This window comes from Bacillus sp. FSL E2-8900 (assembly GCF_037966225.1).
In the GTDB taxonomy this organism is placed as follows: domain Bacteria; phylum Bacillota; class Bacilli; order Bacillales; family Bacillaceae_G; genus Bacillus_A; species Bacillus_A cereus.
The window spans coordinates 2,050,524-2,165,866 of sequence record NZ_CP150193.1 but is presented as its reverse complement, the minus strand read 5'-3'; the positions used below and the strand labels follow the sequence as shown (position 1 = coordinate 2,165,866).

Here is a 115,343-nt window from a genome sequence, read left to right as displayed (position 1 = left end):
CTAAAACATTTTCAGCAGGGATGACAACATCTTCTAAAATAAGAGTCGCTGTTGAAGAACCTTTAATCCCCATTTTCTTTTCTTCTAATCCAATAGATACACCTTCACATGTTCTTTCGACAATAAACGCTGTCATTCCTTTATTTGTCTTCGCAAAAACAACGTATACATCTGCCATATGAGCATTTGTAATCCATTGCTTCTCACCATTTAACTTCCAAGCTGTTCCCTCTTCATTCAATACGGCGCTTGTTTTTGCACTTAATGCATCCGAACCAGCATTTGGCTCTGTTAAAGCATAAGCCCCAATCCATTCTCCCGATGCGATTTTCGGTAAATATTTTTCTTTTTGCTCTTTCGTTCCATAATATATGTAAGGCAATGTACCGACACCAGCGTGTATATTAAAAGAAACGCTAAACGCACCAGCGTAACCCATTTTCTCTGCTACAAGACCTGAGACAGCCTTTCCTAACTCGAACCCGCCATAATCTTCTGGTACCTCAATGCCTAATAATCCAAGTTCCCCAGCTTTCTCAAATAATTGACGAGAAACTTTATAGTTATGTTGTTCAATATTCTCCATTTGTGGAACAATTTCTTGTTTAACGAATTGTTCTGTCGTTTTTGCGATTAAATCTTCATCACCTGAAAAATCTTCTGGTGTAAAGTAAGTATGATTTATATCTTTATTAAGTGAAAAAAATTCATCCCATGGTAACTTCGTTTTCTCCATATGTATCCCCCTATCATTCGGCTTTCATAGCTTTTTGCTTATGCTCGTCTACGATGAGTGGAATATCTTTTTTGAAAATAGAAGGCGATGATTTTTCACATCAAGCATTTTATTTTGCCAAAGATGTATTTTCATCGCCTTCGCTGCTTTATCTATTGATCTTCTGATAATACTGTTTTTGCAATACCAGTATCTAACTCTTCAAAGTCATGATATGAAATTGTTTCGTATAATTCACTTCTCGTTTGCATATTAGAAAGTGCATCTTTTTGAGAACCTGTTTCTTTAATTAAAGCAAACACATTTTCATACGCTTTCGCTGCAACGCGAAGTGAAGTTACAGGATAAATAACCATTTGGAAACCCATATTCGCAAATTCCTCTGCACTATAATATGGAGTTTTTCCGAATTCAGTCATATTCGCAAGCAAAGGTGCATTTACCTTACTATTAAATAGACGGAATTCTTCCTCTGATTGAAGCGCTTCAGGGAAAATTGCGTCTGCACCTGCTTTTACATATGCATTTGCTCTTTCAATTGCTTCATCTAATCCTTCAACGCCACGAGCATCAGTACGTGCTACAATGTATAAGCTCGGTGCAACTTCTTTAATCGCTTTAATTTTTTGAACCAATTCTTCTGTAGTAACAAGTTTCTTACCATTTAAATGTCCACATTTTTTGGGTAATTGCTGATCTTCAATTTGGACAGCTGCTACTTTCGCTTCCACCATTTCTACAGCTGTTCTCGCCACATTTAGTACACCACCAAATCCTGTATCAATGTCAACAAGAACAGGTAAGTCTGTAGCTCTTACTAAATCTCTTGCTCTCTCAGCCACTTCAGTAGACGTCACGATACCTAAATCTGGTAAGCCTTTACTTGCAGTATAAGCAGCTCCTGATAAATAAAGAGCTGAAAAACCTGTATTTTTCGCAACAAGAGCTGCCATTGCATCATGAGCACCTGGAATTTGCAAAATTTCATTTGCTTCTACTAAAGCTCGGAATCGATTCGCAAGCTCCTCTTGTGTTGACTGCTTTTTCACAACCCAAGCCATTCTAAATTCCCCCCTATTATTAAATTAAGAATAGATCTACAAATTCGTTTACATTCATATTTTCTAGTTTTTCTTCATTTAAACAAACTTCATGAATTTGTTCTTGTTGCTTACTAGAATAATGACCTGCCATATTTGCAGTGAATTTTTGAACAACTTTTGGAATTGCTTCGTCTCTACGGAAGCGGTGACCAAGCGGATATTCACATTCCACATTTTCTGTTACTGTGCCATCTTTAAAGTGAACTTGAACAGCGTTGGCGATTGAGCGCTTGTTCGGGTCAAGGTAATCTAAACTGTACTGTTTGTTTTCAACAACAACCATCTTATTACGTAATTCATCTACACGTGGATCGTTTGCTACTGCATCTTCATAATCGTCTGCAACGATATCTCCTTTTAATAAACCAATTGCCGTAATGTATTGTAAGCAATGATCACGATCAGCTGGGTTATTTAATGGACCTTCTTTATCAATAATACGAATTGCTGATTCATGAGTTGTAATTGTAATACGGTCAATTTCATCTAATCTCTCTTTAATTTCCGGATGCAACTTCACTGCACATTCTGCAGCCGTTTGTGCATGGAATTCTGCTGGATATGACACTTTAAATAATACATTTTCCATTACATATGACTCTAGTGGTCTTGCTAATTTTAATTCTTGTTTATTGAATAATACATCTTGGAATCCCCATCCTGGCGCAGATAATGCTGTTGGATAACCCATTTCACCTTTTAGAGCAGTCATTGCAAGATGAACACCGCGGCTCGTTGCGTCACCTGCAGCCCATGATTTACGTGAGCCCGTATTTGGAGCATGACGATATGTACGAAGACTAGAATTATCAATCCACGCATGTGATAATGCATTAAAGATTTCTTCACGTGTTCCGCCAAGCATTTTCGCAACTACTGCAGTTGTTGCTACTTTTACATATAATACATGGTCAAGACCAACTCTGTTTAAGCTGTTTTCTAAAGCAAGCACGCCTTGAATTTCATGTGCTTTAATCATCATTTCTAATACTTCACGTACTTTTAAAGCTTCTTTTCCTTCTGAAATACGAACACGGCTAATATAATCTGCAACTGCTAAAATTCCGCCTAGGTTATCAGATGGATGTCCCCACTCTGCTGCAAGCCAAGTATCGTTATAGTCTAACCAACGGATCATACATCCGATATTAAATGCACCTTTTACTGGATCTAGTACATAAGACGTACCTGGTACACGTGTACCATTTGGCACGATTGTTCCTGGCACAACTGGTCCTAGTAATTTCGTACATTCTGGATATTGCAGTGCTAAAATTCCACATCCAAGTGTATCAAGTAATACGTAACGAGCTGTACTGAATGCTTCTGCACTAGTAACCTCTTTATTTAATACATAATCGGTAATCTCTTCTAATAATGCATCTTTTTGCTTAATTTCATTTGTTTTAATCATGCTATTCTTCCCTTTCTGTCGAAAATTCGTTATTATTAATGATGGGTGTCGGTCAAACACCCATCTGGCGGGCGGCGCTAACAACTCCCCAGTTGTTCTTATTTACTAAGTACATGTCGCTCGCCAATATAATTTACACGAGGACGGAACAAACGATTATTTGCATGTTGCTCAATAACGTGCGCACATAACCCCACTGTTCTAGAGCTAAAGAAGATTGGTGTGTAAAGTTGAATTGGAATACCTAGCATCCAATATACTGGAGCTGCATAATAATCAAGATTTGGATAAATTCCTTTTTCTTTTTCCATAATCTTTTCTCCAGCTTCACACATTTCATATAGTGTATAATCACCTTTTACATCACATAACTGTTTTAAAGCTTCCTTCATCATAAGTGCTCTTGGATCCATCTTCTTCATATAAACACGGTGTCCAAAGCCCATAATTTTTTCTTTGTTATATAGTTTCTTCTGTAATAACTCTTCAAATTTCTCAACATTACCAGCTTCTAAAAGCATGTACATAACCGCTTCATTTGCACCGCCATGTAAACTTCCTTTTAAAGATGCAACTGCACCTGTTAAAGCACCGTATAAATCTGATTGTGTTGATGCAATAACGCGAGCTGTAAATGTAGAGTTTGGCATTTCATGCTCACTATATAAAACAAGGGAACGATCAAAGATCTTTTCCTCAAGTTCAGTTGGTTTTTTACCAGTTAACATATAGAAGAAATTCGCACTATAAGATAATTCTTTAAGAGGTTCAATTGGCTCCTCATTATTTAAAATATGATAGCTATTCGCTACAATGTTTGGCACTTTACTTAACAGCTTGTATCCTCGGCTTTTATTCACTTCTAACGAGCGGTTTTCGATATCATTATCGTAACCAGCTAACGCTGACACACCTGTACGTAATCCATCCATGGGATGCGTCTCTTTAGGCAATGCCTTTAGTACGTTGAATACACCTTCTGGTACTGCATATTCTTCTTTTAATTTCTTTTCAAGTGTTACTTTTTCATCTTCATTCGGTAGGTGTTCCTCCAATAAAAGGTGCACAATGTCTAAATACTCTTTTGTTTTTGAGAGTTCGATTAAGTCATACCCTTGAATTACAATTTCACCTTTTACTGTGTCAAGAAACGAGATTTTCGTCTCCGCTGCCACTATACCATCTAATCCCGGGGAAAATTTCTCTTCAGCTTTCATCATTATTTCCTCCAATCCTAATAGATCTTCGTGCACATAACTGTAAGCCTTTACAATACTGTGAAACTACATTTCTATTTCAATGTATCAGAGTTTTTAGAAGATTTCAATTTATTTTATAATGATAAGTTTCCTACACTTTTCTTACTGTAACAATACAATTTTTTGAAAATAATTCTTATATTTTATAAAGAAAGGATAGACTTCTTTGCGTATTTTCAAAAACAAGATATAAAGATTTTTCATATAACACCGCCAAATATACAATTATTCTAATTTTATTTGAGAAATAGAAAAAACGAGCTGTACATAAATACAGCTCGTTACTATATGATATTTATTTCACTATCTCTTAAATATAATTTTTATATAAAACTTATTCATTTTTAATAAAGTTATTATTTTACATAATTAAATTGAATTTCTTCCATTTCCTCATGATAACTTACAAATAAATCATAGTTTTGAAAATACCAAAGATCATCAGAATCTACAAAAAATATAATACCTTCCTTCTCAACTGACACTATTTCGCCATCGGGTTTCTCAGCAACAACCCCTAAAGAATATCCGGGCTGAATTGAACTATCCCCTCCGTACCTTACAGTAAAACGTACAGATTCACCGTGCTTTATACGTAATTCTTCCTGGAACCATTGCAGAGCTTTACGATCAATTGAAATTCTCATCTTTATTCCTCCAGTTTACGCAAACTCTTTTTTTCCTAATCGTTGTTTTACAAAGAAGACGAAAATAATTAAGGCTATCAATGCTGAAATTGCACTCCCTGAAAATAAAATACGATAACCAAACATTTGTGAAACAACTCCAAGTAAAATAGCACCTAACCCGATTCCTAAATCAAACGCTGTAAAAAATGAAGCATTTGCAACTCCTCTTTTACTCGGATCGACAATTGTAAGCATTGCCGCTTGCAAAGCTGGCTGCGCTGAACCAAATCCAATACCGTATAATGTTGCTGCGATAATTACACCTATCAAACCATTTGAGATAGTTAAAACAACTATAGCTAAAATAGTAATACATAATGCTGGAAGTATGATGAATACTTCTCCATACTTGTCTAATAGTTTCCCTGAAATTGGTCTTACAATTGTTAATGCAATTGCATATACAAGAAAGAAAGTTCCCGGGTTTACATGAATTGATGATGCAAATAACGGTAAAAAGGTTGTTATTCCTCCATATGCAAACGATAAAAAGAATACTACAATCGTGATTGTTAATACGGATTTCTCAAATAGCTGAATTTTCCCTTTTTCTTTTTGTGGCGTAAATGGGATCTTCGTTATTAATGATAATACAACTGCCATAAAAGATAACAACGTCGCTAATAAAAATAGACCATCAAATGAATAATTTTGCACAACCCATAATCCAATCATAGGTCCAATCGCCATTGCAATTGTCATCGCCATCCCATACCAACCCATACCTTCACCGCGGCGTGAATCTGGAATAATATCCGTTATTGCTGTTCCAACAGCTGTTGTAGAAACAGCCCATGTTACTCCGTGAATAACACGTAAAACAGCTAAAAGGACAATAGTCGATGCTATATTATAGGAGTACATCGTTAAGCCAAAAAAGATGAGTCCGAAAATAATAAAGGATCTTCTACCATATTGATCTAACATTCCTCCAATAATCGGTCGTATTACAACAGCAGCTATTGTAAACATCCCCATCATAAGTCCAACTTGCGATTCATTGCCACCTATCTCTTTAATAAAGAGCGGGAGCGTTGGAACAAGTAAATAAAATCCTGTAAATAAAAATAACATTGCGAAAGTCATTTGAATAAATGATTTCGTCCATAATCGTTCCATAAAAATACCTCCATACACTCGTAAAATATTACGATTAACACCCTCATTGTACATTTTATTAATCTCTTTTCCCTCCGCAAATAGACGTATCTTTTCATATTAAATAGTCCACCATCAGCTTACATTAGTCTTAAGACTTTGTACGCATATTTTAAACGAAAGTCCTATATATGTACCTTTATACGTGTGAAAAGAATATACTAATTTATTATCACAACTTAGGAGTGATTATTTTATGTGGGTATTATCATCAAGAGTAACTGTCGCGGTTCCTTCGATACCCGAAATACATGCCCCCGCCGTTCATACAGCAAGTTCCGATGTCGGCATTGAACTTCCAGCAATTTGGCAACAATACCAATCACCAGGTCAAGCTACCCCTTCATTTTGGCATCATGGTGCCCATCCAAGTAGCACTACCTTTTATCATCCTAGCCACGCTCCACTACCTCAGGCTCAAGTCTTTTATCATTTCCCATCAATTTATTTTCAAAATTTTTATGGTACGTTTAACATTTAAAACACATCATTTCATAGCTACTACATTTAAACGAAAAAAGCACTTAAGATTGTAATTTTCACAAATCTTAAGTGCTTTTTAATATTTTTTATAAATTTTTCTTATTGCCCATTATTAGCAGGGGGCTCTCCTGCATTACCGCCAGTCTCTGGTTGTGTGGTCGCTGGTGGAGTTGTATTTCCTTGACCTCCTCCATTATTTGCCGGAGGTGTCGTATTTCCTTGACCTCCTCCGTTATTTGCTGGAGGTGTCGTATTTCCTTGACCTCCTCCATTATTTGCTGGAGGTGTCGTATTTCCTTGACCTCCTCCATTATTTGCTGGAGGTGTCGTATTTCCTTGACCTCCTCCGTTATTTGCTGGAGGTGTCGTTCCTTGGCCATTTCCATTATTTTGTTCTTCTTGTTTCTTTTGCTCTTCTAGTTTCTTTTGTTCTTCTTGCTTCTTAAGTTCCTCTTGTTTCTTTTGTTCTTCTTGTTTTTTCAGTTCTTCTTGTTTCTTTAATTCTTCTTGCTTTTTCTCTTCTTCAGTTTTTTGCTGTTGATCTTGTTTTGGTTGCTCCGTTGTATCCGGTACGCTAGTATTTGGCGATGAATCACGTTTTTCACCTTTTATACGTAGCTCACTACCTTCTTGAATAACACTACTTGGCATTTTAAAGCGTGATTTATCTGTAGCCATTTCGCTCATCATTTCTTTAAAGATCAACTGTGCAATTTTCGTATTCTTACTACTAATATACTCGTCTTTACCATCTTTCATATACCCAGTCCATACTGCCATCGTATATTGCGGTGTATATCCAGCGAACCAACTATCACGAGTTGCACTTTCTGGAATTTTATATTGAGCTAATTGCTTTGATGAATAGTTTGTCGTACCCGTTTTACCAGCTACATCTAAGGAGCCTACATTTGCCGATGTACCAGTACCAGATGTAACTACAGAACGAAGCATATCAGTAATCATGTATGCGGTAGAATCTGTCATAACTTGTTTTGGTTTTTGTCCAAAACTTTGTGACTTACCGTCTGGATAAACGACTTTCTTAACAAAATGTGGTTTCGTATATTTACCTTCATTACCAAATGCCGCATAAGCACCCGCTATTTCAGTTGGCGATACTTCATTTGTACCAATCGCTGTCGATTCTGTCGGTGCTGTATTAAATGTAATACCTAGTTTCTCAGAGAATTCTTTCGATTTACTAATCCCTACTTCTTTTGCAGTTTTAATTGCAGGAATATTACGCGACATTTTTAATGCTTCACGCATTGTAATTGGACCCATATGACTTCTATCTGCATTTCGTACTTCTTGTCCCGTTGAATACTTAAATGGAGAGTCATCAATTTGATGGTACGTAGCCCATTTTAAATATTCAATTGCAGGAGCGTAGTCGAAAATCGGCTTCATCGTTGAACCAGCTGCACGATCTAATTCAATTGCCATATTATGCCCTTTAAATACAGCTTTATTTTCTCCACGGCCACTACCTATAGCACGAACTTCTCCTGTTTTCGTATCCATAAATGTGAATGCACCTTGGAATTTATCGTTCGGATAATCAATGATATTATTATTTAAAATATTATCAGCAAGTTTCTGTGCTTTCGGATCTAACGTTGTATAAATTTCTAAACCGTCAGAACCGATATTAGCATCTGGTAATTCTTTTTCTACTTCTTTCACAACTGCATCCATAAATGCAGGGTATGGCATTGTTTGTAGTTGAGTTGCAGGCTTGAGTCCCTTTTCTACGTCAACTTTTATTGCTTCTTCCATTTCCTGTTTTGTTATATATCCATGTCGGTTCATTAAACTTAGAACAACATTTCTTCTTTCTGTTGCTTTTTGAACATTTTCTTTTTTCGTTGGATCATAGTTATTCGGTGCTTTCGGTAAACCTGCAAGCATCGCAACTTCTGGTAATGTTAAGTCCTTCAATTCTTTACCATAGTAGTTTTGTGCTGCTGTTGCGATCCCATATGAACGGTTTCCTAAGTTAATTTTATTTAAGTACATCTCTAATATTTCATGTTTTGAATACTGTTGTTCTAGCTTATAAGCTAAATATATTTCTTGCGCCTTACGCTTTGGTGTTTTGTCCATTGATAAGAAGTAGTTTTTAATAACTTGCTGTGTTATCGTACTTCCACCTTGAGAACCATAATCCCCTTTAAGACTTACTAGAACAGCACGGGCAGTACCTTTAAAATCTACTCCGCTATGCTCATAAAAACGTGAATCTTCTGTCGCTAAAAATGCATTTTCTACTAATTTAGGTATTTGCTCATACGTAACATTCGTCCTTTTTTCTTTTCCATATTCATATACCAAATCCCCGTTTTTATCATAAATTTTTGAGGATAACGGATTAACAAGTTTTGCTTTCTCAAGTTTTGGTGCATCCTTAATCATTACGAAAAAGGTAGCAACCCCCGCCACTAAACCAACAATACCAAGTAATAAACAAGTAATTAAAAACTTGCGAAAGAATGATGTTTTACCTTTTGGTTTTTGTGTTTTAGAAGCTGGCTGTTTTTTCTTTTTAACTTGTCGTCGTTCCTCTCGAGAACGATAATTTTCTGACATGTTACTTTCTCCTGCCTTTCAATTCTCCCGTTGATTTACTTAAAAATATTGAGGTCACTTTCTAAAATGAATTTGATTAAGAAAGTATATTGACCTGGAGCATTCAATATTTTCCTAATTCACAGATTATAAATTTTAGAATACTTCTTATACAAACTATTTTCACTTCTATTTTTCCTAATAACGCTGCCCCTTTAAGCATAGAATGTAGAAAGTGAATTTTTAATACCTCGTATAAATAATATACCTTTTTTTCAAATGGTCAATATTTTCTTATTTATAAATCAAAGGTGAAATAAAAATAGCACAACGATATGTACTTCGTGTGAACTTCCTTATAATTACGTATAACAAACATTTAATATATTGCATATAAGTATAATACCTCTTAAATTATAAGGATTTCAACATCACAACCTCAACATCTACAAGAAATTATTAAAAATGAAAAGTGAGGAGTTGTGTAATGATGAAGCTATCTCCCGTAATTTCAAAAAATATAGTTGCTGTTGGCTACAATCCTTTTTCTATGATTTTGCGAATCCAATTAAAGAATGGTATGTACGATTTCTTTAATGTACCAGAAAGTATTTATACTGGCCTATTACATGCACAATCTAAAAGTTATTATCATAATACTTACATTAAAAATTCTTTCCGCCACACAAAAATCTAAACTTAACACCCACTAAAAAAGAAAGGAGGTTAATCCTCCTTCCTTTTAAAAACATTTTGCAGATGAATTATCTTCGATTCCTCTTATTAATTTCATCATATGCTTGAATTTGTTTTTTCAAACGCCGATCAGCTTTTTTATCATGCACTACAAGAATTGCATGTATAACCCCTGGAACCCAAAATATTAATGTTAATATAAAATTTATGATTGCCTGAATTGGTTTTCCACAAAATAATACAGCAACAGGTGGAAGAAGAATTGCTAATAAATACATCATCCCTTGAAAACTCCTTATTTTTTATTTTATATATCACTTTTCAAAATATACGCAAAGAAATCTTATGATGTTGGCATTACATAAATTTTCATTAAGTATATATAACATCTCTTACTTTATATATTCTATCTATACGCAAAAAAACCTACTACCATTTTATTCTTAACCTACCTCTAAAATCAATGTATCTCCTTCTATTTAAATAAGTATTTCAGACTTTTTATTGTTTTCTAGCCTATTTTCTTCCTCTATTGCAGTTACTCCAATTGCAGAAATTAACGTTCCTATCGCTTGTATCCAAATACCAATGAGTGCACTGATTCTCTCATCCTTCTTATCAAAAATACTATCTTCATTTTCTCTCTCATCTTTCAATACATTTGAAACACCTTGATACGCTTGTAATCCAGCCCCTAAACTTTGCATGGAGTTACCCAGTATAATAATTTTCTGTAATACATTTATATCCAACAAAGCTGCTTCTACTCCTAAAAAAGCACCGATCGATTGTAAACTGTTCCCTGTAATGATAAGATAATCATTTTCTTTCAATTGTTCATTTATATTAAAATATGTTCCTATTACATTTGATATATTGCCTAATGCTAATAACTCAATTCCTATTTGATCAAGTAATTTACTTTGATTCTCTAAGCCTATATTTTGATTTTCTCTTTTTTCTTCCCCATCATCATAATTGCTCGCAATGATTTGTAATATATATCCGAGGGCTTGTAATGAGCTTCCTACAATAACAAGATCCGATTCAACTTTCTCTTCTCCAATAAATCCTCTTGTCGTTCCAATAGCAGCTGTAAGATTCCCTCCCACTTGAAACCATGCCCCTGTCACTTTTAAACTGCTTGGATTCATTTTTATCACCTATTTAAATATTTTCTAAAGCTTTCAAAACAAACAAATCTCACCCTTAATCTTTTATTTTATTTTTTAGATGTAATTTTGTGAATGATATAATGTGCTACTAATATAAAAGCACCTTAAAGGTGCTTTTTATATGCATGCTGGGCATGTCAATGAATCTCCATTTTTATCTATTGTTATATTCAATATATATTCAATTGCTTTATGTGACCAAGTTTCAGGTGTAGGCGATTCATTTATATATTGTGGCGCACATGACTTCAGCATTGGAGTACTAATACTCCCTCCAGGATCTAAAGCAACTACAGCCATGCCATGGGGTAATTCCAGGGCCATAGATTTAGTGATACCTTCAATAGCAAATTTCGAGGCACAATATGGCGCAAGCTCAGCCTCACCTTCTCTCCCCCAACTAGAACTCATATTAATGATAATTCCTTCTTTCCTAGCTACCATCGCTGGAACAAATGCTCTTATTACATTTACTACACCATTCACGTTTACATTCATTACATTTTCGAATTCTTGAGCCGTAATTTTCCAAAGTTGTGCATTTTGATTTACAATCGATGCATTATTTATTATCATATCGGGAGCTGTATGTGTATTAAGTATATAATTTGCCCAATTGTTAACTTGCTGAGAATCTGAAACATCAATTACTTGGAAATCATGTATTTTACTGTACTGCTTTTTTAGTTCTTCAATTTTATCTTTTGAACGTCCACAACCATATATGTTCCACCCTAATTCATGAAATCGATCAACCATCGCACGCCCTAACCCTTGTGTCACGCCTGTAATAATTACAGATTTACTAATTTCTTTTCGCTTCATTTCTCTCATCCTCCTTCCCTATATCTTACTCTCTTCATTTTTATTCAGCGATTTACTATAGTATCAACTCAACTCATACTTTAGTAATGGTTTTGATATTGTATACATAAACCAAAAAAGTAACCATCATGGTTACTTTTTGCTATATATCTAAAAATTCATTGTTTATTTCATTATTGTTTTTACATTTCAACTTCTCTTTTCCACATTTCTCACACTGGTAAATATAAACTACACCTAATGTCCCTTTTTTAAAATTCTCATTATCCTGCATCTTAATAAAAATATATTTATGTTTACAATGCGATTCACCCAAATAATTTTTAAACCACTTTTTCAACACAACACATTCCACCTTTATGATAGAACCTTTATTTAGCTGCTTTATTACATACTTTTATTTAAATGTTCAATCTCATCTTGCAACTTTTTAAATTGCTCAAAATGCATGGTAATAGATTGGCTACTACCATAATCAACATTTTGTTTCACTAATATAACACCCGTATCATGAAAAAGCGCTTCAAGTTCTTTCCTAATAGACACTTTCGCAATATGAGCTGTTTTAATTGCAGATAAAATTGCAATTTCATTAAACTTTAATTTTATTTCATTTGGACAAAATGCGTCTTCAACTAATATAACTTCATTACTATAAATTAGTGCAACAAGATTACTTGATTTGGCATCTGTTAAATCAACTTTTTTCATAATATCTTTCATTACATTTTGCCTCCTTTATTTTCATATATATCAATTATACAAATTTTTTTAAAAAATTACTCAACTTTATTATATTAATTTTAACACACTTTTATTGAAATCCATGCTCCAAACGTTTTACTATTCCACAATTTTTATTATATGAACCATCTGGACTATAACTCCATATAGTAATGTTAACAACTTATTATAAAGCAGGTGAAAATTATGCCATCAGTTGTAGGAAATTTAGTTGTACAAAATAGTAATGGATCATTTAACTTAGGTGATTTCTACAACGTTTCTCCGAAAGAAAATACGAAAGCTTATAATGGTTCCGGCGCATCAAACGTTGGTTTTGTTGTTAATACTTTTAGCGGTGTTAGCGCGACCAATACATTTGATTCTGACCTTGCAGATCAAAACCAAGTGGGTACAGCCTAATCTTATGTTCAACTTTTTGTATAGAAAATTTTAATTTGTCTATACTATAATCAGGCTGTTTGACAGCTCTTATCGATTTTGGAGTACCCTATCTTTTTCTCCCTTTCCCTGGGGCTCAGCAGCTAGCACAAAGCTAGCTGCTTTTTCTTATATTATTTGTCTCATAAATCAGAAATAAAAAAAGCTGCCATTTAATATTCAGCTTCTTTTACATTATTTCAATAATATCCATAGCGTTAAATACGTAAGTTTTATAAAAGGCGTCTGTACAAATTACAATTTGTTTTACCGGATTGATATGTACAACAGTCATGTAGCTTGTTAATATGTAACCATCTTCAAAATATGTTACCAATATTTCTTTCTCAGACAGTAATGACGTTAATAATTTATCAGAAATCCTCTCTTTTGCTTCATTTGTTAAAAGCGGTTTTTGTACTTTTAATTTCTCTCCAATAATCTTTCTCATATTTAAAAGTTGTTCGGACATTACTGTAAACGGAACCCACTCTCTTTCTTCTTTTTGTATCTTTACATCGTTCATTTTTTATCTCCTTGATCATTTATACATTTATTTATTCATGCTATCCCTTAGTTATTTTTAATACTTACTAAACTCGAATTTACTTCTAAACTATAATTAGGTTACCTCTTAAAAGAACATTCGTTCTTATTATACACGAACTTACGTTCCTTTGAGAAGAGCTATACTTATTATTTCTTAACAAAAAACATAATTTTATTTATCTCCATATTTTTTCCTTTATCAAATAAACTTTTCATTTCTTATATAAAATGCATATAAAAACTAAAAGGCGACTTCACACAAAGTGAAATCGCCTTTTTCTAAAAAATATTCAAAGCTTATTTTTCTATCCTAACTAATGTTCTTTCTGGAATACATAATTCATCTATATTAAAATGATTTATTTTTAATTTCAATTCCCCTACTCGTTCCTTATCTTCATCACCAACCCAACAACTGAATAATTCAAAATAGTCTCCATCTTCCAAATAACCTTCCATAATCTTGCATAAAGTTAAAAGTTTTTCTTTCGCTTCTTTTTTTCCTTTACGTTTTGCCACTCGACAAGTTCAATTCCCCAACTAGTTGAAACCTCATATATGTAATTTTTTTGGAATTGATACTCTTGTACAATTTCAAGCATACTTTCATCTGCAAAACATGGTCCAAAAACAATTACATCATTAGAATCGGGCTCCGTTAACGGAATTTCTACATTACAGCCTATGTAACTTGCTAAACTCATTTTATACTCCTCCAATATTCGTATAAAAAATACTTCATAGTATATTTATTTACTCAAATATAAAATCCCTGCCTAAACAAAAAAGTTTTAAATTTTTTCGTTTATTAACCATCTATAACTGAACACATATACTATGATGAACGAACTCACAAAGCATAAGAAAAGAGAGCATTTACAACACTCTCTTTTCTTACATACTCTATGGAACTTTACAAAACTGAATCAGTGATTTTTATTATTATATTTCATTACATATACTTAGGTTGTACTATTATATGTAACTCTCTCTCTGTATCCGCTTTTTTCGGATGACGAAAATAATTAAGTTCGTACTTTAACACTTTATACTCAACAATTCCGATTTTAATCCCTTTCGTTTCTTTTAATATAGCTAATAAATCACTTATATTTTCATCATATGACTCAAAAATTTTCGCTCCGCCCTCTCCTTGAAAGATTACTTTCATATATTCTCCCCACCTTAATTTATTGATGTGGTAAATGATGCGTTTAAAACGATTCATTCTTTATCCTAAAATTTTCACAACAAAAAGAGCATCCTTTCCAATCGAATGCTCAGCTTTTTACTAATTATCCATGTTAAATATTTATTCAAAAACATTATATGTATTATTTTTTAAATTATGTTCGATATTCATTATTAAAGAGTAAATATATGTAATAAACTTGCATAATGAAAACCGTAGAATATCCACTTTCGTTGAAATAATTATAAACCATAATTTTCCATTGTAATTCTTAATATTTAAATGTAATATTGTATTGTCTTACTATCTATTTATAACTCACACACTAATTAGAAAAGGGAACTCTATATGAGTTCCCTTTTCTAATTATGATTACAGTCATTATTTCTTTTCTAGAAATTTAAATGTATCTTTAAATTCTTTATTATTCACTTTAATATCAGCATCTTTCAATAAATCATTGACTACTTGTTGTTTCCATTTACCTGTCGTATCTTGTAGTCTTTGTTGTTCTATATCTTTACGAATTTTATCCTTTACTTCATCAAATGGCTTCAATTCTTTTTTATCCGTCACTTTAATAATATGGTAACCGTAAGTTGTTTTAACCGGATCACTTACTTGGCCTGCATCTAATTTATACGCAGCTTCCTCAAATTCTTTCACTGTTTGCCCAGGAGCAAAACCAGATATTTCCCCGCCCTGTTCCTTTGAACCAGTATCCTCTGAATACTGTTTTGCTAAGGCAGCAAAATCTTCACCATTATTTACTTTCTCCTTTATTTCTTTAGCCGTTTTTTCATCTTTCACTAAAATGTGACTTACTTTCATTTCTGGTTTATAGTTATTTTTCACATCTTTATCTGTAACTGTTGCTTTAATCGCTTTCTCAAATGCAATTTCTGGCTTCATTTTTTCTTTTAATTCATCTTCGTTTTTCAACCCAAGTTGTTCTAAAGTCGATTTAAAGTTCTCACCCATTTTATCTTTTGCTTCTTCTACTTTCTTTTTTGCTTCCTCATCTGAAACTTTATATTTATCTAACAATGCCTTACTTAACATCATTTGATATAAAGTACTTTCTCCATATTGTTGTCGTAATTCTTTACTTAATTCTTTCTCTGTAACATTCCCTACTTTTGATGTTACTACGTTGTCTGAGGAACCACATGCAGATAATGCTAGCATCACGCATGAAATAATTGTTCCAATAAATATTTTTTTCTTTTTCAATTCAAATACCTCACTTTTATCATTATGCAAATTAACTATACACAGTCATTGTGAAAACAGTGTGTTTTCTACATGTAATTCATTTCATATGAGTAGACTATGTATCATGTATTTTCATTTTTAAACGTAAAGAGTCTTCTTACTATTATGTATAGTAAGAAGACTCTTTACATACTCCTTAAAAACAATACTGCCGCTATAGTTACTTAATAATTACATGTTTTTCAGGTATCCAACTATTCTGCCCGATATCTACCGCATTTCCCACTCTACCCCACACTCGAAAAGATGTCGATCCATCTATATCCCCTTTATAATTCATACATTCAGGCTCTTCATAATAATTTACTCCGTAACCGACAGGATATTTCGAAGTTGCATAAAACCATTTCACATTAAAATGTTTTAAATATGCCCACTGCTTATCGTTCCCTAAACAAATCATATCTTGCTCACCGCCTCCCCAATAACCTGTTAAGATTAAATATGGAATTTTCTGAGTGAGTGCACCTGTAAATTGAGGGGTCATGGGAGTTTCATATAAATTTATTCCGTGTCCATCAGGATATTTCGAAACTGCAATACCAATGCCATTCGGTTGCTGTGTATACACTATGTTAGATTGATTTGCTTTGTTGGAATCTATAAACCAAGAAAGTGACTTATTTCCTACTAATCGATTCAGATCACATTTCCCAATACCAGGAACATTCCCTGAATCCGTATATTGCCACATATCGCATGGATATGCTGGCTTATTCCCTCCATAACGAGGGATCCATATGAAATCAGCTTCAATATTACATGCTCCAAATGATAAATACGTGTGATGCCCTACGTATAATCCTACTTTTTCCACACCTAAACGGCGTAATTCATCAATAAATGCCTGTGTCCCGCCTTGCATATCTACCATCGTTTGAACTTCTATGTCCGCTACCCAAAACTTAGCAGATTGATCACCACGATTCCAAAAATCTTGTGCCTCTTTCTTTGCATCAGCAATAGATATAAAACGGCAAAAAGCATAATTACCGAATGGGATACTATGCTTTTTCATTTCACTAACATAATTTTGATACATAAAATCCACCGTATTAGAGCCATCTTGAACTCTAGCAATCACTAAATCTAACTGAGATGCTGCAATATCCCAATTAATAGTTCCATTCCATTTTGAAATATCTACAATATACCCCATACATTTCAGCTCCTCTTGAATGTCTTATTCATAGCTTGTTTTATTGTAAGCCTCCTCTCTCTAAAACTAGCTATCTATAATATAAATAAAAAGAATCTTTACTGTTTTTCAAAATATATTCTCTTTCAGAAATATTTCTATCAACTTTAACATGTATGCCACATAAAACATTCGAAATATACCCTACTATTCATTTGTTATGTAATCTCGTCCTATCAATCCAGGTATCAATCATTTTTACGGATATTAGAAAACATCCCCCTACATTATTAAATTAAAACTTCCAAACTTAACGCATGCACTAAAATAATATAATTACCACCAACAGGAATAAGCGGCCCAACTGTAACAGTTGGATCAGCACCTATTGAATTTTTTAATTCATTAAAATATGTGATCCACGGTGGCGAAAGCTGAGCTTGTACATTTTCTTCCACTATTTTATACTACCTCCTTATACCATTCTTACTAACATAATATGTAACAAACAAAAAAATGCATTAGTTATATTAACCATTTCCGTATTTATTGATTATATTAATTAAACATTTTATTTCCCATTCTCAATTTCCCCTTTACATCTTTAAGCACTTTTACTACTATAAAATTCTTTATTATAAGCAAATCCACTGAAATTTCATATTATACTAATACGACTCTATATCCATTAAATTATAATACTCAATATTAGGAGCTGATTTCATGGAAAAAAAACCTATCGTGTTCAAAATCCCACCAAATTCAAAGCTAAAAATTACATTTTTCGGTCCTTGTAACGAAGTAATTACAAATGTGTCTATAATTAATCAACTATGCACCCCTAAATGTCAAACTATCACGCAATACCCAGACTTTAAGAAATATGTAACGGAAGTACGATCGCTATCCCGTTGTTAGTCCGCATAATGCACGATTTTCACAACTTTATTACCTAAAATAACCGAGAAAGAAAATAACTGCATTCCTAGACTAAAATTACTCATGTTATGATATTCCATTGATAATTCATTGATTTTTTACACGTTTTTATGAAAAGAACATATATTATCGTATGGAGATTATCCACTCATAAAACCTATCTTTCTTTGGAGCGTACTTTTTATGTATGCTCTTTTTTTATGTAACCGTCCCCCTTCTAAATTGACCAACAATATATTAAAATTCTTTATATACTCAAGGAGGTCAAATATGTTCAAGTTGCATCCAATACTACTCATCTTAGGATTGATTTTGTTTTTATATAGTGTAATCGCCTTTATGCTATTCTTTTCAGTGTATTAGCATTCCCTACACAAATCTATGTTCAATATATAATTTCTATATAGTAAAGAAAAAACATAATGATACGATCTTTTATGTATTCCGTCTTTCTTGTTCTATAAGAAAACTAGTAAACTTACTAACAATGCGTTTTTACAAGCATGTTACTTATTATTCTGTTTATTATCTGAAGAAGGTTGAAGCCCCTACAAATTAAACTACGCTTTACCTATTTACTTATATATTTTAGAAAAACAATAATAATCCCCTACCATTTGGTAAGGGGATTAACTAAACCTACTAAAAAACATTTAATGATCAGTTTTATTTAGTTGGAGAAGGAAATCTTGCTGCTTCAAAATGTGCACCATCTTCTAAAGGACTTAAAACTCCATCTATACTACTTTGTGCATAAATCTCAACTTCATCCCCTGCATTCAGTTGAACAATCGTCGAAACACTTACGACATTTCCAAAACTTATTGGACCAAAAAAGTCATTATCTATAGCTATCGCTGCGTTTCCATTCACACGAATTTCTACACGCGCTCTATAATTTAAAGTTGGATCGTTTGGAAAGAAACCAATCGTTCCAATAATAGAATATACACCTTTAGTCTTCGGCATAAAAATAGATGTTGCTGGATTATACTCATTCGCTAAATCAAATTGTTCATTTTGAAATAACACTTTCACAAAAGTATTAGCAGGAACATTTTGATTCACAGTATTTCTAGCTCTAAATGCGGATGCTCTAACAAGATTGTCCTTGTTATCATGGCACTTACTAGTGTTCTTACAACAATCATGATGCTTCTTTTTATACTCCTTACAATACTTACAGTAGTAATAACAAGACATACTAATTCCCCTTTCAAACTTATTACTACATATTATGTAAGATTGATTTATAAGGTTTGGACTAGCTATTTTTATTATTCATAAGGGCGCTATTAACCTGCACCCTTATTTATATACACCACTTCATTCCTTACTAGTTATAAGTTGTATACAGTTCCATATGGAATAGTAAGAAAAGAACTTCCGTACGGTGTAACATGATGTACTGGGTAAAAATACTCTACGGATGAATAATACGGTTGTACACCTTGCTGCTGCATTTGCAATTGTTGTTGCATTTGCAATGCTTGTTGAATAGCTTGGACTGTACTTTGTGCTCCACTATACGTTATAGATGTACCATACGCTGGTCGCATACCAGTTTCAGAATTAAAATATGAATAAAACATGATTTTCAGCTCCCTTCCCGTATAAGTTATTACAAATTATATTATGATTCTTTATTTCAGTGGGTACTATAAAGCTAGTCCACTCGCTTATATTCAAATAACAAAATAAAAAAGTAGCTGCTAGACTACTTTGACTCCTTCTTATTACCAAATGAAATGATATACATATTCTCCTGTTACACGCTCATTAATTCCCGCAACCCTGACGAACCTAAGTAAATCCGCCCCTTGCAGAAAATATATCGACATCGTAACCGGTACTTGTGACCACATGAATTGAAAAAGCTCATTCACCCTCTGATTCGTCGTAATGATTAAATCATTTACAGGTCCATGATTCCATGCAGAGGTTTGAACTGAAGTGAAAGAAAGGTCTTTTCCATTAACCACTATTCTTGATACGCTTTGAGTTATGTCCACAATAATCCCCTCCAACATTACAAAAATCGGACCTTTTTTAGTTCATATTATTATAAATATTCTTAACTGCAATAAATGTTTAAGGCAAATCCCTAATAAAGTGAAACTTTAATCAGCCCTCACCAATCGGGCTTTTACGGGCATCCCGACTCCACCTAACTTCTTTGCTTCCGCTGAATTTTGAGGTGAGGATCTTACTGCCCGTTAATGCGAGATAAATTTTTTTATTCATATCCCTTAATTCCCGTTACAACCATATAATTTCTAACCTTATTCAATTTTTGTAATTAAAATAAAAAATAGCTAATTCACTACTTAAAAAGTAAAAAAAGCATCAGATTGACTAGTATGTAGATGGTTAAATGAATGTAAAATGTTTTTAAATTATCTACTCTTTTTTTAGTTTGGAAGTAACTCTCATCTCGTCCCATCTTTATACACCACTTTCTTAATCACACTGAACGCAATATTCAATTGATGAGTTTGTCATTTCGTTACCTCCAATTAACGCCTTTGTTCAATGTAGTAATTTTCTTGTATAATAAAAGTTAATTAATCTAGAAGGGACTGAATTATGCGCAGATATCAATATTTTTAATCTACCTATCATTACAACATAACGGAGGTAAAAGTATTGATTACAGAACTACACTCACAGAGATTATATTTAAGGAAAATGAAAGCATCTGATTCACTAAGTATGTTTAAAATATGGTCTGATCCTGATGTTACTAAATTCATGAATATAAGTAATTTCACTGATGAGAACCAGGCAAAAGATATGATTCAATTCCTTAACGAACTCGCTAAAAATAATAAAGCTATACGTTTTACTATTATTGAAAAAGAATCTAATCACATTATCGGTTCATGTGGCTATAATTCCTTAGATTTTGAAAACTCAAAGACTGAGATTGGCTATGATATTTCAAAAACATTTTGGGGTAAAGGATATGCACCTGAAGCAATATCCTCTTTATTAGATTATGCTTTTACACATCTAAAACTAAATCGTGTTGAAGCAAAAGTTGAACCTGCAAATGTAAATTCCATAAAAGTATTAGAAAAATTAAACTTTACTTTTGAAGGTACTCTGAGAAAGAGCGAAAAATCAGCTGGAAAGCTTATCGATTTAAATATCTATTCGAAATTAATAAGCGATTAATTTTAGTCCCTCTGCCCATACTCAATCAAAGTGTGGGCTTCTTTAATTTTTGTATAAAATTCAAAAGTTTGACACAATCCTGGAAAAAGCTTATAAAGAAAAGTGAGGTTTCGTTATTTTCACACTTAGTAGCGCAGTCATGTTACATACAATTTTATAAGTGTGAACGAACTACAAAACTAAAAAACAAATAATAAGTTTGCAACATGTTTGCAAATACGAATTTTGCATATAAATTCGTGTGATATTGAAAGGAGTTTTACTTATGAAAGAAATTAAAACAGAACAAGAATTCAAAGACATCATCGCAAGCGAGGAGCCTGTAGTTGTTAAGTTCTTTACTACATGGTGCCCAGATTGCGTACGTATGGACAACTTTATCGGAGATGTAATGGAAGAGTTCAATAAATTTGAATGGTATTCTATTAATAAAGATGAGTTTCCAAGTATCGCTGAAGAGTATCAAGTAATGGGTATTCCAAGTTTACTTGTATACCAAAATGGTGAGAAGTTAGGCCACTTACATAGTGCTAACGCAAAAACTGAAGAGCAAGTTACTGAGTTTTTAGAAGCATACTAAAATGAAAGCCCTCTGGAAAATATTTTTCAGAGGGTTTTCATCTATTTTCACAATTATCTTTTGAAGTTTTTCATCGTTTAATGAATTACACCTTGTCATGATAAGAATAATACGTAGTAAGAAAAGTATTCGTTTCCTCATCCATCTACCCTCCTATCTCTTTAGTAAATAAACTCCAATTAGGTTCACACCTTGACTTTGTACTTTTCAACATATTTTTCCTTTACGAAACTTTGTTATCCCCTTCTTAAAAAGCTATAAAACGTCAACAATGTTTGTATAGACCCACACGACTTTCGTTTGATACTCTATTTATAGAAAGAAATTCCTTTAAAGAAAGGTGAGTGATTAAAATGGATACTCTTTCTCATAAAGAAGCTGATAAAGGTGCTATTGTCAGCATTATGGCCTACATATTTTTATCCTCTATGAAAATCATCATCAGTTATATTACCCTCTCTAGCGCATTACGCGCTGACGGTTTAAATAACTTAACGGATATCGGTGCTTCTTTAGCGATATTAATTGGTCTAAAAATATCTCGTAAACCTCGTGACCCAGATCATCCGTATGGGCATTCGCGTGCCGAACAAATCGCATCACTTGTTGCGTCCTTCATTATGGCAACAGTCGGATTAGAAGTTGTTATTAGTGCCATTCAATCTTTCTTAAATCCGAAACAAGCAGCACCTAATGTACTCGCTGCATGGGTTGCTTTATTTTCTGCTGTCGTTATGTACTGCGTGTATTTGTATACGAAAAAAATTGCAGCACGAACAAAAAGTAAATCATTAGAAGCCGCTGCAAAGGATAATTTATCAGATGCACTCGTAAGTATTGGTACCGTAGTAGGTATTGTCGGTTCTCAGTTCCAAATGCCTATTTTAGACCCTATTGCCGCTTTAATTGTCGGTCTTATTATTTGTAAAACTGCATGGGAGATTTTCGTAGAATCTTCTCATATGCTAACAGATGGAATTGATCCTGATAAAATGGAAGAATACGCTGATGCTATTGAGCATATTGGCGGTGTGGAAAACATTGTAGATATTCGAGCACGTATGTATGGGAATCAAACGTACGTTGATATTACAATTGAAGTAGATGCTCGCATGGATGTTGGAGAAAGTCACTGTATTACCGACAACATCGAAGCTATGCTGCGCAAAAAATTTGGAATTTACCATGCACACATTCATGTTGAGCCAATGAAAAAAGAACCTATTATGACATAGGTTCTTTTTTTATGAACGTTTTATGGAATATAACACATAAAACGAGCCAGCTACCGCCAGCTGCCCATCCTGCTAATATGTCAGATGGATAGTGCACGCCAAGATATATTCGGCTAACTGAAATAGATAATACAACAAAGCTTGCTATAAGAATAATTAACAATTTTTTATGCAACGAAATACGCTCTTCAGTAATTGTGACGTATGCAATAAATCCTAAAAAAGCAGTAGCATTCATCGTATGACCGCTCGGAAAACTATATCCAGTTGCAGTAACAAGCTGCGTAACATCAGGTCTTGCTCGTTCATACCATAGTTTAAGCATACTGTTTAAATAACGAGATCCGTAGTAATTAATTGTTAGAAGTAACGCACTAAGCAACTTTTTTCTAACGAGAAAATACATTACAAGAATAATGAGTAATGGAAAATATATTCTTTTGGAACCGATAAAAGACACCCAAGTAAAATAGGTCGTCAAATAATCGTTTCGAAAGCTTTGAATAAAATGTGCGACTATATTGTCAAAGTTCTCAATACAAGCGGTATGATACGAAAGTGATAATACGACAAAACAAATGAGTAACGTAAAACTTAGCAAGTATAAATGTCGATATCGTTTCACATACATAACCTCACTATGCAAAAAAATGGAGCGGTTGTTTTAGTTTTCCTCTCCATTTCTTTTTTATGCATAGTTTATTAAAAAATATAATTATTAATTTTCCGCTTCATCTCAGGGATATCTTCTCTTGTTACGGTAAAACGAATCACCTTCTCATCAAGATCAAGCGCCTCAGCGAATAATCCAGCTAAACCACGGGATTTTCTATCTACTTCCATAATAATTTCTAGTCGGTCGTATGCACGTGGCAAGATTAATAATTCTAATTCATCTAATTTCCCATAGTGCTCTCCAGAAACCGGAATAAACTCAAATTCTTGTGCGAATGGAACTTGCTTACGTAATCGGTGCGGTAATTCTTCACATTCTATATGACGTGCTTTAAACCCTAATTCATTTACACTATCTAAAACACTACTTAATAATGCATTGGGTAACACTTGAACGTAGTCGCGGTCACTTGGGTCTATACTACGTTTAATATCAAGACCTGTATGAATCCAAACCGTTTTCATACCAAGTGTAAGTGGTGCTTCAATTGGCATTGGAAAAGAAAATGGAATTTCAACTTTTTCATTCGGTTCTACAGAAAAAGGTTCTGTTAAGCGTACTCGCTCTAAATCATACGTTGCTGTTACTTTTTTATCATCCACTTCTCGTACATAAGACGTCGATAATGTTAAGTAAATGCTTTCAATTTGTTGGCTAACTGAACCTCCAGTTATATGAACCTTTCCAACTATTTCTTCCCCAACAATATACTCATCTTTTTCAAGAACAGTATCTACCTTTGCACTTCCAATACCAACGCTTGCTAAAAACTTTTGAAACATGGAGTCTCCATCCTTTCTAAAGCAGAAGCTACATCTTGTTTTAAATCTTGTACATTCTCATAGTACGGCGTTTTTATTTGTAACATTCGCATAAGAATTTCGCGATTATAATGTTCCAAAGTTAATTCTTCGTACCATGGTTTTTCCTGTTTTTCATTAGATTCATATCCTGCATATAATAAAAATAATGAGAAATGACCGAGCGCATAAAAGTCGCTACGAAAGTGAACTTCTCGCATCAAAGCTTGTTCACCTTCGTAAGTTGTAGCTCGCTCATCATCCTCACCTTTCCATTTAGCCAATCCAAAATCAATAATACTAATTTGATTTTCTTTCATTAGTATGTTTGGAATGCGTAAATCTCGATGAATAATGCCTTCACTATGAAACATCGATACAATTTCTAATATTTCATATAAAATCTTAAAAACTTCACGTTCTGTATATACATACCCATCTATGAAAATATAATCTTCAAAATTTTCACCAGGCATGTACTCCATCACAAAGAAGCTCTTTTTCTCCCATATGAAATGATCATATAGACTAGGAATTGCATAATGATTTAATGTTTGTAAAATCATTTTCTCTTGTTCAAATGATTTTCTACCAGACTCATATCTTTGTTTACTTTGTCTTAATTGTTTTAAGACTTTATATCTATTTGTTTGTAAATCATTAACGACGTATGTAACCCCATAACTGCCCATTCCAATTACTGATTCAATTTTATAACGTTCTGCAACAATTGTATTTTTTCGCAGTGGTCTATCAAATAATGCTAGTACACGACACCATTTCATCAGCTACTTGAAAAGAAGCTACGGCTTTTACGTTTTCTTTTATAATGTTGATGTCCATAACCAGATGAACGTCGTTTATAGTCGCTACTTGAATACGAGCGCCCTCTACGACGATAATCACTACTTGAATACGAACGATATTTTTTCTTTCCTAATAAAGAATCAATAATTTTTTTGAACATTCCTTCACCTCTTGAGTAAAATTTCCTTTTCATTATACCAATAATTATTGACTATATTTGTGACAGGTTTGTAAAGAGTAAAAAACGACGAGTTATGCCCGTCGTTACTTTCATTCATCCTCTTCATCAAAAACTTCATCAATCATACATTTCTCTAATAAATACTCAAATGTAATATCTGCGAGATCTTCAATTTCTTCTCGTTTTGGGACGTACCCTCTTTCAATTAGTTGCTCATAAAAAAACTCCGCAATCTCTTCCGTATCAATCACGACTTCAATTTCCTTCATGAGCATCACTCCTTTATTTCTGTTTTATGAAAAAATCTCAAAATTATGTATATGAGATTAGAAAAATAGATTTTATTTTTTTATAGGTCATAAGCTTTGGACGAGATGCATACGATTGTAGTACAAGCTATTCAAAGGGGGAAATAATAATGGAAAATCAATATGAAGTAGGACAAACAAAAGAAGAGTTCATGCATGAAGATCAATGGGCAGACTCTCTTATAAAGTGGCTTTTTATTTTTTTAATAGTTGTAGGCATACCTTATACTGCATATGTTGTTGTTCAATTTATTCTCTCTTTCTAGTTAACTATTTTTTCTCTGTCAATTTAACTAAATAATTATGAACAACATCCATTACAATTTTATATTCTTCATCTTTAAATGTATCGAACAATAATTGATAATCGTTATAAATATCAAGTAATCCATCAATGATTTCTTGACGATTCGTCTTAACACTCACTTTTTTCGAGTTGTTAATTGACTTTAACTTTCCTAAATCTAATTTATTCATACCTGCTTTATCTTGTTTCATTTTCTTCAAAATTGCATTTGCCGTTTGAGCATTGGCGAGTAACGTTAAATCTGATTCATCCGCTTCTAACCATTCACCATCCGTAATCCGTGACAATTCATAAATTGTATCTTCCCATGCGTCATTCTTATATCTCCATACTTCTGTACGAAAACCAACAATACGGAAAACATCTTTATCATATCCAGTTACTTGCACAAGATCACCAAACGTGAAATTATAATTTAATTCAATCCACTCCGTATCGCCCTTTTTCATATCTTGCTCTGTAACGTGCTGCAATGTTTGCTCTACGTAAAACCCATCGTGATTATTGACTTCGTATACATAAACTCCATCTAAAACCTTCATATTTGTGATTTTCCCAACGGTTCCATATAGCGTAATCACGACTATGTCCCCTACGTTGTATTTAGGTTGTTTTTTTCTTGCCATCTCTATCTCTCCTTTTTTTGACGTCGTGATTTTGATATCAGTATATGCAACCTACATAAAAACGCTTATCACAGAAGCTTATATTCATAAATTTTTTCAATAAAAAATATAATCTTATAAAATTTACATTGCACTCAAAAAAAAGCTAGTAACTAGACTAGCTTCAAATCAACAAATTTCATAATAAAAAACATACAGAATACTTCACTTTAAATAAAGTAATGTATTCTGTATGTTTTCAAATAGTTTTTATCTATCTTGTATGTATAAATCCCAGGCTTCATCAAATATAGACATACTTTCTAGCATTCCGCTCAACTCTAAGTATGAACTAATTTCATCATAGTCTTCAGATTGCTTCGGAAAACTTAAATCATCATACATCGCCTCTGCTAAATCTGAAATTTCATTTCTAAATAAAGCTGCACGATGCTTCATCATATAATGGTAAAATGTCTTTTTCAAAAATATTCCCTACCTTTCTAACTTGGGTACATTATACAAGGCAAAAAAGAAAAAAACCAGCATAAAAGCTGGTTAAAAGTCGAAATAATTTCTTTTTAATAGACGCGGTCTTCCCATTAATTCTTCATATGTTAGTTGTTTTGGTAAATCTTTCGTGTAAATTAAGAATAATTGATCTTCAATTTCTTTTACTGTATGGTCTGATTGATAGTCCATCCCGCACGAGGAACAAGAAATACATGGTGTCTCTTGGATTTCAATGGCTTTCGTACCATCTGGTAATTCCCAATATACAGTATTCAAGCTTTCTTTCGCTTCTGTACTGTCACACCACATACAATTCATACTGCATCACCCTCAGTTTTTTTGTCGTTTTCTTCTAACTTAGCCATTTGTGCTTGATATTTTTTATCTTTTAATTGATCGCGCTTATCACGTTTATCTTTTAAAGATGCATGAGTATCATTATCTTCGTAGTCTTTACGACGGTTCATACGCTGTAAGTCGTCTGGAACGAGGTTAAATTTCTTATCGCTCATAAGACCTGCGATACCAACATCTGAACGTTTTTCTTCGTAGTTCGGATAAATCTCTTTAAAGTATCCTTCCGCTCTTCCTGGAATATAGCTCTCTGGCTCTGGATACGTCGTAATAACACCTTCAAAGTTACGAAGTACAACTTTATCTGCACTTTGTGAGATTAAATAGTTTGGCTGAAGTGCAATTTTACCGCCTCCACCTGGCGCATCAACAACGAATGTCGGAACAGCATAACCAGATGTGTGTCCACGTAAACCTTCAATAATTTCAAGACCTTTAGATACTGGTGCACGGAAGTGACCGATACCTTCAGATAAGTCACATTGATAAATGTAGTATGGACGTACACGGATTTTTACTAAGTCATGCATAAGTTTTTTCATAATTGGAACGCTGTCGTTAATACCAGCTAAAATTACTGCTTGGTTTCCGACTGGAACACCAGCATTCGCTAACATTTCACATGCCTTTTTCGATTCTTCAGTAATTTCAATAGATGTATTGAAATGTGTATTTAACCATACTGGATGGTATTTTTTAATAATGTTACATAAGTTTTCTGTAATACGTTGTGGGAATACTACTGGTGCTCTCGTTCCGATACGAATAATCTCAACATGCGGAATCTCTCGTAAATTTTTTAATACATATTCTAAAATTTTATCGTTAATTAGAAGTCCGTCACCACCGGAGATTAATACATCTCGTACTTGTGGCGTTTCACGAATATAAGCAATTGCATCATCTAATTGTTTCTTCGGTACACCCATTCCAATTTGTCCACTAAAACGACGACGTGTACAGTAACGACAATACATAGAACATTGATTTGTTACTAAGAATAGTACACGGTCCGGATAACGATGTGTTAGCCCTGGAACTGGTGAATCTTCGTCTTCGTGAAGTGGGTCTTCTAAATCATATTTTGTTTTATATAACTCTTCCGAAATCGGTACTGATTGCATCCGAATCGGACAGCGTGGATCATCAGGATTCATTAGCCAAGCATAGTACGGTGTAATGTTTAACGGGATCGTTTTCGTTGAAATTTTAACGCCCTCTTCTTCTTCAGGTGTTAAGTTAATCACTTTTCTTAAGTCATCTAACGTTTTGATCGTATTCGTTAATTGCCAAACCCAATCATTCCATTGCTCTTCAGTAACATCTTTCCATAATTCGATATCCTTCCAGTGACGATTTGGTTTGTATACATCATGTAACATTGCTATTCCCCCTTTTTATACGCTCATCCTTTATATAAGCAATAGTTATGCCAACTTTACATTGTTGATAAGTAAATGTGCGGAGAACCCTATTACATAAGCGAAAAAATATTTTTAAGCGTTGTATGAAATCAATACTTAACATCATATTCATTACTTTTTATATATGTAAACGCTCTTTTATTGGTGCAAACACACAAAAACCGCCGATTATTCGGCGGTTTTGTCGTACTTGCTCAGTTTATATTGAAGCGTTTGACGAGGGATACCCAACATTTTTGCGGCTTGTAATATATTCCCTTCCGTTTCAATCAACGCTTGATCTATTAATTCTTTTTCTGTTTGATGAAGTGCTTCTCTAAGTGGCATTATACCCTTCTTCTTCGAAAACTTCTCTTTCCGAAATGTACGTGGTAAACAATTGGCTGTTAATGTATTCCCTTCTGCAATAATAACAGCATGTTCAATCGTATGTTTTAACTCCCGTACATTTCCAGGCCACTGATAAGCTTGCAGTCTATCTTTCGCTTCCTCATCAATTTGAAGTACACCTTTTTTATAACTTTTATTATATTCTTTCAAAAAATAAGATGCTAATAATAGTACATCCTCAGTTCTTTCACGAAGCGGTGGGATATATAATGAAAATACGTTTAAGCGATAATATAAATCAGTGCGAATTTTATTCTCTCGTAAACATATTTCTGGAGGCTGGTTCATCGCGGTAATAACACGAACATCTACTTTTCTCGTCTTATTATCACCAATTCTTCTAATGACTCCATCTTCTAACACTCGTAACATTTTTGCCTGCAAATCAAGAGGCATTGAATTCAGTTCATCTAAAAATAATGTACCACCATCAACAAGTTCAAATAGCCCAGCTCTTTCAATCGCTCCCGTATAGCTTCCTTTTGTCGTTCCAAACAATAAACTTTCTAATAGCGACTCTGGTAAAGCTGCACAGTTTTGTGCAATAAATGGCTTGTTTTTTCTTTTAGAAGCTTCATGAATTGCTTGTACGAACAGTTCTTTTCCCGTTCCTGTTTCACCATATATTAAAACATTCGCGTCTGTTGGTGCTACTTTTTGTGCTAACTCTTTCGTCTGTTTAAACCGCGTATCATTTGTCACTATCGTCTCAAATGCAGCGTGCTTTTTAATCACTTTTTTTCTAGATGATCGCTTTATTTTCGACTGTAAGTCAACAATTGTGTCAGTAAGCTTTTGAATTGTAGAGTAATCCTTTGCAATTTCAACAGCCCCAGCAATATTCCCATCTATAAAAATAGGTAACGTCGTATTTACTGTACAAACATCTTCACCATTTAAATTTTGATAATGTTGTACCTGATGTACGATAGGTTTTTTTGTATCTAGTACTTTCATCAATGTACTCGTTTCCCTTGATAAAGACGGGAACGCTTCTAACAGATGTTTCCCTAACACTTTTTCAATCTTCGATCCATCGTGTTTTGCAGCTACAGAATTATAAAATATTGTAATTCCATTTTCATCTACAGCGTGTATAGCCTCATCAATACTGCCCAAAATCGCTTCAATGACTTCTTGTGTCGAAACTGCTAGCAATGTCATCCCCCCTCTTGCCGAAAATCCAGCAATTACATGCCGAATTTTCGGCACACCTATGTGCGATTGTAAGCATGACGATTCCGTTCTATAATTTTAATCAATTTTATATTTTCATTAGATAACTCGAAACTCTAATTAGTACGGCTTTTTCAAACACCCAGCTCCACCTAACTGTTTTGCTTTACAGCCAAATTTTGAGGTGGAAGTTTTACTGCTTTCGAATAGCTAGATAGATCTTTCACCCATATATTCATATCTTCCAACTTATCGAAAATGTAGCAATTATTCGCCAGTCTTCCTGTATACGTATAGCCTAATTGATGAAAGGCAGCATTCATTCCGAAAGAAAGCGATCGAGCAATTGTATAGGAGCAGAAAATAGATCTTTCTTGAAGTTCTTCCTCTAATTTAATTAGTAAACTTTTCATAAATCCATGTTTACGGTATTCAGGTAAAGTAGCACAATTCGTTAATTCTGCATTCCCTTCCTTTATGTTCATTTCTGCAGATGCTGTACTAATAATTTTCCCCTCAAATTCATACACGTAGTAAATTGTATCGTCTTCTTTCATCGTCTGTAATACATAACTCGCTTCATTTAAAGGTGTCGGATACACTTCAAATACTTTTCCGAATACAGTTGCTAATTCTTCTGCATCTTCTTCAGTCGCTTTTCTCAGCAAAAATTTCTTTGGAACTACTTTTTCTTTTATTTCTTTTCCTTTTACACCGCTTAATATAGTATCTTCCTCAATCCAATGCATACTATTTCGTCTTTCATCATTATTATATTTCACAAAAAAGTATGCATCGTGTCCTTGAAAATAATGAGGTATCGTTGCTTCCAACAAAAAACCGAAAGAGAGCCATGTTGAAACATGCTCTCCCTTTCCTTTAATAATACATTTAGTGAAAGAATGTTTCTCTGCTAGTTCGTCAATTGTCTGTATAATACTTTCAACATTTCCTGTATAGTGATCTACCCGAATACGCTTATTAAAATAATCTAAAACACCTTCTACTGTATAACAATTCGTCTGTTCTCTAAAAGATTCATAGTATTTCATTTTTTCACCTCACACCAATCTAGTAATGTACATGCAATAATTTTTGCGGCAGCTATCATTTTATCAACTTCTATATATTCGTTTGGATAGTGTGCTACTTTCGTCTCTCCTGGACCAAATACTATTGTTGGTACGTTTGCAATTTGTGTAAATAAACCTCCATCAGTCCCCCACGGAGATGCTTCAATAATTGGTTCGTTCCCTTCGATTTCAACAAAGTTGTGATGAAGTGTCGTAATGAGTTCATGATTCTCTTCTAGTTCACCAGGAACCCATCTCGCTCCAAACCATTCTACTTCTACTGGATTTTCAACAAACCAATTGTCCACATCATTTAATTCAGCAATCCAATTCTCAAACTCTTCTTTTGCCGCCTCTATAGTCTCATTCGGCGCAACACCGCATCTTCCTTCTAAAATTAATTCATCGGGAACAGAACTTGGCCAACTCCCTCCTTCAATTTTCCCAATGTTAATTGGAATTGGAATCGGAATTTCTTTAAATAACGGATCTGTAATTCGACTATTTCTTTTCTCCTCTAGCTTTCTTACATGTTCTATAACAAACATACTTTTTTCAATTGCACTAACCCCTTCATAGCGCGTTCCACCGTGTGCAGCTTTCCCTTTTACACGTAGACGAAACCACATAGAACCTTGTTGTTTCGGGAAAAACTTCATATTAGTAGGCTCCGGAATAATGACACCATCTGCCTTATATCCTCGTAATATAGTTGCCAATGTCCCTGCTCCGCCACTTTCCTCTTCTATTACACTTTGAAAATAGATGTCTCCTTTTAATTCAATGTTAGATTCAATAATTGCTTCCATCGCAAGCATAAGTGCGACATTTCCGCCCTTCATATCCGTCGTTCCACGGCCATATATACGATTTCCGATTTTCTCACCGCTATAAGGATGATGTTCCCACTGATTCACATCCCCTTCTGGAACTACATCAATATGCCCATTCAATATCATAGATTTCCCGTCGCCACTTCCTTTTAAAGTTGCTACAATATTTGGGCTATCTGAAAAACTTGTACGGGGTGATACAAAATAAGGATGATCTTTCATTTTAGAAAAAGAAGGCTCCCATATATCGAGCTCTAAACCTAATTCACGTAATTTTTCAATCACAATTGCCTGCGCACCGCTTTCATCACCAGATACGCTCTTTTCTTGAATTAATCGTTTTAAAAATTTCACACTTTCCTCTTCATGGCTCTCAATATAATCACAAACTTGCTTTTTTAATTGCTCCATATATTACATCTCCCTTCATTCAATTACTAGTAAGTTAGAACTAATTTGAAAATCAGCTTCTGTATGTCGTTTTATATCTTCTACTGTGTATGGGCTCATTAATTCTTGTAATATAAGTCCACTCGGAGTTACCTCCATGACTGCCATATCAGTAATAATTAAATCTACACATTTCTTTGAAGTTAATGGCAATGTACACTCTGAAACAATTTTTGCATTTCCGTACTTATCAACATGATTCATTACAACAACGACCCGCTTCGCTTTTTGTGCTAAATCCATTGCTCCACCAATACCTGGAACACGTTTTCCAGGTACAATCCAGTTTGCTAAATCACCATTTTCACTTACTTGTAATGAACCAAGAATCGTTATGTCTAGCAAACCTTTTCGAATCATCCCAAACGCTGTGCAGCTATCGAAATAACTCGCTCCTGTTATAAGAGAAGTTGGTAAACCTGCTGCATTACACAAATTTTCATCTTCATTCCCTTTACTTGGCGTTGGTCCCATGCCGACGATTCCATTTTCCGCATGAAACATAACATTTATGTCGTCAGGCAAATGATTTGGTACAAGCGATGGTATGCCAATACCTAAATTTACAATCATACCATTTTGTATTTCTTTCGCCGCACGCCTAGCAATCTTATCCCTCACTTCTACGCCCATACCCATTTCCAGTTCACTCCTTCCGACGGTACAATATAATTTACGAAAACACCTGGAACGACAATTTCCTCTGGATCTAAACTTCCAAGCGGGACTATTTCTTCTGCTTCTACAATTGTTATATCCCCAGCCATAGCTACATGGGGATTCATATTTCGTGCACTTTTGTCAAATACAAGATTACCAAACGGATCTGCCTTTTTCGCATATACAATTGAAACTTCAGCAGTTAATGCTGTTTCAACTAAGTAGGTCTTACCATTCATTTCAACTGTTCGTTTTCCCTCTTCCACAATCGTATCAACACCAACATCAACTAAAACACCACCAAGACCAACGCCACCAGCGCGAATACGCTCTGCTAATGTTCCCTGCGGAGAAAACTCAATTTGTAATCTTCCCTCGTTTAGTTGCCTTCCTGCATTTGGATTGGAGCCAATGTGAGAAGTAATTATTGATTTAACTCTTTCATTTGTAACAAGACGACCGATACCTACATCAGGAAATCCAGTGTCATTTCCAATTAAATTTAAATTTGTAACGCCTTTTTCTAAAATTGCCTGTATTAAAGATGGAGGGGATCCAATCCCTCCAAATCCCCCAAACATCAATGTCATATCATCATGGAACAAAGAAATTACTTCCTCAATTTCTTTTAATTTACCGAATGTATTTGTAATAGTTGTCATGCGATACTATGCCCTCCTTTTTGCATCATCTCTTCCACACTTTTAGAGAAAATTGAAAGTAATTCATCTAACTCGGAATATGTAGTTGTCATTGGCGGTGCTACAAGCAGTGCACTATCTTCTTTTCCTGCTTGCCCTGAAACTGCTTGGTATAAAAGCAGACCATTTTTAGCTGCAACTGAAATAAGCTCTGACGCTTTTGTAAACGGTTGCAATTCTACTCCGATTAGCAACCCTTTTCCGCGCACATCAGCAATGATTGTCGATTGTTGCTGAACTTTCTGTAAGCCTTTTATTAAATACTCTCCCTTTTCTGCTGTTTTTTCAGGAAGATTATGTTTCTCCATATATTCAATAACAGCTAAAGCCGTTGCTGCAGACAATGGATTTGCACTTAACGTATGACCGCTCATTACTGAACGTGATCCACGTAATATTGGTTCCATAACACGATCACTTACAACTGTCGCTGCCATCGGTGTATATCCCGCTCCTAACCCTTTACCAAGTGTCATAATATCCGGCTCTACGCCCCAATGCTCCATCGCAAACCATGCTCCAGTACGACCAAGCCCAGTCATTACTTCATCCGCAATAAATAAAATATCGTAATGGTCGCAAATCTCTTTAATGACTTTATAATAGTCTTTCGGCGGAACAACCGCGCCTCCAGCTGCTCCGATAATCGGCTCAGCAATAAAAGCAGCAATATGCTCTGCACCAATTCTTTCAATTGATCTTTCTAGTTCAGTCGCACATGCCAGCTGACAAGTTGGATATACCTTTTGAACAGGACATCTGAAACAATATGGAGCTGGTATAGTCGGATAATCTTCCAAAATAGATACGAAGCGTTGTCTACGTAGTGGATGCCCAGACATCGATAAAGCACCCATCGTAATACCGTGATAACTCATCCATCTTGATAAAATTTTATGTTTCCCTTGAATACCTCGCTCTTGAAAATGCTGAATTGCAATTTTCATAGCTGTTTCATTCGCTTCCGTACCACTATTTACAAAAAAACTCCAGTTCAAATCTCCTACACTTAAATCACTTAACTTCTTCGCTAATTTTTCAGCTGCTTCACTCGTAAACTGTGATCTATAAACAAAAGCAATCTCCTCAGCTTGCTTTTTAATAACGTCTGCAATCTCCTTTACGCCATGCCCAATACCTGCCGTAATTGCTCCTGACGAACCATCAAAATATTTATTGCCATTTTGATCATACAAATAAACACCTTTTCCATGTGAAATCATTGGATACGGCTGACCAACAAGTGGTTTAATTAAGTAATCGCGCATAGCGCTCCCCCATTTCTCCAATTTGTATATATATATGAAGAAAATTGACGTTTCTTTCATAAAAAAGAATCCTCTGCAAAAGCAGTGAATTTATCAAAAAACTATTATAAAATATACAAATGAGTGCTTAAAAATTTTTATAAAACAGAAAATTCAGAACTGAAAACGAAGACCAACCCTTTTCTATACGCCCAAATACCCCTCCCTTTTATATGAAATGAGTACATCACCAAATGTTTTTATAGCATAATGCCAGCTGTCCTTAAATGCCGACATTCTGTACACTTCGACGGAACTCCCGTTAAACTCCTTCCTATTATCCTACTTTAAATTGCATATTTTAAAACAAATTTCGACACCCACCTTACTAATCAATTCAGATTCCTATTCATTATGTAAACTTTTCAGTTTTAAACTATAAAAAAAGAACCGATTAACCACACTAATCAGTTCGTCATGACGCTCTCTTATGGGTTAATACTGTCAATTGCTAAAATAAATAGAAAAATGAAGTTTACAAATTCATCCTACAGCCTATAACACAAAACCTTTTCATAACTTCATTCACAATTACTATCGGGATATCCCTATCCCGAAGTGGCACTCCTTTCCTCAGATTCAAAGTATCTTTCCTTTATAATTTATGTAGGACAATTATCACTTTGTATGTGTATTTGCCTATAATTAAAAAAATCCCTAGTTTTCTAGCGATTTTTGGACATGTATTCAATATGTTAATTGAAATGCACTTTCAACTTGGCATTTATTTTACTTTCGTACAGTCATATGTACTGCTTTACTCTGCGAAATTCTCGTAAGCACCAGCACCTCTTTATGAAAACATATTTGTTGTCAATTTTTAATTTTCCCTTTATAAAATCATTTTTTTTGCATAACCGCTTTCTTGCTTCGCATATAGTTTTAATGATGACAAAGGAGGAATGTTCATGTCTCAATCTGAAATCGAAAAATATGGACAAGAAGTTACACAATACGAACAACTCGCACGTTACTATCAGTTTCGTAATCCTAAAAAATATATAGAATTATATATGAAATATTACGATGCACTATCAAAACTTGTACAGGCGTATGAAACAAGAGACTCACAAGAAGCTGCTTTACCGTCACATATAAGAATTTTTCATGCCGATCCAAATATACCAGCGGTTGACATTTTAGTAAACGGACAAACGGTTATTAAAAATATTTCATTTAAGCAATTCAGCCCTTATTTATCATTAGTGCAAGGTAAATACCGTATAGATATTGTTCCTGTCGGAAATGAAACTCCAATCTTTTCAGCGTTGGTACCAATAATGGGAAATCATACTTATACTCTCGCTGCAATAAATAGTGATAATCACCTACAATTACAGCCTATACTTGATAATACACATTTACCAGCTGGTCAAGCCAAAATACGGTTTGCACATTTCTCTCCAGATACCCCTGTTGTAAACGTAGATTTAAAAGATGGGGATCATTTATTTGAAAATGTACTCTTTAAACAAATAACAGATTTTTTGCAAGTTAGCCCTGGTACAGCAGATATTGAAATTTCACTCGCAGATAATAAAAACGTTTTATTGACTATACCGAAATTCAATGTTGAACCAAATGTTATTTATACAATTTCAATAGTAGGTTATTCAACTAAAGATCCTAAATTAGAAGCCCTTATACTCACAAATTAAAACAGTCTACACCATTCATTTGGTGTAGACTGTTTATTTTTGAAATGCAATTTGAAATTCTGTCCAATCGTTATCTGATCGACACATAATGGATCCATTATGTTTTTCCACAATTTGTTTACATACAAATAATCCAATACCAGTTCCTAACTTTTTAGTAGTTACAAATGGTTCAAAAATCGTTTCTACATTTTCAGCTGGAATCATTGGTCCATTATTTTTTATCACAATTCGAATAGCTTGATCTTCTTCAAATACATCAATGATAATTTTTCGTTCTTCTTTCATTGATTCAAGAGCATCAATTGAATTCATTAATATGTTTAAAAATACTTGCCTCACTTCACTCCGATAACCAACAAGCGGAATTGGATACGGTAAATTCTTTTCAATCAAAACATTCGCATTGACCAAACTCGGATATAAGAATTGTATAATGTCTTGAAACAAGTCATTAAGCCAAAACCGTTCCGATTCATTCCACATTTCTTTTTTCGATACGAGTAAAAATTGCGAAATACGAAAATTTAATTGATCTAATTCATGCGAAATAATATCTAAATACGATAAACTCGGATGATCCGCCTTTAATAATTTAACAAACCCCATAATGGAAGTAAGCGGATTACGAAATTCATGTACAAAACTAGCTGACATTTGCCCTAAAATCGTCAGCCTTTCTTTATGTGTTTCGTTAATATATTGCTGTTTTTCCTCTAAATTCTTCGATATAATTTCCGAGTATTTTAAAACGGTATAATAAATTAATTTGTCAAAACAAGTATGTATTTTTGCCATAATTGGTTTCAATTCACGAGCGCTAACATCTAATTCACACATCGCTTCGAAAAGTTCATTTCTTCTCACGTTTGCGTTATAAACAAAATCTCCAATATTCGCATCTGCTCCAGCACGTTCAATAGCAATTTTCTCACATAACGGTTGAAGATAATTTATATCTTTATCTTCCATAGTAAGTTCGATAATTAACTCTAGTAAATCCTCTCCATTTTGAACTACTTCTAGTTTAAATGGATCTTTTTCGGAAATTATCATTTTGTTTTTCCAGTTCTCTACGAATTGGTGCCTATTGTTTTTCAAGTGTGAACAAAATATTTCTTTAATATCCTTATCGATTGGAAAAACCTCCATTCCCTCCATTTCCATACGACGAATACCCTTTATATTTTGAATATTAACACAAAAAATACGATTCGTTAATAGATTTTTGTCACATTTTGTTAATTTCTGTTGATAAAATTATTTTTTCTTTCTTATTTAACTAATTGTATACAAATCCCCTTTTTCCTTCACATATTTTCATTATTTCCGTAATCAAAACGACTTTTTTTTGCATCATTTTTAATTCTTGCGTACAATAGAAAATGAAAGGTGTGAAAAATATGGTAAATAAAAATGTGGAAGATTATCTCCAAGAAGGCATTTACGGCCAAAAGCAAAACAAACCAGAAGAACGTAATATGTATTTAACTACATTACGTGAGCGTGTGGAAATCGCTTTAACAATCGGTCAAGTAATGCAAAGTAATGTATACTCTGAAGTAGCGGGTAGCATGCGCTCTTCTCAATCATTACAACTCCTCCTAAATGGTGGCATTGCTTACCCACATTTATCAAAATACATTAAATTAGCAAACGAAAAAAATGTTCCTTTTACAATTGTTCAAAATAAAGATACAAAAACACCAATCGGTTTAGTATTAACTCATGCTACTGCTATAGATAAAGAACAAATTTATGTAGAAGATACTATTTTCAAACAAGAAATGAAGTAAAAGTTACACTTAATTAAATAGTTACTAGAAGCGTAAAAAACGAGTATGGAATCGTAAACATTTCCTACTCGTTTTTTAGTGCAAGTTTTAAGTTTTTCCACTTTATTTTTTAATACATACTAATTTCATTTCTGTCATTTCTTCTATTGCATATTTAATTCCTTCGCGTCCCGTGCCACTTTCTTTCACACCACCATAAGGCATATGATCTACTCTGAACGTTGGAATATCATTAATCATGACACCACCAACCTCTAGCTCATCAATTGCACGCATTGCTTTAAATAAATTATTTGTAAATACTCCTGCCTGTAAGCCGTAACGCGAATTATTTACTTGCCCAATCGCTTCATCAAATTCTTTAAATGTATTTACTGTCATGAGTGGACCGAATACTTCTTGGCACTGCACAGATACATGATCTGGAACATTTGTTAATACAGTCGGTTCAAAAATTCTTGCATCCCGCTTCTTACCACCGCATAAAACAGTTGCTCCTTCCTTAATTGCTTCTTGAACCCACATATCAATTCGCTCTACATCTCTTTTTGAAATTAAAGCTGATACATCCGTTTCCTCAAGCAGTGGATCACCAACAACAACTGATTCCATCGCTTTCTTTAGCTTCGAAAGAAATTCATGCATTTTCGTTTCATGTACAAAAACACGTTGTACTGAAATACAAACTTGCCCGTTATTAACAAATGCTCCCCATTTTACACGTTCAATTATTTCATCTGTTAACTCTACATCTTCATCAATGATAACAGCAGCATTTGAGCCTAGTTCTAACGTAACTCGTTTTAGCCCAGCCTTTTGTTTTATTCCGATTCCAACTTTTGGACTTCCGGTAAAAGTAATAGAAGCAACGTAATCATTTTTGACGATTGCCTCACCAACCGTGGAGCCAGGGCCAGAAATGATATTTAAAGCTCCATTTGGCAATCCTGCCTCTTCAAATAACTCAACTAATGCATAAGATGATAATGGCGTTTGATCAGCTGGCTTTAATACAACTGTATTTCCGGCAGCGATTGCTGGTCCAACTTTATGCGCTACTAAATTTAATGGGAAATTAAATGGTGTAATAGCCCCTATAACCCCAATCGGCTTTCGGATTGTATATGCAATACGCCCATCTGCACCAGGTGCGGCGTCTAATGGCAATGTCTCACCATATATACGCTTCGCTTCTTCAGCTGCAAATTTGTATGTTTGAACAGTACGATCTACTTCTCCCCTTGCAGCACGTATTGGTTTTGCAGCTTCTTTTGCAATAATCTCTGCAAATTCTTCTCTTCTTTCATCCATTTTTTGTGCAACTTTCTCTAAAATAGTCGCACGATCATATGCAGATAATGTATTCATTTTTGTCATTGCATTTTTTGCAGCGGTAACAGCCTCTTTTACATCTTCTTCCGTGCCTTGTGCAATTTCCGCTAATGTTTCTTCAGAATATGGTGCGTATAATGGTTTATACGTGTTTACAGATTTCCAATCTCCATTTATATATAAATGCTTTTTCATACTTCTGCTCCTTCCAAATATATGTATACAACAATACTTCACCTAGTGAAAGGTTTGACTTATGTCATTGTATCATAGCCCTTATCCCTCAAAAAACATTATGCTCAAAAAAACTCTGCTATATAGCAGAGTTTACGAGCTAATTTGCTCTTGTAACGAAATTTGTTTTTCATCTTCTAAAATAACAATCGATTCTACTATCTTTGTAACTTCTAATCTTTTTATATAATGTCCATCTAATTCTTTCACACAAAACTTATAATTTTCAATTTCAATGGAATCCTCTTCAGCAATCTCTATATTCTTCGTTAAAATCCAACCACCGATTGTATCAACACCATCATCATCAATCCCTAAACCAAATAACGTATTCACTTCACTAACAAGTACTTTTCCCTCTAGTATCGTCTTCGTTTCACTAACTTGTTGAATTTCTGGCTGCTCATCCGTATCAAACTCATCCTGAATATCTCCAACAATTTCTTCCAGAATATCTTCAACAGTAACAAGTCCAGATGTTCCACCATATTCATCTATCAATATAGCAATATGTGTTCTTTCTTTTTGCATTTTCAAAAACAAATCATGAATTGGAATAGAATCGATAACTAAAATAATTGGTCTCATATATTGCTCTACTGTCTTCTTATTAACAGCTTTATGTTGTACAAATTCAGTAAAAATATCTTTAAAATTCACAAAACCTATTACGTGGTCTTTGTCGCCATCAACAACTGGATACCTTGTATATTTTTCACGAGACATTTTTTGCAAAGCTTCTTCAGCAGGCATCTCTTTACTTATAATATTCATTTCAGTTCGAGGTACCATTATTTCTTTTGCAATCCGATCATCAAATTCAAAAATTTTATTCACATATTTATATTCAGATTGATTAATCTCACCATTTCTATAACTTTCTGAAACTAACAACCGTAATTCTTCTTCTGAATGAACCTCATCATGCCCCTTCGGCGGTTTCAGCCCTAGCAGCTTCGTAATGATTCGAGCTGAACCATTTAATAGCCAAATGAATGGGAATGCAATACGATAAAAGAAAATTAACGGTTTAGAAACAAGCAAACTCACTTGTTCAGACTTTTGAATTGCAAATGTTTTTGGGGCCAATTCCCCTATTACAACATGTAAAAAAGTAATTAACAAAAATACTAAAATTACAGCAAAAATGTCTGCTAGTTGAGTAGAGATATTCCAATTTGCAAAAAGCGTATCAAACATTTGCTTTAACGCAGGTTTACCAAACCACCCAATTCCTAAAGCTGTAACAGTAATTCCTAGCTGACAAGCAGATAAATATTCGTCTAAGTTTGTAATGACTGTTTTGACCGATGTTGCACGATTATTTCCTTCTGCAATTAAATAGTCAATTCGTGAACTTCTCACTTTAACAATTGCAAATTCTGCTGCAACGAAAAATGCCGTTAAGGCAATTAAAACAATCACTATACTTATACTATATATGTCCAAATACTTTTCCTTACTTACTTTGTAAGCAAGGAAGCCACCTCCTACTTAATTTTATTCAAGTGAAGTAAGCATTCTAATACTCTAACAAAATTCTACATTAGCAACCACCTTTTTATATATTATATGCATACATAAAAAAGATATTTATCATTATGATAATCTAATTCATTTACACTCGTCAAATTATTCTAAATGTTACGATAAGACATTTTTATTTAAAAGAACTATTCTCCTCAACTCAATTTCGTGAAAAAACACTTTCTTTGCCGATTCCACACTTCTTTTGTCGCACTAGAAGGGAACTTACTTCATAGCTCGAAATCATTCAACAGGATATATATAGGAGGGATTATTTTGGAATATAAAACACCATTTATCGCAAAGAAATTAGGTGTTAGCCCAAAGGCTGTTGTCCGGATCGCACAACAATTAAATCTTACGATAGAGAAAAACAAATATGGCCACTTTATTTTCACACAAGAGGATGTCGATCAAATGTTAGAACACCATCGATTTCAAATAGAGCAATCTCAAAATTCTCAATCTACTCAAAAGGCTTCCTCAAATGAAGTTGAGGAATTAAAAACTCAAGTTAATACAATTGTTCAAAACATATCATCGAATGATTTTGAGCAATTAGCTAATCAATTAAACACTATTACGAGAAGACTTGATCGAATGGAAGAACAAATGCAAGATAAGGCAAATGATGTCGTCACGTACCAACTTTTACAACACCGTCGTGAAATGGAGGAAATGTTAGAGCGAATTCAAAAGTTAGAAGCTGCCCTAACGAAAGAAGAACCCATTTATATTACTCCGGATTCAAAACCAACATATGAACGAGAAAAGAAACCGAAGCGCCGCAAAATGATTTTTAGTATATTTGGATTATAATTTTTAGACCCTTATTAAAATAATAAGGGTCTTTTTTAATGAAGAGTTATATCCTATACAAATATTATTCTCTTTATTATACATATTCACTTCGCTTTATTTCGTTAACATAATATTTTTACTGTATTCTGTAATTAATGCCTGTGCATGAGCATTCCCTTGAATCACATCACGAAATTCTTTTAAAGAATACAAATGCGTAACCCCTTTTCGAGCATGAATTCTTACTGGTACACCTTGTAAAGTATCATGAAACTGAAAAGGATTATCTATTGGTTCAATTGGAAAACCAAGTGTAAGTAAATACATATACATTCTTTTTGTTACTGCTGCAATGTACCATTCAGCTTTTGTTTCTAACGCATGTATAAATAAAATAGCTGTTAGCCTTTTGAAATGTCCTCTTCCACGAGACGTTTTCGAAATACTTAACTTGCCTATTTCATATACATTCTTCAAATCTTTTACTAAATCATTTTTAGAAAACGGATAGAAAAACTCAGAATTTGATTGTTCAGGTACCGTATACTTAATACATTCTACTGTACCAATAGGATGTTCATCTTCTATTAATAAAAATCGTGATGGATTTAAATTACGTTCTACGAACATTAAGTTTCTTTCTTCACAAAAATCTCCCCATAGTTGCTCGAACCCAAAATGTTCTTCCTTTGTTTGAACACGCTGGAACATATTTAACCGCCTTTCCCATCGCCGCTCTGTTTTTTGATAACGCTTTCACTATCTATCATATAAGAACAAATCTTCGTATGCAACTAAAAATATTTATGACTTATTATATTCTGCAAAATGAATTAGATTCCAATTTAATCGACTTTTATCCCGCGCTCACATTCCTTTTAATAACACATTTGTAGCACTTTTCAAATCTCAATTACACTACGTTTCTTTCCATACAGCATATAATTCTTCTTAATCTAAAGAAATCCTTTATGAAAAAGGATTTCTTTTACTTCTTAATGCTTTTTAGCCATTTTTCAAAAATTTGTACCATCCCATGTTTTCCAGCTAATTTCTCTTCCCCTTGTTTCGTCTTATATGGATATAACTGCAAGAAAACACCGCATCCAGACTCAATTTTTTTACTATGCATATGGCTTCCTGGATATACACAAATGACTTCATAAATTGACCTTCGATAATAGACTCGCTTTCCATCCTGTTCTTCTACATACTTTATAGACCAGTACTTATACATTTGCTCAGTTGCTTTCGTATTTCCGACGTGCTGAAAAATATTGTACATTGGACTATACTTCACTTCAATAATAATAGAAGATTTATATACGTATTTCCCATCTTCTTTTACATAACAGTCTAAGCGAATATCTGGCTTCTTCGTATCCTCACCATTGTAAAAATTACTACCTTTACTTAATGCAATAAGAGGATGTGTTTCAATTAAGTCATTAAATGCGACATGCACCTTTATATCATCTCGTTCTAAAACTACTGTCGTTCCATCTTGTAATCCATCTACATAAAAATGTTCTTGTATTTGTTCACGGATGGAGTTTCTAGCCTCAAAACCAATTTGCTCTAAAAGTGAAATAACGATAAAAAAAGCGTAATATTCATACACTAAAAACGTTGGCTTATAAACAAATAATAATGATGGAGATTGATCCGTATATTGCGGGAGTACTTCTAAATGATGTAGTAATTGTTGATGTGGTATCGGTAAATCATGTAAGTTCATGTTACTTGTTTCAGTAACTTCCCTCCAAAATGAAGAGTGCATTAACATTTGAAAGTATTGTACATTTTCATGCACAATATGCGCCAATATTTTATATTCTTGTATTTTCATTGAGCTCTTTCGTAAATCGGCTTCTTTTAGTAAATGTATATTTTTATATTTTTGCTTCTCTCTATCGGTTACTGATCCATTACGCTCAATTGTTTGTATAATCGTTTTTACAGCTTGAAACTCTTCTGATTTTTTCTTTTTTTCTCTTTCTAAGATTTCAATTGTTTGACGTAAAAAACTTTTAGCTTCAATTAAATAATGATAAAATTGCATCGCTTTATATTTAAGAAATGCATTTTCCTTACTATTTTTTTGTTCCATAAACTTACGATTATAATGTTTGGCATAAGGTTTTCGTTCTGCCACTATAGTTCCTTTTCTTGTTGGCTTTCGCTCTTTTCCTTCCCATTTATATTCATTTATAAAAGTTGAGCTTGATTCTATTTTCTTAAAGATTTGCTTTATCATTTTCATTTTTTGCGGTAACTTTCTAAGTAACACTAAATAAGAAGAATCCTCAATATCGCTAAGTGCAGAGAAGGTCTTTTTATAGTAACCTCTATCCAAAATCAACTCATTTAAAATTGACTTCACATAGTCTTGAATCATTTCAAATTGATCATCAAAAAAGTTTTTCGGTACGATTTGAAATGCGCCATAATACGTTGTATCTTCTATACGCACTTCAAAATGGTATAGACCACAGCGCCATGGATAAAAGAATTCTGTTTTCCCATGTTCATATATTAATACTCTTTGTTTTTTTTCATTTATTTCATATTGAGCCTCTTTTATATTTTTCTGTCCCTCATATACTTTATTCCATATAAAAGTAATATTCATTGGGATTTCATAATTGTACTGTAATCTTATTGGTTTTAATTCTTGTACTTTATAAATACATTGAACTAATGCTGTAGTAGATGTACAAAGACGATTTAATAAAATATAATCTCCTTTCCCTTCATTTCCAATGATTAACTTTAATACAAAAGGGAGCGTTTCATTCGTATCAACGATTTTTGTTTCATAACGCCCTTCATTTTGCATATCCATACAACTCCAGTTCTCTACGTTTTTCTCGTATATATGCTAAAGAGTGTTCAAATGTAGATACTCTGTTTGCAAGTGTAGATTGCAAAAGAGGTACTAAGGTCGCCCCCCTTTTTGCTTCTTCAGAAAGTAAAGGCCCAACCATCATTTCGGTCCCTCTGATTTTCGTCAATACACGCTGCTTTATTTGTAAATCAAACCCCTCTTCTCTACTAATCATATAGGTATGGTTATTTTGAAACGGTATGTTTTGCAAATAAGTCGCAATTGCATTTGCACATCGGAAAGAAATTCCCTTAGACGCGTCATGTGATGACAATACGACATGCAACTTATCTAATAGCTCTAATTCTTCTTCAGAAAACACTTCAATCATCGCTTTATTTCTCATCCAATTTATCCGAAATTCTCCCGCCGTTACTTTCAAAGGTGGATGTAATACGACTTTCCCCTGTTCCATGCCCATCTCACAAAACGGAATTTTCTGTAACATTATTAGGTTCGTTCGGTCTAATAATCGATCAGAGAGCTCTTTCGTTGTTTCATCAAAATTTACAGTACCTACAAATATAATATTTTCTCCAATTTCAATTGTTGATGGAATTGAATTCTCTATGTCCTGTACACCCTCATACAAGTTTAAAATACGATTTTTTGTTTCAAGTTCAAGAACAGATAGAAACGGAGTAAACCAATGCTCAATATGAGACATGTTCATTTCATCAAAAACGATTATATACAGTTGATTTGGATTTTCTTTCGCCTTCATTAACGTCCTAACTAACTTCGCTTCAGATTCAATAAAAGTACCATTTGGATGAAGGTAACCAAGTAAATCATGTGGTTCTTGATACGATGGCGAAATTGGAATCCAAACCAACTCTTCCCCATACTGTAACCCTAATGCTTCTGCATAAGTTTGCACAAAACGTGATTTTCCAACGCCCGGTATACCACCAAGAATCGTTAACATATTTGTTTTTACACTTATATGGAAATTATAAATATCCGTTTCATCCAAATATAACCCTTTATTATGCACCATACTTTGTACATACTGTAAAAAGGACGATTCACGCTCATCCCATTCCCATTCATCTTTTTGTATTTTTATATCCTCTACTTCAACTAGCTTACCTTCTTCATGCATTCGTTTTTTTAATTGCTCATACACATAATCACTTACAAAATATAATTGATCTTCTACCGCTATTTCTACATACTTCGTCCAGTCACTGCAGTTTATATATTTACATTCACGTTTCTGTTCAAAATAGGCGATTGAGCTAATTGATGACTTTAGGGATATGTTTCCGTACAGTCTTCCATCGTGCCACAATAATTCAGGAGGCTCAAAGTCTTTCGGAAATTTTGGCATAAGAAATGATAAATAACCGTTGCTAAGTTTTCGCTCTAAAGATTCTCTTTTTTTATGATTTGTAACTTTAGGTGCCGGAATCATTTTATAGCTGCTTGCTATTTCTTTCGGTTCTTCTGTACATATTAACTCCACGTATACATTTCCTCTTTCATAATAAAGACGAAACATTACTAATTGCTTTTCTAATTTCCTCTTCTTTAATTCCGAAAAGATTTTTTCATTCTTTTTATTGCTACATAACCCTTCAAATACATATGGTTCATTTATAAATTGTTCCTGTAAAGTGAATGGTATTGGCGATAAGCATTGTACAAAAAAATTCTCTCCACTCTTCTCTTTCTCAGCTTTTGTAAATTTCCCTAAAAATCTCATATAGTACATTCGTTTTATAAAACTTGGCTGAAGAGCTTTATGTAATTTCACCTTAGTCACCTTCTTTTTTCATACTATTCTTAGTGTATGAAAGAAACGAAAAACTAGAAATAAAAAACCTGACGTTATCCGCCAGGTTCAAAATAAAAACTTATATTAATGAGAAGGAAATGCTTTTTTCTCTTGTAAAATTGCATTATGAGCAATTTTCATTTTCGCAAGTACGTAACGTAATCGATCTTCAGCGTTTTCATCTTTACTTATTTGTAATTCCGCCAAATTTTCAACAGAACTTGCTAAATTTTCAATGACTCCTCTTAGTTCAGGATGATGATTAAAAAAAGATTCTTGCACTAATACTTTCCTTAACTCACTAGCTAAATCAATTATTCTAGACAACTGTTCTTTTTCTTCCATTCTCATCCCTCCTGAATATCTTATGTAGTAAATATTCTCTAAACAAAGAAAAAAGCCCTTTAAATGAAAAGGACTTTTTACATTTTTATATTTCCAGTTAATAACATATATATGGATGTGATAGCCGCAACAATAATTGCCCACATCACATACTTCTCTGCACCTACAAAGCAACGGTTCCCTTGTTCTTTTCTTGCAAACGTGTAAACAATAATTCCAATTCCATACACAATTGAAACGAGTAGTAAATTCTTTAAACCAGCTGCATAAAGAAGCCATACAGAGTAAATAGAAGCAATTAAAGCTAACGCTCCATTTTTTAATTTAGCGTCTTTTAACTCGTTTGTAATGACTAATTTAAATTGGAATAACGCTGATAATAAATATGGTAATAAAATTGATGTTGATGCAATGAAATACATAATTTGATATGTTGATTCCGAAAACAAAACGATGATAAATATAATTTGGGCAACACCATTTGAAATCCATAATGCCATGTGCGGTGTTTGCTTCTTATTTGTTTTCGTAAAGACTCTCGGAAATACGCCATCTTTTCCTGCTACATGAGAAATTTCAGAAACAAGTAAAAACCAGCCAATTAATGTACCGACAAGTGAAGCAACTAATCCGATGTTAATCGCAACTGCACCCCATGGACCAACAACGTGCTCTAATACATGTCCCATTGACGGAGTTTCTAACACAGAAAGTTCGCCTCTTGTCATAGCTCCCATTGACAGGACAGAAATTAAAATATAAATGGACATTACTAAAATAAGTCCCAATACTGTTGCCTTACCAACATCTCGACTATTCTTCGCTCTTCCAGATAATACAACCGCTCCTTCAACTCCAATGAAAACCCAAAGTGTTACAAGCATTGTATTTTTCACTTGACCAAGTATAGCGGAAAGTGAGATCGTTCCTTCTCCCCACAAATCATGTGTAAATGTGTCCCAGCGAAAGGCTGTTACCATTACCACAATAAATAAAACGATTGGAACTAACTTCCCTATTGTTGCGATCACATTCATAATAGAAGCTTCACGGATTCCAAATAAAATTAAAAAATGAAGTGTCCATAATAAAAGTGATGCCCCAACGATAGACGCAACATTATTTCCTCCTTTGAAAATTGGAAAGAAATAACCTAATGTACTAAACAGTAACATAATTGTTGCGACATTACCTAAGATTCCTGCTAGCCAATATCCCCAAGCACTATTAAATCCAATGTATTCACCGAAACCAGCACGTGCATAACTATAAATTCCACCTTCAAGTTCCGGTTTTTGTCTTGCTAACGTTTGATATACGAGCGCAAGTGGAATCATTCCCATCGCTGTAATACACCAGCCAATTATTATTGCACCACTGTTTGCTCCTACTGCTAAATCATGCGGTAAACTAAAAACACCGCCACCAACCATTGTTCCAACTACTAATGCGATTAATGGAAAAAATCCTAACTTCTTTTCTATTTGTACCACCCCATCTGTCATTCTAGGTGTTATGTTCGTTCAACTATTAAAGTCACCTTTTTCTCTAATAGACGTTTCTCTTATATTTTTTCAGGAAAACATTACTTATTCTAAAAGAAAATGAGCAAAAATGGAATACTTTTTTGAAAAAATGTATAAGTATGCACAAAAAAACCGCTCATTTTGTAATGAACGGTCATTTCAAACAGATAAATTTGTATATTTCTTGTAAATTTAACGAAGTAACTTCTCTTTTTGTAAAAATTGTTTTGCGACTTCTTCACTACTTTTACCATTTACGTTAACTTCATAATTCATTTTTCGCATTTCTTCATCTGTAATCTTTCCAGATAATTTATTTAATACCTTTTCAAGTTCAGGATATTTCTGTAACGTTTCTTTTCTTAATAATGGTGCTCCTTGATAAGGTGGGAATAACCCTTTATCATCTTTCAGCACTTTCAGTCCGTATTGCTCCAATTCACTATCTGTTGAATATGCATCAATTACGTTAACATCTCCAGATTCAATTGCGCTATAACGCAGCTTCGGCTCCATCGTTTTAACATTCGAGAACTTATAGTTATATAATTTTTGCATTCCTTTATAACCATCTTCACGATCAGCAAATTCCAATGTAAATCCTACTTTGGCTTCCTGCGCAACATTCCCTAAATCAGAAATTGTATTTATATTCTTTTGATCTGCTATTTTTTTCGGCATAGCTAGTGCATATGTATTGTTATACTCCATTGGCTTCAACATAATCATATTATATTTCTTTTCCATTCCAATGCGAGCCTGCTCATATACTTCATCACGATTTGTACTCTTTGGTTCTTCTTTCACGAAAGTAGATAAAGCTGTTCCTGAAAATTCTGGGTATATATCTACTTCCCCTGATTTCAACGCTTCAAATACAAATGCTGTTTTTCCAAGACCTGGTTTTAATTGTACGTGTAAATCTGTATCTTGTTCAATAAGCTGCTTATACATTTGAATTAAAATTTCAGGTTCTGATCCAAGTTTGCCCGCAATAACAATATCTTTCTTTTCTGTACTCCAAAGAAATGGAGAAGCAATCATTATACAAACAATACATATCGTCAATATAACACGCTTAGAAGAGCGTTTCGGTCGTTCAAGTATGCGAAGTACTATATCAAAGAATAAAGCGAGTAACGCGGCTGGTACGGCCCCTAAAATGATAAGTGCATGATCATTTCGATCTATACCTAATAGTATAAGCTTACCGAGCCCACCAGCACCAATGAGAGCTGCTAATGTAGCCGTTCCAACAATTAATACCATAGCTGTACGAATACCAGCCATAATGATAGGCAATGCAAGAGGAAGTTCTACCTTCCACAATCTTCTCCAACTATTCATCCCCATAGCTTTCGCGGCTTCTATTAGAGATTCATCTAATTCCCTTATTCCTGTATATGTATTTCGTAAAATAGGTAATAGTGCATACACAACTAATGCGATAATCGCTGGAAGTTTTCCGATTCCTACTAATGGAATTAATAGTCCGAGTAATGCAAGTGATGGCACTGTCTGCATTACTGCAGAAGTTCCTATTATAAATTCAGCCATTCGTTCTTTTCTTGTTAATAAGATGCCAAGTGGCACCGCTATAATTACTGCAAAAAATAATGAAATAAGCGATATTTGTAAATGCTCACTTAATGCAGTTAGTAATTCTATTTTTCGTTCTTGGAACGTTTGTATAAAATTAGTCACTGTTTAGCCTCTTTCCTTCATTTGTTCAACAATGTAATTGACAATATGACGACTTGTTAACGTTCCAATATATTGACCGTTTTTTTCAACTGGAACGACCTCCTCATCACGCACACGAACTAACGCTTCTTGTAAAGAAGAATGTAATGATAGCGCCTGCCCTTCTAATTGCACACTTTGATCGAGCGGCAATACATCTGCTATACTTTTCCCCTCATACCAAGTTCGCCCACGATTTCCAATGAATTCCTCTACAAATTCATTTTTCGGATTATGTATAATTCCTTCTGGTGTATCTAGTTGAACAACTTTTCCTTCTTTCATAATACAAATGCGATCTCCAAGTGATAATGCTTCTTGCATATCATGTGTTACGAATACGATTGTTTTTTGAATCTTTTTTTGCAACTGTACAATATCCTTCTGAAGCTGTTCCCTACTTAATGGATCTAACGCACTAAATGGTTCATCCATAAGAACGATTTTCGGGTTTGCAGCTAATGCTCGCACGACACCGACACGTTGTTTTTGTCCTCCTGACAATTCATCAGGCATACGATTTCGATAAATATCCGGATCTAATCCAACCATATGTAACAATTCATCGACGCGTGCTTTAATTTCTTTTTTGCTCCATTGCCTCATTTCAGGAACAACTGCAATATTTTCAGCAATTGTCATATGAGGAAACAAAGCAATCTGTTGCAACACGTATCCTATATCCCAACGTAATTCGTTTATATTATATTGTTGAATATCTTTTCCATCGATTAAAATCGATCCTTCAGTCGTTTCGATTAAACGATTAATCATCTTCATTGTCGTTGTTTTCCCGCATCCACTCGGACCGATGAGAACAAAAAATTCTCCCTTTTTAATTTCTAAATGCAATGAATCCACTGCTTTCGTGCCATCTTCATACGATTTTGACACATGATTAAATTGAATCACAAATACAACTCCTTTAATGTTGTTTCCTTTATTTTGATGGAATATGGCATTCATTTCAAATGATACGCTTTTAAATTAAAAAAGAGCTCACATTTGAGCTCTAACGGTCGAACAATATTGTTTTCATAATAGCAGCATATTCGCGAACATACATTTTTCTCTTAGAACGAATTGGCGTTTCAGCAGCTAGTGCCTCCATCTTCATGCCTAAACGCTTTGCAATTATTTTCGTTCGATATAAATGATACGTATTACTTACAACTACCGCATGTTTCACATTATATAAATCCATACTAAACTTTAAGTTTTCATACGTATTTGTAGATTGATCTTCTATTAAAATACGACTCTCATCTATACCGTGTACCATTAAATAGTTTCTCATGCTGTGAGCTTCCGGTATATCTTCATCTTCTCCTTGACCACCTGAAACAATTACTTTCGCTTCAGGATGTGAAAATAAATACTCCAACGCTACATCCAAACGATTTTGAAGAGATAAAGACGGTCTATCTCCAAATAACTTTGCACCCAGTATAAGAACGTACGGAGAGTGATAGCTCAACTTTTCACGAGCAACTTTGTTCATTCTAAACGTCATATAAATGATGTATAGTGGCGGTAATAATAAAATGATAAGAAAGATCCATTTGTTCATAAATAAGTTTGCACTCCCTTTCTTTTTATTATACAGAAAAAGAAAGGGCGGCAGAAGTGTTTTTTTAAACGATTGATTTATTAGAAACATTCGCCGCTACTTTACGTTGTGATAGTACATAATAAATAGCGATTCCTAATGAGAAGATCAATATGCAGCTTAATACGTAAAACGGAAGCATTACTCCGGCTTTAGATACACCCGCTGTAAACAGCATTAATAATACAATTCGTATTCCAGTACCAATTAGGCGAAATAAGCTGTCTACACGTCCCATTACTTCGTTTGGAATTTCCTCCATCATCAATACATTTCTCGCCACTCTTGTACCCGCATTTCCAACTGCATGAAAAATTGCAAGTCCATATAAGAAAATTACGGAAGGTTCAATAATCATTGCGGTAATTGAAATTACATAAATGAACATCGTCATAACGATTGAAACTTCTGTTTTGATATATTTCATTATGAGTGGAATACAGATTCCTGCAACAACCGCTCCAACCCCGTACATCATCCCCTCTATTGCGTATACAGAGGCATTGGCTTTAAGTATATCCGAAATATAAACTGGTATTAAATAATTTGCCATCATAACACCTATAAACGGCATATAAGTGGCCAGTAAGAACCAAAAGAGCTTAGGACGTTTTTTCATAAAGTGAATTCCTTCAAACAATTGCTTCTTAAATGTTATTTTTCTTTTCACTTCTTTTTTCTTTACGTACGGTATACATAAGAAAAGAAAAAATGCTCCAGCAAAAGTTAACATGTCTACTAACAAAATCCACTTCAAAGATACAATTTCAATTAAGAAGCTCGCAGCCGCTCCAGAAATAACTTGTGTTAACTGTCCTTGTATTTCCATCGTTCCACTTAAACTTTTATAATGTTCTGCTTGAAATATCTCTTGGTTGAACGCAAATATTGTAGGATAAAATAATAAATAGTAGAATGATCCGGCTATATAAATAAGAATATAGTGAATAGAATGATAAGGTTGCCCAGCAAATCCCCATATAACCATTATTCCGATTACGGCTATTCCGATTCCTTCGTTACATAGCAATAAAGATTTTCTTGAAAAACGATCAATACTTTGCCCAATGAATGGTGTTAATAAAAACATAATGAGGGTTGCAATGATAGAAACATAACCAAATGTTGTCTCTCCTCCACTCTCTTTAATTAACAGCCAAGGAATCGTTATCATAACAATTCCGGAACCAATAGCAGATAGACTATTGGCTCCTAGAATGTAATACAAGCGAGAATCATGATAAAGTGAGGACATATCACTCCACTCCTAGTTGTTTTTTCACCTCTTTATATACGCTCATATATGCTTTCAATTCTTTAACTACATCATGAATTAATGGTTTTGCATCTTCCCCAAGTTCACCATCTTGCACATGTAATCCATCAAGCACAACTTGTTTTGGAATTGCATTTGCATAAACACCTCTAGCGACCGTTCGCATGCTGTTTAATGCATTTATTCCACCTTTACCGCCACCAGCAACCGCTAACAACGCAACTGGTTTATGAATAAATTCACTACTACTTAAGTAATCTAAAGAGTTTTTCAGCGCACCGCTCATCGCATTATGATATTCTGGTGTACATAATACAACCCCATCCGCAGCTTTCACTAACGTTTTTAATTTTTTTACTGCCTCTAAATCACGTTGCGACTCTTCTCCATTGTATAAAGGTAACTCCTCAATTGCTAAATCATATAATTCCCCTTCAAATTGATCCGCAATATATTTTGCCACCACGCGAGTTCTACCAAATTTTCTTGGTGTACCGTTAATAACGACTAGTTTCATGATTATTTCTCCCCTTTGTTTTCAAGTTCTACTTATATATTATCAGAAATTTCTATACAAAACACAATATAAAGAGTTAACTTGTTTCATAAAATAGTATGATAAACAAAAAAGAACTCATACTTTCGTATGAGTTTCGTACAATTACTTTGATTCATCTCTCATGCTCAATGTACCTAAACTTTCATTTGCTTCAAAATGATTATATGCTTTTTCCGCTAATCTTTTCCGTTCTTCTGGTAATTCTATATATTTCATTACGTTTTCAATTATTTTTTCGTACGGAGTAAATACAATTCCTGGCCACTCTACCTCATCTTCTGGATTACTATTTTCGGAAATAATAAATTTCTTATTTGCGACTGCATAAGATACGCGAGGTGTTTCAAGAATTCCTGATAAGTAAAAATGAATATTTAATATAATTTTAGCTCTAGCAATCAATTCATTTCGAACAATTCCCCACGCATTATTTTTAAAAACTATATTTAAATTCGGGGCAATCGCTTTTAGATGATCAAAAATAGCTTGTCGCCTCGGATTAAGAGCACCTATAAACAGAATATCAATATCTTCAATAATCTCATCTTCAAACGCATCTTTTTTTATTTCCAAAGTTGGAGCATAGTTCATTTCTACATGTTTTATTTCTTTTCCTACCCCTTTTTGTTTAAGCCATTCTATATTTTGTTTACTATAATCCCAAATCACTCTATCTTTTAATAATATTAAATAAAGGGGATGCGCATATGGACTTCCTTCGTATAGCTGTTCTAAATTATAAATAATTGCATCTTTCGGAAGAAGGTTCGGGTTATATGCGTATGTATGGGCTCCAAAAACAACTGTATTCTTTACATTTTCCAGTATTGTTTCTGATATAATTACTGTATTTCCCTCCTGCTCCAACCGCCACTTTAAAGCTCGCGCAACATCTATGAAACTACCGTATGTCTTTGGGCATATAAAAAGACAATAATCATATTCTTTATTCAAATAAACTTCCATTAATCTTAAATTATTTTTATATAGATCTACATCCGGATGTTTAAGTACCAACTCATTTGCATGTTTTCTTGCTACTTTATATAATCCAGCATAATAAGCAGCGATGCATCTTCTTAATTCGATTCTTTCCCGATCTTCATCTAATACATCCATGTTTAAAAGAAGATTTGCGATACAGTACGCTTTTAAATGATCACGATCATAATAATAGTCTAGTAGTGGCATCAATTCTTCATACGTATTTCCATGCACCGATTCTCCTAGTTCAATCGCCCATCGCATTAATTCCATGATTACTCCACTACTCCTTTAATCGAAAATGTATTTAATAAAATTTCGCATTATTCTCTACTATATTTGCTATATGAAATGGAATCTTTTCTTTTATCGATTCCAAATACTTTTGCGACACCGCCCCTAAATGTTTTTTATGAGGTATATAGAAAGCACTAATAGAAATTTCATAGTCAAATAAGTAATCATACACATGATAATCTACAAATAGTAGATCATCCTTTGGAAAAGGAATTTCCTTCCCTTGCAGAGCATACATCAAAGCAATATTGTTTTGAGATCGTAATCGATACAATCTTGCAAGTTGGTATAATGGTTCAGCCCGGGTTGGTCTATATTCCCACGCTTTTTGAAAATAAAAAACAGCTAACGCTAAATATTGCTCTTCTTGCCCTTTAACAGTTTCTTTTTCATCAGCATCTGTCACTTCATTTTGTTTATTTGCTGAACGATTTGCTAACTGCTCATAACAAAATCCTATTCGCAATAACGAATAGAATACCTCTTCAACCCACCCCCCTGCTTCCACTCGTTTTTTATACCATTTAATCGAATCTTCAAATTGACTTAAATGAAAATAAGTCTGAGCTAAATAAAATAAATATCTTATATGCAAATCTGGCGTTGTTTCTGGGTCGTTTATTCCTTGTAACAACAACCTCTCATCTCTTTCAAATTTATCAGCTTTACTCCCGCCATCTCCGGGATCATTCACGACAAGAGTCTCTAACCGATCTACCTTCGTATTGTAATTCGCTCCAACTTTTGAGCGATCTATATCCCAATACTCATGAGTAACACCGACAGATTTCCATGGTAAAGAAGCTTTCAAAAGACGTGTAAGCCAATATTTAATATGAACATCATATTGCAATGTAAGATAATGATCTTCCGTTAAGCTCGTTTTATCGAAATTCGGATCAACCTCTAAAATCATATCCGCATCTAATATTAATAAATAATCTGCTTCTGGATATGTTTTTTGCGCTAATGAAACAGCTAAACTTCTGTTATAACCAAAGTTTTTAAACGGCTCATGATGAACCGTCCCAGGTATCTCATTTTCCTTACACCAATTTTCAATAATTTCAGGCGTATTATCCGTCGATCCAGTATCACAAATAGAAACATAATCTACAATTGATTTTGTTGCATTTAAACATCTTTCCATAATTCTAGACTCATTTTTGACAATCATACAAAGACATAACTTTTTTTCTTCCTTTACAGACTTCACTTGCTCATTTCCCATTTAACCACCTCATATTTTATTAACACGCTCTTCTCATATGTAACAACATTTTTTAGCTATACTGATGACATAAGCACCCTTTTACTATTTATGAAAACTTCATTTTATTTATTCTTACTTTTATGTTGGGACATATTTCATGCTTCGCTTTATATTTGATACAATCAATACAAAAAAACATAATACGGGAATCCGTACCTTTCAAAGTCTAAGAGGAGGTTATATTTTGTTGGATTACATTTGGCTAGATGATAAATCACCAATTTTAGAACAACTACCAAGTAATTTTAAATCTGCAGCTATATTGCTACATCCATTTGTCCAAATGCCTTTAGGATGGGAAAAGTCTGTGAGAAAAAGACCATATGAGCACATCTATCCTAGCGCTGAAGAAATCATTCACAATGGGAAATCCGTTTCTTGGAAGGAAATGATGTCTTGTAGTGGATTACATTCATACGCAGACCTAGCAATGGCCATGTTGACTTCCATTAGTGCCCTTTCAGAAGAATATAAAAGAGAGGATTTAGCTGAAAAGCTACATTCAAACTTTAAAAAAAATCTTTATTATCCAACAGAAGATTATACGTCTATATTTTTATTACACAAATTACTTAAACTCCTCGGTTCTAAAGGTGCAAAAAATCTATATTTCTCTGAACCAATTCTTAATACAAACGGATTATTACAGGTAAATAATACTACTCCATTAGATATTTGGGACATTAGCAATAATGAGTTAATTATTACTGGAGAAGACAATGAGTATGCGTTTATGAGTATATACGATTCCTTTACAACCTTATTATTAGCTAAAGAAGAAAATATAGAATATATTGTTCAATCAATGAATGTTGAAGCTGTCATTTGTGACAAAAAAACGATGATTGATTGGTATTTTTAAATTAGTAATTTCTTAAACTATAAAAAAGAAACTTGCGCTTATGCACAAGTTTCTTTTCAAAAACATCCTTATTTTTTCACAACTTCATGTCCACCGAACTGATTACGTAGTGCTGAAACTACTTTTCCATGGAATGTATCATCTTCCTGAGAACGATAGCGCATAAATAATGACATCGCGATTACTGGTGCCGCCGCTTGTAACTCAAGCGCAGTTTCAACAGTCCATTTCCCTTCTCCTGAAGAGTTCATTACACCTTTAATGCCATCAAGTTTAGGATCATCTGCAAATGCTTTTTCAGTTAAGTCCATTAACCAACCGCGGATTACTGATCCGTTCGCCCATACTTTTGCAACATCTTCATAATTGAAATCAAAGTCACTCTTATCTAGTACTTCAAATCCTTCAGCAATTGCTTGCATCATGCCGTATTCAATACCGTTATGAACCATTTTTAAGAAATGACCACTACCAACGCGGCCAGCATAAGAATAGCCATTTTCTACTGCTAAATCTTTAAATAAAGGTTCTAATTGGTCGTAAATTTCTTTTTCTCCACCAACCATTAAACAAGCACCGTATCTAGCTCCTTCTACACCGCCAGATGTACCGATATCTACATAATGTAATCCGAAGCTTTTTGCTTCTTCAGCACGGCGTAACGTATCTTTATAGAATGAATTTCCACCTTCAATAACGATATCACCTTCATCTAATAACGGATACACATCTTTTAATACTGACTCTACAACTTCTCCTGCAGGCACCATTACCCAGATTGTACGAGGAGCTTCTAATTCAGCGATCATTTCTTTTAATGTATGACGTGCAGTAATTCCTAGTTTTCCTGCCTTTTCTACAAGCTCTTTATTTACATCGTATACAACTACTTCATGCTTGTCTTCATGTAAGTGTTCAGCTAATGGGAATCCCATTTTTCCTAATCCAATTAATCCTAGTTTCATATTAATCAATCTCCTATTCTATACAAATATATTTAATATCGAAATTAGCCCAAGTGCTACTACAGATAATATAGTCTCCATTGCAGTCCATGTTAATAATGTTTCTTTCACAGTCATTCCGAAATACTCTTTAATCATCCAAAATCCTGAATCATTCACGTGTGATAAAATTAATGACCCTGCACCAGTTGCAAGTGCTAATAATTCAACATTTACACCTGGTGTGCTTGCTGCAATCGGCGCAACAATACCAGCTGCTGTCATCATAGAAACAGTTGCCGATCCAGTTGCAATTCGGATTAGTGCCGCAATTCCCCACCCTAATAATATCGGTGAAATATGTGATTCTTTCGCCATATCTGCAATTGTCGTTCCAATTCCAGAATCTAATAATACTTTATTAAATGCGCCGCCTGCACCAATCACTAACAATATGTTTGCAATAGGTCCAAGGCAATCATTTGTAAATTGTAACACTTTATCTTTTGAGAAACCTTTTGCATATCCAAGACTAAAGAAAGAGTAAATGGTTGCAATTAATAAAGCCACAATCGGATCTCCAATAAAGTGTAATACTTGTGCTAGTTGACTCGTTTTATTTAATGCAACTTCTGCTATTGATGCACCAAGCATAAGAAATACTGGAAGTAAAATTGTAAACAATGTATTCCAAAAGCTAGGAAGCTCTTTTTTATTATCTTTTTCAACAAATTGCTCCGCTATATCTAATGGTACTTCCTTATGTATACGAGCACCAATCCATTTCCCGTAAAGTGGACCTGAAATAATTGCAGTTGGAAGTCCGACAATTAACGCATATAAAATTGTCTTCCCTACATCTGCTTTAAAAATACCAACTGCCGCCATTGCCGCTGGATGCGGTGGAACAAGTCCGTGTACGACTGACAGTCCTGCTACTAGCGGAATACCAATTGTAATAAGTGATACCCCAGTTTCTAACGCAATTGTAAATACTAACGGAATTAATAGTACAAATCCAACTTGGAAAAATACCGGAATCCCTACTAAAAATGCAACGAACATCATCGCCCAGTGAACTCGTTTCTTCCCAAAACGATTAATTAATGTGTTAGCGATACGTTCAGCACCACCAGATTCGGCCATCATTTTTCCAAGCATCGTTCCTAGTGCTAAAACTATCGCTAAAAACCCTAACGTATTACCAAGCCCTAGTTTAATAGAATCAATAATCCCTGGATCTTTTGGTGAAGTTCCAATTAAAGGCATTCCCATTGCTAATCCTACACCAATTGCTGTTAAAATTAATGCGACAAATGGATGCCATTTTACTACCGTAATAAGTAAAAGTAGTATGACAACTGCCGCTAGTACGATCCCAACTACCATTTCTCCCAATCCCCCTATTGTTTACGTTGGAAAGCAGCTATACAATCAAATTCTTCTTTCAAGCGATTGTAAAGTCGTTCATACATATAAAACATTTCTAAATATATAGCCGTATTTTCTTTATTCGGTACATGGTGATGGACAATATCAATCCAATCCTTTACCTCTTCAAGAGAATCAATTTTTCCTACAGCATATAAAGCAACTGCCGCTGCCCCAAGCGCAGATGCTTCATGACTTTCAGGTACAAGCAATTCTTTTCCCATCATATCGGACAACATTTGTCTCCAAAATGCAGATTTTGCAAACCCTCCTGAAACTCGTATTTCAGTAAGTGGCCCTGTACAATCCCTGATTGCGAGTGCTACTGAATATACACTCATACAAACACCTTCCATCACTGCACGTATAAAATGTTCTCGCTTATGTTGAAGATTGATTCCAAAGAATGTACCACGAGCATTTGCATTCCAGTAAGGTGCGCGTTCTCCAGATAAGAAAGGTAAGAACAATAGCCCATCCGCTCCAGCTGGTACGCTTTCTGCATATTTAATTAATAAATCATAAGGATCAATGCCGAGCTTTCTTGCTACTTCTTGCTCTGGACTACCAAATTCATCACGTAACCATCTCAGTAATATTCCGCCGTTATTCGTTGGACCACCGATTACCCAGTGCTCATCTGTTAATGCGTAACAAAACGTTCTCCCTTTCTCATCTGTATTTATATTTGATGAGATTGTTCGAACCGCACCACTCGTTCCAATCGTAATTGCAGCCGCACCCGGTGATATCGCACCAACTCCTACATTTGCAAGAACCCCATCACTTGCTCCGATGACAATTGGTGTTTCTGCACTTATCCCCATCTTCTGTGCTAATTCTGGCTTCATACCTGATAAAATATATGTAGTTGGTACAGGGGTTGATAATTGTTCTGGTGACATATGTAACATAGTTAAAACATCTTCATCCCAGTTTAATGTTTCTAAATTAAATAACCCCGTAGCAGAAGCAATCGAATAATCAACTACGTAGCGTGAAAATAATTGGTAAATCACATACTCTTTAATGGAAATGAATTTATAGGCACTTGTATATAACTCTGGTTCCTCTTCTTTCATCCATAACAATTTAGAAAGTGGTGACATTGGATGAATCGGTGTACCTGTACGTCTATAAATCTCATGCCCATTCATTTGTTGTAATAATTTTTCTGATTGCTTCGTACTTCGATTATCTGCCCAAATGATAGAACGCGTTAATGGCGCACCATTTTCATCTACTGCAATTAATGCGTGCATAGCTGTACTAATACCGATTGAAGAAATATCTTCTGGTAATACATTACCTTTTTCAATGGCAACGCTTACACTTTTGTATACAGCGGCACATATTACATCAGGATCTTGCTCAGCCCATCCTACATTCGGTTGAATAATTGGGTAATCGATTGCATGTGATGCAATGACTTTTCCTTTTTCTGTGAACACAACCGTTTTTGTACTTGTGGTACCGATATCAATCCCGATTACTCTCCCCCTTGTTTCCATGCGAATCTTCCCTTCATTTCTAGCAAAATACGATTTAGTAAACCGTTTACATGAATTAGTATATAAAATATTTTTTCGTTTATCAAGTTATAAAAAGAAAATTTTTTTCATATCAAAAAATAAATCCCCTCATTCCATTTCACTTATATACTAAATTTAGCTTTTCCATGCGGTAAAATTACGTTATATTCGTTACGCAATACACTCTTTTCTCTCATTAACAACACATACATAGTCCTCCATACGTTCTACTTATTTGCTTGAAGAAAGAGTTGAAAAGCAATATTTATTTTTAGCGGTCACGTAACATCACCATCAAACCAAGAAAAGTAACTAACCGCAGAATGAGAATTCTGTGCATTTTACTCTTATTTATTGTTTTAGGTTCACTAGTCTTTTATCTTGATAAACATAGAGCGTGACCCCCTATTATCACTTTTTTATCTTGTAAATATATCTTGCATACTATAAAATCGAAAAGTATTTTTATTTTTCAGAAAAATAAAAACAATAACACGAAATTTATTGTATAATGTTGTAAAAAGATGTCGGAGGGATTTAATGTTAAATAAAATATCTCAATTCACAATTAAGCTTTCATCAATTCTTTTATCACTCTTACTATTATTAAATTTACCTTATTTATTTATTACTCAACAAGGATTTACCTTTCAACCAATTTATTTTTTTAATCAGACCGTTACTATGTTAAAACAGGTTTTTTCCCCTGAATCATTAGTGATTATAGGATCAGACCCGAAGTTTGGCCATTTCAAAAAAACACCATTATTTCCAACTGTTTTAGAACCTTACCTATATTCATTTACTATATTATTTTTAGCCTTTTTTCTTGCTCTCTTTTTATCATCTAGCATGGCATTTTTTTATTTTTTAGCAAAAGATTATATAAAAAAATGGATAAACCGAATTGTGTTCATATTAGAAGCTGTCCCTGATATGATGATGATGATTTGTTTGCAAATTTTTTTCATATGGGTACTTCAGAAATTTGGGGAATCTCCTGTCACTATTATTTCCTTTAATGAAAATCGAGCTTATTTACTCCCTATTTTATCATTAGCTGTCTTACCTACATTACAAATGTTTCGGATGATGGTGTTATACATAAAAGAAGAGCAAGGAAAACATTACGTAGAGGTTGCATATGGAAAAGGCCTTTCATCAAGTTATATACTATGCATTCATTTATTCAAAAATATATCTATCCACTTCTTCCACCATTTAAAAACGATTTTTGTTTTCTTACTTTCTAATTTATTCATTTTAGAATTTGTTTTTAATATGGAAGGCATTATTCAATTTTTATTTAATAAGGCGTTTGTTTCACCTCCAGCTGCATTAATCATACTTGTTATGATTATTTTACCATTTTATGCTATTTTCCAAATAGTCTCATTCATGATGAATAGATGGAAAAAGCAATTGAAAGGAGTATCATTATGAAATCTATTTGGAAATCAAAACGCTTTTTAATCGGCTTTACTTATCTATTCATACTTATTTCAGCTAGTTTTATTTATAGTTGGTTCTTTAAAGATAACATCCCAAAACCTCCTCAGTTACTTTACAATGACAATAACGAATTACTTGGAAAGGCCCCCTTTCCGCCATCGTTAATTCCACCTTTTGGATCTGATCGTTTTGGAGAGTCTGTTTTCTTACAAATTGTAGAAGGAGCAAAATTCACTATTTTATTAGCCATGGCAATTAGCTTCTTTCGAATTTTATGCGGAACATGTATAGGAATCCTCTTAAGTTTATTTGCTCCAAAACTCAAAAGATTTTTCCAGTCATGCTCAGAAGTTTTTTATTATATTCCAACTCTATTTATCGCATTCATACTCATCACGCCCGTTAATATTATAATCACATCAAATGCTGATGGGGTAGATCCAAATATTTCATTTACGTTTTATCAAGTACTCGTACTTATTTTCGTCGCTCTGCCTACACTTTCTTTATACATATCCTCAGAAGTTGATGAATTTATGAAACAAGATTACGTCTTAAGTTCACAATTACTGGGGGCTAGTCGTTTTCATATTATAAAAAAACACTTACGAGTCTTATTACTTGACCGCTTATTTGTATTATTTATGGAACATATCGTCCAAACACTCATACTCGTTATCCATTTAGCGTTGCTTAACATTGTAATTGGCGGCATACAAATGCGTGAACTCTATGACGGAGTGCCCAAACCTGTTTCTCTATCTAATGATTGGGCAGGTCTTATTGGATTAAATCGTAATGAAATGAATCTTTCATGGTGGATTATTTTTTATACTCTCGCTTCATTCTTTATTACGATTCTATTTATTAAGCTTATGACCATCGGGATTCAAGATGCACTGAAAGCAAGAGATTCGCAAATTGTAGCAATTCAAAACGTTCCAGATCATAAAAAATTTGTTAAACATAAAGATTCCTTTTCGTTTGCCAATAAAGTAAACCTTTAATCATTTCTCATTAATCAAGTATTAATTGGCATCGATATTAGTAGAAAATAAAGAAGATGATCCCTATTAAATACAGGGATCATCTTCTTATGCTGTCTAGCTTTTTTACATGTCCTTTGCTAGACTCATGCTTTTTATATTTAAAGTGAATTATTTGCAATCACAATTATGTTTTTTAAAATCAATTACCATACGCCCTTGAATTCTACCTTGTTCCATTTCTTCGAATACATTTTGTACTTTATCTAGAGAACAAGTTTGAACAACTGGCACTACTTTTCCTTCTGCCCCGAACATAAACGCCTCTTCCAAATCTTTACGAGTACCAACTAGAGAACCAACTACTTCAATTCCATCCAGTACAAGTCGTGGGATGTTTAAGTCCATTGTTTCTACTGGTAGCCCTACTGCAACTACTTTACCGCAAGCACGTACTGCATCAACTGCTGAGTTAAAGGCTACTTTAGAGACTGCTGTTACTACCGCAGCATAAGCGCCACCAAACTCCTCTTGCACAATTTTATCAGCAGGACCTTGAGAAATTGGATTGATAGTCATATCAGCACCAACTTCTTTCGCTAAGGCTAATTTGTCGTCATTAATGTCTACTGCGATTACCTTTGCACCAAATACATTTTTAGCATATTGGATAGCTAAGTTACCTAATCCACCGCAGCCATAGATTACAATAGGTTGACTAGGTTTAATATCTGATACTTTAATAGCTTTATATGTAGTTACACCAGCACAAGTAATTGATGATGCTTGAGCAGGATCTAATCCTTCTGGTACTTTTACCGCATAATCAGCTGTAACGATACATTGTTCAGCCATACCACCATCCACTGAATAACCAGCGTTTTTAACTTCACGGCAAAATGTTTCTCTACCAGTTACACAATATTCACAACGTCCACAAGATTGGAACATCCATGCAATACTTACACGGTCACCTATCTTTAGTGAAGTAACATCATCAGCTATTTTCGTAACAATACCTACACCCTCATGACCAAGAATACGGCCATCAGTGTTACCAAAATCATGATTCGCAACGTGTAAATCAGTGTGGCACACTCCACAATACTCTACATCTACTAACGCTTCACCTGAGTGTAACGGACGTAATTCTTTTTCAATCACTTCGATGTTTGCTTTGCTGTTTTTATTAACCACTACTGCTTTCATATGTGATCTCCCCTTTAGTGTTTTAGCATTTTAATGAGTTTATCTCACAACTACTTTCTTCACTACTTTGGCTAGTTATTGTACCAAATTTAAGTGTTCAATCATCATTACATCTTCATCATAACATGACACTTCATAAACAACTTGTGAAATTATGAACAATATTTGAATTATTACACAAATCGGTCTTTATTTTAAATTTTTAAAAATGAGAGTTTATCATTGACTATAAGTAAGTCACATATTTCTAAAACAAAATAAAGTAACAAACTTCTCACCGATAAAAAAGCTCTTCACTCAATATTTTCTACATGTAAACACTTAGTTTCACAGTAATATCCTTTGCCACCAACATAAACTTTTTCTATTTTATTTTTGCTATTGGTTGCTAATTTAACTAATATTTCAGAAGGCGAGTGTAGAGAATAACCTTGTTCAAATACATAGACTTCTTTTTTCAAGTAGTCCTGTTCATAAAGGTAGCAAGCTAATGCACCGTTCGAAGTTCCAGTCGCTGCTTCTTCATTGATGTCGTATAGCGGAGCAAAATTTCTGCATATAATTCGATTGTCATTAAAAGTATATAAATGCATCCCGACAACATTATAATACTTGCTGATTTCTTTAATTTTTTCAAAATTAGGTTGCAGTGCATGTAATTGTATTTCGCTTTTTATAGGAATTAAAATATCTTTTAAGCCCGTGGAGACAATTTGAATTGGGTATTTATTGTCTATATCTTTACTATCAAAACAGTCGGTGAACTCATTTGGAGATACAACATCATAGAATATCGGTTTATTTTGTTCCATGAATATGATGTCATCTGTTATAGTAATAGTAAGAACACCGCTGTTCGTTTCAATCGTATAGCGATTCCTGAAAAGTTTATTTAAATGCATCAGTATCGCGAAAGAGCCAATTGTGGCATGACCACATAAATCAACTTCTTCTTTTGGAGTAAAATACTCAAATTTATAATCAGCAAGTTCAGATTCTGATATAAATGCGGTTTCCGCATAACCCAGTTGTTTGGCTATTTCCATTTTTTGAGTAGTGGTCAATGTATTTGTATTCTCAATAAATACCACTCCTGCTTTATTTCCGCCTTTATGATCCTTGCTAAATGCACTTGCAACATAAACAGATATTTTCATAAGACATCTTCCTCACTTATAGTAAATTATAGTATAGAAAGCACTACATATAAATTCCATTGGATAAATTATCCCTAAAATAAGAAACAAACTATTTTTAGCATTTGAACTCTCCAAAAATAGTTTGTCTACAGTCTGAAAGCTCTTCATTTGAAGAGCTTTTTTTATATTCGCTTCATCGAAATCGTTTCACGTATACTTTGTAAATTTTTTAGAGTTTCCTCTTGTCGCTGCAACGACAACCCTACATACAAAGTATCTAATAAGCTTAACTGTGCTAATCGTGATGAACTTGCTTCTGTGCGGAATTCAGTCTCACGTGTTGATGTATATAACGTTATATCAGCAAGTTGACTTAATGCTGATTTCTTATAGCTCGTAATCGCAATAATTTTGGCCCCTCTTGCTTTCGCTACTTCTAACGCTTCAAGTAATCCTTTATTGCTACCAGAATGAGAAATACCAATAACAACTGAATTTTCCGAGAGTAAACCTGCTCCCATAATTTGAAAATGCGAATCAGTATGAGCGATACAAGAAATACCCGTTCTCATAAACTTATGATACGCATCCATTGCAATAATACCAGAGCCACCATTTCCATAAAACTCAATTCGACTTGCTTCTTGTAAGGCTCGTACAGCCTGCTCAAGTGCCGTTTCATTAAGCAAATGTAAAGTATCTTGCAGTCCTGTAATATGCGAATGAAAAACTTTTTTAGCAACAGTTACCATACTATCTTCTGCTGATACCTCTTCATGGATATTTTGCATCGGTGTATGTACAATTTCACGAGCTAATGTAATCTTTAAATCTTGAAAACCTTGCAAACCAAGGTTTTTACATAAGCGGAATATCGTAGCTTCGGAACTATTCGTAACTTCAGCTAATTCTGTAATAGATTTATGTACAACATCTTGTGGATGTTTCAAAATATGTTCGGCAATACTTCGCAATTTCGGTGATAAACCATTTAACGAAGCCTGAATCTTTCCAATCCCACTTCTTGTACCAGGCATAGCATATCCTCCCCTTCCATCGTAGCTTTATCCTGTAAAAACCGATTAGTTAAACTAATCATCAGTGGGGATGGTCCCCCACTGATTAGAGTTTCACTTTATTGTACCTAATTATCGAAAGAAGAAAAACCTATATTAGGGATTACTATAAATTTTAATTGCTCCTATGTATTCTGTCATACGATATAACAGAATTATTCATGCTTATGAATAATTCTCTCCATGTTTCACTGCGTATAATGCGGCTTGCGTACGATCATCCACTTCCAATTTAGCTAAAACGTTTGAAACGTGTGTTTTCACAGTTTGTTCTGTAATATGAAGTTCTGCTGCAATCTCCTTGTTGCTTCTTCCTTTCGCAATTTCGCGAAGTACCTCTTGCTCTCTTTTCGTTAACATTGAAAAAGGATTTTCTACTTCCTTCTTTACTGCAGAACGCCCCATTAATGCAGGTGTTACTTTCGGGTGAAAATTCGCATTTCCTTGATGTACTGCAATAATAGAAGCGACAAGTTGCTCAGGTTGTACTTCTTTTAATTGATAACCATCTGCTCCAGCTTCAAGTGCTGGTATAACATAATCTTGCTCTGAAAAACTACTTAATATAAGTACCTTTATTGTCTCATCATATTGCTTTAGACGTTTTGTTGCCTCAATTCCATCCATTTTCGGCATCGATACATCCATTAGTACGACATCTGGTCTTTCTTTTTGCACGAAATGTAATGCCTCTTCGCCATTTTCCGCTTCCCCAATAATTTCAAATTCTTCTCTCGTTTTCAAAAAGAATACAAGTCCTCTTCGAACGATATGATGATCCTCAACTAGTAGCAGTTTAATCTTCAACCTTATTCTCCCCTTCAAATCGGCAATTGAATTTCTATTTTTGTACCCTTTTTCAGCTCTGTTATAATTTGAAACGATCCCTTCATTAACTGAATACGTTCCTTCATACTTTTCAGGCCAAGTGCTGATTCCCTTACTTGTTCTTGTATAAATCCTATTCCATTGTCTTCTATGTAAAAATGTAACTGGTTATTTTCTATTTTCAAAAGAATATGTACCTTTTCACACGAAGCATGCTTTTTACAATTATGTAGCGCCTCTTGGCTAATACGCCATAAAACTTCTTCTATTTCATCCCCAATTGAAACCATCCCATCAATTCGAACTTCCACTTGAACTCCTAATAACTTCCCGTAATTTTGAATTGCTTCTGCTAATCCTTTCTCCAATCCTTCAGGTCTTAATTGCCAAATTAATAGCGTCATCTCTTGTAATGCTTCTTGTGATAATTCCCCAATATAACTTAACATCTCTTGCAATTCTCTATCTTGCGTCATATTCAGAGTACCTTTCGCCGTTAGCATAATAGAAAATAACAATTGTTTTACTGAATCATGTAAATCACGTGCAAGTCGATTTCTTTCCGCTACCACTACATATTTACGTTCTTTCTCAACTAATTGAATACGTTGTATTGTCGTTCCAATTTGAAATGCAATTGATTCTAATAAGGCTAACTCTTCCTCAGAAAAATGAGTCTTATGAGGTGCAGCCACATTTAGTAGACCAAATTTTTCTGATCCAGACCTAAGCGGAATTGTCGCATGATGTGTAACATCTTCTGTCTCTCCCCAATTACATTCAATTGCATCTTCTATTCGCTTACATTCAATAATATTAGTCGCTTTTTCCAATCTCCCATTCACAAAACGTTCTACACACCAACAGTTTCCTTCACACATCGGCTTCTTCTTTTGCCACGTAAGAGCCTCTGGTAAATTTTCGTCTACAAGCATGCTGTGCTTTCCACTTTCATCAATAAAGAATATCCACCCTGTTTGTAAATTCATTACTTGTAACAATGTATGCAACACTTTTTCCAACATATGCTGTAAGTTTGTTGCTTCATTTAATAATTCAGCAATTTCTTTTAATGCTTCTAAACGACGCATCTCTTTTTCTTCAAAGTTCATTCTCATCACCAACTACAATTATAACATTAAGAAATTTCTAAATTCTATAAATAAAAAAAGAACCGAATTCCTTCAGCCCTTTCTTTATATCAATCATTTTATTATTGTTATTCTATCCAATGTTGGAAGCAGAATTTTTGTTAACAAACGATTCTACTTTAGCTGTCCGATAAAGATTGTCCACCATGGATATGCTGTAAACCTTCAGTAGTAACAACCATATTCGCTGCTGGCATTTGCACTTGATTCTTATGGAACATAGACATTAATTCAAATCTTACTTGTCTAGAAGTTTCAAAATAATCTTCTGGCTTTATTAAACCTGTAATACAAAATTCATAGCCAACATATTTCAAGTTAGGATTTAAGTCTGTAACACCGACGTATTTAAATGGTTCAACAGCCTCATCCTCTACTCTATAAAGAGTTTGATTCAATTCTTCATTACATATAATACATACTTCTTCTAACAATTCCTTCACTCTTGTTGGATCTTCCTGATAACTTACCGTGATGCGTTCAATTACACGCATCCATCCTTTATTAAAATTTTGTATCGTTCTAATCTCTCCGTGCGGGATGGTAAGTAGTTTTCCTGACCATTCACGAATTTGCATAAAACGAATACTAATCTCTTCAATAGTTCCTGAATTTGTTCCGTTAAAAGTTACAAAATCACCAACCCGAAACTCTTTGTCCGCTAATCTTGCAAAGCCTAATATAACATCTTTTAGCATCTGTTGTGCAGCAAAACCGATGACAACTCCAGCTATCCCTGCACCTGCAATAATACTTTTTATATCTACAAATTGGCTAATTAAATATATGATAAGACTGATGATAATGATATATCTAAAAATAGATCGAATTACACTTTGAATCGTCTGCTCTATCTCTTCATCAAAAAAGCTTGATTTCCTAAAAAACCAATCAATAATACGGTTTATTACAAAAGAAATAATGATTAAAACTAAAGCAAATAGTAAAAATCTTAAAAGTAAAAACTCTCTTACATAATTAAAAAATTCTTCAGTATACGTTAATAAGCTCATTTAACCACTTCCTTACTAATTAAAAAATTCATAATCGCCTAAGTTTGTTCCAGAAAAATCTATTATCCTAATCTAAAATGCCACTATCCTTACTATGTATTTTGACTCTATTACTAATTCACCTTAAACAGTATGTCTAGGTGTTCTTTTTCCTTTCCCTTTAAATATACCCTTTTTAATAACCTAAGGGGGGAGCAAATCGTGAAATTTTTTTATACGTTAAAACTTTATTCATGTCATTACGATTTCAACTCATTTATTCATTAACTACGTAAAAAAAGAGCTGAATTTATCAGCTCTTTTATTCGATATTAATTGTTGTCTTACTGCTCTTTTCTTCTTTCAATTTTGGTAATTCAATTGTCAGTACGCTATCTTTATAATTTGCTCTAACATTTTCTTCCTCAACTTGTTTAAAACTAAAGCGTCGAGTTACAGAACCTATAGAACGTTCTTTACGAATATATGTGCCATTCTCATTTTTTTCTTCTACTTCATTATGGTTAGTTGCTTGAATCGTTAATACATCTTGTTCAAAATCAACTTGAATGTTTTCTTTTTGAAAACCTGGTAAATCTGCTTTCACAGTATATTTATCAGATTGCTCATGAACATCTACTTTAAAAGTATCCATGTTCAGTGGCTTAAAGAAAGCATCTGTCATCCCTTCTAATAAAGAAGGCCCAAAATCAAAAATGCCATTTTGACGTTTTGTTATCTCTGGAAATAAATTACGCATATTTTTTCCTCCTTATTATTTATGAATGAAAGATTATCTCTTTCTGCCTTTATTATAACATTTGGTCAAAAAAGGTCAAAGTTTTTGTTTGACCTTTTTTGATGTATATTTTACCAAATAAAACAAATAAGTTATATGTCATCTCTCCCCTTATAAAGAGGAATATATCTACATAATAACGAATAGTTTATTTGCTCTTATTTTTTCTTACGGAGGTTACATACAATGGGATATATTGAAGAACTTAGAAAAGTTGTCGGATCAAGACCACTCAATCTAGCAGGAGTTGCTGTAGCTGTTTTCAATGAACAAGGACAAATAAAAGAGACCTTTTTTAAAGGCCTCTTTTTTCACTTCACTTCTGCATGTAAGCATGACTTAAAATGTCCAAGTGCATATTCATGCCCTTGTGCATTAAAAGATGCAACCGCCTTTTCATAAACAACAATTTTAAACCCTTTATTATAAGCATCTACTGCTGTATGAAGAACACAAATATCGGTACAAACACCTACAAGATGAACTTCTTCTATTCCTCTTTCTCTTAGCTTCATATCTAAATCCGTTCCAGCAAATGCACTATACCGTGTTTTATCCATATAATATACATTCTCTGCATTTTTATATATTTCGTACACATCTTGTAATTCACCAAACAAATCTCTTCCACTTGTACCAGCTATATTATGGGGCGGGAATAACTTTGATTCTGGATGATATACATCATTTTCTTCATGTTTATCAATAGCAAAGACAACGTAATCTCCATTTTCAATATATTGCTTCGTTATATATACAATTTCCTTCTCAATTTCCTGTCCTGGTTTCCCGCAAGTTAAAGCCCCCTTTTCCGCTACAAAATCATATGTATAATCAATATTAATAAGAGCTCGTTTCATAACCACTATCTCTCCTTCTTCTGTTTCACAGTAAACAATAGAAAATTTGTTATTACGACATCGTATGTACTATTCGACATTTCAAATGAAATACCTACATTTTTCTTCTGAAACTTACCTTAGTCCGAGTTTATCATATAATAGATAAACAATGGTAAAACAAATAACTCCTATTAACAAGTCATGAATTTGATAATTGAGCGTTATTTGCATAAACTCTTGTATCGTAAACCAAATTACTGCCATCATTAGGCTAATCAAAATGATACGAATACACCAATTCACGTATTCAACCTCTTTCTCTGTCATAGTAGTAACAAGTGATTACTTCCTATTTAATCGTATTAGAAAATGAAATAAGTTATTCACTCTTGCACACTCTAGTCCAAACAAAAAAGCACACTACTTTTTGAGTAATGTACTTTTTATTCTTATTAAGACGCAGGTTTTGTCTCAAATGTTGCTTGATTAAAACTAATAACCTTTCCTTTCGGATCATTGTTTTCATACTGAACTGCAGTAATTGTATGACTACCTGTTTCCAGCGTTTTTTCTTTTAACTGCACTGTTGTCTGCGTTGTACTAGTTACTTGATGTTTATCTGTATACATTTGATCTACAAATACGAATGTTTCTTTATCACTTTGAAAATTAGAAAGTTCTAATTCAACTTGCTGAATTAACGTATCCTTTTTGATGAATACAGTCGGTATATTGCCGTTTTCAGAAGTACCATCTGGAGTAATAACTTTTACTTTCCCTTCTCCAATTGACATTGCTCCTTCAGGAAATACAACCATATTCTCATCACTTGCGTTTACAACTTGTTCTTCCTGTTTTGATTGCGCGTCCTCTTTTTCCTGTGGAGCACCGCAACCAACTAATAACAATACAGACAATCCAGTGATTATGAATTTTTTCAAAATTCATCCCCCCTGTAACTTCATTATAATTTATTATACAAAAATAACTTTTAAATTTTGAGACTACATTCAACACTTTCATGAACAAATAGAATCCTGCTCACGATTAATGTATCATACTTTCCTTAATAGAACATTAATTTTTTTTATGAAATAAATAGTAATTCCCTCTTATCTATCATTTTAGCCCAACATATGAATTACATACCCTCAAAAATAAAAAGACATTGTTAATTCAATGTCTTTTCTATACAGCAATTAAAAAACAAACGTTGTAATCTCATCTACTTCTTTTCTTGGAAGTTTCTTCGGTTTATCTTTCGGAAATCCGAGTGAAATAACCATATTTATTTGTTTTTCAGGCTCAATTTGTAAATATTGGCGCAGTTCATCTTGAGCTAGCAATACTGGCCCTGTCATTGGACAAGTACCAAGTCCCTTTGCATGTGCAGCTAACATTAAGTTTTGTGCCGCTAAACAGCTACTCTTAATGCCTTCTTCTTCCCAAACTGAATCTGGAACAAAAGCAATTGGATCAAATATCTTTTCACGGAACTTTGATTCATATGGTGTTGCCAAACATACGATTAATACTGGTGCCTCCGAGAAAGCTGTTGCATATGGTCCGAAAGAACGTGTAAGTAATTTCCCTGCTTTCTCTTCTCCATTTTCTGCTGCTTTTGCCGCAAGTTTATGTAATGCATCCCATGTCATTTGTTCAATTTCTTTAATCTTCTCTCGATTCATGATAACTAAGAATTCCCACGTTTGTGAATTCGTATCACTTGGTGCGTAACGAGCACAATCAATTATTTCTTTTATATCATTAGTAGATACTTCTTGATCTGTAAACTTTCTAACACTTCGTCTTCCGTGAATTACTTCTTTAAAATCTTCATAATTCATATATTAAATCCCCTTTTTACAGCGTTTTCAAAACTTGTCCTATGCTTGAATTATATCATGAAAAAAAGCTGGAAGAATACCAGCTTTTTTCTTCATGATTAATTTGTCACTTTCAACAAACGAATCCTCTCTTCGTATGCAGCTTGTAGTTTTTTCGTAATTGTTCCTCTTTCACCAGCCCCGAACTGTTCATCACCAATTTGAACGACTGGGAATATTTCAAGTGGCGTCGCTGTAAAGAAGCACTCCTCAGCCTCATATACTTCTTGTAATGAAAACTCTCGCTCCTCTACATCGATATGTAACTCTTTCGCTAATGTAATTACATAGTGACGTGTAATACCATGTAAAATGAAATGATCCGCTGGATGTGTAATCAACTTATTATTCTTCACGATAAAGAAATTGGAATGACACCCTTCAGTCACAATACCATCTCGTACTAATATTGCTTCTTGATACCCTTGTTCATTTATTTTGTTTTTGATCATGATATTAGGAAGCAAATTTAAAGATTTTATATGGCAAAACTTCCACCTGATGTCCTCTTCTACTGTCACCTTAATCCCTGCCTCCATTGAAGCAACTGGTCTTGGGAACGAAACAAGATTTGCAAAATATGTCGGTTGTAAATCTGATTCATATAAATGATTGCGCGGTTGTGCACCTCTTGATATTTGTAAATATACATTCCCATCTTCTTGAAATTGATTTTTTTCAATCATTTGATATAACTCTTCTACTAATTCTTCCTTCGTAAATGGTGGAATTAGTTTTATTTCTGCCATAGAGTTAAAGAATCGTTCCAAATGTAAATCTAATAAATGAGGCTTGCCATCGTATAGTCTAAATACTTCATAAATCCCATCACCAAATTGGAAGCCTCGCTCTTCTAATGCTACCATCGGCTGTTCTTCTTTCGTATTAATCATTCTCCCATTAAACAAGATCCAATCTTTATGAATAGCTTTCATTCTTCCCCACTCCTTTATCACATGATTGATTTTATTGTACAACTTATGACACCCTGAAAGAAGGAATTTTCTGTATTTTTACAAACTAAAAATACATCACTTCGTAAAAGTGATGTATTTTATCATTTATTTAAGGAAATATTTTTCAATATCATCTAACATAAGGTTCGCAGCTTTAATACCGCCTGCTGTATTCCAAATTACCTCATCTACTTGGAATACTTTATTATTTTTAGAAGCCTGTAGTTGCTTAAAGAGTGGATCTTCTGTCCATTCCTTCGCTAACGAATTTCCTTCATTATTCTTATCTGCATCTTTATCAGACGTGAAATAGAATAAGTAGTCTCCGTCCATATTTGGAATCTGCTCTTTTGTAATTCCTTTTATCGCAAAATCATCTTTATCTTGTAATGGTGGTCGTTTAAATCCAATATCATTTAAAACAACGCCCGAGAATGAGTTTTTTTGATAAATACGAACATCACCTGGCACGAAACGAATAATAGAAACTTTAGAATTCAATTTATCGCCTAACTTCTCTTTCATTCCTTCAATGCGTTTTTTATAATCATCAAGAGCTTTTTGCCCTTCTTTTTCTTTATTTACAGCTTTTGTATAAAGTGTAAAGTTTTCTTTCCAATCACCGCGTAATGTTTCTGCATAAACAGTTGGTGCGATTTCTTTTAGCTGATCATATATTTTTTCATGACGCATTTTATTTCCGATAATTAAATCTGGCTTAAGCTTCATTACAGCCTCTAAATTAATATCACGTTCAGTTCCTACAACTTCCGTGTTTTTTAACTCTTTCGCTAAATGAGGATACCATTCATCACCAGCACGTGGTTTCGTAGTCCCCACTGGCGTTACGCCCACAGCTAGGAGAGCCTCTGCGCCTTCATTTGTTAAAACAACAACTTTTTTAGGTGTACCATTTACTGTCGTTTCACCCATTGCATGCTTTACCGTATATGAATCTTTTGCTTTCGCTGATATATTATTTTCTTTTTCCTCTTCTTTACCACATCCTGCAATTACAACCATGAGTATCATAATGCAGAACATAATTAGTTTTTTAGTATGTATCATATGTCCTCCCTAGATGAAATCGATTATCATTAACATTTAAAGATTAATGTATCTTACATACATTGTCAATGTATATCAGAAAACTTTTTTAATATATACTATTTAGATTCTATCCGCTTTTCTAATGTTTCTTTTTAAAACATAGTGCATAAGTATGAAAAAAATGTTGTTATTAAAATGCGTATCCTTGTTATACATAACAAGGATACGCATCCATATTGCACTATCATTTCAATTCCTAATATTGAGTATACTTAATATACGCTGGGTCATTATATACCCACTGATTTCCACCAAGGTTTAACCAACCATTTTCATTTATATATACTAAATAAGATTCTGGAGAATTTAATTGGCGGATAACTGCAGATGTAGTTGATGGACCACTTCTTAAATTTACATTCATCCCTTGTATATATGCAACCCCAATCGGGCTTCCATCACTATTGCTTGTCTTTACAAAATTAATGTAAGAAAAATCATTATACACCCATTGTCCATTCCCCAAATCTAGCCATCCGTTACTTTCTTGATATACAACGTAAGATTCTGGAGAATTTAATTGACGAATAACTGAGGAAGAAGTTGATGGACCATTTCTTAAATTTACATTTTTCCCAAGAACATAAGCGATTCCCTTCGTTTGAGGTACCGGTTGTGGGTTAGGAGGTTGTGGATTTGGAGTTACTCCAAAAATAGCTGCTATTCCATTTGCATACGCTTGACTTAGATCTTCAATAAATTGTGGATTTTTTAATAAATTTGCATCAAAAGCTGTATCAATAAAAGCAGTCTCAGTTAAAATTGCATCCATTGCGGTTTCTCTTAATACCGCATAATTTTCTTTTTTTGCTCCTCGATCACGAAGACCATATTTTGTTAATACAGGATTGACAGCTGTATGCATTTTTTGTTGCTTTGCATATGCAGTGCTGCTATTGGATAACGCATTATAAATATAACTTTCAAAACCTGTACCCCCGCCGCTATTAATATGAAATGAAATAAAATAATCCGCACTGAAAGCATTAGCAATATTAGCACGTTCAGATAAAGAAATAAACACATCACTATCACGTGTCATTTTAATTGTAATTGGGTAATTTACCGTTAAAATGTCTCGAACGCGTCTAGCAATTTGAAGTGTTAAGTTTTTTTCTACTAAACCATTACCAACAGCACCAGAATCATATCCACCGTGCCCTGCGTCTATAACAAGTTTCATTTTATTGCCCCGCCCCTCTCTTGTAATATGTTTGCATTTCTACTCGTCCTATTTTATGTGAAATGTACAAGTTCTGTTACAATTGCAAATAAAAAAACCGCCTTATGTAAGGCGGTTTCTATCATCTTGCTTTAACCAATTTAAAATAAATATATACGATTGATAGTGAACATAACGTATGCAAAATAAAATAAATAAAAGTGCTATTCCAACACCACTATAAAGTAAACCGAACTTTAAAAAAACATTTACAAGTGGTGGAAAGTTTGTTAGATTTTGCAATGCACTAAGCATACAAAACATAATGAAAAAGACAGGGACGTATTGTAATTCATACGGCTTTTTTTTCTTAATCATTCTTTTCCGAATGATTATATGACATAATTCTGCTACTATAAAGCACCCTCCAATTAATACAAGACCAGAAGTCATCGTCATACATCCACCTGTCTTATATTTATTGTATCGCATAAATAATCATCGTTATATTTTCTTTACATACTCTTCATCTTCTGAAGTAAAACCAAAACTCTCTATGAAAGACTTCGCCTTTTCTGTTAATTTCTCTTGTAGCACTTTTATTTCTTTCACATTTCTTTGTTTCATCATTTCTTCAAATGTAAAATACGTATTTGTACCATAACCGTAACCTTGGTAATCAAAATGAATAATTAGCTGTGATAAAACAGCCCGTTCCTCTTGTACACTATAATCTATTACACCAATATATGTATCATCAACTTTCACACAGTACTGTACCTTTTTCTCACCTAAACTATGCGATTTAAACATTTCTTTAACAACGCTTTCATTTTCTACAGTAACTTTCTCAAACGTAATCATATGTTGTCCATCCTTTTACTATTATTGTATCAATAATACTTCCTATTTATGAAAAAACCTTAAGACCGTATGCGATCTTAAGGTTTTTCTAATTAAACTAAGCTATACGCACGTTTTGTTTCTTCATGGAACTTATTCGTATCGTATTTATGCTCAACATAAATTTGGTGCCATACCATAAACGCAAGTACAGTCCAAATTTTACGGCTATAATCGCCTTTATCTGCACAATGTGCTTCCAGTAAGTTTAATACATACTGTTTGTCGATTAAATGCTCTGTCTTACTTTCGTTTATAATATTTATAGCCCAATCATGCATTTCGTCTTTTAACCAGTGACGAATTGGTACTGGGAATCCAAGTTTTTTACGATCTAATACGTGATCTGGAACGATTCCGCGTGCTGCTTCACGTAAAATAGCTTTCGTAGTTCCGTTAGCAATCTTAAATTCAGTTGGAATTTTAGATGCAACATCGAATACTTCTTTATCTAAGAACGGTACACGAAGTTCTAATGAGTTTGCCATTGTCATTTTATCAGCTTTTAATAAAATGTCACCGCGTAACCATGTGAACATGTCAATGTACTGCATTTTACTTACATCATCATAATCTTTAATCTCGTTATACAATGGTTTCGTGATATCCATATAGTTAACACTTTCATTGTAATACTTCATTAATTCAGCTTTTTCTTCTTCACGGAAGATTTTAGCATTTCCATAGTAACGCTCTTCAATTGGTGTACATCCACGCTCTAGGAAGCTCTTACCTTTAAATCCTTCTTTAAGAGCACCACTTAATGCTTTTAGAACGCTCTTACCTGGGCTAGGAATGTAAGAGAACATTTTTAGTGAATTTGGCTCACGGTAAATGTTATAACCACCAAATAGCTCGTCTGCGCCTTCACCAGAAAGAACAACTGTTACATGTTTACGTGCTTCTTTCGCAACGAAGTACAATGGTACAGCTGCTGGATCAGCTAAAGGATCATCCATATGCCAAATGATTTTTGGGAACTCATCCATAAATTCTTTCGCTGAAATGAATACGTTATGGTTTTTAACGCCTAATTTCTCAGCAGTTTCTTTCGCAACATCAACTTCACTGAAACCACGTTGCTCAAAACCAACAGAGAATGTTAAAAGATTTGGATTCATTTCTCTTGCGATAGAAGCGATGATAGATGAATCGATACCACCAGATAAGAATGAACCTACTGGTACATCACTACGCATATGCACTTTTACTGAATCATATAACACATCACGAATTGCTTGGATATGCTCCTCTTTCGTTGCACTTGAAGCGTTGAAATAAGGTTTCCAGTAGCGATGGATTTCCATCTCTTTACCGATTTCTTTTACGAAATAATGACCAGGCTCGATTTTATTAACATCAATTGTTAAAGTTTCTGGCTCTGGACCATATTGGTACGTAAAGTAATGTTGTAGTGACGTTGGATTAACGCCTTTATCTTCCATCACATGCATAATACTTTTCTTCTCAGATGCGAAGAATGTAGTATCACCTTGTTGTGCGATGTATAAAGGTTTAATACCGAAGTGGTCACGTGCACCGAAAAGTTTCTTTTCTTCACGATCCCAAATCATAAATGCAAACATACCACGAAGGTAATCTACACATTTTTCTTTCATATGTGCATACAATGCAATGATAACTTCTGTATCAGATTGCGTTGCAAACGTTGCACCTTTTTCAAGTAACATTTCACGTAATTCTACATAGTTGTAAATTTCACCATTAAAAATAATTACATATCGATCATTTTCATAAGTTAGCGGCTGATGTCCTGCCTCTAAGTCAATGATGCTTAAACGGCGGAAGCCAAATTGTACATGTTCATCACGAAAATATCCTTCGTCATCTGGACCACGGTGGAAAATCATCGTGTTCATATTTTCAAATTGATGTTTTTCTGTTTCTGAAAACTCTCTAGGGTTTTCACATAAACATCCTACAAAACCACACATACTTCTTACCCTCTTTCAGTTTTCATTCTGTCTCTATACTACTATATCAACCCTATTTATACTAGCATAATCAACTGAATAAGGCGACCAAAAACTATAAAAAAATCACTCCATTTCACATTTTTAACAATTTTTTATGAAAACATGAAAACTAGGCACTCACCTTTCTCCGCTTTTGTCATATGATATTGCAAATTGATTTCTAGGAGGGAATACCATGAGTGAAGAAAAAAAAGATTCTTCTCGCCCACCGGTTCGTAATTACTTAAAGCAAATTGATGATTTCTTCGAGCAAACACCTCTTCGCAATGTAATCGCTGATTTAAATCATTTTTTCCAAAAAGGAAACCGTTTATTAACATTCCCTGTAGATTTATATGAAGTTGGTGAAGAACTCGTTGTTACAGCTGAACTACCAGGTATACAAAAAGAACAAATCCAAATTGAAATACAAAGTGAATACTTAAAAGTCTCTGTAAAAGAAGAGATACTTGAAGAGGAAGAAGAACAAACATCCCATAACTATTATCGCCGAGAACGTTCCATTTCAGAAGCATCAAGATTGATTAAATTGCCGTATTCAATTAATAAAAAAGCGGCAAAAGCTTCTTATCAAAACGGCGTATTAGAAATTCGGGCGCCGAAACTTCCCCAGCAACATGACATTTTATCGATAGACTAATGCAAAAAAATAAGGGTGCTATGCACCCTTATTTTTAACCCACTAATCGCTTCATATCACGTATAATGTCTTCGTATGGCGTATTACTAATGCCACTATACTTTTTCATTACTTTTCCGTTTTGATCAATTAAATAAAATGATGTACCATGCATGACCTGACCGTTCTCCGGCTTATCTACAAGTGATTGGAAATTATCTTTTGAAAACTTTGTAATATCTTCTAACGAATACCCCGTTAATAAATTCCAGTTACTAGTATCCTCTGTAAACTTTTGAATAAAAGCTTTCAGATTTTCTGGCTTATCAAGGTCTGGATCTACACTAAATGAAACAAACTGAACGTCTAATTTCTCTTCTTTTGCCATCTTTTGAAGCTTGGCCATATTTGCAGTCATTGGTGGACAAACTGTCTGACAATTTGTGAACATAAAATCTGCAACCCAAACTTTCCCTTTTAAATCTTTTGTACCAAATTGCTTTCCATCTTGATTTGTAAATTGGAAGGTTTCTAAATCCCAATTTAATGGTTTACGAAGCTTTGAACCTGATTCACTACATCCAGCAAGTACAAAGAGACAAAATACAACCATAAGACCAATTATTTTTTGATAACGCTTCATTTATAAACCTCTTTTCTCTATCCTAAATTTAAATAGGTTATGTTTATAATAACAAAAGTTAACACTACGAGAAAATTGTTTACTACATTTGTTCACGAAATCGTACGAATTTACGTATGTTACTTCTTTATTTCAAGCGAATTACTAGACAAAATATATTTTTTTACTATTATTTCTATAAATAAAAGTGATAAAACTAATTTTATTGTTACTTTTGTAAATACCTCTCCCTATTTTTTAACAATTCCTTAAACATTAATCCATGTTTTACACTGTATTCCTTAACAACATTTCGGTACAATACAAATACAACGATTTTAAATGAGGTGATGTTCATGGCAAAGCGCTATGAAAATATGGATAATGTTAGTACAAAAAAATCAATTCGCTCTTTTTTACGCTGGCGTAAAGAACGAAAGCAAAACAAAAAAGATTTTTCTTTCTTAGTAGAACAATCACCCGTTAAACAAAGTGCATTTTTGCAAAGTAATGTTGAAAAAACGACTATCACATGGATTGGGCATTCCACTTTTCTTATCCAAACGAATGGACTTAATATATTAACAGATCCAGTATGGGCTAATAAATTAAAGCTAGTTCCAAGACTTACAGAACCTGGACTCTCTATAGAAGCACTACCTAAAATTGATATTGTCCTTATTTCACATGGTCATTATGATCATTTAGATTTTTCAACTCTTCGTCAGTTGAATGATGATGTTCTATATCTTGTACCTATTGGATTAAAAAAATTATTTACTCGTAAGAAATTTAAACATGTAGAAGAGTATAAATGGTGGGAAAGTACGATAATTAACGAAGTTTCTTTTCACTTCGTACCTGCTCAGCACTGGACGAGAAGATTCTTATTTGATATGAATACGTCTCACTGGGGTGGATGGATTATTGATAATGAAACGACTATGGAAACCATATATTTTTGTGGTGACAGTGGCTATTTCCAAGGTTTCAAAGAAATTGGTGAACGCTTTTTAATTGATATTGCTCTTATGCCCATTGGCGCTTATGAACCAGAATGGTTTATGAAAGTATCTCATGTTTCACCTGAAGAGGCCGTGCAAGCTTATTTAGACTTAAACGCTACGCATTTTATACCAATGCATTACGGAGCTTTTGCACTCGCCGATGAAACACCTCGTGAAGCAATAACTAGACTTCGAAATAATTGGAATTTGCGCATGTTACCGTGGGAACAACTGCATGTACTCTTTTTAGGTCAAACTTTTATTTATAGTAACGCAACAAATAATAAGCAAATAAACGAAAAAATTGAAACTTTACATGTGTAACGTAATGACTGATTTTCTATATCCAACATATAATATAGAAAATCCTATAGTGAAAATTTAATTAGTGGGTTTTCTTCATCCCCACTGATTATTTGCCTTCACCAATCAAGCTTTTACGGGCAGCCCGCTACCTAACCTCTTTGCTCCAGCTAAATTTGAGGTAGAGAGTTTTACTGTCCGCAAATAGCGGGATAAAGGGTGTTTTCTATGAATGAATATTTACAGACTCGCTATATCATTAGCGGTAGTGCCTGTGTAGCTCTTCTTATTTCTTACTTTCTATTTACATAAAAAAGCTACTTGAAATATATTTTCAAGTAGCTTTTTTATTACTCTGCTAAATACATAAATCCGATTGCGCCCGGACCTGTATGAGTACTAATAATAGGCGTTGTATAGAAAATTTCTGATTGAGCAAATCCACTCACTTTTTCAACCGCCGCTTTCATACTTTCAGCTAAAGGAATTGCTTTCGCATGCGGAATTGCAACAGCTTTTACGACTTTTCCAGCCGTATCTTGCTCAAATAACTTAGCTAATGTTTTTACAATTTGGCCTTGGCTACGAACTTTCGTTACAGGATTATAAACACCGTCTTCAAGACTAGCAATTGGCTTTATATTAAGTAGCGAACCGATAAACGCTTTTCCTTTACCGATACGTCCACCCTTCACTAAGTTTTCTAATGTATCCACTACTACATATAAACGAGTATTCTTTCTTACTTCATCTACACGTTTTAAAATTTCTTCTAGTGAGCGTCCGTCATTTGCCATTTTTGCAGCTTCAATTACTTGATATGCTAAAGCATGTGTAATAAATTGAGAATCAACAACTGTTACTTTTGTATCAGTCATTGATGCAGCGCTATTTGCAGTTGCTACAGTACCGCTCATTCCACTTGTCATATGGATAGAAAGGACTTCGCTTCCATCTTCCCCTAGCTTGTCATACATTTCTACAAATGTACCCATAGCTGGTTGTGATGTTTTTGGTAATTCCTCTGATTTAATCATTTCTTCAATAAATTCGTCAGGTTGTAAATCAACGCGATCTAAATATGTTTGTCCATTTACAGAGATTGATAATGGTAAAACATGAATGTCATACTTTTCGATTACGTCTTGTGATAAATCTGCCGTTGAATCTGTTACAATTTTAATTTTTTGCATACTATACTTCTTCCCTTTCCAATACGCTCTCCTTGTTATTATACTAGTATTCCCATTGCTTTCAACAATTTGGAACGAAATTTCATCAAATTAATTATATTTTCATATCTAAAATGAAAAAGACAGAGTTTACTAACCCTGTCCGTACTTCGTATCATGCATTTTTTTCAAGGGTATTTGTTTTATATACATTTAAATAATCATTCCACTTCAAACAATTTTGTAAATATTCACGGAAAGAATACGAAAATCTTGGGTGTTTTTGTTTTTGAATTTTTGCAATAAATAATTGAAGACGAGACTGAATTAGAAACGATAATGGATGCTGTGCCTGTAGGACAGGGATTTCAAATATTTTAATGCAATCCCCTGTTGAATGAGTGAAATAAAAACTTTTCGTAATCACAATATCAATCCTCTTTTTCATTGGATTTTTGAACTTCCTCTACTTTGCGCTGTAACACGTTGTTTAAAGTGGAGTAAAATCAGACTTATATGATTTCTGTAGTCCTTATGGCTAGAAGATTTATACTCTATTCATCTCCACCTAATTCACCTTCCCGTTCTAAATATCTCTGAGACGGGAATCTCATTATCCATCAATTGTTTAATACATTTAGTATAAGCTTATAAAAGCGCAAAGTTTGTCTAAATTTTGGAGATTCTATAATTTTTTTCTTCTATATATTGTATACGTTTATAGCTATAGTATAACAAATAAATAAAAAAGTGCCTTTATAACGAGGCACTTTTCGACTGCATTTCTTCTCTTTTCTTTTTCCTCTTACTAACAACCTTTGATAACGCAATACTTACTTCATAAATACAAATAAGCGGCACTGCAACTAAACTATGAGATAAAAAGTCTGGCGGTGATATACAAGATGCAATGATAATTAATGCTACGTAAGCATACCTTCTTATTTTTATTAAAAATTCCGCCGTAAGTATTCCAATACTAGTTAAAAACATTACAACGACTGGCAATTCAAAAATCACAGCAAATGGAACTGTTAAATTAAGTACAAAATGAAAATACTTTTCTGTCGTAAACATCGTATTAAACATTTCATTACCTATCGTAGTTAAAAAGTGAAATAGAAACGGCATTACAATAAAGTATCCAAAACATAAACCTGCGATAAATAATATAGACAATACCGGTATATACATTATTGTCATCTTTTGTTCATTTGGATGTAAACCCGGTTTTACAAATAACCAAATTTGTATAGCAGCAAAAGGAATTGTACAAACGATAGCAAATACTGTAGCAATCGAGAAAAAAATCCACAATACATCACTTGGACCGAGAACAGTTAATTTCATTGGTAAATCTTTTACAAGCCAAAAATAAATATCCTTTGTAAAAGTAAATCCAATAATTAAAAATAGTACAAAGGATAACACCGTATATATTACTCTTTTTCGAAGCTCAACAATATGTTCTACTACGCTCATTTCCCGATTTTCCATCTCGTTCACCACACTTTATTTATCCATTACAAGGAAAATACACTACATTTTTTCTTTCTTTTCCTTTTCTTGAAATGCGTCATCTGTCAATTCTTTCGTTGATTTTTTAAACTCTTTTAACGTTTCCCCTAAAGCCTTCCCGATTTCCGGCAATTTTTTAGGTCCAAATAAAATGAGTACTGCTACTAAAATTAAAATTAACCCTGGAAAGCCAATATTTGAAAACATTTCCCCATCCCCTTTATTAGTAGTTTCCTTGTCCTACTATTACATAATTTTATTTTGTCAAAAAAGTTTGAAAACGTCAACAAATCCATTGTCTTTTGTCAAAAAAATTCAAAAATATAATCAATTATACAAATTTCATTTTCTATTGCTCTTGTGTATGATATGGTAAGGGAAATGACATATTATTTTATGATAGTAGAAAGGATTTGCATTATGACTGAAAAAATGACACGAATGACCCAATTTGTAAAAGAAGAAATTGCAAATGCAATCACACATGGTATCGGTGCCATTTTAAGCATCCCTGCCTTAATCATATTGATTATTCATGCTTCTAAGCACGGTACCGCATCAGCCGTAGTTGCATTTACTGTTTATGGTGTAAGTATGTTCTTACTGTACTTGTTTTCAACATTGCTACATAGCATTCATCATCCTAAAGTAGAAAAAATATTTACTATTTTAGATCATTCAGCCATTTACTTATTGATTGCTGGCACGTATACTCCTTTTCTACTTATTACACTTCGTGGCCCATTAGGATGGACGTTGCTTGCTATAATATGGACACTAGCAATCGGAGGTATCGTCTTCAAAATTTTCTTTGTACGTCGCTTTATAAAGGCTTCAACTTTATGTTACATCATTATGGGATGGCTCATAATCGTTGCTATTAAACCACTTTATGAAAATCTAACTGGACATGGTTTTTCACTACTTTTAGCAGGTGGAATTTTATATTCTGTTGGAGCTATATTCTTCCTTTGGGAAAAGCTACCTTTCAACCATGCCATATGGCACCTGTTCGTTTTAGGTGGTAGTGCGATGATGTTCTTCTGTGTACTCTTTTATGTCTTACCTACAGCATAATAAAAAAGGATTCAGCTTACGATAAGCTGAATCCTTTTTTATTACTTATGTAATTGTGAGGCAATAACTTCCTGTGTATGCTTCGTTAATTCTTTAATATCCATATTCGCATAATCTTCAGGTGTAATCGGCTTAGAAATTGTTACTGTTGCATGAGCTGGCTTCATACGATTTCCATTCGCTTCAAACATCTTATATGTACCATCTAATGTTACAGGTAAAATTGCTACACCTGACTTTACTGCCAGATGAAAACTACCAGCCTTAAACTCTCCAACTTCGCCACCCTTACTTCTCGTTCCTTCAGGGAAAATTACGATAGAATGTCCATTCTTTAATAGTTCAATTCCATCTTTAATCGCTTGAAGAGATTGACGACGATCGCTACGATCCATAAATACACAATTCATCAGTTCCATCCAAGTTGGTACAACTGGGAACTTTTTAATCTCTGCTTTTGAAACGAATCCAATTGGTTTATTTAAGTAACCTAGTAAAACAGGGATATCCATATTACTTTGGTGATTACTTACAACTAGTACTGGCTTGTCTTTCGGAACATTTTCAAGTCCTTTCACTTCTACTGCCCCTCCAGCTACACGTACCATTTTCTTACCAAACCAATTTGTCGTTTTATACACAGCATTGTCTTTTTCTTTTGGCGCCATCGTATTTACTTGTCTTTTAAGACGCCACATTCTCGGTGTAATCGCAATTACGATTAAAATTAAATAAAAGATTTTAAAAAACGTTTGAATCATACAGAACCCCCACCTATTATCATTCCGACCTTCATTATACTAGACAAACGAAGGAAAAAGAAGAAAAAAAGTCCAAACAGCAAGTGTTCGGACTTTTTAAGCATTCTATATTAGAAACGTTTTGCTAATTCACGAGCATTAGCAATTGCTGCTTCTTTAATTTCTTGTGCTTTTTCAGGGTTTGCATTCATACCTTCAACTGCAATATATTCAGTATCATTTACACCGACAAATCCTAATACAGTCTTTAAGTGATTGCGACCGAAGTCTACAGCTGCGTATGCTCCTTCAGAATATACGCCACCTGTTGCTTGAATGTGAAGCGCTTTTTTACCTTCTAATAAGCCGACTGGACCATTTTCAGTATATTTGAATGTTTTACCTGCGATTGCTACGTTATCTAAGTATGCTTTTACTACTGGTGGATAGCTAAAGTTCCACATTGGAGTTACGAATACATAACGATCTGCATTCATAAATGTTTCTAAGTTTGTGTTCATTGCTGCTACTTTTTGTTGTTGAACTTCAGTTAAAGCTTCAAAGCCTTCACCTGCTGCAAATTTACCCCAAGCAGCAAATACATCTGCATCAATTGCTGGTACTGTAGTGTTGAATAAATCAATTGTTACAACTTCGTCTTGTGGATGTTCGTTTTTATAAGCTTCGATGAAAGCTTCCCCTACTGCCATTCCGAAAGAACCTTCTGCTGAATTTGGATTTGCTGTGATAAATAGTACTTTTGTCATTGTATTCTCTCCCTTTTTTCTCTTTATCTTTAATTCAAGATTTATTTTTCAAAAGTTAATAACTTACCTTATGTAAGTATAATACAAAAAGTTTTAATCAATGTCAATAAAAAATAGCTACTTTTTTTTCGTAAGTTAATGATTTACTTTGTTTCCTTAAAATTTAGTATACGGATATTACAAACTCTTTCATATAAATAGGCTACCTCTACAACTTATAGAGATAGCCTACTATTACATATTATTTTTGAAATACATGTTTTACTTTTTCAGCTGGAATATTACTTCCGCCTCTACCTTTTACATCTTCAATCATCATTGTAATGACCATATCTGGGGAATTTAAATCAAATGCAGCGAACCAACCTAGTTCTTTTCCTTCGGCCTCTTTTGATACTTTTAATTCCGCTGTACCTGTTTTTCCAGCAAGAGTCATGCCATCAATTTTAGCAATTTTCCCTGTACCATCTGGATCATTAATTACTTTCGTCATTGCAGTTTTTAATATATCCTGATTTCCTTTAGAAATTACATTTTCTTTCCAAGCTTTTGGTTGTTTATCTGTTTTAATAATATACGGTGACGGAATCGTTCCATCATTTACAATTGGCGCATACGTTAAAGCTAAATGAAGAGGAGTCATTAATACTTGTCCTTGTCCATATCCCGTATCTGCCATTTGAATATCATTTTTAATGCCGTCATTTGCAATTTTAGAAGCAGGGAATCCATATTCAATTGGTAGTTTCTCATCGAATCCGAATTTTTTTGCTTCACTCATAAACTTGTCTTTTCCGATTTTCAAAGCTTCTTGTGCGAAGTAAATATTATCCGAGTATTTCATCGCCTTATCAAGATCAATCGGATTTGCATCTTTCACACGCGTTACATAGTAATTACCCCAAGAAGAATCTTTTGTCCATTTTAATCCTTCAATTTTCAACTCTTCTTTTGGATCAATCGTTTTCGTTTCAAGACCAATTGCAGCTGTAATAGGTTTAAATACAGAACCTGGTACCGACAATTGTGTAAAGCGATTTGTCATTGGTTTTTTCGGATCATTATTCCAAGCTTCGCGTTGTGCCTTCGATGTCCCTCGTGCAATTATATTAGGATCATATGCTGGACTACTTACTAGTGCAATTGTTTCTCCACTTTTCGGATTAATTGCTGCACTTGAACCAGCTTCACCCTTCATTTCATTATACGTTTTTTCTTGAACAGCACTATCAATAGTTAAAGTTACATTTTCTCCATCAACAGCATCTGTTTTTGCCAAGTTTTTAATTTCTTTTCCTTGCGCATCTTCTACAAAGACACGGCCACCTTTTTTACCGCGTAACTTTTCCTCTAATACTTGCTCTAAACCAGTTTTCCCAACTGGGTCATCAGCTTGATAGCCTTTCTTTTGTAGCGTTTTTAAATCTTCAGCATTTACCTTTCCAATATAACCAGTCAGATGAGCTGCCGCTTCCCCTAACGGATATGTACGAACATTTACAGGTTTTGTTGAAACACCTGGTAAATCAATGTACGTATTTTGTGTTGCCCCTTCAGGCAAAATTCCAATTGGTACGAGATACCCTGGTTTTACCCATTTAGCAGCTAATTTTTGATCAATTTCTTCTACAGACATATTTAATAACTTCGCTACTGTTTCTTTCGTTTGCGGAGCAGTATCGCCTAACTTTTCAGGAATCAATCCGATTTCAGAAGCTTTCCCATTCGTTGCAAGACCTTTTCCATTACGATCGTATATTTCACCACGTTTTGGCTGTGTTGTCTGCATACGCACTTTACTATCTTTCGTCATGCCTGGGAAAATAAAATCAGGAGTCCAATCTATTTTCCAAGATTCTTTATCTCCATCTTTTTCTTTCACCATTTTTGCTTCATGACCAAATGTAATTTTACCACCAACTGTATCCATGCTTACTTTAAAAGGAACAGGGCCTTCATCTTTTTTATCTTCTTTTACTTCCCCTGTTTCTACCTTTAAGTCTTTCACTTCGATACCAGAATAAATTTTTTCATATTTCTCAGTAAACTCTTTCTTTGAAATATCTTTTTTTGCATTTTTTGATAGTTGATCATACATATCTGCAAATTTTTGTTTATTCCACGCTTTTACATATGTATCAAACGCTTCTTGTGGTTTTTCTTCTTTACCACATCCAACTAACATGAATGTTAAGCAAAGAAAAAGAATCCCCCATATCTTTCTCAATCGATTCTCCTCCTCTTTCTATATTAGTACTTTTGAAAATTTTAGCATTTTTACATGCTACCTATCATTATAGCACTATCGAATCTCATCTATAAACTTATATTGGTGAATATAAATAAAAAGATTGATGCGAATTCTCACATCAATCTTTTTTATTATTGTTGTTTCTCATATACATGGTAATAATACGTATATGGGTTTTTTTCATCCGTTAAACCTTTTTCTACAAAAATCTCTTTCCAATTTGTCATATCTATTTCTGGGAAGAATGTATCTCCTTCAAATGCATGATGGATTTTTGTTATATATAACTTGTCTACATAAGGTAAAAAGAGATCGTAAATTTGCGCTCCACCAAAAATAAAAATCTCTTCTTCATTTTTACATAGTTCAAACACTTCTTCTACAGAATGAACAACTTCACAGCCTTCAACATGATACCCTTCATTACGAGTTACAATAATATTACGTCTTCCAGGCAGTGGTCTACCAATCGCTTCATAGTTCTTTCTTCCCATAATAAGCGGGTGACCCATCGTTGTTTTCTTCACGTATTGTAATTCACTCGGTAAACGCCAAGGTAAATTATTATCTTTACCAATTACTCTATTTTCGTCCATAGCGACCATAAATGAAACAATCATTTTTTCATCTCCTCTACAATTATACTGCAACCGGTGCTTTAATTGCTGGATGCGGATCGTATCCTTCAATCGTTAAATCTTCCATTTCAAAATCGAAAACAGATTTCACATCTGGATTTAATGTAAGTTTCGGGAATGGACGTGGTTCACGTGCCAATTGCTTTTCTACTTGTTCAAAATGATTTGTATAAATGTGTGCATCACCAATTGTATGAACAAATTCTCCCACTTCAAGTCCGCATTCATGTGCAATTAAATGTGTTAGTAGTGAGTAACTTGCAATGTTAAATGGAATTCCAAGGAATATGTCACCACTTCTTTGATATAACTGACAAGAAAGCTTTCCATCTGCTACATAAAACTGGAATAGCGTATGACAAGGCGGTAAGGCCATACTTGGTACATCTTCTGGATTCCAAGCAGAAACGATTAAACGACGTGAGTCTGGTGTTTTTTTAATCATTTCAATTACATCTTTTAATTGATCAAGTGTCTCACCAGCTGTCGTTTTCCAAGCACGCCACTGTTTACCGTAAACGTCTCCTAAATAACCATATTTATTTGAGAACTCATCATCTTCTAAAACGTTCTTTTTAAACAATTCCATTTGCTCGTCGTACTGTACTTTAAATTCTTCATCTTGTTGTGAGCGAAGACCAAAATCAGTCATGTCAGGACCAGTATACTCATCACTTTCTACCCAGCTCTTAAAAGCCCATTCATTCCAAATGTTATTATTATGCTGCAATAAATAGCGAATATTTGTATCACCTTTCATAAACCAAAGCAGTTCACTTGCTACAAGGCGAAACGGTACTCTCTTTGTTGTTAATAAAGGAAAACCTTTACTTAGATCAAAACGCATTTGATATCCAAATACAGATACAGTGCCTGTCCCTGTACGGTCTTCTTTCTTCGTACCATGTTCCATTACATGGCGGCATAAATTTAAGTATTCATTTTCAGCATGTTTCATATGTAGGAAAACCTTCTTTCAATCGTATATGCAATTTATCATAACATGAAAAATGATAAATTTAATAATCCTAATTAATAAAATTTCTTGCGCTAATTCTTACAAAATTATTAACTTTCCGAATATAAAAAGGTTTTCATTTTCTATTACCGAAAGTATAGTGCGGTAGAACAAAATTTATATTTGGAGGTTAGAAGTATGTCTAAAATTGAAACGCCTGTTATGACTTCTTTACAAACAACGGTTGAAAAAATGATGAAGGATTTAAATGTTCCTGGTGCTGCTGTCGCTGTTATAAAAGACGGTGAAGTTATTATTTCAGAAGGTTTTGGCTATCGTAATATAGAAACAAAAGAGGCTGTTACACCGAATACTCGATTCGCAATCGGTTCCTCAACGAAAGCATTTGGCACACTTTCATTAAGCTTGTTAGCACAGCAAAAAAAGTTTAATTGGGATACCCCTATCCAGTCTTATATACCTAACTTTACTTTATCTGAACTACTTGCTAGCTCACAAGTTACAGGACGGGATTTAGCTTCTCATCGAACTGGAGTGAGTCGTCATGAGGCTCTTTGGTACAGTTCTTCCTTATCTCGAAAAGATCTCGTTGAAAAAATAAAACATTTACCACTTGATGCACCGTTCCGGACTGCATTTCTATATAACAACTTAATGTATGCAACAATTAGCTACATTGTTGAAAACATTACAAATCAAACGTGGGAGCAGTACACTACAGAACATATTTTAGAACCTTTAAATATGAGACATACAAACTTCTCTGTTAACGATTCACAAACTACAGATGATTATGCTTTACCTTACATTGAAAATGACGGTGAAATAAAAGCAGTTCCATTCCGTAACATCGATACAGTTGGCGCTGCTGGGTGTATTAATTCCACAATTGAAGATATGGCACATTGGGTACTTCTCCACTTAAATGAAGGAAAATTTGGAGATCATGAATTAATCTCCTCTGAATTATTACAACAAATGTATACACCACACAATTCAATTCCAGACCAACCGGTTTTATCACTCCCTGAATCTCCATTAAATAGTTACGGTCTTGGTTGGTTTATTAGCGCTTATCGTGGTAAAAAAGTGATTCATCATGGCGGTAATATCGATGGATTTTCAGCGCTTGTTTCATTCATACCAACAGAAAACATAGGCCTTGTCATTTTAACGAATGCTGGAGGAACATTACTTCCTACTTATCTCGCTAATCAAATTTATGACGAACTACTTGAATTAGAATCCATTGATTGGCATAAACGTGCTGTAGAAGATACTAAAAAAATGAAGGAAATGATGAAAGAAGCAACTGAATCCCTCCCTGAACAAATTAAAGGGACTACACCTTCGCACAAGTTAGAGGATTATACTGGTACTTTTGAACATCCTGCATACGGAACATTACAAGTATACAAACGAGATGATTCGTTATATGCACAATTTATGGAAATGGATATTCAATTAGGGCATCATCATTACGACATCTTCTCTGCAAAAGTTGACTTATTCCAAATGAAAATGAGCTTATTATTCGCTTATGAAATGAATGTAAGTGGTGAATTCCCATCCCTTCAGTTACATGTACCAGCTACATTAAGTACTCAGCCGCTTACATTTAAGAAAATTAAATAAGTATTTTGATGGTAAAAAATAAAGGTAGGTGCGAATCACACCTACCTTTTCTATTTCATATCAATCTTATCTGGTTGAAACCAAATTGGCTTCGATAACTCAAAGTTATTATGATCCTCTAAAACTATAGTAAGACGCTCTAACATATCCTCTAACATATGCGGTGCTGCTCGTAATGTCCAGACAACTGAGGAGAAAACTGTCATGCCAACGTACACTGTGTATAATTTCCAGAACTCCTCTGGTATTTTCCTATTAAAGTATCCTTCTATTTGTCCGATTGAATACGGAATACTAATGTCCCTTGCAAACAGTGCAATTTTCACAAAATCATGAAGTGGGTCGCCCCAGTCGTAGCCATTAAAATCAACAACACCTACATATTTTCCATCCCGTACAATTATATTTTCTAAATGAAAATCATCGTGTTGAAATCGATTTGGGCGGTTCTTTAAAGATATTTCATTTTCTTCAATAAACTTTATGATTTTATCATCATTTTTTATGTTTATTCCACATGTTTTATATGCCTCTAAATATTTACTATGTTTTTTCATTGCTCTTTCATACCATGGAAGTATATTATTAGGAGCTTCATATGTATGCATTTTTGCTAAATCTTTTCCTGCCTCTATACCAATATCATATTGTTCTTTTGGTGAATACGTAGGCAATAGCTTCTTCGCATCCTCCCCTTCTAAATATGAAAAAATGCCATAGCATAAACCTTCTTCTGCCAACAAACCCATTTCAATTGGTTTTTGTGCTTGCACACTACGATTTTGCATTTCATTTAAAATTTGAAACTCTATTTTCTTTCTTTCATACTCTTTTATATCGCCTGTCCGCAATAAATATTTTTCATTATTCGTACTCGTAATTATATATTTCTTATCAGGCGAAAAACCTTTAGAAATTTCTTTAATATCCACTGCATCTTTTACTATTTGTATATTATTTTGCCATGCTGTAATTATCTTCATATCTATTCCCCTTACATTTCTGCATTTGGTGTATAGGCAACTTCTACAATAAATCCATTCGGATCGTAAAAATCAATCGTATAATAACCTTCCGAATAATGATCCATTTCAATTGGACCACGTATTACCTTGACTTTCGTACTAGAAAGAAAATCTGCTACTTCATCAACTACTTCTCTATGAATAGCTTGATAACAAATATGTCTAGGCCCTAACGTCCTTACAATTTCCTCATCTACTTCTTTAAAGTATATTTCACTTTCTCCTGTGCTATATGCTACTTCATTTAACTTTCTCCACCCAATTATGGAAAACAACTTATTATAAAAAGAAATGGATTCCTCTAAATTTGCTACCCAAAATTCAATATGATGAATGCCTGCTCGCAGTGTATTCATATTAAGAATACGCTCCTTGTACTACTTGCACAATTTCCATCGGCTTATGAACCATGTAATCTGGTGCATCTTTTTTCACTGTTTCAATAACATCATATCCCCAAGATACCCAAATTACGTTCACTCCAGCCTTTTTACACGCTGCTACGTCTCGCTGTTCATCACCGACATATAACATATCTTTCTCTGTTATTTTTTTTGATTTCAAAAATCTTTTTATCATTTTATCTTTACCAAACAAATTTTTAGAACAATACACTTCTTGAATATTTTCGATACCATTCTTGTGTAAAAACGCCCGAATATGCTCTTCTGAGTTCGATGATATGACTGCAATTCCGTAGCCTTTTTTATGTAGTTCATCTAATACTTCTTTCATCCCATGGAACAAAACGAGATTTTTTATAGCAGGCTGATATAATTTATAAAATTCCAACGCTAATATCGGTAGTTTATACAGTGGTACATTAAGTTGTTTACATCTCTCTGGCATCGTTAATTTACGTAAATGTTCAATTTCGTCTTCCTTTACTGCTTTATACCCATGTTTTTCAGCAAGTTGATTATAAATCGGTACAAATATATTTTGTGAATCTACTAATGTGCCATCAAAGTCAAAAACAATATATTTTTGCATTCCCATACTCCCTTTGCTTCTTTTTTCTAAACCTATGTTATTCAACAACATAGTTGTCTGTCCCTTCTATAAAAATAAAAAAGAACAAGATTTTCTCTTGTTCTTTTTAAGACAACCATTTCGGTGGTACATTCGTATTCCAATAAATATTTCCTAACTCATGATGTCCAGAGTATCCATCATCAAAACGGTGGTAATGGAAATTAAAATAATAACCATCTTGCGGTGGATGATCTCTTCTTACATGGAAACGCAATAAATCATTTCCAGATTTCGTATCGTAGACGTGAAAAATCTTCTCATTATTTCCACCAGCTGGTTTTTGAGAAATCGCTAATGATTGTAGTGAATCTTCTGGTACATCACTAGCAAGCTCAGCAATTGCCTCTTCAATTTTCGGTAATATTACATCTTTAAACTCATCTTCAATTACTGGACCAATTTTAGTACCAAACTTTTGCATCGACTGCTTCTCTGCTTCTTGCATTGCATAAGTAATAAAAGTATCGGTGGTTAACCTGTCATTCGTTTCTTCATATGTATAGGACGTGCTCTCCAAACTTTGTTGCCCAGCTGTGCTCGTAGGCTTGTCCGCAGCTTTGGCATTATCAAGTAATATGGAAGGAGGCGTCACTAAACCAAATGTAAACACGGTAATTAATGCGACTAAGGTTTTTCTAAACCAATTTGGCATTTATGTTCCCTCCCCTTTCACTCATTATTTTTTATATAACGGTGGTTTCTTCTATTATACAAAATGATTGTAATTTTTGCACTTTACATTTTTGTTAACGTTCACATATTTTTCACTTGAATATGAAATTGTAAGATTTCATACAATAAAAATACAACAACAATAAGGAGGCGATCAGATGACTTTAGATGTCATGTATTCCGCCGCAAGTATACTCGTTTTAGTATATTTTATTTATCAATGTGTTACAGACTAGAAAAAGAGCCGTCAATGGCTCTTTTTTAATGGTACAAATACAATCCATACAATTAATAAAATAAAAACAACGCTGCCTACCACAGCTGGCAATAAATAAAACTGTGAAAGTATAACTATTCCATATAAAAGTATTGCTGGTAGTAATAAATAACGATCTGCCTTCCATCTTAACAATAGTAATTTCCCTTCATCACAATATAAACGAAGAAACATCTTATTCGTAAATTCATTCCAATAATCACGTGCATAGCGAGAAATTGCAACTACAGCAAATACGAGAACAATAGCTGCAATCCACCTTGGAGTCATAATTATACTTGCAGTACTGATACATACAATTTGAATATAAAATATTCGTGCAGTACTTGTACGGAAAAATTCTTTCAAAAAAGATTCGACAATACGAGAATCAGCTTTTTTCCCTAAAAGTCTTTTAGAGCGCGGAAACATCCACGGTTTTTTATTCGAACTACTCGGTTTAGCCGCATGACCACCAACTTGCATAATTCCGCTCGTCCAGCGCATGCTTTCCTCCTTTTCTTTCTCGATTTCTTTAAAAAAGAACTTTTTATAATTCATTTTCTCTTTTACTAATACACTACTTAAGAAAATTACTAGACCGATAAATAAAATTGAATACAACGGATTTTTATAAATAAAAAATAAACTAATTCCAAAAAAGGACACGCTCATAGAAAATACTACATTTTTTACAATCCATAAAATCCATCGTTTCCCCACATGTACATGAACAAATCTCGTTAACAACGACAACATAAATCGAAATATAGTAAAGAATACCCAAAATAATAGGACTTGTATCTCTGTTACTTCGATACTTTTCATCAACACCGGTAACATAATAACGACTACTATTATATTCGTTATCGCTATTCGAACAACTGTGTACATCATGCCATACTGGACTAATTTTCGCATATGTGTTGCATACGAAATTAAAAATAAACTATCCGCTTGCTCAAAAAATGAACGAACTCCTCTTGGATATGTTACTAAATAAAATGCGAGTAATCCTAATCCGAAATACATCGTCTCTTCCGTTGATAATTCATTTATCCATAGCGATCGATAATAGATTCCCATAAATATAAGTGCTGGAATAATAATATATAATGCGACTGTCCAATCTGTTACCGAACATATAGACTTCCATTTCCGCTGGAGTTCATGGCGTAATCTCTTATAAAATTGTTGTTTAATCATGTTGTTCACGCCTTACAATTACATCAAAGCAGTCTAATAATGAACTACCCGGCATTTCCGCTAATATTTGAATAGATTCTAAATGTCCATCTGCGACTAATGTACCTTGTGAAATGAGTAAAAATCTTTCACAAATTTTTTCAGCAGTATCTAATACGTGCGTACAAAGTAAAATTCCTGCCCCGCGCTCTTTTTCTTTATATAAATAATTTAAAAACTCTTTCGTAGCTACTGGATCTAAACCGATATAAGGTTCGTCAATGATATAAAAATCTGGCTCAGTTAAAAACTCCAATATTAGCATAGATTTTTGTTTCATGCCTTTTGAAAACTTTGATAAATACTCATGTTTATGCTTATTCATTCGAAAAGTATGTAATAATTGTTCCGCTCGTTCTTCGCAACTTCCCATTTCACTTCCACGAGCTGCCATTAATAATTCAATATGTTCCCAGAGCGTCAAGTAATCATAGTATGTTGGATGTTCTGGTACGTATGCATACGGATTTTTCTTTTCACCGAATGATATTTCACCGTCCATATTTACAAGTAATCCGAGTATCGTTTTAATCGTCGTACTTTTCCCAGCACCATTCGCTCCAATAAGAGTAACTAGTTCACCTTTTTCGATAGAAAAAGCTATATCATGAATTGTTTTTTCGCCTATTTCATATCCAGCTGAGCGGATATTTACTTCTAACATGTATTTCCCCTCTTTCCATTTCTAATACAATCAAGGAAAATAACAACATATAATTATCTATATATTATTATAAAATATTTATTTTCATAGCAGGAAAAAACATTTTTTAACAGAATATTAAATGTTTGATTACATTTTATTGGAGTTGATAATATGTCTTTTCAAATTCGTGAAGCAACGATAGATGATATAGACGCACTTTGTTCTTTAACGAAAGAATTAAAAGGTTCCTCTATTTCCTATGAAGATATGAACAACCGCCTACAATTCGTACAAATGAGTCCGTTTGATTTTTTATATGTTTACGAGGAAGAAGAATCTATATTTGGATTACTTGGATTTCGTATACGTGAAAATTTAGAAGATGTAACACGTTATGGAGAGATTTCAATTATTAGCGTTGATTCTAACATACGACGGAAAGGCATTGGACAAGTTTTGATGGATTATGCCGAGCAATTAGCAAAGAAACATAATTGCATTGGCACATGGCTAGTTAGTGGAACAAAAAGAGTAGAAGCTCATCCTTTTTACAAAAAATTAGGTTATGAAGTAAATGGCTACCGATTTGTAAAATATTTTTAAACTACTTTATAAAGTGAAGGGACTATAACTATGACAAACATTAAAGCAATTTTCATTGATCGTGACGGTACAATTGGTGGTGACACTACAATACATTATCCAGGATCCTTTACATTATTTCCATTCACAAAAACATCCTTGCAAAAACTAAAAGCTAAAAATATAAAAATTTTCTCTTTCACAAATCAACCCGGTATCGCAGATGGAATAGCAACTGTAGCCGATTTTGTACAAGAATTAGAAGGCTTCGGTTTTGATGATATTTATGTATGTCCTCATAAACACGGTGATGGTTGTGAATGCCGTAAACCAAGTACAGGCATGCTGCTTAAAGCAGCAAAAAAACATGGACTTAATTTAACACAATGTGCTGTAGTTGGTGATCGTTGGACTGATATTGTTGCAGGAGCAAAAGTAAATGCGACTACGATTCTAGTCCGAACAGGCGCTGGGTATGATGCTTTGCATACGTACCGAGACAAATGGGCACATATTGAACCAAACTACATTGCAGATAACTTTGAAGATGCAACAAACTGGGTTTTAAATCAACTATAATACAAATGAAAATTTTGATTCACCCGAAATAATTTAAAACATAGTTAAAATAGCCTTTTTGGCAAATAATTGTATTCCACAAAACAGATCACCTCAAAAGGTAGCAAGTTCCCTTTTGATACGCAAACATTGCAATTCAAATTATATTTTTTATTAGTAACAGCAATTAACGTAAAGAAGGAATAGCTTAGTGGCTATCCCTTCTTTATTGACTTCTATTATTTACATTTGTTATCTGTTTTTATTGAGTATTCTCATCGTTTTTATACTCCAAAATATCCCCTGGCTGACACTCCAAAGCTTTACATATCGCTTCTAATGTTGAAAAACGAACCGCTTTTGCTTTCCCATTTTTCAAAATAGAAAGATTCGCCATCGTAATTCCAACCTTCTCCGAAAGCTCCGTTACACTCATTTTTCGTTTTGCTAACATGACGTCAATATTAATAATGATTGTCATATCCGCCACCTCAGACCGTCAAATCATTTTCTGATTTTATGTGAATTGCTTCTTGTAGAAGTCGTTGGAGGATAGCAGCAAAAACGGCGATAACGAGCGAAGCAAAAACGATAATGAGTCCCACTAGCCCAATAGGAGGGTCCATTTTTTTCGCTATAAAATGAAAAAGTGGCAAACTTAATACATACAAACCACTGATTGTAATTGCACAGCGCTTTATATTCTTTAACGCCTTTACTGATAATTCCGAGAACGCTGTGTTCTCATCAATGTACTGTAAAAGATTGAAAGCCTGATAAAGAGCAACGTAAAAAGGCACAGCTGCTCCATACATCACAATGAAAACAAGATATTTCATCGGAGCAATATTAGGATACAAATTTGCTGCGAAATTCGCCATTTCCGGCACTAAAAATATGCATAAAGCAAGTACTGAAATTCCAGCAAGAAAAATAATTACTTTTAAGAACGTTGTTGAACTTCGTTTAAGATTCATTTACAATACCTCACTTATTTAATGGCAACATAATTTTATCACAACATTTATTGTTTAACAATAAATAAATATCGTTTTATTTTTGTCATGTTTTTTAATTTAGGCAAAAATAAAAAAGAATTTCTCATTACAAAGAAATTCTTTTTCTTGAAAATGCCTCTTTCAACTTAATTTTTTAAAACGTTAATTCGTAATGGAAATAACGATTATCTCTCAAATAGCCATTTTCAGCGTATAATCGTTGTGCTGATAAATTATCAATCTCTGTTTGCAATTTTACACCTTTTGCTCCATTTTCTAATGCGTATTCTTTAGCAGCTTCTAATAATTTTTTACCTGTTCCGGCTCCACGCTTCGCCGCTTGTACAAATAAATCATTTAAAATCCATAATTCTTTCATTGAAATGGAAGAAAATGATGGATATAGTTGCGTGAATCCAATATATTCGCCGCCTTCAACTGCTACGAAAATAACGGACTCTTTTTTCTCAATTCGATTTCGTAAAAATACTTTTGCACCTTCTAAATCAGAATCCTGCCTATAAAACATGCGATAGTTATTAAAAACTGATGCTAGTCCCTCTAAATCTGCAATTGTTGCCTCATATATTCTCATTTTACTCCATTCCCCTTCCAATACTGTCTCATTATATCCGTTGCCCATTTAGGCTGGTGTATTTCTTCTTTCGGCATAAACTCTTTCATTATTGGTTTTATATCCAATATAGGAGTACCATTAATAGCATCTAATCCCTCAACAATAATTGATTTACCTTCTCTTTTGATCACCTTTACAATTATTACACCTATGCGATTCGGGCGATTTTTTCCGCGCTGTGCAAAAATACCTACTTCAGGATAATCCTTATTATTTCTAGGATGTCTAGCAAAATACTGAATTTGCTCGTCAGTTACTTTATGAAAATAAAAAACAACTTCAATATGAGAAAAATCTTCAATCCCTTGTATACTTTCTTCTGCATACATTTCAGTTAAAGTTATACGGGATCTTACTTCTCCCCACTCATCATCTTTTATTTCCTTTCTTTCATTATGTACAAATGCGATTGGTTGAACTGAAAACATACGCATTCCCCCTTAAATGTAACCACTTACATTATAAAATATTTTCTGAATGTTTTCCAGATATACGAATTAAGTTTACATAATATAATTATAATCTATTTATCTAAAGCTACCTTGACTGCTTCAATTGCATGTATATGGGTCGTATCAAATATCGGGACTGATACGTTTTCTTGCTTTATTAATAAACCTATTTCCGTACAACCTAATATAATTCCTTGTGCTCCTTCTTGTACTAATTCTTCTATAACCCTTTTATAATACTCTCTAGATTGAACTACTATTTTTCCTAAACATAATTCTGTATATATTACTTCGTTTACTTTTTCTCTATTTGTTCCTGATGGTACTATTATTTTTATATCATGCTCTTCAATACGTGACTTATAGAAATCTTGCTCCATTGTATATTTAGTTCCAAGCAGACCAACCTTTTGAATGTCTTTTCTTTTAATTTCTTTTGCAGTTGCATCAGCAATATGTAAGACTGGAATATCAATTTTCGCCTTTATTTTTCCAACTACCTTATGCATTGTATTTGTACAAATGATTATAAAGTCTGCTCCCCCCTTTTGTAATGAATATGCCGCATTCCCTAGAATTTCTCCAGCACCATCCCAATCTCCGCTAGACTGACATCGTTCAATCTCTTCAAAATCCACACTATTAATCAAACATTTTGCTGAATGTAGCCCTCCTAATCTCTCTTTTATTTCTTCATTAATAATTCGATAATATTCAGAAGTTGATTCCCAACTCATACCACCTATAAGACCTATCGTTTTCATATAAACACCTACCTAAACTATTTTTATAAAACTAATAACAATGTTTTATTATGTATATTATACATAATAAAACAAGACTTTAAGTTTGGAATATAAAGTCTTGTTTTAACGGAATAATAAATAATAATTCTACTTTCATTTCCAAGGAAATTTTTATAGAATATTCTGAAATTAACAATCTGATGTTTTTATAAATTCTTTATACTTATAATTAAAACACTCTCGATACAACTCTTTGATTTCATCATATGATGGAACACGTGGGTTATTAGCTGGGCTACCACTTTCAATTGCATCTGATGCCATTTTAGAAATAGCATTTTCAAATTCAATTTCATCGATTCCGTATTCTTTTAAATTTGGAATACGAAGATCAAAGCAAAGTTTTTTTATTTCACCAAGTGTGTAGTCTGCTACTTCCTCATCAGAATTCGAATACAAATCCTTATTTAAACTACGTCCAATTTTTGCTAACCTTTTTATTGCACTTGTTTTTGTAAACTCTAACACTGTAGGTAATAGTATGGCATTTGATATTCCATGCGGTACATGAAATAATGCTCCCACTGGCCTTGACATTCCATGAACTAATGTAACTGATGCATTAGAAAATGCAATTCCAGCTTGTAAGGAAGCAATCATCATCGCTTCTCTTGCCTCCATATTACGTCCATCTTCATATGCTATACGTAAATATTTCATAATACTTTCAATAGCTGAAAGAGCAAGTACATCTGTAAGTGGTTGTGAAACTTTAGAAATATACGCTTCAATCGCATGACATAACGCATCTATTCCTGTTGCTGCCGTAATTTGTGGGGGTAACGAACTTGTCAAAACTGGATCTATAATTGCTACTTTCGGTATAAAACTAGGATGCTTCATCATCATTTTTACATCTGTTTTTTTATTCGTTATTACTGCTACACTTGTAACTTCCGATCCAGTACCAGAAGTTGTTGGAATTGCAATAAGTGGTAGTGGATTGTTTTCTATTTCAATATCCTTTTGGACATAATCCTCAACTTCTCCACCATTTGTATATAAAACCGCTACTGCTTTCGCAGCATCAATACAACTTCCACCACCAATACCGATAATAAAATCGCACTTTTCCTCTTTACAAAGAGATAACGCTTCTAATACGTGTATATTTGTAGGCTCAGCATCCACTTTATTATATGTACTAACAGTAATACCTTTCTTATTTAATTGTTGCATACACTTTTCAACATATCCTAATTTTTCCATAATTGTATCAGTAACTATAAAAGCTCTTTTCCCTAACTTTTTTGATTGTTCTCCCAGTTTTTCAAGCGAATTCCTTCCATATAATACCGACTTTGGCATACGAAACTCAGAAACCTCTTGCAAGTCCCCCACCCCTTCTTATCCTAATTAATATTTTATAACATAAATTATCGATTTGATGAATCTTTACGATTCGAATGTTTAATAGAGTCCTGTTAAAGTATAGAATGCGATAACTAAAAATACAGCAAACGTTTTCAAAATTGTAATAGCAAATATATCTTTATATGACTGTTTATGTGTTAATCCTGTTACTGTAAGAATAGTAATAATAGCCCCGTTATGTGGTAGTGTATCCATTCCTCCTGATGCCATTGATACGATACGGTGCATAACTTCTAATGGAATATCAAATTGATTGGCCGCTGCAATAAATTTATCTCCCATTGCACTTAATACTATTCCCATTCCTCCTGATGCCGAGCCTGTAATTCCAGCTAAAATATTCGTCGTTACTGCACCATTCACTAACGGATTTGTGAAAGTAACAGAGATGCCATCTCTCATAATTGCGAAACCTGGAAGTGCTGCAATGACACCACCGAATCCAAACTCAGCTCCTGTATTCATCGTTGCAAGTAGCGCTCCACCAATACTTGTATTCAATCCAGCTTGGAAACCTGTTACTACTCGCTTCCAATATAATAATAACGTTGTTAAGATCCCTATAATAAGTGCCAATTCTACAGACCAAATTCCTACTACTGCACTTAATTCTACTTTTCCAAATGCTTTCATACCAATTGCAGAAAAATCAAAACCGCTTGGATACCACTTCGGTATCATAATAGTAAACACTTTATTCATTACACCTACTAAAATAAGTGGTATAAATGCAATAAGTTGTTGTGCTCTTGTGATTTCAATGTTATTAATTAATGGCATATTTTTTTGTTCTACTTGCAAAGATGCTGCCATTTCAGTATTTCCATCATTAAAACCAAAGTATCCTTCACCTGCCGCTTTTGCCTTCTTACGTCTACTCTCTAAATATAGTAAACCTAATGTAAGAACAAAAATTGCTCCTACAATCCCAAGTATCGGTGCAGCATAAATATCCGTTTTAAAAAATGTTGTAGGTATTACATTTTGAATTTGTGGTGATCCAGGTAACGCATCCATTGTAAACGTTACTGCTCCAAGAACAATCGTTCCAGGGATTAAACGCTTTGGAATATTAGCTTGTCGAAACAACTTAGCTGCGAACGGATAAACAGCAAACACTACTACATACACACTAACACCACTATACGTTAAAATAGCCCCCATTAATACAATCGCTAATATAGTACGTTTTTCACCAACTAACTCAATAATCGTTTTTGCGATAGAATCTGCAATTCCTGACATTTCCACTACTTTCCCAAATATTGCTCCTAATAAAAACACAGGAAAATATAATTTTATAAATCCAACCATTTTCTCCATAAAGATATTAGAAAAGAAAGGTAATACATAACTAGGTTCTGTCAAAAATACTGCAAATAATGCAAATATCGGCGCGAATAAAATAACAGAAAAACCTCTGTATGCTACGAACATAAGTAAACTTAGTGCTAATAATATAATAACTAACTCCAATTTTACCCCTCCATTAAACAGAATATTCTAAATTTTATTGATAAATTTCTACTAACCTTTTAATTCTGACATCCCTCCTCTTATTCATACAAATTTTTATGCTAAAAATGTCTAATTATAATTATTCGATTACATATGAAAAATCCCTTTAAACAGAAACGAATTCATCGTCATACGTTATAAAGGGATTGCTAGAATCTATATTTACTGCTTTATTAAATTTTTCTCTACACAAAAATGATACAGTTCTTCAACATCTTTCACTATGTAGGTCGCACTAACTTCAGTCAGTTCTTTTTCACAGCCATAGCCATATAAAACACCAATTGAAGCAATTCCATTCTGATTTGCACCTATTATATCGTGCTTTCTATCACCAATCATTATCATTTCTTCTTTATTTAGTTCTTCATTTGTTTGTAAAATATGAGCAATTATTTCTTCTTTTTTTATTCTCGTACCATCTAAATTACTTCCAATGATGTCTTCGAAATAATTCGTTAATTGAAAATGCTCTATAACTTGTTTCGCAAATACAGTGGGCTTTGAAGTTGCTACGAATATGCGATTCCCTGAACTTTTTAATTGTTGCAAGAGCTTCAGAATCCCCTCGTATACATTATTTTCAAACAATCCACGCTGCTTTAAATACTCACGGAAGTAAAAAACAGCACGTTCAACCTCTCCTTCACTCATATTATATCTCTCTATGAATGATTGCTGAATAGGAGGACCTATAAATGAATCTAACTCACTTATATGTACTTCTTCAATTCCTACTTTTTTTAATGCATATAAAACCGAGTTTACAATCCCTTCTTTCGGATCCGTTAAAGTTCCATCTAAATCAAATAGAAATGTTTTATACATGCTTCATTCCTCCACTTAATTTGCTGTATAACTAAGTGCTAACATCTCTTCCACTTCTCCCTATTATACTATCATTATCTATTTTTTCGAAAAATCAATTTCCATATGTCACATACTTTCAGTTACAAAATACGATAGATATGATACAGTAAAAAAGTTACAATTATTTTAATAGAAACTGGTGAAACAAATGTCAATTACGTTAATTTTTATAATGGCTTTCACAATTGTGATCCACGCAGTTGAAACAAGCTCTTATAGTATTCGATTAGCGGGGGTTCGTTTAAAGAAGATTGCTGTCGCATTATCCGTCGTAGGAATCGTATTACTCATTTCAAGAACGTCAAACTTACTACAAGCCTTTTTACTTGGCGGGATTGTGGACGAAGCAAAACTAGATCCTTCTATTGATTTAGAGCATATTATACGTCTTGTACTATTATCTGCTTCTATCGGTACATTGCTTGCGATTATACTGTATCCAACTTTGACAAAACTATTTGGATATGTCATTCAAAACTTTGAAACAGACGGTTCTTTCATTCGAATGATGAAAACGAATAACATTCAAAAATTAAAGTACACAAAAAAATATGTCCGCTTTCCAAAGTTAGAAATGATTCATAGACTGCGTATCGGCGGTATTCCAAAGCGTATAATGCTTATTAACATGTTCGCTACTGCAATTTATACAGCGGGAGTTCTTTCCGCACTATATGCTTCTTTTTTAATTCCAGCTTTCGCAACAAAAGCCACTACAGCTTCTGGTCTTATTAATGGTTTTGCTACTATTTTATTAACAGTGCTACTAGATCCACGTATTGCTCTTTTAACAGAGCGAGCTCTTCAATCAGAAGAAGGTGCTGAAGCAATGAGTAAAATGTATGCTTGGCTAATGATTTCTAGACTTTTTGGTACATTACTTGCTCAACTGTTATTCATACCAGGTGCTTACTGGATTACATGGATTATAAAGCTTATGAATTAAATTTACTCTCTAAAAAAAAGCAGGTGAGATAACAAATGACTATACAAACAGAACAAGATATCATTCGCTTAATAGAAAACGACGAATGGATGATGAATGTATTACAAATGGCAAAATCACTAGAGTTACCTGATTGGTGGATTTGTGCCGGATTTGTTCGTTCTAAAATTTGGGATACTTTACATGACTATGAAGCTAAAACGGCTATGCCTGATGTTGATGTAATTTATTATGATAGTCTACATCAAGATGAGATATACGAACAATCATTAGAAACGAAATCAATGAATATTGATGCTACTATCCCTTGGTCTGTAAAAAATCAAGCTCGTATGCATGTAGTGAATAATATGCCACCATATTCTTCTTCTGTTGATGCTATTTCTAAATTTCCTGAAACAGCAACGGCATTAGGAGTTACACTTGATGAACTAAACAACGTCATATTAACAGCCCCATGTGGTATTGAAGATGTCCTTTCCTTACAAGTGAGACCAACAGCTCATTTTCTTGAATCGAAAGAACGATTCCATATGTACAAAAACAGAGTTATAAAAAAGAATTGGCAAAGTAAGTGGCCTAACATCACAATCACATATCCAGAAATATAGAAAGGGTGCCTCTCATTTATAGAAGCACCCTTTTCTTCATTTCAAAAAATGTATGACTGTTTCTGCAAACCTATCTGCTTCCTCATAATGAGGTGAATGACCGCTCTCTTCAAATACGATATACTTGCCGTTTCGGGCATCTTTATTAAATGTTTTAATTTGTTCTTCACACGTTACTACATCATGTTTTCCTACAATTAATAACATTGGATTCTGTACTTCTTTTATTTTATATAATAATGATTTATGACATGCACCCTCTAATTTTAATCTATCAAAATGAATTTGAGAGCGATTTGAAAATACTTCCCACTCTTCATCGCTATATAAACTATAGTCTGTCTCATCTTCCTTATAATTGTAAATCTCCATTCTTTTTTCTTCTAATTCAGCGCTTAATCTTATATAGGCTTCTAACAACTCTTCTGAACTAGCATAGCTAGATGAATAAGCAAAGCACTCTTTTGCTACTTCTTCTTTTTCATGCTTTTTTAATAAATATCCTGTTTTTTGTAATAAAGCTCTACTTGTTAATGCAAAGTCGAAAGTTGGCCCTTCAAATATTATTTTCTCTATTGAACTTGGATATATCGACGCATATAACAATGCTAAATAGCCACCGAAAGAATGTCCAATTACAGACCACTTTTCAATTTGTAATGCTTTTCTTAGTTCCTCACAGTCTTCAATCAAATCATTTAATCCAAAAGCTTCGTCTTCAGTAATTTCTTCTGAGCGACAAACACCTCTTTGATCTATCATAATTACATATAGAGAATCTTTTAAACGTTCCGCTTGATGAAATGAAAAATCATAACAACTTTCTCCTGGTCCACCATGCAAGTATAAGACTGGCTTATTTTTAGGATTTCCATGTGTTTCAACGTATAGCTTTTTCCCTCTAATATTCATGTATTTCCCTGCTTCTATCAAATTTTCCTTTATGATCACCACCCCTTTTTTACTGAATATTATAACATTTAATATTAAATAATTCCTATTACATTTAAGAAGACGATAATTATTGCAAGTGGTGCTACAAATCGAAGTAAAAATGCCCAACAAGTAAATACTTTCTTTCCATAATTTCCACCTACAAAAAACTCTGCTTCTAGTACCTTCTTCTCCATTTTGAATGAAACGAAAATACTAATAAATAGTGCTCCAAGTGGCATTAATATATTACTAGATAAGAAGTCTACTGCATCAAAAATATTCTTTCCGAAAATCGTAATATCACTCCATACTCCAAATGATAACGCTGATGGTATACCTACTAAGAAAATGCCGAAACCGATCAGCCATGATAATTTCGTTCTCTTTTCTTGTTCACCATTTGCTAATGCTGAAACAACAGTTTCTAGTAGAGAAAATGCTGATGTTAATGTCGCAAATGTAAATAGTGCAAGAAATACTGTTAAGAAAAATCCACCGAATGGGATTTGACTAAATACAGATGGTAATACGATAAATAGTAATCCAGGTCCTTCTGTCGGCTCCATTCCTAATGAAAATACGGCCGGAAAAATGGCAAGACCCGCAAATAAAGAAACAAATAAATTCAATCCAACAATTGTTATTGCTGATTTTGGTAAACTTTCTTTTTTATTTAAATAGGAACTATACGTAACCATAATTGAAATCCCGATACTAATTGCAAAGAATGATTGCCCCATTGCGAACAAAATACTTTCCGAAGTAATCTTTGAGAAATCTGGTTGTAAGAAAAACTTCACACCTTTCATTGCATCATCAAGTGTTAACGAACGAATAATAAGAGCGACAAATAAAACGAACAATGCTGGCAACATATATTTACTTGCTTTTTCAATTCCGTTTTGTACACCCTTTGATACAACCCATATCGTAATGAACATAAAAGCGAAATGTCCCATAATAGCCCAAGCAGGATTCCCAATTGTTTCAGTAAATAATGTACCGTAATTTTTTCCTGGAGTAATCAGTTGTCCAGTTATTCCTCTGAATAAATAAATTAATACCCATCCACCTACAACACTATAAAACGAAAGTAGTATAAAACAAGTTCCAACACCAAGGCGTCCAATCCAATGCCATCCTGTATTTGGTGCGATGCTTTTAAATGCTCCAACTGCTTGTTTCTGCGTACTGCGTCCAATCATAAATTCAGCTATAAGTAGCGGTAGTCCAATTAAAACAGTAAATAATATAAATATTAAAAAGAACGCTCCTCCCCCACTCTTCCCAGCGATATAAGGGAACTTCCATATCGCACCAAGTCCAATTGCTGATCCGGCTGCCGCCATTATAAAACCTAATTTCGAAGTCCATTGCTCCGTCTGTTTCATCTCATTTTCCTCCTAATTAAATCTTTTTATATAAATAAATAAATTTTATAAACCTATTCAAATAAACCCTCCATTTCTTCTTCCATATAATAAAAAAATGGCCTAGCATCTCTATATAAAGAGACGCTAAGCCATTTACTTAACGCGGTACCACCCTTATTGATTCCATTATGAATCCACCTTAGTAGTAATCGTTTGATTACAAACCTAATATCGAAGGTTAACCGTTAAGATTTACTAAGAATGTGATTCCGTTCCACCTTACTGCTCCTAGGCGAGTTCAGGATGTCATTTGACTATGTCGCACCAACCCATAGCTCTCTGCACAAATACATGACCTTACTACTCCTATTCAACACATTGTAATATTTAGAATATATTTTCTTTTGAAATTAATATGAAGTATATCGGTTATATTTGTAACTGTCAAGGGGTATATTGATTTTTTTGTCGAAATGGTTCATATTTCAACTGACTTTTACTAAGCTTATTAGAAAAAGAAAGAATCTATATTTTCACCTTTTCAAACGAACTATAAAAAAAGAATCTTCGCGATAATCGCGAAGATTCTTTTTACGGTATGAGACGAGTACAATCTCTCGGAAAAGCACTCGCCTCTCGTACATTTGTTAATTCTAAAAGTTTATATACAACCCTTTCTAACCCAATTCCGAAACCTCCATGTGGTGGACAACCGTATCGGAATGTATTTAAATAAGATTGAAATTTATCTGGGTGTAATCCTTTTTCTTTAAACGAAGCGAGTAACATTTCATAATTATGAATTCGCTGTGCCCCTGACGTTATTTCTAATCCTTTATATAATAAGTCGAATGAATCAGTAATAGCTGGATTCTCTTTATTCGGCATCGTATACATCGGTCTCGCTTTTTTCGGATAATGCGTAATAAAAACAAATTCACTATTATATATTTCCTTCACATATTTCCCTAGTAACTTTTCACCTTCTGTATCTAAATCCCCTACAGGAGATTCTTTACGATACTTACTTTTCAAAATTTCTTGTGCTTCTAACAATGTAATTTTAGGTATTTCAGTAATAACAGGTACTTCTATTTGTAATAGTTGTAGTTCTATTTCACATTTTTTCGCTACTTTTTGAAACATATATCGTAAAACATCCGTTTCTAGTTGCATCACTTCATAAAAATCATGAATAAAACCAAGCTCTAAGTCTAACGATATATATTCATTCAAATGACGGGAAGAATTATGATGTTCCGCTCTATATACAGGTGCAATTTCAAAAACTCGTTCTAACCCACCTGCCACCATCATTTGCTTATAGAACTGTGGTGATTGTGCTAAATAAGCTTCTTTTTGGAAGTATGGAAGCTTAAAAACATTTGCTCCTCCTTCTGCCCCTTGCGAAACAATTTTCGGCGTAAAGATCCGTGTGAAATCGTTCTCTATAAGAAATTCACTAAAGCTCTGAACGAGTGTAGATTTCACTTTAAAAATCGCTGCGGTTCGCTCATGCCTTAATGATATTACTCGCTCATTAAGTAGTTGATCTAAGCCAACTTGTAACTTCTTTTTATTTATTTCAAATGGAAGTGGCTCTGCACCGTTTATTACTTTCACTTCATGAGCAAGTACTTCAACACCCAATTCTGTTTTCGATGTCTCGACTATTTCACCAATTACGTGGACGACACTTTCTACATCAACTTTATATCCAGCCAATTCATTTTCTAATACACATTGAATTACTCCTGTTCTGTCCCGTAATAATAAAAAACTAACATTTCCAAGGTGCCGAATTTTTTTTACCCATCCTTGAAGTAATACAACCTTTCCACTTTGCTTTGTACATTCTTTTGTGAGTGAACGCTTCATTATTGAATCCATTATTTTTCCCTCCAGTAATTTTATATTTATTTACGTTATTGTTGTCATCGTCATCATCCACGGTCACTCACCCCCTTTCAAAGAATACAAAAATCCGCCCCTATAAATAGGGACGGATTTTTTTCCGCGGTACCACCCAAATTGTCATACTGACCATCTTAGCCCTAATAACGGTAGGTACCGTTTGCTTTTACTAATAATCACGTTCAAAGCAACGCTCACAGGTGTCTTTCCATCATGCGGTATCGCAACCTTCCCAGCAACCGGCTGCTCTCTGTAGACCTTTGCACCATGTACTTTTCCTGATCATCACTTTTTATATTTACAGAGTATTCTAACTCCTCACCTTATAAAACGCAAGCTTTTTTTGAAACATTCTGGTTTTATAACTCCTAACTTCTTCTAAATTGTGAAAAGTTAATTTTGTAATACATATTCTTATGTATTAAATCCAAAATTACACCTTTAATATTTTCCAATTTTTACATAAAAACTAATTCATTTACGCATATTAATAAAAATTTTAAAGCGAGGTGTGTATATGCAAAAAGCAATTAGTTTCTTTCTCCTTTTGTTTTGCTTAATTGTAGTAAACGAAACGTATGCCTATTCACCAAAATCTTTACCAATCTCTCAAAACTCTGATCAATGGCAAGTGAATATTGATAAACCGAAAAAAACAAACAAGAATATGCTTCAAGCTAAAAAAGATGAATTTCAAACATATCATTTTTCAGTAAAGAATGTCGGGAATAGTGAAGTATATAATGTAAACGTCGAAGTATTCCGCAACGAACCAAATAAGAAAACGAAATATGAACTCTTTTCCCTAAAGGAAAGTCGTTTGGCAAGTGGAAAAACTGGATTTGAACACGCTAATTTACCCGTTGCTACAAAAGCAGATGAAGTTGATGTTATTATTACATGGCAAGAACACCCATTCCAATCGATGCGAAATGGTCAAAAAGTTGAATCTAGAAAATTTAAAGAGCATTTTGTTTTTAAAGAAGCTAAAAAGTAAATGGGATACGGATATATTCACACTATCATTGATATAGCTTTATTTACTAGTACCAGTTCGTAAGCAAATTAAAAAGTCGTGGCTTATAATGCCACGACTTTTTATATTAATTCGTACTAATGCCTCTCGCTGCCCAAATGCGATCGATATCAGCAGCATGTTGTCCGCCATATAAAAGAGCATCCGCTTGCTTAATCGCTTTCGCTCCATCACTGAATTTAGAGTTTGGTGTTAATGACCAGTGTGATTGTAAAATGATTTTTGTTGCTACATCACGGCCAAAAGCTTGTGCCATTTCGTATTGGCCTTGAGCCCAAATTTCACCATCATCATGCACTTCATTCGTTATATCTTTCGGATATACTTTATTCGTATCTAATCGGCGTAAGCATGTTGGATCTGAACTAGAATAAGCTGTCGCATCCCATTCTCCAACACATGCTTTACCATATCCAGTAGTCGATACTGCATCTTCATATGTAGCACCTAAGAAGTCGCCAAATCCTTCTCCCATCGCTCCACCTTCTGCTGAACTACCAAAGCCAGGAACTTGGTTATCTTGAATCGAATGCCCATATTCATGTGCGATAATACCAGCATCTTCTGCATCATCAACACCGCCAGTACCGAAAGTCAAAGCTTTTGTTGATGGAGAATAGAATGAGTTATCATCAGTTGTACCATTAACATTCACTTTTATCGAACGGTTATTAATATTTTTAAAACCTAGACTTTGAATGTAACGTTGCAATGTGTCGATATGATAGTACGACATAACATCTTCAAAGCTATCATTTGCGCGTGTATAGTTAAATTGTAAATTCGTAGATTTTGTTTTCGCTTTTGAAGAAATCGTTACATATTCTCCAATTAAAAATCCTGTTCCATCTAAACCTTTTAACGTAACAGTTTTCAGTTGGTTCGTTAGAGCTGTTGAATCTGCATCGTTATTATCTTTTAAGCCTACTTTACTACCGCTAGATACGACTGGGTTAGGTAAAAATACTTTTCCTGACCCTTCAGCTTTTCGGTTGATATCAACCTTTTTAATTAACTTTCCATTTTCTGCATCAATAAATGTTTCCCATGCACCAAATGGATTATTAGAATGGACTACAACTTTATATACTGGACGAGCAATTCCTTCTTCAACAATATATCCGAACTCTTTATCTGTAGGAGCCCATAAATTTTGCTCACTTGCTTCTCCAACATACGCCATTGATTTTTGTATTGCATCTTTTTCACTAATTTTTGTCGTTACTTCCTTCACACCTGTAACAGGCTGATAATCAGAAACAGCGAGTACTCCCTTTCCCTCTCCGTTAAGCGTAACTGTTATTTGTTTTGAAAATACAGGTGCACCATTAACAACTTGTTGGAACCTAACATATGAAGCTACTGACGTTTCTGTTGTAGAAATATATTGCAAGTCTGAAAGATCTGTTTTCAATCCATACTGCGCAGCATTTTCTTTTAAATATTCAGTTGCTTTTTTCTGTGGCGAATAAGCTTCTAACTTTACTTGCTGTTGTTTTTCCAATGCCGAAACCGTAGAAATTGTCCCCATTACTAACGGCACAGTCATTGCCATTGCCACCATTTTTTTATTAAACATAGAACCACTCCCCCTAATAAAGTAGCTCAACCTTATCCCATTACCACTAGGCAATGATTCCCCGCAAAACGGATGGATAAAAATTGAATCTACGAGTAATTCTCTATGAACACTTCTATTACCTTTCCATTTAGGGTAA

123 protein-coding genes, 2 pseudogenes and 2 other annotated features (1 of these 127 only partly in view) are annotated in these 115,343 nt (G+C 33.9%); of the genes and pseudogenes, 24 read left to right on the top strand and 101 right to left on the bottom strand.

Annotated features, from left to right (window positions below):
- From NST90_RS11240 to NST90_RS11215, 6 genes are all read right to left on the bottom strand, one after another.
- Positions 1-736: the 5' end (the start) of an acyl-CoA dehydrogenase family protein gene (locus tag NST90_RS11240; protein ID WP_000415992.1), read on the bottom strand. The gene continues 974 nt to the left of window position 1, outside the view; only the first 736 of its 1,710 coding nucleotides appear in the window; it begins with the start codon at positions 734-736; the stop codon falls past the left edge of the window.
- Positions 737-888: 152 nt separating this feature from the next.
- A complete protein-coding gene (prpB, locus tag NST90_RS11235) occupies positions 889-1,797 on the bottom strand; it encodes a methylisocitrate lyase (protein WP_000312639.1) in 909 nt (302 codons plus the stop codon).
- 19 nt (positions 1,798-1,816) lie between these two features.
- Positions 1,817-3,253, bottom strand: coding sequence for a 2-methylcitrate dehydratase (gene prpD / locus NST90_RS11230; protein WP_000598123.1), 1,437 nt, complete (start codon positions 3,251-3,253; stop codon positions 1,817-1,819).
- Between the two features lie 98 nt (positions 3,254-3,351).
- Positions 3,352-4,473, bottom strand: a complete 1,122-nt coding sequence (mmgD, locus tag NST90_RS11225) for a citrate synthase (RefSeq protein ID WP_002041090.1) — start codon at positions 4,471-4,473, stop codon at positions 3,352-3,354.
- A gap of 395 nt (positions 4,474-4,868) precedes the next feature.
- On the bottom strand, positions 4,869-5,159 hold the full coding sequence (locus tag NST90_RS11220; protein WP_001222842.1) for an iron-sulfur cluster biosynthesis family protein: 291 nt from the start codon (positions 5,157-5,159) through the stop codon (positions 4,869-4,871).
- A 15-nt stretch (positions 5,160-5,174) separates the two neighbouring features.
- Entirely contained in the window at positions 5,175-6,320 is a 1,146-nt protein-coding gene (locus NST90_RS11215) for an MFS transporter (protein WP_000440662.1), read from the bottom strand.
- A 235-nt stretch (positions 6,321-6,555) separates the two neighbouring features.
- Here NST90_RS11215 and NST90_RS11210 point away from each other — a divergent pair, with 235 nt between their 5' ends.
- On the top strand, positions 6,556-6,840 hold the full coding sequence (locus NST90_RS11210; RefSeq protein ID WP_000270101.1) for a hypothetical protein: 285 nt from the start codon (positions 6,556-6,558) through the stop codon (positions 6,838-6,840).
- A gap of 101 nt (positions 6,841-6,941) precedes the next feature.
- Here NST90_RS11210 and NST90_RS11205 read toward each other — a convergent pair whose 3' ends face one another.
- Positions 6,942-9,434, bottom strand: a complete 2,493-nt coding sequence (locus NST90_RS11205) for a PBP1A family penicillin-binding protein (RefSeq protein WP_046392670.1) — start codon at positions 9,432-9,434, stop codon at positions 6,942-6,944.
- A gap of 466 nt (positions 9,435-9,900) precedes the next feature.
- On the opposite strand from NST90_RS11205, the gene NST90_RS11200 reads away from it, so the two are divergent.
- On the top strand, positions 9,901-10,110 hold the full coding sequence (locus NST90_RS11200) for a KTSC domain-containing protein (protein ID WP_000977081.1): 210 nt from the start codon (positions 9,901-9,903) through the stop codon (positions 10,108-10,110).
- A gap of 67 nt (positions 10,111-10,177) precedes the next feature.
- Here NST90_RS11200 and NST90_RS11195 read toward each other — a convergent pair whose 3' ends face one another.
- The 5 genes from NST90_RS11195 to NST90_RS11175 all read right to left on the bottom strand — a co-directional run bounded on the left by NST90_RS11195 (position 10,178) and on the right by NST90_RS11175 (position 12,832).
- A complete protein-coding gene (locus NST90_RS11195; RefSeq protein ID WP_000990233.1) occupies positions 10,178-10,390 on the bottom strand; it encodes a YqaE/Pmp3 family membrane protein in 213 nt (70 codons plus the stop codon).
- Between the two features lie 198 nt (positions 10,391-10,588).
- Positions 10,589-11,263, bottom strand: coding sequence for an AraC family transcriptional regulator (locus NST90_RS11190; RefSeq protein WP_283748183.1), 675 nt, complete (start codon positions 11,261-11,263; stop codon positions 10,589-10,591).
- Between the two features lie 138 nt (positions 11,264-11,401).
- Positions 11,402-12,109, bottom strand: coding sequence for an SDR family oxidoreductase (locus NST90_RS11185; RefSeq protein ID WP_000823062.1), 708 nt, complete (start codon positions 12,107-12,109; stop codon positions 11,402-11,404).
- A 142-nt stretch (positions 12,110-12,251) separates the two neighbouring features.
- Positions 12,252-12,452: a hypothetical protein gene (locus tag NST90_RS11180; RefSeq protein WP_000915146.1), complete on the bottom strand. Its 201-nt coding sequence runs from the start codon at positions 12,450-12,452 to the stop codon at positions 12,252-12,254.
- 44 nt (positions 12,453-12,496) lie between these two features.
- Positions 12,497-12,832, bottom strand: coding sequence for a hypothetical protein (locus NST90_RS11175; RefSeq protein WP_000651907.1), 336 nt, complete (start codon positions 12,830-12,832; stop codon positions 12,497-12,499).
- A 207-nt stretch (positions 12,833-13,039) separates the two neighbouring features.
- Between NST90_RS11175 and gerPF the strand changes: the two genes are divergently transcribed.
- Positions 13,040-13,255, top strand: coding sequence for a spore germination protein GerPF (gerPF, locus tag NST90_RS11170; protein ID WP_001141569.1), 216 nt, complete (start codon positions 13,040-13,042; stop codon positions 13,253-13,255).
- 208 nt (positions 13,256-13,463) lie between these two features.
- Here gerPF and NST90_RS11165 read toward each other — a convergent pair whose 3' ends face one another.
- The 7 genes from NST90_RS11165 to NST90_RS11135 all read right to left on the bottom strand — a co-directional run bounded on the left by NST90_RS11165 (position 13,464) and on the right by NST90_RS11135 (position 17,885).
- Positions 13,464-13,799, bottom strand: coding sequence for a YolD-like family protein (locus NST90_RS11165; protein WP_002024004.1), 336 nt, complete (start codon positions 13,797-13,799; stop codon positions 13,464-13,466).
- A gap of 320 nt (positions 13,800-14,119) precedes the next feature.
- On the bottom strand, positions 14,120-14,341 hold the full coding sequence (locus NST90_RS11160) for a hypothetical protein (RefSeq protein WP_002093987.1): 222 nt from the start codon (positions 14,339-14,341) through the stop codon (positions 14,120-14,122).
- Positions 14,296-14,526 carry a hypothetical protein gene (locus NST90_RS11155; RefSeq protein WP_000050521.1) on the bottom strand — a complete coding sequence of 77 codons (231 nt, stop codon included), beginning with the start codon at positions 14,524-14,526 and terminating at the stop codon, positions 14,296-14,298. The genes NST90_RS11160 and NST90_RS11155 overlap by 46 nt, the downstream gene beginning before the upstream one ends.
- A gap of 248 nt (positions 14,527-14,774) precedes the next feature.
- The gene (locus NST90_RS11150) at positions 14,775-14,993 is read right to left on the bottom strand and encodes a hypothetical protein (protein ID WP_000864271.1); all 219 of its coding nucleotides are present in this window, start codon (positions 14,991-14,993) and stop codon (positions 14,775-14,777) included.
- Between the two features lie 402 nt (positions 14,994-15,395).
- Complete coding sequence (locus NST90_RS11145) at positions 15,396-16,247, bottom strand: peptidylprolyl isomerase PrsA (protein WP_000727348.1); 852 nt, start codon at positions 16,245-16,247, stop codon at positions 15,396-15,398.
- A gap of 202 nt (positions 16,248-16,449) precedes the next feature.
- A complete protein-coding gene (locus NST90_RS11140) occupies positions 16,450-17,448 on the bottom strand; it encodes a glycoside hydrolase family 25 protein (RefSeq protein ID WP_046392669.1) in 999 nt (332 codons plus the stop codon).
- A 269-nt stretch (positions 17,449-17,717) separates the two neighbouring features.
- The gene (locus tag NST90_RS11135) at positions 17,718-17,885 is read right to left on the bottom strand and encodes a hypothetical protein (protein WP_000392277.1); all 168 of its coding nucleotides are present in this window, start codon (positions 17,883-17,885) and stop codon (positions 17,718-17,720) included.
- 265 nt (positions 17,886-18,150) lie between these two features.
- Here NST90_RS11135 and NST90_RS11130 point away from each other — a divergent pair, with 265 nt between their 5' ends.
- Positions 18,151-18,345, top strand: a complete 195-nt coding sequence (locus tag NST90_RS11130; RefSeq protein WP_000412555.1) for a hypothetical protein — start codon at positions 18,151-18,153, stop codon at positions 18,343-18,345.
- A 687-nt stretch (positions 18,346-19,032) separates the two neighbouring features.
- Here NST90_RS11130 and NST90_RS11125 read toward each other — a convergent pair.
- From NST90_RS11125 to NST90_RS11110, 4 genes and pseudogenes are all read right to left on the bottom strand, one after another.
- Positions 19,033-19,569 carry an ABC transporter permease gene (locus tag NST90_RS11125; RefSeq protein ID WP_044307442.1) on the bottom strand — a complete coding sequence of 179 codons (537 nt, stop codon included), beginning with the start codon at positions 19,567-19,569 and terminating at the stop codon, positions 19,033-19,035.
- Positions 19,570-19,706: 137 nt separating this feature from the next.
- Entirely contained in the window at positions 19,707-19,958 is a 252-nt protein-coding gene (locus tag NST90_RS11120) for a DUF3947 family protein (RefSeq protein ID WP_000500095.1), read from the bottom strand.
- 144 nt (positions 19,959-20,102) lie between these two features.
- Positions 20,103-20,378, bottom strand: coding sequence for a hypothetical protein (locus tag NST90_RS11115; protein WP_130813707.1), 276 nt, complete (start codon positions 20,376-20,378; stop codon positions 20,103-20,105).
- A 320-nt stretch (positions 20,379-20,698) separates the two neighbouring features.
- Positions 20,699-20,809, bottom strand: a pseudogene (locus tag NST90_RS11110) (2TM domain-containing protein); the annotation flags it as partial.
- Between the two features lie 203 nt (positions 20,810-21,012).
- Between NST90_RS11110 and NST90_RS11105 the strand changes: the two are divergent.
- The 3 genes from NST90_RS11105 (at position 21,013) to NST90_RS11095 (ending at position 23,358) form a co-directional block, all read left to right on the top strand.
- On the top strand, positions 21,013-21,543 hold the full coding sequence (locus NST90_RS11105) for a GNAT family protein (RefSeq protein ID WP_046392668.1): 531 nt from the start codon (positions 21,013-21,015) through the stop codon (positions 21,541-21,543).
- 265 nt (positions 21,544-21,808) lie between these two features.
- Positions 21,809-22,123 (top strand): thioredoxin family protein, encoded by a 315-nt coding sequence (locus NST90_RS11100; RefSeq protein ID WP_000658787.1) that lies wholly within the window; start codon positions 21,809-21,811, stop codon positions 22,121-22,123.
- Positions 22,124-22,476: 353 nt separating this feature from the next.
- Positions 22,477-23,358, top strand: coding sequence for a cation diffusion facilitator family transporter (locus NST90_RS11095; protein WP_000380385.1), 882 nt, complete (start codon positions 22,477-22,479; stop codon positions 23,356-23,358).
- Here the strand turns inward: NST90_RS11095 and NST90_RS11090 are convergent.
- From NST90_RS11090 to NST90_RS11070, 5 genes are all read right to left on the bottom strand, one after another.
- A complete protein-coding gene (locus NST90_RS11090; protein ID WP_000833370.1) occupies positions 23,348-23,983 on the bottom strand; it encodes a phosphatase PAP2 family protein in 636 nt (211 codons plus the stop codon). The genes NST90_RS11095 and NST90_RS11090 overlap by 11 nt on opposite strands.
- A 77-nt stretch (positions 23,984-24,060) precedes the next feature.
- On the bottom strand, positions 24,061-24,816 hold the full coding sequence (locus tag NST90_RS11085; protein ID WP_000486626.1) for a sporulation protein: 756 nt from the start codon (positions 24,814-24,816) through the stop codon (positions 24,061-24,063).
- A complete protein-coding gene (locus NST90_RS11080; protein WP_283748184.1) occupies positions 24,798-25,619 on the bottom strand; it encodes a protein kinase in 822 nt (273 codons plus the stop codon). The genes NST90_RS11085 and NST90_RS11080 overlap by 19 nt, the downstream gene beginning before the upstream one ends.
- Complete coding sequence (locus tag NST90_RS11075) at positions 25,619-25,801, bottom strand: hypothetical protein (protein ID WP_000473371.1); 183 nt, start codon at positions 25,799-25,801, stop codon at positions 25,619-25,621. The genes NST90_RS11080 and NST90_RS11075 overlap by 1 nt, the downstream gene beginning before the upstream one ends.
- Positions 25,802-25,911: 110 nt before the next feature.
- On the bottom strand, positions 25,912-26,091 hold the full coding sequence (locus NST90_RS11070; protein ID WP_000658451.1) for a YozD family protein: 180 nt from the start codon (positions 26,089-26,091) through the stop codon (positions 25,912-25,914).
- A 149-nt stretch (positions 26,092-26,240) separates the two neighbouring features.
- Between NST90_RS11070 and NST90_RS11065 the strand changes: the two genes are divergently transcribed.
- Positions 26,241-26,396 carry a DUF3930 family protein gene (locus NST90_RS11065; protein ID WP_000431486.1) on the top strand — a complete coding sequence of 52 codons (156 nt, stop codon included), beginning with the start codon at positions 26,241-26,243 and terminating at the stop codon, positions 26,394-26,396.
- 4 nt (positions 26,397-26,400) lie between these two features.
- On the opposite strand, the gene NST90_RS11060 is transcribed toward NST90_RS11065, so the two are convergent.
- The 10 genes from NST90_RS11060 to NST90_RS11015 all read right to left on the bottom strand — a co-directional run bounded on the left by NST90_RS11060 (position 26,401) and on the right by NST90_RS11015 (position 35,884).
- A complete protein-coding gene (locus tag NST90_RS11060) occupies positions 26,401-27,063 on the bottom strand; it encodes a hypothetical protein (protein WP_000101499.1) in 663 nt (220 codons plus the stop codon).
- A 249-nt stretch (positions 27,064-27,312) separates the two neighbouring features.
- Positions 27,313-27,528: a YozE family protein gene (locus NST90_RS11055; RefSeq protein ID WP_000750717.1), complete on the bottom strand. Its 216-nt coding sequence runs from the start codon at positions 27,526-27,528 to the stop codon at positions 27,313-27,315.
- 72 nt (positions 27,529-27,600) lie between these two features.
- Positions 27,601-27,873 carry a YokU family protein gene (locus NST90_RS11050; protein ID WP_000995763.1) on the bottom strand — a complete coding sequence of 91 codons (273 nt, stop codon included), beginning with the start codon at positions 27,871-27,873 and terminating at the stop codon, positions 27,601-27,603.
- On the bottom strand, positions 27,870-29,291 hold the full coding sequence (ablA, locus tag NST90_RS11045; protein ID WP_000902142.1) for a lysine 2,3-aminomutase: 1,422 nt from the start codon (positions 29,289-29,291) through the stop codon (positions 27,870-27,872). Before ablA ends, NST90_RS11050 begins: the two co-directional genes overlap by 4 nt.
- 210 nt (positions 29,292-29,501) lie before the next feature.
- Entirely contained in the window at positions 29,502-30,887 is a 1,386-nt protein-coding gene (rocR, locus tag NST90_RS11040; protein WP_011110073.1) for an arginine utilization transcriptional regulator RocR, read from the bottom strand.
- A gap of 164 nt (positions 30,888-31,051) precedes the next feature.
- Positions 31,052-31,951 (bottom strand): putative beta-lysine N-acetyltransferase, encoded by a 900-nt coding sequence (ablB, locus tag NST90_RS11035; protein ID WP_044306985.1) that lies wholly within the window; start codon positions 31,949-31,951, stop codon positions 31,052-31,054.
- Positions 31,948-33,216 carry a peptidase gene (locus tag NST90_RS11030; RefSeq protein WP_000436698.1) on the bottom strand — a complete coding sequence of 423 codons (1,269 nt, stop codon included), beginning with the start codon at positions 33,214-33,216 and terminating at the stop codon, positions 31,948-31,950. The genes ablB and NST90_RS11030 overlap by 4 nt, the downstream gene beginning before the upstream one ends.
- A 15-nt stretch (positions 33,217-33,231) precedes the next feature.
- Positions 33,232-33,894 carry a CoA transferase subunit B gene (locus NST90_RS11025; protein WP_000525277.1) on the bottom strand — a complete coding sequence of 221 codons (663 nt, stop codon included), beginning with the start codon at positions 33,892-33,894 and terminating at the stop codon, positions 33,232-33,234.
- Positions 33,879-34,577, bottom strand: a complete 699-nt coding sequence (gene atoD / locus NST90_RS11020) for an acetate CoA-transferase subunit alpha (RefSeq protein WP_000208102.1) — start codon at positions 34,575-34,577, stop codon at positions 33,879-33,881. The genes NST90_RS11025 and atoD overlap by 16 nt, the downstream gene beginning before the upstream one ends.
- On the bottom strand, positions 34,574-35,884 hold the full coding sequence (locus NST90_RS11015; protein WP_046392667.1) for an aspartate aminotransferase family protein: 1,311 nt from the start codon (positions 35,882-35,884) through the stop codon (positions 34,574-34,576). Before NST90_RS11015 ends, atoD begins: the two co-directional genes overlap by 4 nt.
- A gap of 947 nt (positions 35,885-36,831) precedes the next feature.
- On the opposite strand from NST90_RS11015, the gene NST90_RS11010 reads away from it, so the two are divergent.
- Positions 36,832-37,581, top strand: a complete 750-nt coding sequence (locus NST90_RS11010; protein ID WP_000083285.1) for a DUF4397 domain-containing protein — start codon at positions 36,832-36,834, stop codon at positions 37,579-37,581.
- A 33-nt stretch (positions 37,582-37,614) separates the two neighbouring features.
- On the opposite strand, the gene NST90_RS11005 is transcribed toward NST90_RS11010, so the two are convergent.
- Positions 37,615-38,748: a BA2291 family sporulation histidine kinase gene (locus tag NST90_RS11005; RefSeq protein ID WP_326047674.1), complete on the bottom strand. Its 1,134-nt coding sequence runs from the start codon at positions 38,746-38,748 to the stop codon at positions 37,615-37,617.
- A gap of 236 nt (positions 38,749-38,984) precedes the next feature.
- Between NST90_RS11005 and NST90_RS11000 the strand changes: the two genes are divergently transcribed.
- Positions 38,985-39,377 (top strand): YueI family protein, encoded by a 393-nt coding sequence (locus NST90_RS11000; protein WP_000247558.1) that lies wholly within the window; start codon positions 38,985-38,987, stop codon positions 39,375-39,377.
- A 102-nt stretch (positions 39,378-39,479) separates the two neighbouring features.
- On the opposite strand, the gene NST90_RS10995 is transcribed toward NST90_RS11000, so the two are convergent.
- Both NST90_RS10995 and NST90_RS10990 read right to left on the bottom strand, forming a co-directional pair.
- Positions 39,480-40,904, bottom strand: coding sequence for an aldehyde dehydrogenase family protein (locus NST90_RS10995; protein WP_000716460.1), 1,425 nt, complete (start codon positions 40,902-40,904; stop codon positions 39,480-39,482).
- Between the two features lie 132 nt (positions 40,905-41,036).
- Positions 41,037-42,392, bottom strand: coding sequence for a hemolysin family protein (locus NST90_RS10990; protein WP_000356250.1), 1,356 nt, complete (start codon positions 42,390-42,392; stop codon positions 41,037-41,039).
- Between the two features lie 354 nt (positions 42,393-42,746).
- Between NST90_RS10990 and racA the strand changes: the two genes are divergently transcribed.
- Positions 42,747-43,289 (top strand): chromosome-anchoring protein RacA, encoded by a 543-nt coding sequence (gene racA / locus NST90_RS10985; RefSeq protein WP_000456023.1) that lies wholly within the window; start codon positions 42,747-42,749, stop codon positions 43,287-43,289.
- 96 nt (positions 43,290-43,385) lie between these two features.
- Here the strand turns inward: racA and NST90_RS10980 are convergent, their stop codons facing one another.
- From NST90_RS10980 to NST90_RS10925, 12 genes are all read right to left on the bottom strand, one after another.
- Positions 43,386-43,982 (bottom strand): hypothetical protein, encoded by a 597-nt coding sequence (locus NST90_RS10980; protein ID WP_000487796.1) that lies wholly within the window; start codon positions 43,980-43,982, stop codon positions 43,386-43,388.
- Positions 43,983-44,259: 277 nt separating this feature from the next.
- Positions 44,260-46,110, bottom strand: coding sequence for a hypothetical protein (locus NST90_RS10975; protein WP_001178737.1), 1,851 nt, complete (start codon positions 46,108-46,110; stop codon positions 44,260-44,262).
- Positions 46,100-47,917, bottom strand: a complete 1,818-nt coding sequence (locus NST90_RS10970) for an AAA family ATPase (protein WP_069604566.1) — start codon at positions 47,915-47,917, stop codon at positions 46,100-46,102. The genes NST90_RS10975 and NST90_RS10970 overlap by 11 nt, the downstream gene beginning before the upstream one ends.
- A gap of 105 nt (positions 47,918-48,022) precedes the next feature.
- A complete protein-coding gene (locus NST90_RS10965; RefSeq protein ID WP_000391445.1) occupies positions 48,023-48,283 on the bottom strand; it encodes a hypothetical protein in 261 nt (86 codons plus the stop codon).
- A 77-nt stretch (positions 48,284-48,360) separates the two neighbouring features.
- Entirely contained in the window at positions 48,361-49,788 is a 1,428-nt protein-coding gene (locus NST90_RS10960; RefSeq protein WP_069604567.1) for a basic amino acid/polyamine antiporter, read from the bottom strand.
- Positions 49,789-50,001: 213 nt separating this feature from the next.
- Positions 50,002-51,513 carry an ABC transporter permease/substrate-binding protein gene (locus NST90_RS10955; protein WP_000181014.1) on the bottom strand — a complete coding sequence of 504 codons (1,512 nt, stop codon included), beginning with the start codon at positions 51,511-51,513 and terminating at the stop codon, positions 50,002-50,004.
- Positions 51,514-51,516: 3 nt separating this feature from the next.
- On the bottom strand, positions 51,517-52,464 hold the full coding sequence (locus NST90_RS10950; protein ID WP_000614085.1) for an ABC transporter ATP-binding protein: 948 nt from the start codon (positions 52,462-52,464) through the stop codon (positions 51,517-51,519).
- Positions 52,465-52,564: 100 nt separating this feature from the next.
- The gene (locus NST90_RS10945) at positions 52,565-53,122 is read right to left on the bottom strand and encodes a YdcF family protein (protein WP_001045713.1); all 558 of its coding nucleotides are present in this window, start codon (positions 53,120-53,122) and stop codon (positions 52,565-52,567) included.
- A gap of 64 nt (positions 53,123-53,186) precedes the next feature.
- Complete coding sequence (locus NST90_RS10940) at positions 53,187-54,416, bottom strand: MFS transporter (protein WP_000097159.1); 1,230 nt, start codon at positions 54,414-54,416, stop codon at positions 53,187-53,189.
- A 1-nt stretch (position 54,417) separates the two neighbouring features.
- A complete protein-coding gene (locus tag NST90_RS10935; RefSeq protein WP_000780355.1) occupies positions 54,418-54,954 on the bottom strand; it encodes an NADPH-dependent FMN reductase in 537 nt (178 codons plus the stop codon).
- A 144-nt stretch (positions 54,955-55,098) separates the two neighbouring features.
- Positions 55,099-56,253: a hypothetical protein gene (locus NST90_RS10930; RefSeq protein WP_000422328.1), complete on the bottom strand. Its 1,155-nt coding sequence runs from the start codon at positions 56,251-56,253 to the stop codon at positions 55,099-55,101.
- Positions 56,254-56,287: 34 nt separating this feature from the next.
- Positions 56,288-57,508 carry a glycosyltransferase gene (locus tag NST90_RS10925; protein WP_048535186.1) on the bottom strand — a complete coding sequence of 407 codons (1,221 nt, stop codon included), beginning with the start codon at positions 57,506-57,508 and terminating at the stop codon, positions 56,288-56,290.
- Positions 57,509-57,647: 139 nt separating this feature from the next.
- Here NST90_RS10925 and NST90_RS10920 point away from each other — a divergent pair, with 139 nt between their 5' ends.
- Entirely contained in the window at positions 57,648-58,412 is a 765-nt protein-coding gene (locus NST90_RS10920) for a DUF2711 family protein (protein ID WP_157673956.1), read from the top strand.
- 68 nt (positions 58,413-58,480) lie between these two features.
- On the opposite strand, the gene gnd is transcribed toward NST90_RS10920, so the two are convergent.
- Genes gnd through gntK form a run of 3 tightly spaced genes read right to left on the bottom strand, consistent with a single transcriptional unit; the run spans position 58,481 to position 62,298 of the window.
- Complete coding sequence (gnd, locus tag NST90_RS10915) at positions 58,481-59,377, bottom strand: phosphogluconate dehydrogenase (NAD(+)-dependent, decarboxylating) (RefSeq protein WP_000765981.1); 897 nt, start codon at positions 59,375-59,377, stop codon at positions 58,481-58,483.
- 18 nt (positions 59,378-59,395) lie between these two features.
- Positions 59,396-60,745 (bottom strand): GntP family permease, encoded by a 1,350-nt coding sequence (locus tag NST90_RS10910; protein WP_000260208.1) that lies wholly within the window; start codon positions 60,743-60,745, stop codon positions 59,396-59,398.
- A 14-nt stretch (positions 60,746-60,759) separates the two neighbouring features.
- Positions 60,760-62,298 carry a gluconokinase gene (gene gntK, locus NST90_RS10905; RefSeq protein ID WP_000449999.1) on the bottom strand — a complete coding sequence of 513 codons (1,539 nt, stop codon included), beginning with the start codon at positions 62,296-62,298 and terminating at the stop codon, positions 60,760-60,762.
- Between the two features lie 561 nt (positions 62,299-62,859).
- On the opposite strand from gntK, the gene NST90_RS10900 reads away from it, so the two are divergent.
- Together NST90_RS10900 and NST90_RS10895 are read left to right on the top strand one after the other, a co-directional pair.
- The gene (locus tag NST90_RS10900) at positions 62,860-63,762 is read left to right on the top strand and encodes an ABC transporter permease subunit (protein WP_048535189.1); all 903 of its coding nucleotides are present in this window, start codon (positions 62,860-62,862) and stop codon (positions 63,760-63,762) included.
- Entirely contained in the window at positions 63,759-64,778 is a 1,020-nt protein-coding gene (locus tag NST90_RS10895; RefSeq protein ID WP_048535191.1) for an ABC transporter permease subunit, read from the top strand. Before NST90_RS10900 ends, NST90_RS10895 begins: the two co-directional genes overlap by 4 nt.
- A 150-nt stretch (positions 64,779-64,928) precedes the next feature.
- Here NST90_RS10895 and adhP read toward each other — a convergent pair whose 3' ends face one another.
- From adhP to NST90_RS10860, 7 genes are all read right to left on the bottom strand, one after another.
- Complete coding sequence (gene adhP / locus NST90_RS10890; RefSeq protein ID WP_000649119.1) at positions 64,929-65,966, bottom strand: alcohol dehydrogenase AdhP; 1,038 nt, start codon at positions 65,964-65,966, stop codon at positions 64,929-64,931.
- 293 nt (positions 65,967-66,259) lie between these two features.
- A complete protein-coding gene (locus tag NST90_RS10885; RefSeq protein WP_000704323.1) occupies positions 66,260-67,123 on the bottom strand; it encodes a PhzF family phenazine biosynthesis protein in 864 nt (287 codons plus the stop codon).
- 164 nt (positions 67,124-67,287) lie between these two features.
- A complete protein-coding gene (locus NST90_RS10880; RefSeq protein ID WP_001119646.1) occupies positions 67,288-68,142 on the bottom strand; it encodes a MurR/RpiR family transcriptional regulator in 855 nt (284 codons plus the stop codon).
- 204 nt (positions 68,143-68,346) lie between these two features.
- Positions 68,347-68,988, bottom strand: coding sequence for a two-component system response regulator CasR (casR, locus tag NST90_RS10875; RefSeq protein WP_000694629.1), 642 nt, complete (start codon positions 68,986-68,988; stop codon positions 68,347-68,349).
- 14 nt (positions 68,989-69,002) lie between these two features.
- Positions 69,003-70,100, bottom strand: coding sequence for a two-component system sensor histidine kinase CasK (casK, locus tag NST90_RS10870; RefSeq protein ID WP_170871709.1), 1,098 nt, complete (start codon positions 70,098-70,100; stop codon positions 69,003-69,005).
- 179 nt (positions 70,101-70,279) lie between these two features.
- On the bottom strand, positions 70,280-71,173 hold the full coding sequence (locus NST90_RS10865) for a mechanosensitive ion channel family protein (protein WP_006925149.1): 894 nt from the start codon (positions 71,171-71,173) through the stop codon (positions 70,280-70,282).
- Positions 71,174-71,474: 301 nt separating this feature from the next.
- A complete protein-coding gene (locus tag NST90_RS10860; RefSeq protein WP_098616746.1) occupies positions 71,475-71,912 on the bottom strand; it encodes an Hsp20/alpha crystallin family protein in 438 nt (145 codons plus the stop codon).
- A gap of 225 nt (positions 71,913-72,137) precedes the next feature.
- On the opposite strand from NST90_RS10860, the pseudogene NST90_RS10855 reads away from it, so the two are divergent.
- Positions 72,138-72,233, top strand: a pseudogene (locus NST90_RS10855) (DNA mismatch repair protein MutT); the annotation flags it as partial.
- A 29-nt stretch (positions 72,234-72,262) separates the two neighbouring features.
- Here NST90_RS10855 and NST90_RS10850 read toward each other — a convergent pair.
- The 10 genes from NST90_RS10850 to asnB form a co-directional block, all read right to left on the bottom strand.
- A complete protein-coding gene (locus tag NST90_RS10850) occupies positions 72,263-72,811 on the bottom strand; it encodes an isochorismatase family cysteine hydrolase (RefSeq protein WP_283748266.1) in 549 nt (182 codons plus the stop codon).
- A gap of 114 nt (positions 72,812-72,925) precedes the next feature.
- The gene (locus NST90_RS10845; protein ID WP_033686798.1) at positions 72,926-73,120 is read right to left on the bottom strand and encodes a hypothetical protein; all 195 of its coding nucleotides are present in this window, start codon (positions 73,118-73,120) and stop codon (positions 72,926-72,928) included.
- A 125-nt stretch (positions 73,121-73,245) separates the two neighbouring features.
- Positions 73,246-73,734, bottom strand: a complete 489-nt coding sequence (locus NST90_RS10840) for a hypothetical protein (protein ID WP_000713496.1) — start codon at positions 73,732-73,734, stop codon at positions 73,246-73,248.
- A 258-nt stretch (positions 73,735-73,992) separates the two neighbouring features.
- Entirely contained in the window at positions 73,993-74,640 is a 648-nt protein-coding gene (locus NST90_RS10835) for a nitroreductase family protein (RefSeq protein ID WP_001105284.1), read from the bottom strand.
- A 98-nt stretch (positions 74,641-74,738) separates the two neighbouring features.
- Entirely contained in the window at positions 74,739-75,614 is an 876-nt protein-coding gene (gene dat, locus NST90_RS10830) for a D-amino-acid transaminase (RefSeq protein ID WP_049107733.1), read from the bottom strand.
- A gap of 126 nt (positions 75,615-75,740) precedes the next feature.
- The gene (locus NST90_RS10825; RefSeq protein WP_016122427.1) at positions 75,741-76,703 is read right to left on the bottom strand and encodes an iron-siderophore ABC transporter substrate-binding protein; all 963 of its coding nucleotides are present in this window, start codon (positions 76,701-76,703) and stop codon (positions 75,741-75,743) included.
- Positions 76,704-76,941: 238 nt separating this feature from the next.
- Positions 76,942-77,928 carry an N-acetylmuramoyl-L-alanine amidase gene (locus NST90_RS10820; protein ID WP_016122426.1) on the bottom strand — a complete coding sequence of 329 codons (987 nt, stop codon included), beginning with the start codon at positions 77,926-77,928 and terminating at the stop codon, positions 76,942-76,944.
- Between the two features lie 102 nt (positions 77,929-78,030).
- Positions 78,031-78,360, bottom strand: a complete 330-nt coding sequence (locus NST90_RS10815) for a hypothetical protein (protein ID WP_016122425.1) — start codon at positions 78,358-78,360, stop codon at positions 78,031-78,033.
- 51 nt (positions 78,361-78,411) lie between these two features.
- Entirely contained in the window at positions 78,412-78,771 is a 360-nt protein-coding gene (locus tag NST90_RS10810) for a GNAT family N-acetyltransferase (RefSeq protein ID WP_000627523.1), read from the bottom strand.
- A 92-nt stretch (positions 78,772-78,863) separates the two neighbouring features.
- Positions 78,864-80,765 carry an asparagine synthase (glutamine-hydrolyzing) gene (gene asnB / locus NST90_RS10805; RefSeq protein ID WP_000333816.1) on the bottom strand — a complete coding sequence of 634 codons (1,902 nt, stop codon included), beginning with the start codon at positions 80,763-80,765 and terminating at the stop codon, positions 78,864-78,866.
- A 217-nt stretch (positions 80,766-80,982) separates the two neighbouring features.
- Here asnB and NST90_RS10800 point away from each other — a divergent pair, with 217 nt between their 5' ends.
- Positions 80,983-81,447 carry an Hsp20/alpha crystallin family protein gene (locus NST90_RS10800; RefSeq protein WP_001288085.1) on the top strand — a complete coding sequence of 155 codons (465 nt, stop codon included), beginning with the start codon at positions 80,983-80,985 and terminating at the stop codon, positions 81,445-81,447.
- Positions 81,448-81,481: 34 nt separating this feature from the next.
- Here the strand turns inward: NST90_RS10800 and NST90_RS10795 are convergent, their stop codons facing one another.
- The gene (locus tag NST90_RS10795) at positions 81,482-82,069 is read right to left on the bottom strand and encodes an SCO family protein (protein ID WP_000833335.1); all 588 of its coding nucleotides are present in this window, start codon (positions 82,067-82,069) and stop codon (positions 81,482-81,484) included.
- A 335-nt stretch (positions 82,070-82,404) separates the two neighbouring features.
- Between NST90_RS10795 and NST90_RS10790 the strand changes: the two genes are divergently transcribed.
- Positions 82,405-83,379 (top strand): MBL fold metallo-hydrolase, encoded by a 975-nt coding sequence (locus NST90_RS10790; RefSeq protein ID WP_001129630.1) that lies wholly within the window; start codon positions 82,405-82,407, stop codon positions 83,377-83,379.
- A 329-nt stretch (positions 83,380-83,708) separates the two neighbouring features.
- On the opposite strand, the gene NST90_RS10785 is transcribed toward NST90_RS10790, so the two are convergent.
- From NST90_RS10785 to NST90_RS10770, 4 genes are all read right to left on the bottom strand, one after another.
- The gene (locus tag NST90_RS10785; RefSeq protein ID WP_001169470.1) at positions 83,709-84,551 is read right to left on the bottom strand and encodes a DegV family protein; all 843 of its coding nucleotides are present in this window, start codon (positions 84,549-84,551) and stop codon (positions 83,709-83,711) included.
- Positions 84,552-84,705: 154 nt separating this feature from the next.
- Positions 84,706-84,957: a DUF2535 family protein gene (locus NST90_RS10780; protein WP_000629012.1), complete on the bottom strand. Its 252-nt coding sequence runs from the start codon at positions 84,955-84,957 to the stop codon at positions 84,706-84,708.
- A 329-nt stretch (positions 84,958-85,286) separates the two neighbouring features.
- Positions 85,287-86,027, bottom strand: a complete 741-nt coding sequence (gene tatC / locus NST90_RS10775) for a twin-arginine translocase subunit TatC (protein ID WP_000431523.1) — start codon at positions 86,025-86,027, stop codon at positions 85,287-85,289.
- Between the two features lie 42 nt (positions 86,028-86,069).
- Positions 86,070-86,255, bottom strand: coding sequence for a twin-arginine translocase TatA/TatE family subunit (locus NST90_RS10770; RefSeq protein ID WP_000492443.1), 186 nt, complete (start codon positions 86,253-86,255; stop codon positions 86,070-86,072).
- A 213-nt stretch (positions 86,256-86,468) separates the two neighbouring features.
- Here NST90_RS10770 and NST90_RS10765 point away from each other — a divergent pair, with 213 nt between their 5' ends.
- Complete coding sequence (locus tag NST90_RS10765; RefSeq protein WP_000136889.1) at positions 86,469-87,125, top strand: hemolysin III family protein; 657 nt, start codon at positions 86,469-86,471, stop codon at positions 87,123-87,125.
- Between the two features lie 41 nt (positions 87,126-87,166).
- On the opposite strand, the gene NST90_RS10760 is transcribed toward NST90_RS10765, so the two are convergent.
- The 5 genes from NST90_RS10760 to NST90_RS10740 form a co-directional block, all read right to left on the bottom strand.
- Positions 87,167-87,886, bottom strand: a complete 720-nt coding sequence (locus tag NST90_RS10760; protein WP_000616577.1) for a lysophospholipid acyltransferase family protein — start codon at positions 87,884-87,886, stop codon at positions 87,167-87,169.
- Positions 87,887-87,996: 110 nt separating this feature from the next.
- Positions 87,997-88,632 carry an FMN-dependent NADH-azoreductase gene (locus NST90_RS10755; protein WP_000170025.1) on the bottom strand — a complete coding sequence of 212 codons (636 nt, stop codon included), beginning with the start codon at positions 88,630-88,632 and terminating at the stop codon, positions 87,997-87,999.
- A gap of 241 nt (positions 88,633-88,873) precedes the next feature.
- Positions 88,874-90,859, bottom strand: a complete 1,986-nt coding sequence (gene pbpC / locus NST90_RS10750) for a penicillin-binding protein 3 (protein WP_283748185.1) — start codon at positions 90,857-90,859, stop codon at positions 88,874-88,876.
- 155 nt (positions 90,860-91,014) lie between these two features.
- Positions 91,015-91,503 carry a dihydrofolate reductase gene (locus tag NST90_RS10745; RefSeq protein WP_000637205.1) on the bottom strand — a complete coding sequence of 163 codons (489 nt, stop codon included), beginning with the start codon at positions 91,501-91,503 and terminating at the stop codon, positions 91,015-91,017.
- A gap of 19 nt (positions 91,504-91,522) precedes the next feature.
- Positions 91,523-92,479, bottom strand: coding sequence for a thymidylate synthase (locus NST90_RS10740; protein WP_000679609.1), 957 nt, complete (start codon positions 92,477-92,479; stop codon positions 91,523-91,525).
- Between the two features lie 198 nt (positions 92,480-92,677).
- Here NST90_RS10740 and NST90_RS10735 point away from each other — a divergent pair, with 198 nt between their 5' ends.
- A complete protein-coding gene (locus tag NST90_RS10735; RefSeq protein WP_000034343.1) occupies positions 92,678-94,135 on the top strand; it encodes a serine hydrolase in 1,458 nt (485 codons plus the stop codon).
- A 50-nt stretch (positions 94,136-94,185) separates the two neighbouring features.
- Here the strand turns inward: NST90_RS10735 and NST90_RS10730 are convergent, their stop codons facing one another.
- The 6 genes from NST90_RS10730 to NST90_RS10705 form a co-directional block, all read right to left on the bottom strand.
- Positions 94,186-95,118, bottom strand: a complete 933-nt coding sequence (locus NST90_RS10730; protein WP_000692085.1) for an aminoglycoside phosphotransferase family protein — start codon at positions 95,116-95,118, stop codon at positions 94,186-94,188.
- Between the two features lie 11 nt (positions 95,119-95,129).
- Positions 95,130-95,516 carry a VOC family protein gene (locus NST90_RS10725; protein WP_001094666.1) on the bottom strand — a complete coding sequence of 129 codons (387 nt, stop codon included), beginning with the start codon at positions 95,514-95,516 and terminating at the stop codon, positions 95,130-95,132.
- A gap of 1 nt (position 95,517) precedes the next feature.
- Positions 95,518-96,153 (bottom strand): HAD family hydrolase, encoded by a 636-nt coding sequence (locus NST90_RS10720; RefSeq protein WP_025687389.1) that lies wholly within the window; start codon positions 96,151-96,153, stop codon positions 95,518-95,520.
- A gap of 106 nt (positions 96,154-96,259) precedes the next feature.
- The gene (locus NST90_RS10715; RefSeq protein WP_001134421.1) at positions 96,260-96,847 is read right to left on the bottom strand and encodes a YpjP family protein; all 588 of its coding nucleotides are present in this window, start codon (positions 96,845-96,847) and stop codon (positions 96,260-96,262) included.
- A gap of 267 nt (positions 96,848-97,114) precedes the next feature.
- Positions 97,115-98,329 (bottom strand): ABC transporter permease, encoded by a 1,215-nt coding sequence (locus NST90_RS10710; protein ID WP_048558272.1) that lies wholly within the window; start codon positions 98,327-98,329, stop codon positions 97,115-97,117.
- Complete coding sequence (locus tag NST90_RS10705) at positions 98,322-99,032, bottom strand: ABC transporter ATP-binding protein (RefSeq protein ID WP_048558271.1); 711 nt, start codon at positions 99,030-99,032, stop codon at positions 98,322-98,324. Before NST90_RS10705 ends, NST90_RS10710 begins: the two co-directional genes overlap by 8 nt.
- Before the next feature lie 153 nt (positions 99,033-99,185).
- Between NST90_RS10705 and NST90_RS10700 the strand changes: the two genes are divergently transcribed.
- On the top strand, positions 99,186-99,617 hold the full coding sequence (locus tag NST90_RS10700; protein WP_006925122.1) for a GNAT family N-acetyltransferase: 432 nt from the start codon (positions 99,186-99,188) through the stop codon (positions 99,615-99,617).
- Between the two features lie 30 nt (positions 99,618-99,647).
- A complete protein-coding gene (locus NST90_RS10695; RefSeq protein ID WP_000181785.1) occupies positions 99,648-100,175 on the top strand; it encodes an HAD-IIIA family hydrolase in 528 nt (175 codons plus the stop codon).
- A 241-nt stretch (positions 100,176-100,416) separates the two neighbouring features.
- Here NST90_RS10695 and NST90_RS10690 read toward each other — a convergent pair whose 3' ends face one another.
- The 8 genes from NST90_RS10690 to NST90_RS10655 form a co-directional block, all read right to left on the bottom strand.
- Positions 100,417-100,635, bottom strand: coding sequence for a helix-turn-helix transcriptional regulator (locus NST90_RS10690; RefSeq protein WP_000152534.1), 219 nt, complete (start codon positions 100,633-100,635; stop codon positions 100,417-100,419).
- Positions 100,636-100,645: 10 nt separating this feature from the next.
- Positions 100,646-101,131: a DUF2975 domain-containing protein gene (locus tag NST90_RS10685; RefSeq protein ID WP_006925119.1), complete on the bottom strand. Its 486-nt coding sequence runs from the start codon at positions 101,129-101,131 to the stop codon at positions 100,646-100,648.
- 175 nt (positions 101,132-101,306) lie between these two features.
- Positions 101,307-101,747 carry a GNAT family N-acetyltransferase gene (locus NST90_RS10680; RefSeq protein ID WP_001223881.1) on the bottom strand — a complete coding sequence of 147 codons (441 nt, stop codon included), beginning with the start codon at positions 101,745-101,747 and terminating at the stop codon, positions 101,307-101,309.
- A complete protein-coding gene (locus NST90_RS10675) occupies positions 101,744-102,217 on the bottom strand; it encodes an SAM-dependent methyltransferase (RefSeq protein WP_048558270.1) in 474 nt (157 codons plus the stop codon). The genes NST90_RS10680 and NST90_RS10675 overlap by 4 nt, the downstream gene beginning before the upstream one ends.
- A gap of 95 nt (positions 102,218-102,312) precedes the next feature.
- Entirely contained in the window at positions 102,313-103,005 is a 693-nt protein-coding gene (locus NST90_RS10670; RefSeq protein WP_000848568.1) for an aspartate/glutamate racemase family protein, read from the bottom strand.
- A gap of 171 nt (positions 103,006-103,176) precedes the next feature.
- Positions 103,177-104,379 carry an iron-containing alcohol dehydrogenase gene (locus NST90_RS10665; protein WP_048558269.1) on the bottom strand — a complete coding sequence of 401 codons (1,203 nt, stop codon included), beginning with the start codon at positions 104,377-104,379 and terminating at the stop codon, positions 103,177-103,179.
- Between the two features lie 78 nt (positions 104,380-104,457).
- A complete protein-coding gene (locus NST90_RS10660; RefSeq protein WP_283748186.1) occupies positions 104,458-105,897 on the bottom strand; it encodes a GntP family permease in 1,440 nt (479 codons plus the stop codon).
- Between the two features lie 204 nt (positions 105,898-106,101).
- The gene (locus NST90_RS10655) at positions 106,102-106,767 is read right to left on the bottom strand and encodes an HAD family hydrolase (protein ID WP_000278481.1); all 666 of its coding nucleotides are present in this window, start codon (positions 106,765-106,767) and stop codon (positions 106,102-106,104) included.
- A 190-nt stretch (positions 106,768-106,957) separates the two neighbouring features.
- Here NST90_RS10655 and NST90_RS10650 point away from each other — a divergent pair, with 190 nt between their 5' ends.
- Positions 106,958-107,755: a lipid II flippase Amj family protein gene (locus NST90_RS10650; RefSeq protein WP_000028911.1), complete on the top strand. Its 798-nt coding sequence runs from the start codon at positions 106,958-106,960 to the stop codon at positions 107,753-107,755.
- Positions 107,756-107,790: 35 nt separating this feature from the next.
- Complete coding sequence (locus NST90_RS10645) at positions 107,791-108,366, top strand: nucleotidyltransferase family protein (protein WP_283748187.1); 576 nt, start codon at positions 107,791-107,793, stop codon at positions 108,364-108,366.
- A 36-nt stretch (positions 108,367-108,402) separates the two neighbouring features.
- Here the strand turns inward: NST90_RS10645 and NST90_RS10640 are convergent, their stop codons facing one another.
- From NST90_RS10640 to aspS, 3 genes are all read right to left on the bottom strand, one after another.
- The gene (locus NST90_RS10640; RefSeq protein ID WP_048535826.1) at positions 108,403-109,278 is read right to left on the bottom strand and encodes an alpha/beta hydrolase; all 876 of its coding nucleotides are present in this window, start codon (positions 109,276-109,278) and stop codon (positions 108,403-108,405) included.
- 74 nt (positions 109,279-109,352) lie between these two features.
- Positions 109,353-110,693, bottom strand: coding sequence for a sodium-dependent transporter (locus NST90_RS10635; protein WP_000814531.1), 1,341 nt, complete (start codon positions 110,691-110,693; stop codon positions 109,353-109,355).
- A 116-nt stretch (positions 110,694-110,809) separates the two neighbouring features.
- Positions 110,810-111,058, bottom strand: a binding site (T-box leader).
- A 208-nt stretch (positions 111,059-111,266) separates the two neighbouring features.
- On the bottom strand, positions 111,267-112,565 hold the full coding sequence (aspS, locus tag NST90_RS10630; protein WP_048535818.1) for an aspartate--tRNA(Asn) ligase: 1,299 nt from the start codon (positions 112,563-112,565) through the stop codon (positions 111,267-111,269).
- A 105-nt stretch (positions 112,566-112,670) separates the two neighbouring features.
- Positions 112,671-112,884: a binding site (T-box leader), on the bottom strand.
- Positions 112,885-113,106: 222 nt separating this feature from the next.
- Between aspS and NST90_RS10625 the strand changes: the two genes are divergently transcribed.
- Positions 113,107-113,586 (top strand): hypothetical protein, encoded by a 480-nt coding sequence (locus NST90_RS10625; RefSeq protein WP_001167910.1) that lies wholly within the window; start codon positions 113,107-113,109, stop codon positions 113,584-113,586.
- Positions 113,587-113,692: 106 nt separating this feature from the next.
- Here NST90_RS10625 and NST90_RS10620 read toward each other — a convergent pair whose 3' ends face one another.
- Positions 113,693-115,204 (bottom strand): M36 family metallopeptidase, encoded by a 1,512-nt coding sequence (locus NST90_RS10620; protein WP_000482274.1) that lies wholly within the window; start codon positions 115,202-115,204, stop codon positions 113,693-113,695.
- Positions 115,205-115,343 lie beyond the last annotated feature (139 nt).

Excerpts from the sequence above, each read along its gene's own strand:
- prpB (WP_000312639.1), bottom strand. The coding sequence starts at position 1,797 with ATGGCTTGGGTTGTGAAAAAGCAGTCAACACAAGAGGAGCTTGCGAAT.
- prpD (WP_000598123.1), bottom strand. The coding sequence starts at position 3,253 with ATGATTAAAACAAATGAAATTAAGCAAAAAGATGCATTATTAGAAGAG.
- mmgD (WP_002041090.1), bottom strand. The coding sequence starts at position 4,473 with ATGATGAAAGCTGAAGAGAAATTTTCCCCGGGATTAGATGGTATAGTG.
- NST90_RS11220 (WP_001222842.1), bottom strand. The coding sequence starts at position 5,159 with ATGAGAATTTCAATTGATCGTAAAGCTCTGCAATGGTTCCAGGAAGAA.
- NST90_RS11215 (WP_000440662.1), bottom strand. The coding sequence starts at position 6,320 with ATGGAACGATTATGGACGAAATCATTTATTCAAATGACTTTCGCAATG.
- NST90_RS11210 (WP_000270101.1), top strand. The coding sequence starts at position 6,556 with ATGTGGGTATTATCATCAAGAGTAACTGTCGCGGTTCCTTCGATACCC.
- NST90_RS11205 (WP_046392670.1), bottom strand. The coding sequence starts at position 9,434 with ATGTCAGAAAATTATCGTTCTCGAGAGGAACGACGACAAGTTAAAAAG.
- NST90_RS11200 (WP_000977081.1), top strand. The coding sequence starts at position 9,901 with ATGATGAAGCTATCTCCCGTAATTTCAAAAAATATAGTTGCTGTTGGC.
- NST90_RS11195 (WP_000990233.1), bottom strand. The coding sequence starts at position 10,390 with ATGATGTATTTATTAGCAATTCTTCTTCCACCTGTTGCTGTATTATTT.
- NST90_RS11190 (WP_283748183.1), bottom strand. The coding sequence starts at position 11,263 with ATGAATCCAAGCAGTTTAAAAGTGACAGGGGCATGGTTTCAAGTGGGA.
- NST90_RS11185 (WP_000823062.1), bottom strand. The coding sequence starts at position 12,109 with ATGAAGCGAAAAGAAATTAGTAAATCTGTAATTATTACAGGCGTGACA.
- NST90_RS11175 (WP_000651907.1), bottom strand. The coding sequence starts at position 12,832 with ATGAAAGATATTATGAAAAAAGTTGATTTAACAGATGCCAAATCAAGT.
- gerPF (WP_001141569.1), top strand. The coding sequence starts at position 13,040 with ATGCCATCAGTTGTAGGAAATTTAGTTGTACAAAATAGTAATGGATCA.
- NST90_RS11165 (WP_002024004.1), bottom strand. The coding sequence starts at position 13,799 with ATGAACGATGTAAAGATACAAAAAGAAGAAAGAGAGTGGGTTCCGTTT.
- NST90_RS11155 (WP_000050521.1), bottom strand. The coding sequence starts at position 14,526 with ATGAGTTTAGCAAGTTACATAGGCTGTAATGTAGAAATTCCGTTAACG.
- NST90_RS11150 (WP_000864271.1), bottom strand. The coding sequence starts at position 14,993 with ATGAAAGTAATCTTTCAAGGAGAGGGCGGAGCGAAAATTTTTGAGTCA.
- NST90_RS11140 (WP_046392669.1), bottom strand. The coding sequence starts at position 17,448 with ATGGGGTATATTGTAGATATTTCAAAATGGAATGGAACTATTAATTGG.
- NST90_RS11130 (WP_000412555.1), top strand. The coding sequence starts at position 18,151 with ATGGAAAAAAAACCTATCGTGTTCAAAATCCCACCAAATTCAAAGCTA.
- NST90_RS11125 (WP_044307442.1), bottom strand. The coding sequence starts at position 19,569 with ATGTCTTGTTATTACTACTGTAAGTATTGTAAGGAGTATAAAAAGAAG.
- NST90_RS11120 (WP_000500095.1), bottom strand. The coding sequence starts at position 19,958 with ATGTTTTATTCATATTTTAATTCTGAAACTGGTATGCGACCAGCGTAT.
- NST90_RS11100 (WP_000658787.1), top strand. The coding sequence starts at position 21,809 with ATGAAAGAAATTAAAACAGAACAAGAATTCAAAGACATCATCGCAAGC.
- NST90_RS11095 (WP_000380385.1), top strand. The coding sequence starts at position 22,477 with ATGGATACTCTTTCTCATAAAGAAGCTGATAAAGGTGCTATTGTCAGC.
- NST90_RS11085 (WP_000486626.1), bottom strand. The coding sequence starts at position 24,816 with ATGTTTCAAAAGTTTTTAGCAAGCGTTGGTATTGGAAGTGCAAAGGTA.
- NST90_RS11080 (WP_283748184.1), bottom strand. The coding sequence starts at position 25,619 with ATGAAATGGTGTCGTGTACTAGCATTATTTGATAGACCACTGCGAAAA.
- NST90_RS11075 (WP_000473371.1), bottom strand. The coding sequence starts at position 25,801 with ATGTTCAAAAAAATTATTGATTCTTTATTAGGAAAGAAAAAATATCGT.
- NST90_RS11070 (WP_000658451.1), bottom strand. The coding sequence starts at position 26,091 with ATGAAGGAAATTGAAGTCGTGATTGATACGGAAGAGATTGCGGAGTTT.
- NST90_RS11065 (WP_000431486.1), top strand. The coding sequence starts at position 26,241 with ATGGAAAATCAATATGAAGTAGGACAAACAAAAGAAGAGTTCATGCAT.
- NST90_RS11060 (WP_000101499.1), bottom strand. The coding sequence starts at position 27,063 with ATGGCAAGAAAAAAACAACCTAAATACAACGTAGGGGACATAGTCGTG.
- NST90_RS11050 (WP_000995763.1), bottom strand. The coding sequence starts at position 27,873 with ATGAATTGTATGTGGTGTGACAGTACAGAAGCGAAAGAAAGCTTGAAT.
- ablA (WP_000902142.1), bottom strand. The coding sequence starts at position 29,291 with ATGTTACATGATGTATACAAACCAAATCGTCACTGGAAGGATATCGAA.
- rocR (WP_011110073.1), bottom strand. The coding sequence starts at position 30,887 with ATGACATTGCTAGCAGTTTCGACACAAGAAGTCATTGAAGCGATTTTG.
- ablB (WP_044306985.1), bottom strand. The coding sequence starts at position 31,951 with ATGAAATACTATGAATCTTTTAGAGAACAGACGAATTGTTATACAGTA.
- NST90_RS11030 (WP_000436698.1), bottom strand. The coding sequence starts at position 33,216 with ATGGAGCAATTAAAAAAGCAAGTTTGTGATTATATTGAGAGCCATGAA.
- NST90_RS11025 (WP_000525277.1), bottom strand. The coding sequence starts at position 33,894 with ATGGGTATGGGCGTAGAAGTGAGGGATAAGATTGCTAGGCGTGCGGCG.
- atoD (WP_000208102.1), bottom strand. The coding sequence starts at position 34,577 with ATGACAACTATTACAAATACATTCGGTAAATTAAAAGAAATTGAGGAA.
- NST90_RS11015 (WP_046392667.1), bottom strand. The coding sequence starts at position 35,884 with ATGCGCGATTACTTAATTAAACCACTTGTTGGTCAGCCGTATCCAATG.
- NST90_RS11010 (WP_000083285.1), top strand. The coding sequence starts at position 36,832 with ATGTCTCAATCTGAAATCGAAAAATATGGACAAGAAGTTACACAATAC.
- NST90_RS11005 (WP_326047674.1), bottom strand. The coding sequence starts at position 38,748 with ATGGAAATGGAGGGAATGGAGGTTTTTCCAATCGATAAGGATATTAAA.
- NST90_RS11000 (WP_000247558.1), top strand. The coding sequence starts at position 38,985 with ATGGTAAATAAAAATGTGGAAGATTATCTCCAAGAAGGCATTTACGGC.
- NST90_RS10995 (WP_000716460.1), bottom strand. The coding sequence starts at position 40,904 with ATGAAAAAGCATTTATATATAAATGGAGATTGGAAATCTGTAAACACG.
- NST90_RS10980 (WP_000487796.1), bottom strand. The coding sequence starts at position 43,982 with ATGTTCCAGCGTGTTCAAACAAAGGAAGAACATTTTGGGTTCGAGCAA.
- NST90_RS10975 (WP_001178737.1), bottom strand. The coding sequence starts at position 46,110 with ATGCAAAATGAAGGGCGTTATGAAACAAAAATCGTTGATACGAATGAA.
- NST90_RS10965 (WP_000391445.1), bottom strand. The coding sequence starts at position 48,283 with ATGGAAGAAAAAGAACAGTTGTCTAGAATAATTGATTTAGCTAGTGAG.
- NST90_RS10960 (WP_069604567.1), bottom strand. The coding sequence starts at position 49,788 with ATGACAGATGGGGTGGTACAAATAGAAAAGAAGTTAGGATTTTTTCCA.
- NST90_RS10945 (WP_001045713.1), bottom strand. The coding sequence starts at position 53,122 with ATGAACAAATGGATCTTTCTTATCATTTTATTATTACCGCCACTATAC.
- NST90_RS10940 (WP_000097159.1), bottom strand. The coding sequence starts at position 54,416 with ATGTCCTCACTTTATCATGATTCTCGCTTGTATTACATTCTAGGAGCC.
- NST90_RS10935 (WP_000780355.1), bottom strand. The coding sequence starts at position 54,954 with ATGAAACTAGTCGTTATTAACGGTACACCAAGAAAATTTGGTAGAACT.
- NST90_RS10930 (WP_000422328.1), bottom strand. The coding sequence starts at position 56,253 with ATGGAATTAATGCGATGGGCGATTGAACTAGGAGAATCGGTGCATGGA.
- NST90_RS10925 (WP_048535186.1), bottom strand. The coding sequence starts at position 57,508 with ATGGGAAATGAGCAAGTGAAGTCTGTAAAGGAAGAAAAAAAGTTATGT.
- NST90_RS10920 (WP_157673956.1), top strand. The coding sequence starts at position 57,648 with ATGCTTCGCTTTATATTTGATACAATCAATACAAAAAAACATAATACG.
- gnd (WP_000765981.1), bottom strand. The coding sequence starts at position 59,377 with ATGAAACTAGGATTAATTGGATTAGGAAAAATGGGATTCCCATTAGCT.
- NST90_RS10910 (WP_000260208.1), bottom strand. The coding sequence starts at position 60,745 with ATGGTAGTTGGGATCGTACTAGCGGCAGTTGTCATACTACTTTTACTT.
- gntK (WP_000449999.1), bottom strand. The coding sequence starts at position 62,298 with ATGGAAACAAGGGGGAGAGTAATCGGGATTGATATCGGTACCACAAGT.
- NST90_RS10900 (WP_048535189.1), top strand. The coding sequence starts at position 62,860 with ATGTTAAATAAAATATCTCAATTCACAATTAAGCTTTCATCAATTCTT.
- NST90_RS10895 (WP_048535191.1), top strand. The coding sequence starts at position 63,759 with ATGAAATCTATTTGGAAATCAAAACGCTTTTTAATCGGCTTTACTTAT.
- adhP (WP_000649119.1), bottom strand. The coding sequence starts at position 65,966 with ATGAAAGCAGTAGTGGTTAATAAAAACAGCAAAGCAAACATCGAAGTG.
- NST90_RS10885 (WP_000704323.1), bottom strand. The coding sequence starts at position 67,123 with ATGAAAATATCTGTTTATGTTGCAAGTGCATTTAGCAAGGATCATAAA.
- NST90_RS10880 (WP_001119646.1), bottom strand. The coding sequence starts at position 68,142 with ATGCCTGGTACAAGAAGTGGGATTGGAAAGATTCAGGCTTCGTTAAAT.
- casK (WP_170871709.1), bottom strand. The coding sequence starts at position 70,100 with ATGCGTCGTTTAGAAGCATTAAAAGAAATTGCTGAATTATTAAATGAA.
- NST90_RS10865 (WP_006925149.1), bottom strand. The coding sequence starts at position 71,173 with ATGAGCTTATTAACGTATACTGAAGAATTTTTTAATTATGTAAGAGAG.
- NST90_RS10860 (WP_098616746.1), bottom strand. The coding sequence starts at position 71,912 with ATGCGTAATTTATTTCCAGAGATAACAAAACGTCAAAATGGCATTTTT.
- NST90_RS10850 (WP_283748266.1), bottom strand. The coding sequence starts at position 72,811 with ATGAAACGAGCTCTTATTAATATTGATTATACATATGATTTTGTAGCG.
- NST90_RS10845 (WP_033686798.1), bottom strand. The coding sequence starts at position 73,120 with ATGACAGAGAAAGAGGTTGAATACGTGAATTGGTGTATTCGTATCATT.
- NST90_RS10835 (WP_001105284.1), bottom strand. The coding sequence starts at position 74,640 with ATGAATTATGAAGATTTTAAAGAAGTAATTCACGGAAGACGAAGTGTT.
- dat (WP_049107733.1), bottom strand. The coding sequence starts at position 75,614 with ATGAAAGCTATTCATAAAGATTGGATCTTGTTTAATGGGAGAATGATT.
- NST90_RS10825 (WP_016122427.1), bottom strand. The coding sequence starts at position 76,703 with ATGATACATACTAAAAAACTAATTATGTTCTGCATTATGATACTCATG.
- NST90_RS10820 (WP_016122426.1), bottom strand. The coding sequence starts at position 77,928 with ATGAAACTTGTTATAGACGCAGGGCACGGTGGATATGATTCTGGTGCT.
- NST90_RS10815 (WP_016122425.1), bottom strand. The coding sequence starts at position 78,360 with ATGACTTCTGGTCTTGTATTAATTGGAGGGTGCTTTATAGTAGCAGAA.
- NST90_RS10810 (WP_000627523.1), bottom strand. The coding sequence starts at position 78,771 with ATGATTACGTTTGAGAAAGTTACTGTAGAAAATGAAAGCGTTGTTAAA.
- asnB (WP_000333816.1), bottom strand. The coding sequence starts at position 80,765 with ATGTGTGGTTTTGTAGGATGTTTATGTGAAAACCCTAGAGAGTTTTCA.
- NST90_RS10800 (WP_001288085.1), top strand. The coding sequence starts at position 80,983 with ATGAGTGAAGAAAAAAAAGATTCTTCTCGCCCACCGGTTCGTAATTAC.
- NST90_RS10795 (WP_000833335.1), bottom strand. The coding sequence starts at position 82,069 with ATGAAGCGTTATCAAAAAATAATTGGTCTTATGGTTGTATTTTGTCTC.
- NST90_RS10790 (WP_001129630.1), top strand. The coding sequence starts at position 82,405 with ATGGCAAAGCGCTATGAAAATATGGATAATGTTAGTACAAAAAAATCA.
- NST90_RS10785 (WP_001169470.1), bottom strand. The coding sequence starts at position 84,551 with ATGCAAAAAATTAAAATTGTAACAGATTCAACGGCAGATTTATCACAA.
- tatC (WP_000431523.1), bottom strand. The coding sequence starts at position 86,027 with ATGGAAAATCGGGAAATGAGCGTAGTAGAACATATTGTTGAGCTTCGA.
- NST90_RS10770 (WP_000492443.1), bottom strand. The coding sequence starts at position 86,255 with ATGTTTTCAAATATTGGCTTTCCAGGGTTAATTTTAATTTTAGTAGCA.
- NST90_RS10765 (WP_000136889.1), top strand. The coding sequence starts at position 86,469 with ATGACTGAAAAAATGACACGAATGACCCAATTTGTAAAAGAAGAAATT.
- NST90_RS10760 (WP_000616577.1), bottom strand. The coding sequence starts at position 87,886 with ATGATTCAAACGTTTTTTAAAATCTTTTATTTAATTTTAATCGTAATT.
- NST90_RS10755 (WP_000170025.1), bottom strand. The coding sequence starts at position 88,632 with ATGACAAAAGTACTATTTATCACAGCAAATCCAAATTCAGCAGAAGGT.
- NST90_RS10745 (WP_000637205.1), bottom strand. The coding sequence starts at position 91,503 with ATGATTGTTTCATTTATGGTCGCTATGGACGAAAATAGAGTAATTGGT.
- NST90_RS10740 (WP_000679609.1), bottom strand. The coding sequence starts at position 92,479 with ATGAAACATGCTGAAAATGAATACTTAAATTTATGCCGCCATGTAATG.
- NST90_RS10735 (WP_000034343.1), top strand. The coding sequence starts at position 92,678 with ATGTCTAAAATTGAAACGCCTGTTATGACTTCTTTACAAACAACGGTT.
- NST90_RS10730 (WP_000692085.1), bottom strand. The coding sequence starts at position 95,118 with ATGAAGATAATTACAGCATGGCAAAATAATATACAAATAGTAAAAGAT.
- NST90_RS10725 (WP_001094666.1), bottom strand. The coding sequence starts at position 95,516 with ATGAATACACTGCGAGCAGGCATTCATCATATTGAATTTTGGGTAGCA.
- NST90_RS10720 (WP_025687389.1), bottom strand. The coding sequence starts at position 96,153 with ATGCAAAAATATATTGTTTTTGACTTTGATGGCACATTAGTAGATTCA.
- NST90_RS10715 (WP_001134421.1), bottom strand. The coding sequence starts at position 96,847 with ATGCCAAATTGGTTTAGAAAAACCTTAGTCGCATTAATTACCGTGTTT.
- NST90_RS10710 (WP_048558272.1), bottom strand. The coding sequence starts at position 98,329 with ATGATTAAACAACAATTTTATAAGAGATTACGCCATGAACTCCAGCGG.
- NST90_RS10705 (WP_048558271.1), bottom strand. The coding sequence starts at position 99,032 with ATGTTAGAAGTAAATATCCGCTCAGCTGGATATGAAATAGGCGAAAAA.
- NST90_RS10700 (WP_006925122.1), top strand. The coding sequence starts at position 99,186 with ATGTCTTTTCAAATTCGTGAAGCAACGATAGATGATATAGACGCACTT.
- NST90_RS10695 (WP_000181785.1), top strand. The coding sequence starts at position 99,648 with ATGACAAACATTAAAGCAATTTTCATTGATCGTGACGGTACAATTGGT.
- NST90_RS10690 (WP_000152534.1), bottom strand. The coding sequence starts at position 100,635 with ATGACAATCATTATTAATATTGACGTCATGTTAGCAAAACGAAAAATG.
- NST90_RS10685 (WP_006925119.1), bottom strand. The coding sequence starts at position 101,131 with ATGAATCTTAAACGAAGTTCAACAACGTTCTTAAAAGTAATTATTTTT.
- NST90_RS10680 (WP_001223881.1), bottom strand. The coding sequence starts at position 101,747 with ATGAGAATATATGAGGCAACAATTGCAGATTTAGAGGGACTAGCATCA.
- NST90_RS10675 (WP_048558270.1), bottom strand. The coding sequence starts at position 102,217 with ATGTTTTCAGTTCAACCAATCGCATTTGTACATAATGAAAGAAAGGAA.
- NST90_RS10670 (WP_000848568.1), bottom strand. The coding sequence starts at position 103,005 with ATGAAAACGATAGGTCTTATAGGTGGTATGAGTTGGGAATCAACTTCT.
- NST90_RS10655 (WP_000278481.1), bottom strand. The coding sequence starts at position 106,767 with ATGTATAAAACATTTCTATTTGATTTAGATGGAACTTTAACGGATCCG.
- NST90_RS10650 (WP_000028911.1), top strand. The coding sequence starts at position 106,958 with ATGTCAATTACGTTAATTTTTATAATGGCTTTCACAATTGTGATCCAC.
- NST90_RS10645 (WP_283748187.1), top strand. The coding sequence starts at position 107,791 with ATGACTATACAAACAGAACAAGATATCATTCGCTTAATAGAAAACGAC.
- NST90_RS10640 (WP_048535826.1), bottom strand. The coding sequence starts at position 109,278 with ATGAATATTAGAGGGAAAAAGCTATACGTTGAAACACATGGAAATCCT.
- NST90_RS10635 (WP_000814531.1), bottom strand. The coding sequence starts at position 110,693 with ATGAAACAGACGGAGCAATGGACTTCGAAATTAGGTTTTATAATGGCG.
- aspS (WP_048535818.1), bottom strand. The coding sequence starts at position 112,565 with ATGGATTCAATAATGAAGCGTTCACTCACAAAAGAATGTACAAAGCAA.
- NST90_RS10625 (WP_001167910.1), top strand. The coding sequence starts at position 113,107 with ATGCAAAAAGCAATTAGTTTCTTTCTCCTTTTGTTTTGCTTAATTGTA.
- NST90_RS10620 (WP_000482274.1), bottom strand. The coding sequence starts at position 115,204 with ATGTTTAATAAAAAAATGGTGGCAATGGCAATGACTGTGCCGTTAGTA.